Consider the following 112,642-nt stretch of genomic DNA (forward strand, 5'->3'; position numbering starts at 1 on the left):
TTAGCCTTAGCCGATTCGATATTGGCTTTTGCTACCTGGAAAGTTACTTTAGCCGTTTTTAACTGGTAGTATGATACTACTTTGTTGGCAACAAGCGGGGTTAATTTGTCAACTTCTATCTGCGCGTTGCCTTGTGCTGCTTCTGCGGCGTGTAAACTTGCTAACGCGTTGTTTAATGCTGCGCGGTATGGCTGCTCGTTTATTTTAAATATCGGCTGGCCCGCGTTTACAAAAGCGCCTTCGTCAATAAATACTTTATCTAATGAACCGCTTACCTGCGGGCGAACTTCTACGTTCACGGTACCTTCTATAGATGCAGGGTATTCCTGGTAAGTGGTTTGGTTACCTGTTGTTACTGCTGCTACCGGTAATGCCGGTGGGGGTGGTGCCTGTGGTGCCTGCTGCTTTGGCCCGCAACTAAATATGGAGATGGCGATGATCGCTGCTAAGATGATTTTCATGATGATTAGTTTTGATGATGAGTTAATGGGAGTGAGTGCAGCCCTGAGGCTGTTAATATATATTGTGTCGGTTGTTTTTGTTGTATTGTGCATGCTTGTAAGTATTGTTGTAATCGATAGTATATATTGAGTTTTTGTGGCTGATTATCACCGTAGCTAACGACAACAAAAAGAAGTTATTAACATTGGTAAATTATTTAACACTGTTAAGTAATGGAATGCAGAAGTGATTATAGTTTTCATGAGCTGTGAGTTTTAACGTTTAATGAACTTTTGAGTAATGCCGGTAATTACGACCAGTACTTAGATGTGTTGCAAATTAGGGGTGATGGAAATTATTATGCCTGTGATGGCATCCCTTAATACTTGCCTGTTTATTTTATCAGAGTCGCCGCGGTTTAACAGGTTGATAGAAACCAACCCGTGTACCACCGACCAAAAAGTATAGTACTTGGTACAAATAACTTCCGATTCCATATCCTGTATATTCATCAATTTGCCAATAGAGGCAGAAATGATGTTCCACGGTAATTTGGCCTCAGGTAATTTGTTTACCATTTCGCAGGCGCAGGTAGTTGTGATACCAAACATACCCTGGTAAAGCTCTTTGTTAGCAAAAGCGAAATTCCAGTAGCTTAACCACATTGCTTCCAGCTGATTGGCCGGCGAGGTGTGTTTGTCTTTTGCTTCCTGTAATTGCTTTGCCAGCTTTAAATAACCCTGGCGGTTAAGTTCTAAAAGTATCGCTTCTTTGTTTGCGAAGTACTCATATATCATAGGGGCGGTATATTCAATAACGTCCGCTATTTTACGCATACTCAGTGCCTGCCATCCTTCTGCTTTAACAATTTGCAAAGCGGCCTCCAGTATGTTTACCCTGGTTTCCTCTTTCAATCGTAATATCCTATCCTTGCTGGCCATTGTATTTAGTCCTATTAGGTTATTTAACAGTGTTAAGCAAATGTACAACGGTAAATAATAAACCGTTTCATCCTAATGTCATTTGCTTAATATAATTTAAACTATTTTATGATTTTTGCCCGGTGCAGTTATTTTCTTCATGAAACTTTACAAGTTTCAGCATCACTTCAATGGCAATTTCGTAATTTTTGGTGCCTGCAACCTTTTTATATTCATTCTCCAGGTCGGCAACCTGGCTTTTAAGGTTGTAATAAAAAGCTTCGCCTTCGGTTGTAAAATATAACATTACCACACGGGCATCGTCGGCACTTTTCTCGCTGCGTACCATGTTAATTGCTTCCAGCTCTTTCACCATTTTACTGGTGGCCTGCTTGCTCACATTCATTTTGGCAGCCAGCTCGTTGTTAGAGATCCCGGTTTTGCCTATACTCATAAACAACGGCAAATGCGCGCTGTTAAAGCCAGGCTGGTCTATCCGGCAAAGTTTTTTGCTCATCCACTCATCCAAAAGGCGCTTAAGCAGGTACACCAGCTTTGGGGCAACCTTTTTGGTTTCTTCGGTCATTACACAAGTTTCTGCCATAATAGTATCAATAACAATTAAATATCAACCAGGTTTACGAATATATATTAAAAATCGAATTTCACAAAAAACCTTACACCGTACTCAGGCGCGCCCGGGTTGTTCAGGTAAGTAAACCTCTTTACAAAATCTACACGAAGCAATTTAAATATGTTACCTACACCAATGCTACCTTCAACATAAGGGGTGCTGCCTAAGGCATAAGTGCCCGCGCCACCGTTTAATGCTCCGGGGAAACGTAGTAAAGACGGGTCGTTATTCGGGTTATTCTCGGTACGTACACCGCCCCAAAGGCTTTTTACGTCTATTATCTCGCGCAGTTTCAGTTTCTTTAACAATGGGATGCGGTTAAACAAAAAGCCATTAAAGTTATGGTCAATAGCGATGCTGGCGTAGTGGTCGCTCACAAACTCCTGGAAGTTCATTAAGTTATACGATTGCAACTGGAACGCATACGTCTGGTTGGCGTGGTGGATATCCAATAAAGGGAAAGGCACTTTGCCAAACACCACCCCACCCTCGGTACTAACATCGGTAAAACCTAATTGCGACAGGTAAAAGCGTTTGCTGATGTTACCCATCACGTTCTGGTAATTGTATTCGCCGCCAAATACACCTTTAATACCCTGTGTATAGTTCAGGGTGAAGACAGGGTACTTGTCTGGTATTGGGGTGCGGTATAGTTTACCCTGGTAAAATTTCTCGTGCGGTGCCCAGCGGATCTGTGCCGAAAGTTCGGTGGTTTGGATCAGGTTAACGTTGTTTAAAGCGCCGCTTGGCAATATGTTTTGATATTGTAAAGCACCTGCAGGGGTTTGGTTCCATTTTTTGAAACCTAACGTGTACGACAAGTGGTTGGTAAACTCGTGCACATAATCAAACCTCAGGATGTCGTTATACAACCATATGTCATTCGCGCCACGTTTGAATGATAGCAGGAAGTTGCTTTCCTGTACAAACTGCAGTTCCTGGCCCGGTATTTTGGTATCGTGCTGGAAACTTGCCCTGACGTAGTTTTGCGGGAACGAATAGATGGATTTATTATTAAGCGAGTAAGTACTGCTTAAAAAGTATTTGAATTTTTCATCGCGCACACCGTAAGCACCGTACGTTTCAAAGTAAACACGTTTGCTAAGGGTTGGTGTGGTACGGCCGCCTAAACGAACGCGGAAACCTTCTACCGGGTTAAAACTGTAAAATGTGTTGGCAGGGCCAACTTCAAACACGCCATAGTTTTTGTACCCGGCTAATACCAGTGTAGCAATATCCATTGTTTTTTTGAACGATGGGATGGTTTGCAAACTATCGATATTTTTATAGATGCTTGCAGACGCCGCGTCCAAAGTATCGGGGCGGGTCATTTGCCAGTAGGTATCGTCTTTATCTTCGGCATTAAGGGCTATAACCTGTGCAGGGCCTTTGTAGGTTTCGTCGGTACGGGCATTGTTAATTACAAAGTTGTTAACGCTAACCAAACGCTCGCCGTAAATACCACCACCTTTATTTTTGTTGATCCCAAACTCGATCTTCAGATCGCTTTGGCTAAGGTGATAACGGCCGTCGTTGTTTCTCTCGAACGAGAGGTCGGCCTGCATTTGCCTTACAAAGTTAAGGTTGATGTTTTTGTTGACGGTTAAATGCGCGTTCTGAACGGCATAGTTGCCATCCATGGTAATGTAGATCTTGCCTTCAAATAAAAGGTTGTTGGTGTTGCGCGGAGTAAAACTTAACTCGATAAGGTTTGGCTGTACATCCTTAAGCGTATCGGTAATAAAGAATTTATAAAACTCAGGCGAACTGTTAGATATAGGGCTTAACAACTGGTTGCTCAACAGCGATACGTTGTTATCATAAATGTTAATATCCTGGTACATACGGTTAAAGTATGCGGTAAGGCCCTGGTTATCTACAAAGTTTTCGTCGTATTTTACCTGCTTGTTGGCAGTTACGATCTGTTTTTTAGCATATGGAGCCTTGCGGAAATAATTATCAGATGTTTTTTCTTCCTGGTACATCGGCAGCAAAGTTTTGCCACCAATCGCAGTTGAATCCTGTTTGCGGAACAGGAACTGGTAATTTTTAAAGATTTTTTTACTGCGGAATTTATCGCTCAGGTTACTTAACGAGAAATTCATACGCTCGTACTGTTTATACTCGGCATAATTATAATTCTCCACCTGGTTTTGTGCTTTGTGGGCAATTACCTGGCGGATCAGCTCAACAGCAGGGTTGTTTTTGTTGGTGTATTTTTTCTTTTTGCCCGATTTGATTACCACTTCGCTTAACGAGTGATTGTCTTCGGTTAAAGCGATGTTGATGGTTTGGTCTTGGCCCGGGGTAATAGTACGTGTTGCCGAACGGTAGCCCACAAATGATACCCGAATCTGGTTGATGCCGGCATCGTTAGTGGAGATACTGTAGTGGCCCTGGCCGTTTGTGCCCGCTGCGCCTTGTGTTGTACCGGCAAATGTTACCGTTACGTAACTCATAGGCTGCTTTGTTTTGGCATCTGTTACCACACCGCGCACAATGGTTTGTGCATGAAGCGCCGTAACCGTCGAAAGCAGTACTAACAGCAGCACCGCGATTTTATTTATGATTTGAGTAAAAAGTATTTTCATTTAATGTGAATTACGTTTGGTTGATGTTTTGTTGTTTGGCAGGTTTATCCACCATTTTGCGAAGTGCTTTAACGGTTGATGTTGCATAGTTGCGAAGAGTAAGGGTTAAAAACTCCATATTGATATCGGCACCTAAAAAGTTTTGTTTAAACCCTTCGCCCAACGCACTGATGATGTACTCGCTTGCAGACATGCCTTTTTTGCTGCCTGAAGTTGAGGTAGATACGGTATTTTGTGAAACAGCGGTATGGTTTGTGTTTCTTTTGAAAAGAGCGCTTAAATTTTGCTGAGGTAGAGTTAACGTTTTCATTGTAATCCTTAATAACACAACAAAGGTAAACCAAGTTGACGATATTCGTCAACCGAATTTACTATTTAACTTTTTGATGACAAAAGTCAGTGATGTGGATAGTTGTATGACAGTCAGGATTATTTTACCATCAATTTATAGCGAAAAAGGTATAGCAAAGCAATTGTGTATAAAATACACGTTCAAAGCTATAAATTGAAAGAAAGCGAGTTGCTTTGCCTTGTTAGATCCTTAAGTTTAGGAACACGTAAGGGTACCAGCCTTCTTCGGAGTGGCCTGCCAACACTTATCGGCAGAGATGTGTTGGCTCAACCTGTTTTCCAAAGCTTCAAACTTGGCCGTAGGGGTATTAGTAAGTACGAAACTACGGTATCGCTGATAAACGAGAAAATGGCCATTTGCTGGATAGAGCACAGTTGCAGGCACTGGAAGCGTTCCCGCATTATTTCGAGCGCTTTAAAACCGACGGCATAGAGCATAATATGTAAATTGGTGCAACCATAGCGCCGGCTAAGGCATTCGATATGAATTATCTGTATAGCCTGCGTTTGTGGCAAATGCAGGTGCTATGCGAGATGGAACTGGAGCATCATTTTATGCGAGATACGCTGCCATATCCGCTGGATGTCACCTCGCTGATATTGGTGTTCAGCCTGCATATGTCTATCCGTTTCCGGATGGATGAAAAACGTTTTGATGTGGATGGTACGTACAACGCCCGGTTCGAGATCGTTAAAAAACGTATTGACATAGCCTTTGTAAAAGGCACTACAGATCGTTTAACCACCGTTGGCAAATTAACCATCGATTACTCTAACCACGAGGAAGAGGTGGAGTATCTCAATTACATCCGTTTCCTGCAAACCAAAAACATGCTGGATAGCGAGGTGGAGTTATTAGAGGTTGAAGACCTGCAGGGCGTTTCCGGCTTAAAGGCTATCCGCATTAAATTATGCTATAATACCAGCCTGCCGCTCTGCAAGTTTTATACCTATACCGAGCTGGTGCAGAAAGGCACTACACTTGCTATGTAATTTTATTATCCCCATAAATTTAAATTGATAGTTTTGCAGCAATGAAACTGCTTTGCATCCTATTTTTATTCATCGTTGTATTCCTGTCTGTTAAGCCTTGCTGTACAGATAGTAATTGTGATGCGGCTGTAAAAACGGAGAAGAATAGTACAAGTAAAGCCAAAGATTGCGCGGGCTGTTCGCCATTCTTCTCTTGCGGCACATGCGCGGGTTTTACCATTACCAAAACAACAGCCATTACTTTGCCGGTAAATCCTGTTAACGCCATCCAAACTTACCCGGTTTACCAGCAGCCCAATATTAAGGATGTAGTGCTCGCTATCTGGCAGCCTCCTCAATTAGGTTAATCCGCTTATGTGCCAATTGGCCTCAAATTCGGTATTAATTCTAATCACAAAACATGAAAAAACTTATCGTGCTTTTTACAGCACTGCTTTGTACTGCTACAGTATATTCCCAAAATACATTTAAGGCTGTTTTAAAAGACGTGGCAACCCAACAACCACTAATTGGCGCCACCGCTATATTACAAGGCACAAGCATTGCCGCTACTACAGATACATCAGGCCTTGTTACATTACTCAATATCCCCAATGGTAAACAGGTTATAACATTCCGTTATATCGGTTACGTTAACCGGCAGGATACTTTAACTTTCCCAATTAATCAGCAAGAGTCGATGCTGGTTTTGCTGCAAGCCGAAGAAAACGAATTAAACGAGGTAACAGTTTCTGCCACCCGCAGCAGCCGCACCATTGCCAATATTCCCACAAGGGTTGAGGTGATCTCCGGCGAGGAGCTGGATGAGAAAAGTAACATGAAACCCGGCGATATTCGCATGGTACTTGCCGAAAGCACGGGCATCCAAACCCAGCAAACATCGGCTACCAGTGGTAACTCCAGTATCCGCATCCAGGGGTTGGATGGTAAATACACGCAGATCATCCGCGATGGCTTTCCGTTATATTCCGGCTTTTCGGGTGGCCTGGGCTTGTTGCAGGTTGCCCCATTGGATTTGAAACAGGTAGAGGTGATCAAAGGGTCTTCATCAACTCTGTATGGTGGCGGGGCTATTGCAGGTCTGGTTAACCTGGTATCTAAAATACCAACAGAAGAACGACAATTAAACTTATTGCTAAACGGTACATCGGCCTTAGGGTTAGATGCCAGCATTTTTTACGCGCAAAAGTTTAAAAAGATTGGTGCTACGGTGTATGCGGCCTATAATCATGGTACGGCTTACGATCCGTCAGATCTTGATTTGACGGCTATCCCCAAGTACAATCGCTATACGCTCAATCCCAAGCTTTTCTTTTATTTTAATGATAAAACCACGCTTACTGCCGGCATCAACGCCACGGTAGAGAACCGCATAGGGGGCGATCTGCATTATATTGAGGGTGATAATGACCCCGCGCATTCCTACTTCGAAGAAAATAAAACCGGCCGCTACAGTACCCAGGCCGAATTAGTGCATAAGCTTAGCACATCAGAAAAACTGGTGCTCAAAAACAGCATTAGCTTTTACGACCGTACCATTAACCTGCCCGGTTACCGTTTCTCGGGCGAGCAGTTGTCTACTTATTCTGAAGTAAATTACATCAGCAATATGGAGAGAGCCGACTGGGTGTTTGGGCTTAATTTCCTGACGGATAAGTTTAACGAGAACCGCAACAGCAGCTTCCCTTTACGCAGCTATCAAAACAATACCATCGGTGGCTTTGTCCAAAACACATGGAATGTTGGTAAAGCCATTACACTTGAAACCGGCATCCGTGGCGATTATCATAACCAATACGGCTTCATGTTTTTGCCGAAGCTATCGGGATTGTGGAAGATAAATTCGCACTTCTCAACCCGTTTAGGCGGAGGCTTAGGTTACAAGGGCCCCAATGTGTTTACAGAGGATGCCGAGCGCATCCAGTTCCGTAATGTGCTGCCTTTAGATGTTGCCAATACAATGGCCGAACGATCTTACGGGGCTAATTACGATGTCAACTATCGCACAACTATATTAGACGGTAAGGGGAGCTTTAGCATCAACCAATTGTTCTTCTACACCCGCATCGAGCATCCTATTCTACTTAACGCGCTATCAAACGGTAACCTGCAATACCAACAACCGCCGGGCGATCTTAACACCAAAGGCATAGAAACCAATGTGAAAATAACCTATGGTAACATTAAGCTTTTTGTGGGATACACTTATGCCGATGTTACGCAGCATATAGGCAACAAAATCAGCGAGTATACCCTGGTGTCAAAACATCGCCTAAACAATGTACTAATGTACGAGATTGAAGATGCCTGGAAGATAGGGGCAGAGGCTTATTATTTTAGTCCCCAAAAGTTAAACGACGGCGCTATGGGTAAAGCCTATTGGACTACCGGGTTTATGGCCCAGCGGTTGTGGAAACGATTTTCCATATTTATTAACTTCGAGAATTTGACAGATACCCGCCAGACTAAGTTTGATACTATTTATACAGGCAGCATCAGCAATCCGGTGTTCAGGGATATTTACGCGCCGCTGGATGGCTTTGTGGTTAATGGCGGTATAAAGCTGAAACTTTAATTTTTAAGGCGAAACAATGTTTAAACTTCTATAGTTTATTATTTATTCAAATTTTCAGATAGCCGTAAGTTTACCCTTAGAATGAGGTAAAATATGCGCCAAACTCGCTCGAGATCTATTTGATAGTAGTCAAAGAAGGCAACATGGCTAAATATCTGTAAAGGATAATGGCCTAGGGATAGATCCTGCTAAATTACCATATTTGTTCGACCGTTATTATAGGGCCGATCATTCAGGTATCCAGTACTCCGGCCTTGGGCTATACATCTGTTCAGAAATTGTGCGTAAACATAAGGGACAAATAGGCGCCGAAAGCGAATTAGGCAAGGGTAGTACCTTTTGGTTTACCATACCACTTTAATTGTATAAAACTTATAGCTCTATATAAATATATGCCATACATTTGTCGAAATTTTTGTTCCATATTTTTCAATGTTATCAGTTCCTTAAAAATATTAATACGTTAAACATTTTTACGCCACTATAATTAATGACTACTTATCCGAGCCAATTTAGCAGCCAGCAACTGCTGGAGATATTGACCCAGGCAAAAACCGCAACCGCTATACACAGTACCGATGAAATGATCATCGAGACCGCTAACGATGCTATGATTGCTATTTGGGGTAAAGACAGAACTGTAATAGGCAAACCCCTTGAAGATGCCCTGCCCGAATTAAAAGGCCAGCCATTTTTAGGTTTATTGCAAAGCGTGTTACACACAGGTAAAACGATTTCAGGGAGCGAAACCCGCGCCGATCTTGTAGTGAACGGCGTATTACAACCCTTTTACTTCGATTTTGAATATAAAGCCATTACCAATGCGGCAGGCGCGGTAATATGTGTGTTAAATACCGCAATTAATGTTACCGACCGTTACCTGAGCAGCCAGCGCGAAATGCAACTGGAGGTTGACTTGCAGGCCGCAAATGAAGAATTGGCGTCAACCAACGAAGAACTTGCGGCATCAAACGAAGAGTTAGGCGCATCAAACGAAGAGCTGGCTTCAACCATAGAAGAATTGACGGTTACCAATGAGGAACTGGCAGAGTCGCAGGAGATACTGCAAACCATGAATTATACCCTGGCCGAGAGCGAATCGAGGTTTAGAAGTATGATGAAGCAGGCACCTGTAGGTATTTGCATTATCCGCGCCGGCGATCTGATGATACAGGAGGTCAATGATGCCTACCTGGAACTGGTAGGCAGGCATCGTAGTGCTATGGAAAACCGCACCATTTGGGAGGCAGTACCGGAGTCTGCATCAACTTATGCCCCTATTATGAACGAGGTGATAAGTACAAACATAGCATTCCATGCAAGCGAACACGAATTTACCTTTAATCGTAATGGTATAACTGAGCAAGTTTTTGTAAATTTTGTTTACGAACCCTTTACCTATGCCGAAGGCTTTATGAAAGCAATTATGGTAATTGCCTTTGAAGTTACTGACCAGGTTTTAGCACGCCAAAAAATTGAGCAAAGCCAAAACAGGCTTAACAGCATGGTAATGACCGTGCCAATAGGTATGACTGTTTTACGCGGGCGCGATTTAGTAATAGAGGTTGCAAACGACCCGATGTACGAGATATGGAGCCGTACGCCCCACCAAACTATTGGTAAAAAGTTGATGGATGTTTTTCCCGAACTTATTGATCAGCCCTTCCCCCAATTATTGCAAAATGTATTTAATACAGGCGAACGTTTAGCCATCCCTGAAATAGATGTAAGGATAGCAACACCAATGGGTGAAGTAAATTATATAATTGATTTTGCCTACGACCCGTTGTTTGATCTTGAAGGAAATGTTGAAGCCGTATTAACAACGGTATCAAATATAACCGAGCAGGTAAAGGCTCGTGAGGAATTGCAAAAGGCCAGGGATACCCTAAAACAAGCTATTGAATCGGCAGAGATGGGGACATGGTCGGTAATGTTAAGTACCGATGCCCTTACAGTATCTGAACAGGGTAAGAAAATGCACGGTTTGGCAGATAATGCTAAATTAACACTTAAGGATACCTTAAAGCTTATTGCTCCTGCTTATGTTGATAAGGTTAAAAATGCGATACAGCAGTCGATGGAAACAAACCAAAGTTTTGATGTAGAGTATATCATCAACCCGGCAGATGGAAGCAAGCCAAGGTGGCTAAAATCAACCGGTAAGGCTTATTATGATGACGACAATAAGCCCAAAAGCGTTGCCGGTATCATGATAGATATTACCGAAAGCAAGGCTTACGACCAGCAAAAGGATGATTTTATAAGCATTGCCAGCCACGAACTTAAAACCCCGGTTACCAGCCTCAAAGCTGCCCTGCAGTTGATGGACAGGATGAAAGAAAAGGATAGTCTTTCACCCCAAATGATGGCAAAGCTGATAGAGCAAAGCAACCGCAGTATGGACAAGATAAGCACCCTTATAGAGGATCTGCTTAACCTTAGCCGGATGAACGAGGGGCAGTTGAGGCTGGAGAAGTCGACTTTCACGATAGCTGACCTGCTGAACCAATGCTGCAACCATGTGCGTGTTGCCGGCAAGCATGAGCTGATAACCCGGGGCGATGAAAAACTGAAAGTAAACGCTGATGAACACCGTATAGACCAGGTGATCGTAAACATGGTAAACAACGCGGTTAAGTACGCGCCAAACTCAAAACTAATTATACTTTCTATAGAGAAACAAGGTAAAATGGCTAAAATATCTGTAAAAGATACTGGCCCTGGCATAGCGCCAGAAAAACTTTCTCGCCTGTTTGAGCGTTACTACCGTACCGATGCATCCGGCTACCAAAACTCCGGTTTGGGGTTAGGCCTTTACATTAGTGCCGAAATTGTACGCAAACACGGCGGCGAAATAGGGGTAGATAGTGAGCTGGGCAAAGGCAGCACATTTTGGTTTACATTACCTTTAAAATAGCGAAAAGTTGTAGGATATGACCGTAAAAATATCGTTAGGGTATTTTTAATTTTTACTTTTATCATCTAATTAAGAGCTATTGAATACCCTATCCTATCCGGTCCCTGAGAATGAAAGTGAGCGTTTAGCTTCCTTAGCGTCTTATAACATACTTGATACCGCTCTCGAAGTAGACTTTGAAGAGCTTACCATACTTGCATCAGAAATTTGCCAGACACCAATTGCGCTTATTAGCTTAGTTGACGACAGGCGCCAGTGGTTCAAATCAAAATATGGTGTTAAAGTAAGCGAAAGCCCTAAAGAGTTCGCTTTTTGCGCGCATACTATCGTCAATAAAAATGAGGTGATGGTAGTGCCTGATGCGCGAGAGGATAGTCGTTTTGCCACTAACCCGTTGGTTACCGGCGATGAAAAAATTGTTTTTTATGCAGGTGTTCCATTGCTTAACGAGGATGGGCACGCGCTTGGATCGTTGTGCGTTATTGATCATGAACCAAAAGAACTTACCGAGAAGCAATTAAAGGCCTTACGGGTACTTGCCAAGCAGGTTTTAAACCAAATGGAACTGCGCCGTAAAATAACCAGGCTGCAAAAAAGTAACGACGATCTGCTGGAGGCAAATATGTTTATCCAAAAGTTTGCTTCTACTGCTGCGCACGATATAAAAAACCCGTTAAGCAGCATTTTGCTTACATCGCAGGCACTGCAAATGCGCCTGCAAAACACCGGCGACCATAAAAGCCGCAGCCTTGCAGGGCTTACCATCAACGCATCAAAACGTTTGTTGGCACTGGTTGATAACATGCTGGATTACTCTACACAGCCATCCAGTTTATTATCAAACCAGGAAACTTTAAAGCTGAATGTGCTTTTAAAGAATGTAATTGAATTAGTAGATGTCCCGGCCAGCATCACTATAAATATGCCCCGTAACGATCATGAATTGGTATGTTCATCAGTTGCGTTAGAACAGATCTTTTTAAACCTGCTTACCAATGCCGTTAGATATAACGATAAAGAAAAAGGTATTGTAAACATACTTTTTAAAGAGGATGGAGATAGCTATCACTTTAAAGTTACTGACAACGGTATGGGCATCGCCGAGAAAAACCTGGGCAAGATCTTCGAAAAAGATGTAACGCTTAACACCTTAGACCGCTTTAATAAAAAGGGTAAAGGCCTTGGCTTATACACGGTTAAACTATTGGTAGAAAAACTCGATGGTATAATCCACGCGGAATCCCGCATAGGTGATGGCGCGGTGTTTGTGTTCTTCATCAAAAAGAATATTTTGGTTGATATGGGCGATACCGTTAGTATCTCAGATCGGCAATAACTTCGTCCAATAGCTTATTAAACTCTTCTGGTTTCTCCACCATCGGGAAGTGCCCGGTATCGTGTACGATCAATAATTTATAAGGGATCTTCTTCGCCACCAGGCCTGTAGTATCAGTAGGCTGGTAATCGCTGTTGATGAGGTATAACTTCTTTTTAGCTTTTAAAAGCGCCGCTGCATCATTAAAGTCATCCCATTCCTGTGTGGCGATAGCAACGGTGGAATCGGTGTGTGCAACATCATTCAAGATTCTTTCTCTAATGGCTTTGCTGGTGGTTTTATAAAACAAACCCTGGTTAAACCATTCGAAGGCTACAACTTTAAAATTTTTCTTCATGGCAGCGATGGCCTTAGCGTATTCCTGCTTATCCTTTACGCTATCTGTTGATGCGATGCCTACCGATTTAAAGTTATCCACCCCAACCAACGCTATCACATTCCCGGGCGCGTCAATCGCGCCTTGCAACACGATGCTGCCGGCCATAGAATGGCCAATTAGTATCACATTTTTAAGGCTGAGTTGGCTAATTACGTTTTTAATATCCTGGCCGTAGGCAGCAGTATTCCATTTGGCCCTGTTTTTATCAGATTTACCAAAGCCCGGCAGGTCTATGGTAACAACCCGGTATCTCTTGCCAAAGTAAGCTACCTGATTGGCCCAATAAGTTTTATTGATGGCCCAGCCGTGTACAAACAGGAGTGTAGTATCACCTTTACCGGTATCGGTATAATCTATCCTGACATTATTACTTATCAGGCTAACTTTTGAAGTTAGGTTTAATTTCTTTTGCGGCGAATTGCAGGCAAAAATAAAAGGCCACAGTAATGCTACCAGTAAAAGGCATAATGTTTTCATAGTGTAGGTGTTAAGTAATACAACGTTAAAGCAAAAAAAAGGTAATGACTAATTTACTGCTACCGTTTAACTTATTTTAACAATTAATCCCACACAATGTACCATTTGCTCTCGTCGTTTTTGGCGTAGCTAAGGCCGTCGCTCATTTGGTAAACGTCGCGGCCCTCTGTGGCATTGTAATAATTCTTACGTTCATAGATCCTCATGCCGCCATTCTCGTGTTGTAGAAACACCAGCAGGGCTTTCATAGGCGGGTCTATCTCGTGCAGCCACCGGGCTTCGCCCTCTTTTACAAATGCTGAACTCATAACTTAATTTATTTTGAATTATTTATAACACTTTCCATGCCGAAAACTTGTTATTTGGTGGAGATGGAACAGCTAAATATTTTTGATGGGGGAGGGCAGGCCCCCAAACTTCCTGCGGAATTAATGGACTATCGCCCAAACTGCTTCACTCGCGAGGAAAGCATCCACCTTATGCAGGCGTTAAAAACCACCATCCAGTGGAAACAGGAAACCATTCAAATGTATGGCAAGCTGCTAAATACACCCCGCCTTACCGCATGGTATGGCGATAACAGCAAAACCTACGCCTTTAGTGGTAAAAAGTATGATCCATATCCATGGACACCAGAACTGCTGTTCATCAAACAAGGGGTTGACGAAGCCACCGGAATAACGTTTAACAGCGTTCTGCTGAACGATTACCGCAACGGTAATGATTCTGTGGCCTGGCATGCCGATGATGAGCCTGAGCTGGGATTAAGCCCTGTAATAGCCTCGGTAAGCTTTGGGCAGATCCGCCGGTTTGATGTAAGGCATAAACAGGACCATAAGTTGAAGTATTCGGTAGAGTTGGAAAACGGCTCGCTACTCATCATGAAGGGCGACCTGCAACACAATTGGGAGCACCAGGTACCAAAATCTTCTAAAGCTTTTAGGGAGCGGATCAATTTAACTTTTAGGGTGATCAGTTAATGTTTTTTCAATTTGTATGGGTAGCGATAGCGAAGGATCTGTTCTGCATCATGGTCTCCAATAAATCAGAAAATTATCCACCTGACAAAATTACATTGGTCAAATTAGCATCAAAACCTTGTTTAACTATTAAGAAATATATAGTTATATATATATATTATAATCAAATAGTAATGTTATTTATATGAACTTAATATTCAATCAACTTAACTTCTTTAAGCCCATTTAGAATGGTTACAGGCAAATTGAAATAAAGTGTTATTTTTATAAACAGAGACATCATAAAAACCTTTATATGAAGAAATTGATCCTGTTAGCAATGTGCCTTGGCTTTAGCGCTATCACATTTGCACAAAGCACTATTAAGTTAGCCGATGCCGGCGTAACTTACGGGAAAACAGTTACAGCAGATAACGCCGTAAGCACCGAAGCACTGAACACCACCCTGAGCAGCGGTAGCGTGTACAACGGAAAGATCACCGGTACCGTAATTGAAGTTTGCAAAAAGAAAGGTTGCTTTATGAAATTACAGCAAGCTAACGGCCCACCAATTATGGTGCAGTTTACAGATTACGCTTACTTTATGCCACAAAACATTGTAGGCAAAACTGTAGTGGTAGAGGGTAAAGCCAAAGTGAAAGAAACTTCTGTTGAGCGCTTAAAACACTATGCTGCCGATGCCGGAAAAACCAAAGAAGAAATAGCCATGATCAACAGCCCTAAGAAAGACATTTCTATTATGGCTGATGGTGTTTTGGTAGTGAAATAGTATCACACACATTTCTATATTCCAAAGCCTGTAAGAAATTACAGGCTTTTTTGGTTTGCTAAACTGATCAAGATCTTCCCGGCTAATATCCTTGGTCCGGAGTTTATTGCTTCCATCAGGGATCTTTTCCCGGGGCAGTTGTTTATACCGACAGGCGGTGTAGAGATTGAAGCAGGTAATATTGCCGGGTGGTTTCGTTCCGGCGTATGCGCGGTAGGGATGGGCAGTAGCTTATTAGCCGTAATATATTGGATAAGAGGCTTTATAACCAGTTATATAATGATACGCTTAAAGCATTGGAATTGGTTCAGCTTAGTAAATAATAAATTATCTTTGCGGCCATATGGAGCAACAATCAAAAGACCCGCTGCACGGCAAAACATTAGAGGCTATCCTGAAAGCTTTAGTAGCACACCTGGGCTGGGCCGAAATGGGTTACCGCATCCGCATCAACTGTTTTTTGGATAACCCCAGCGTAAACTCCAGCCTCAAATTCCTCCGCAAAACGCCATGGGCACGCACCAGGGTTGAGGATTTGTATGTTGAATTTCATAAGGACATAGACAAGTAGATCAGTCGGCAATTCTCACACTGTCCCACTAAATATGACCAGTGAATAATGAATAAGTTAAGTTTTTGATATTCAATTAATTGCATTTTAACAATTTCGATTTTTATTTAAAGTGTTATTTTATATAAAATATCTTAATAAATTGTTATACAGTTATTTAAATAAAAATGAAAAGGTGTCCCACTTGTTTCTGAATGGGACAGAATGGGACACCTCTTTTTATGGGATTTTGACCGCCTTTTTTCGTCTTTTAAACGGCTTCAGTTAGTAAATAAATCATCATCCTAATACTTGTTTTAGGTTTCTTCGGGACAGTCGCCATAATGCTTATACATTGCATTTGAGACGCCGAAATAAATTCGGCATTACATACTCACTTCACTACCCGTGCTTTTTCTTCATGTTCATTTTGGCCTTGGTGCCCGAGCTGTAGTTGTATGTTTTGGAGTTCTCCGGTTTCTTCTCGTGGAAGGCTTCGCCGGGTACGTATTGGTTGGGGTCTGTTTTAGTATGCTTTTTAATTTTCTCTTTTTCTTCTTCCTTCTGCTTGCGGTCTTTCTCCATTACCAGATCATCGGGCAGGTCGGCTTTTTGCATTTTTTGGCCGGTGGTCTGCTCAATTTTGCGCACCTGGTCAAGTTCCAGGTCGGTAGCAAAGGTTAAAGCTAAGGTTTCATCCGCGGCATCAATATCATGGTTTTCAATATGCTGTATATAAACCTCTTTTTCGGCTGGCAGGTCCAGGTGAATAATGAACGGGATACCCGTAACATCAATGTGCTCCGTACCTTCATTCGCCACAATCAGCACCCGCAGGCTGCTATCCGCTTTAAATTCGGCAATATCGTTCACCTTGTTATACTCAAACGACATAGGGTTTATGGTAGTAACCGCGGTACGGAGGCGGTTATGCAGGCTTTTGTAAATAGTTTCGGCAGTAAGGCGGGTATTGGTGAACACAACCGTTTTGGTGAACAGTTCCTCGTCATACAAAAATAGGTTCAGCAGGTTTACCTTGGTGCCAAAGTTGGGTACATGGTAAAGGATCTGCGGATGCACGGGCAACAACTCCTCGGGCATTTCTTCCACCTCAATAGTCGCGGGCTGCAGCATGAACGGTGCTATCATTTTCTCCAGTTTGGCGTGCATTACCTCGGTAAATACCAGGCGCTGCGCGCGGCCAATACTGTTAGCCAGTTCTACAACAGGGAGTTGCAAACCTTTCTTAACTATCAACTGCGCATCATCCACCGCAAAGAAATCAACCTTGTTCAGGTTCAAGCCAAGCTTTAGGTAAATAGCGCGTGCCCTGTCGGGAGTGGCAACCACAATGTCAGATCCATCTGCAAGGTCGTCCATATTCTGCTCCGTAGTTTGTCCGGGGTGCAGGCTCACAATACGGATGGTTTTGTTTCTGTTCAGCCTGTCAAACTGGGCCAGTATTTCAAACACCTTTTCCTGGTCGGGGGCAAGCACAAGCGCTTTAGGCACGCCATCGGCACTGTGTTTAAATCGGTTCAGCGTAGCCAACACAAGCACGGTAGTTTTACCGCATCCCTCGGGGCCAATAGCAACCACATCCTGCCCGCCAATAATGCGGTTAAGCGTTTTTAACTGTATTTCTTTAGGGTTATCAAACCCAGCTTCTGTTACCGATTTTATTAATTGCTTATTCAGCTTAAATTTCTCTGCCCACGCCATTTCAAAAAATATAAAGAGCGCAAAGATACCAAAACCATCCCGCTTTTAAGAAACCGGGTGATTATCCGTAAATCGGCTTGGCTAATCTTTCATAATATTGTGTTCAGTATGCCGGCTATTTGGACTCACCCGGTCTTCGCTTCGCCCACCCACCCTCTTTGCGAAGCAGAGAGGGTCGCGCACGAAGTGTAGCGGGGTGAGTAAACTAAAAAGCGGTAAATATTGCTAATCACCACATCACAAACCTCAAAGATCTTAATTAGAAAACCATCAGAGTTAAATGGTATCATAAATGGATATTTACTACATTAGTTTATTAAACCTGCTCTAATTTATGAAAAAGCTTTTACTGTTGGCAGTGGTGCTATGCGCCATTACCCACGCACACGCGCAACAAAAATTTAACGGACTGGACGCCGGCATGGGCAACATCTACCGCACATCAGACGCGGTTAGCCGCTCCATCAGTCCCGAAAATTTTAACGGCGAAAAAGGTAAAGGCGGCATGGCCACCACGGGCACGGGCGCAGGTGCATCGCGCGGCCTGGGCCAAACCTGGAAAGTGAGCCCAAGCGTGATCATCAAAAAACACACTACCTATACCGTTGCCGAAATTAACGGCGAAGGTGCTATACAACATATATGGATGACACCTACCGGCAACTGGCGCAACTCCATTATCCGCTTTTATTGGGATGATGAGGCTACACCTTCGGTAGAATCGCCGCTAAGGATGAGCTGGAAGTAAATTAAAAGATATATATTCAGCTCACCAATTTAACACCTTACAATGTCAAAAGATAAAAGTTTAGCTGCTGTTGCCCTTATAACCTCCCTGTTTTTTATCTGGGGATTTGCCCTTAATCTTAATCCCATCCTTATCCCGCACTTAAAAAAAGCCTGCCAGCTAACAGATTTTCAATCCTCGCTGATAGACTCCGCATCCTACGTCGCATATTTTTTGCTGCCTATCCCGGCGGCGCAGTTCATGAAAAAGTATGGCTATAAAGGCGGTATTATTTTCGGGTTATTGCTATTTTCGGTAGGGGCTATGTTGTTTTACCCGGCAGCCGCGGTGCGCAACTACGCGTTCTTTTTAGGGGCTTTGTTCGTGGTATTCTCCGGGATGGCGTTTTTAGAGACCGCCGCCAACCCGCTCATTACCTTAATTGGCGACCCAAAAAGCTCTACCATCCGCATCAACCTGGCGCAAACCTTTAATGGAATGGCCGCAGCCTTTGCGCCGTACATTGGCGGCACGTTCATTCTGTCGGGCACGATTTTAACGGCCGCGCAGGAGAAAGCCATGCCACCGGCAGAACTGGAATCTTACTTAAACAACGAAGCTTCATCAGTACAATTACCGTTCGTTATCATCAGCATCGTAGTGTTATTGGTTGCCATATTAGTTTGGCGTACCACGTTCCCGGTTATCAAAGAAGAATCACCGGAAGTAAGTGCGATTGAAAATCAACCCCTGTTTGGCAGGATAAAAGCCCTTACCAAAAACAAACATTTGATGTCGGGCGTACTGGCCGAGTTCTTTTACGTAGGCGGGCAAGCCTGTGTAACCAGCTTCTTTATCCGCTACAGCGAGCATGTGGCCGGCTTTGGCGAGCATCGCGCAGCAACATTGTTAAGCATCGCCTTGTTGCTGTTTATGCTGGGCAGGTTATCGGGAACCGCTCTAATGCTGGTATTTAACCCGGTAAAGCTTTTGGTAACTTATTCCATTATAAATATCGGCCTTATTGCGGCAGCGGTAACTTTACATGGTGCGGGCGTTGTTTATGTGCTGATGGCGGTGCTGTTCTTCATGTCTATCATGTTCCCAACCATATTCTCGTTAACCATAAAAGACTTAGGCCCACAAACTAAGCTGGGTTCATCTTTAGTAATTATGGGGATAGTAGGCGGCGCGGTATTGCCCCCAATAATGGGCCGTATCTCCGATGCTTCAAACATCCAGTTCGCGTACATCGTTCCCGGTATATGTTTCGTCATGATCCTTTGGTTCGCGTTACGGAATTTGAAGGTGAAGAAGGTAGAAATGGGGACCGGGCATTAGAGAAGAGTAAAAAAACATGTACTGGCGCAAGCTTTCAGCTTGTGCCTAAACATAGTGTCAGCTTTCAGCTGACGCAAGCTGTAAGCTTGCCACGTTTTTTCACACAAGATACGCTGCGCTAATCTTGCGCGAATGGGGGTTTAGAGAAACGAGCCTGACGAACGGAACAATTACTTAAAACTGCGGCATAGCGTAACACACGGGTAGCACAGAAACTGATAAAGCACTGACTTATACAGGGTGTTACCAAGCCGCGACTTTTCTTTGGTTACTTTCTTTTGAGAGAAAAGAAAGTAACTACCACTAACGATTCATATTGCTCACTGCCGTTCCTCACAGGGCACTAAAAACTACAACACCCCCTTCATCACTTCCCAAACATTATTGGCTAATATCTTAGCACCTGCAGCAGTAGGGTGGATGCCATCTTTTTGATTTAGGCTGCGTACACCGCCAACGCCTTGCAGCAGGAAAGGTACCAGCGCCATGTTGTTTTTGGTAGCCAGCTTGGGGAACATCTCTTTAAAATCTTTCACGTAGGTGGCGCCCATATTTGGCGGTACCTGCATGCCCAGCATTACCAGTTTGGCTTTTGGGTATTTTGCTTTAACACGGTCAATAATGGTTTGCAGGTTTTTTTTGGTTTCCGTTACCGGGATTCCGCGCAGGCCGTCGTTGGCGCCAAGCTCAAGCACAAATACGTCAATGTGTTGTTTTAGGATCCAGTCGATGCGGCCCTTGCCACCGGCAGATGTTTCGCCGCTGAGGCCGCCGTTGATGATGGTATAAGGTAGCTTTGCCGAATCTATTTTGGTTTGTAAAACACTTGGGTAGGCTTCGGATGGATCATCAAGGCCGTAGCCCGCGGTTAAGCTATCGCCAAATACCAAAATGCTTTTGGTTGATGCACTGGTGGCTATTTTGGTAGTATCGGTGGATGTGGTATTGGTTGATGCAGGTTTGCTGCCACAGCCCGCAATGGTGATGGTTAGCGCAAGGGCAGAAGCTATTTTGAGTTTATTAAGCATAATTATTTTTATGAGTTCGACCGCAAAATTTCCAGCGGCGGTTTGTTTAAAATACCGCGACTGTTTAGCAGGCCTATAATAACCGTTAACAAAGTAATGATTAAAAAGATGGCTATCACCGGTAAAAAGTTAACGGCGTAAGGCATATCAAAGGTGTATTTAGCCAAGAGCCAGCTGCCGCCAATGGCGATCACGATACCCGTTAGGGCAGATAATGCGCCAAGGAACAGGTATTCTAAAGCTGTTATCGCGAGGATCTGTTTACGGCTGCCACCAAGGGTGCGCAGTAAAACACTCTCCTGGATGCGCTGGTATTTGCTGATACGGACGGACGAGATTAATACGATAATACCCGTAATGATGCTAAACCCACTCATGAATTTGATAACATAGCCAATTTTGCCAAGCAATTCATCCAGCACGTTTAGGATCAAGCCAAGGTCGATAATAGAAACGTTGGGAAACTGTTTCACTACTGCCTGCTGGTATTTGGCAGATACGGTATTGTTTGGCACATGGGTAAGCAACACGTGAATCTGCGGTGCATCCTCCAAAACCCCGGTTGGGAATACTACCTGGAAGTTTGTGGAAACTTTGTTCCAGTTTACCTTGCGGATGCTGCTGATGTAGGTATTCATCATTACGCCCTGAACATTAAAAACCAGTTTATCGCCAACCTTGGCATTAATGCGCTGCGCGAAACGTTCTTCGGCAGAAACCGGGATGTCTTTGCCGGGTTGGGCTTTGCCCGCCCATTTGCCGCTGGTTATTTTTTCTGAATTGGTGATGGAATCGCGATAAGTAACGCGGTATTCGTAGGTATAGGCCCGTTCGGCAATGCGAAGGGTGCTGTCCTTTTTGGCGTCAGCGGCGGTTTTGCCGTTCACTTTTTCCAGCCGCATGGTAATGATAGGCACCTGTGATAAAACCGGCAGGCCTTGTTTCCGGGTAAGATCGGCAACGGCTTTTTGCTGCGCGGTTTGGATATCAAACAAGATCATGTTCGACTGGTTATCGCCCGCTGAAAGCGTTACCTGCCCAATAAGCAATTGCTGGATGAGGAACAGCGTAGCGATAAATGCCGTGCTTAAACCGATGGAAACCGTTAAAATGATGGTTTGATTATTTGGACGATACAAATTGGCAAAGCCCTGTCGCCAAATGTAACTCCAACTGCTCATCACCAAAACCCTTGTAAACCGGATGAGCAGCCAGGCGATGACCGTCAAGATCAAAAATGCTACTGCGATACCAATAGTGAAAAATACCGCGCCCATCCAGTTGCCAATTTGCAGGTAAGCGAACGAGGTGATGAACAGCACCACCAAAATATAAACCAACCAGCGCAACGGGTCGCGGATGGTGGTGGTATCATCAAATGAAAGCCTTAATGTGTTTAGCGGTGAGATATTGCGGATAGAGATCAGCGGCAGCAAGGCGAACAGGATGGAGATAATGAGCCCCAACAAAATACCCTGCCCGATAGCCAGCCACGAAATACTTACCGATATGGTGATCGGCAGGAAATCTTTTAAAACCAGTGGCAGCAAATGCTGGATTGCTGTACCTAAAATAGCCCCGGCCACAGAGCCTATCAGCCCAATGCCTGTTATCTGGATGAGGTAGATCAAAAATGCCTCCGAAGCTTTTACACCCATACAGCGCATAATGGCAATGGAACGGATCTTCTCGCGGATATAGATATTAATAGCACTTGCCACGCCCACGCAGCCCAGTAGCAAGGCAATAAAGCCTACCAACGACAAGAACCTCGATAGATCGGCGAACGAGCGGCTGGTGCCTTCTTTTTTGCCTTCAATGGTATCGTAATTAAAGCCGGCCTTGTCCAGTTGGGTTTCCATGCCTTTGGCCAGTTTTTCTACATCGGTTTTATTGCCGAACTTGTAATAGTAACTGTAGTTGATGCGGCTGCCAACGGTGATCAGGCCTGTTTTATCTAAATACTGCATCGGGATGTAAACCAGCGGAGCAATACTTGCCGCGATGCCCGTTTGGCCCGGCGCTTTGTTCAGTACACCTGCAATGGCAAAGGTTTGGTTACCCACTTTTACCGAATCGCCTACTTTGGCGTTAAACTGCAGCATCAGCGTTTTATCAACCAAAGCGTACTTGCCGGTTTTGAATGAACGCCCTGCCTGCACCGGCGTGGTTTCCAGATCGCCATAATAGGGGAATTTACCCGCCAAAGCCTTTACCTGTACCAGCCTGGTCGAAAATGTTTTGGGGAACAGCACCATCGAGGGGAAACTGCGTTCCTGCGAGCGGTCGTCACCAAGTTTGTCTAATACCTTTTGCAGCTTATCGTCGGGTTCCTTATTGCCGCTGATGGTAAGGTCGGCCCCAATTAAAGTAGCCGCCTGCTCATTAATATCATTCTGGATATTATACCTGAACGAGTAGATAGCCACCAAAGCTGCTATCCCAAACACTATCGATGAGATAAACAGTAGCAGGCGCGAGCGGTTGCGGCGGCTATCGCGGAGGGCCATTTTAAACAGCCAGGCAAAGTTTATCTTCCTTTTAAAATTGAAATTGTCCATGGGTGCGTTATTCATTACCGGTTTTGTCATCGGCAACCAATTTGCCACCCTTAATTTTGATGATGCGCTGCGTTTTAGCCGCCAGTTCCAGATCGTGCGTTACCAAAACAAGCGTTGTGCCCGCCTCGCGGTTCAAATCGAAGATGAGCTTTACCACCTTCTCGCTGGTTTCGGCATCCAAATTCCCGGTAGGTTCATCAGCAAACAGGATCTTTGGCGAATTAGAGAATGCCCTTGCCAGCGATACCCTTTGCTGCTCGCCGCCCGATAACTGGGCAGGGTAGTGGTGCCCGCGGTCGGCAAGGCCTACTTTATCAAGCAGGTCAAGTGAGCGTGCTTTAATGTTCTTCTCGCCGCGCAGTTCCAAGGGAACCATCACGTTTTCCAAAGCTGTTAACGTAGGCAGCAATTGAAAGTTCTGGAAAATGAAACCTACGTACTGGTTACGTACCTGCGCGCGTTTGTCTTCGCTCAGGTTTGTAAAGCTGATGCCGCTGAGTTCAACAATGCCGCTGGTGGCGCTGTCTAACCCGGCGCAAAGGCCAAGCAGGGTGGTTTTGCCGCTGCCCGAGGGGCCTACAATGGCGTTGGTAGAGCCTGCGCCTATGCTGAAATTTATATTATCTAAAACTGTTAATTCGCGCCCCGCGCTCTTATAAGTTTTGTTTAGGTTTGATATGTTTAATATGGTTTCCAAAATGGGTGCTGTATTTATATAAAGGATTAAATAACAAAGAATAATTTATAACGGCAGTTTGTAAAGTGTTTACTTACACAAGCATTACATTAGTTTAGTTTTTTTAAAATGCCGAATATTTTTTACAATTGTAGAATAACGTATGCACATGCAAGAATATCCCGGGCAACAACGCATTTTAGTTGCTGTCGACTGTATTATATTTGGTTTTGATGGCTGGAACATTAAATTGTTACTGGTAGAACGTGATATCGCCCCCGAAAAAGGAAAATGGAGCCTCATGGGCGGTTTCATGAACCCATCCGAGAGCCCCGAAGACGCTGCCAACCGTGTATTAGAAGAACGTACCGGGTTAAAAAATGTGTACATGGAGCAATTCCGCGTATTTGGCAAACCCGACCGCGACCCGGTGGAGCGTACGCTGTCTGTAGCTTACTTCGCGCTAATAGATATCCAGAAATACGAAAAACAACTTACCAACGCCAACCACCCCGAGTGGTTCCTGCTCAACGAAATGCCCGACCTTGTGTTTGACCATGCAGAAATGGTAGCCATCGCCAAAAAGCAATTACGCTACAAAGCCGCGCTGCACCCCATACTTTTTCAATTACTGCCAGAGCGTTTTACCATCCCGCAATTACAGGCCTTGTACGAAGGCGTTTACCAAACCGAGTTTGACGACCGCAACTTTAGCCGCAAGCTGCTATCTACCGGCCTGCTGGTTAAACTTGCCGAAAAGGATAAGCAATCATCAAAAAAAGGGGCGTTTTATTACCAGCTGGATCAATCTAACTACGAGAAAAAGTTTGAAAAGTTCCTGAACCTGGTGCCAAACCCCGATAAATTCTTTTAAGGTTAATTAACTACCCAGCCTTTTTACAAAACATAACAGGCAGATTTATTTAGGTTTACAATAAAACTGCTTACATTTAATGCACTTGTTTGCGTACCAAACAGGCAGGGCTAATTATAACCGGTTATTAAAGTGAATAGGGTAAAGGCATTTGGTGTTTTAATAACATTCTTTTTTGTTTGCTGCAGTTTTTTAGGCCTTGCCCAAAGCACATCAAGCCAGGGGAGAGAATTTTGGACGGCTTATATGTCGCACTCGGAAGATAACGGGCCAAGCAAAATGGCGCTTTACGTTACGGCCGACGAAGCAACGACAGTTACGGTTGAGATCGCGAATGGTAGTTTCCCGGCCATTATTAGGCCTGTTTTACCTAACCAGGTAACCGAAATAAATGTCCCCCGGGATGAAGCATTTATTCAAAATCAGGGCAAAAGCCTTCAGGGGATCCACATCACTTCAGGAAAAAAGATCGCTATTTTTGCTCATATATTTGCCAATGCCGTATCCGGCGCGACACTTTTGTTACCCGTTGCCGTATTGGGTAAAAGTTATTACTCATTAAATTACACCCAGCGTTCAAACGCCCAAGTGAATACGTTTTCTACCTTTATGGTGATAGGTACCGGAGATAACACCACGGTAGAAATTACACCGTCGGCCAAGCTGGTGGATGGCCAGGTTGCCGGTATGCCATTTACGATAACATTAAATAAAGGCGAGGTATACCAGGGATTGTCTTTTACCGATCTTACGAACACGAAAATTGCCAGCATAAGCTCGGGCACGCAGAAGTGTAAAAAGATAGCTGTATTCTCGGGCAGTACAAAAATATTTATAGGTTGCGATGACAACAACAAAACATCCGATAACCTTTTCCAGCAGGTTTATCCAACAGCTTCGTGGGGTAAAAATTATATAACCGTTCCGCTTAAAAGCCGCAACTACGATATATTCCGGGTGGTGCTGAGCGATCCAAATACTACGGTCACCGTTAATGGGAACCCAATCCCGCCGGGGAGTTTACAAAGCAATAATGTTTACGAATTTTCATCCAATATTACCAATATTATTAAGGCCGATAAACCTGTTCAGGTAATACAATATGCCGTTACACAAGGTAAAACGCTGGCACCCGGCTGCCAGTTTGATCCCCGGGATGTAGGCGACCCCGAGATGATCTACCTAAACCCTGTTGAGCAAACCATCAACCATGTTACCCTTTACTCAACCGGGCATTACAATATCCTCAAGCATTTTATTAACGTAGTGATGCGGTCTGATAAAACCCCCACCTTTAAGCTCGATGGCCAGCCTTATACTGCCTTTATAGAAATCTTGAACGGGGCTGGATATGCCTACGCGCAAATTCCGGTTGGCGAAGGCACACACACCCTTGCTGCCGAAGATGGTTTTAATGCCATTGCTTATGGGTTTGGAGACAAAGAATCTTATGGATATTCGGCAGGTACAAACCTCAAAAATCTTAATGAGTATATTGAGTTGGATAACCCACAAACTAATGCCGGGCAGGTAAATGGATGTACGGGAGTGGTATATAAATTACAGATGGTATTACCCTATATAAGCACAAGCATAACCTGGAATTTTAATGACGGATCTCCGGCGAAAATTACAACTAACCCCGCGTTTACCACTTTTGTAAAGGATGGAACAACACTTTACCGGTACCAATACCGGGGCGTGCTGCCACCTTTTATCAAAGGGAATTATAACTATACCGCCACGGTTGTTAACCCCGCTGCGCTTGACGATTGTGGCACATCAAAGGACATTGATTTTGATTTTAATATTGCCGATTTTGCAAAAACCGACTTTAAACCCAGTGATAACCGATGTAGCGCCACAGATATAACCGTACACGATGAATCGGTTGTTGACCCCGCGAGCGTAACACAAATAAAACTATGGTGGGATTATATCAACCATCCCGAAATATTTGAATTGTATACCCCTGCCAATATCCCTGCGGATAAAAACTATCATCATACTTATGATTACTCGGTAACATCAACTAACTACATAATAAAGATGATCGTATATACAGGCGAAGGATCAGTTTGTGAGAACGGTAAAGAAAGGGCGATTACCATTTTAGGCAGCCCATCTGTTGAAATTACCCAGGTAGCCCCCATGTGCCGGGATGCCGGTAAGGTACAGATAACTAAAAATGATAAGGGTTTTCCAGGCAAGGGCACGTTTAGCGGGCCGGGCGTAACCGACGCCGATAAAGGTGTGTTCGACCCGGCAGTGTCCGGTGCCGGTACCTTTACCATAGCCTACCATTTTGTAGCCACGAATGGTTGCGATGTAACCGTTACGCAGGATATTGTGGTTAACCCTTTACCAACTGTAGATGCGGGCGATTTTATCCCCTTGCTTGAGGGCGAAAGTGTTGTGATCAAGCCCGTAGTAACGGGCGAAGGGTTATCCTACCAATGGGCACCGTCGGCAGGGTTAGATAATGCCAACGTTTTAAACCCTGTATGTTCTGCTATAGATAATACTACTTATACACTTACCGTTACAACGGCCAAAGGCTGTGTTGCATATGATGATGTATTTATAAAAGTGCTTAAAAAGCCTGTGATCGTATCCGCATTTTCACCCAACGGCGATGGTATAAACGATACTTGGGGAATTAAATATTTAGATACTTACCCCGGAAATACAGTTGATGTGTACAACAGACAAGGAGAAAAGGTATATTCGTCTGTTGGTTATGCATCGCCCTGGGACGGAAGGTTCCGCGGTTCGGCATTGCCAACCGGTACTTACTATTATATCATAAACCCTAAAAACGGCCGTAACGTTGTTTCCGGCAGTGTCACAATTATTAAATAATGTTAAAGAGAACTTTACTTTTTACAGGTGTAATGTTATGCATGGGCATATTTGCCTATGCGCAGCAAAAACCTCAGTACACCCAATATATTTTTAATAACTATTTGCTTAACCCCGCGGTTGCCGGTATTGAAAATTACACCGATGTAAAGTTAGGATACCGCAGCCAGTGGACAGGCTTGCAGGGTGCGCCTACCACCGCATATTTTACCATAAACGCACCATTGGGCAGCGATTTTACCCGGGGCGACGCGGCGTCGTTCCCGTCGGGTGGCGATAGCCCTTACAGCCGGTTGTATACTTCGGAGTATCGCGCGGCCGAACCGCACCACGGTATCGGCTTTTCGTTAATTACTGATAAGTCCGGGCCAATTGACCAAACCAACATCATGGCAACTTATGCCTACCACTTAGGTATCACCGAAAAATTGAACTTAGCGGTAGGGGTGTCTGCCGGGGCTAATCACCTGCACCTAAACACATCCGAACTTACTTTCGAAAACCCTGACGACCCAGTTTTAAGGGACCTGGAAAACAATAAGTGGAAACCCGATGCTGCCATAGGTATCTGGGCGTATTCGTCAAACTATTTCTTTGGTATATCTGCACAACAAATTTTGCCACAAAACCAATATATATCTACCAATAACGGGCAAAACCTAAGCAAAACCGTGCCGCATTATTTTGCAACTGCCGGCTATAAGTTTTATTTGTCTGATGATGTAAGCTTTTTACCATCAGCACTCATCAAATTTATACAGCCTGCACCAACCACGTTTGATATAAATGCAAAACTCTCCTTTCGCGATAGGTTTTGGTTTGGTGGCTCGTACCGTAAGGATGATTCGTTTGGGATCCTGGCGGGCTTTAACCTCAACTCGTTCATCAACGTAAGTTACTCTTACGATGCCACAACATCTGCCCTGCGCACCGTAAGTAATGGCTCGCATGAAATTGTTATAGGCCTTATGCTGAATAATATATACAAGTTAACCAGCCCGCAGCACGGGTGGTGAGTTTAGTTAATGGTTGATGTATCATAGTTAAAAAAGAAATTAAATGGCATTTAGGTTTGAGGATTTGCAAGTTTGGCAGAGGGGCTTAGATCTCTGTGAGGAGATAAATCAGCTTACTAAATTATCCCCAAAGAGGAAATTTACATTATTACATCTCAAATAAAAAGAGCAGCTGACTCCGTAGTGCTGAATATCGCGGAAGGATCTACCGGGCAAAGCAAAGCAAAGCGGTATTTAAAGTGGTTCTTGGATACTCGTTACGATCACCCATCGAAGTGGTGAGTTGTCTGTTTATTATTAGAAAAAGAGGATATATATCTGATGATAGCTTCGGAAGCTGTATACAGATTACGAAAGTTTGGTGAAAATGATAACCGCTTTACGAAATTCGCTTAAGTAAGGCAGCTATTGCGAACTATGAGCTCTTTTAATAAAGCAACTATCCTGAACCATTAACTAAAAGCTCTTCGTAAAATAAGGCAGCTACCATGATCTATGAACCATCAACCATGAACTAACCTATAGCTCTTTCCTCAACCTTGCTACCGGGATGTTCATTTGTTCGCGATATTTGGCAACGGTGCGGCGGGCAATGTTGTAGCCGGCTTCTTTTAGTATGTCGGTCAGTTTTTCATCGGCCAGCGGGTGGCGTTTGTCTTCCCTGCCTATGTGCTCTTCCAATATCTTCTTAACCTCTTTGTTTGATACTTCTTCACCGCTTTCGGTTTGGATGGCCTCGCTGAAGAACGATTTTAGCAGGAACGTGCCAAACTCGGTTTGTACATATTTAGAGTTAGCCACGCGCGATACGGTAGATATATCCATGCCAATACGGTCGGCAATATCTTTCAGGATCATCGGTTTCAGGTTCTTGTCATCACCGGTCAAAAAGAAATCGTACTGGTACTGCATAATGGCGTTCATGGTTTTCAGCAGGGTTTGCTGGCGCTGTTTAATAGCATCTATGAACCACTTTGCCGAATCGAGCTTTTGCTTTACAAACTGTACAGCCTCTTTCAGTTTTTTATCTTTTTGCGATGCCTTGTCGTAATGCTGAAACATCTCCTGGTAAGAGCGGCTCACCTTCAGTTCGGGCGCGTTCTTAGAGTTTAGGGTCAGGATCAGGACACCATCATTGTTCTTGATATGAAAATCGGGGATCACCTGCATTTGCTTGGTGCTTACCTCATTACTATCGCCCGGTTTTGGGTTAAGCTTCAGTATCTCGTTCACCACACCACGCAGCTCGATAGAGTTCATGTTTAATGATTTCTCCAGTTTGTCGTAATGCTTGCGGGTAAACTCGTCCAGGTAGTTCTCAACCACCAGCATCGCTTTGCGGATGATAGGGTCGTTAGGGTCTTTTTTACGGAGTTGGATCAGTAGGCATTCCTGCAAACTGCGCGCGCCAACACCGGCGGGGTCAAAACTTTGGATCACTTTAAGCATGTCCTCCACTTCTTCATCCTCGGCAATAACGTTCTGCGAAAAAGCCAGGTCGTCGGTTAACGACATAATCGGCCTGCGCAGGTAACCATCATCATCCAAGCTGCCTATAATTTGCTTGCCTATGCTAAAGTCTTTATTAGATACGGGCAGTAGATCAAGCTGTGCCTGCAGGCTCTCAAAAAAGGAACTTTGCACGGCAATAGGGATCTCTTTACGCTCATCCTCATCATCACCATTTTGGTCGTATCGGCTGCCGTAATCGTTTACGTTATCGTCTTGCAGGTAATCGTCTATATTAAACTCATCCATGGGGCCCTGGTCTTCTTCGCCTTTGTAGGTGTCTTCGTCAGGGTCGCGGTCGGGGTATTGTTCTTCTGGTTCGCTAATGGTTAAACTAAGGTCTTCCAAGGCAGGGTTCTCTTCCAGTTCTTCTTTAATACGGGTATCTAAAGATACGGTAGGCACCTGCAACAATTTTATAAATTGTATTTGCTGCGGCGAGAGTTTTTGTAAAAGTTTCTGTTGAAGGTTTTGTTTAAGCATAGTGGGTAGACGAGGCCAAAAATACACCAATTACCTTAAAGTTTAAAAATTACTTGTAACAGGCGTATTTACGTTCTAAAAATGCATTTGCGGGAATTTTGTTTGGACGTACATTAGTTTTTTTGCTAACTTTAATTACACAACAATTAAACATTATGGGATTTGTAAAAGAGTTTAAGGAATTTGCCGTAAAAGGTAACGTATTGGATCTGGCTGTAGCGGTAGTAATAGGTGCGGCATTTAGCGCGATTGTAAAATCGCTGGTAGAGGATATTATTACCCCCGCGGTGCTAAAGCCTGCTTTAAATGCAGCTAACCTCTCCGACCTAAGCGCCCTGAAAATACCCGGCACGGCTATTAAGTACGGTAACTTTTTATCACAGGTTATCTCTTTTATTATCATAGCCCTTTCGCTGTTCATTATTATAACTGCCATAAACAGGTTCAAGAAAAAAGAAGAAGTTGCACCAACGGTAGAGCCGGTGCCATCTAAAGAAGAAGTTTTACTTGGAGAGATTAGGGATATTTTGGCTAAGAAAGCATAAAAAATAGACTTAAGGTAGCGAAAGAGCTTATGAACGTTGTAGAAAAACTGCGCCAGATAGCCCTTTCGTTACCTGAGGTTGCCGAATACCCTCACTTCGAAAAAACTTCCTTCCGTGTATACAAAAAGATCTTTGCAACGGCGGTACCCGAGCATAGCAGGGCGACTATAAAGCTATCACCGGCCGAGCAGGATATTTTTTGCACGTTTGATAGCACGGTTATCTACCCCGTACCCAACAAATGGGGCAAACAAGGGTGGGCACACATCAACCTGCAAGCCATAAAAGAAGAAATACTCACCGGGATCCTCAAAGCCGCCTACTGCGAAATAGCCCCCAGGCATTTAGCCGCGCTTGTAAGTTTTGAGTAAAATAAATCAAAACCTTTCCTGGTAGTTGAACTATGGACTAAAACGTCTTCGCCAGTTTCGGGTTCGTCAGTATCACATAATCGCCCAGTTTGGTGAACTTGTTCCAGTCGGGGTTATCGAAGCTGTCATCGGCATAGGCTTGTATATTTAGTATCTTAACTTTAGGCAGATACTTTTTTAGTTGTGCCGCCGTACCCAGCTTTTCCTCGCTGTGGAAACCACCATTCACCTGGAATACTTTATACCCATTGTGCGCTTTCAGGAACTGGGCGATGTTCCAGCCCATGGTGGCATCCCAAACGTTTTGCGATTGGTAGATCTTTAAATTACCCATAGCGCTATGTCCGCCCATAATGGTTACAAATTTTTCGTAATAAGGGCCTGTAGCGGTATCGATTGGTAAAGGGGCTAACCAACCCTTAGCTGCCGGACTAAGCTTATCCAGGCTGCTTAAACCGCCGCGGGTAACCATATTGGTGTAGCGGGTAGGGGCGTTGGCCGCAACCACAGGGATATGGCCCGCTTTGGCCGTTTCTATCATGGGGCGATAATCTTTATAGTTCTGCCAGGCGCGGCCCTCGGTAATTAAATTCTTCTCGCGGATCTGGTCTGCCAGGTATTCGTTAAGCACCGTTTGGCAATCCGTTTGGAACATTTCCATAGATAAACCTGCCTTGCCGGGATATTTATCAGCTATTTTTTTAAAAAGCAGGCTTTCGAGATAATGCCCGGTGCTGTCATTGTGCTCTTCACCGAAGAATAGCACGTCGGCCTTGTCAAGGTCGGCAATAATTTCATCGGCGGTTGCTAAGCGCTGTTTGGCAGTATTATATATTTTGTAATTTTGCGCCATTGGGTCCTGGCAAAAGGCAATTGCAGGGAGTAAAAGCAGGAGTAAAGCGGCTGTAAATTTCATAGCGTGGTTAGGTATGTTAATAAGTTGATAAATATCGAGAATCAAAATACAACATTACTATTTGAAAAAACTAAAAAAAAGGCTACATTTGCGCTCTTGTTTTTAAAAAGGACGATAAGAATAATAGAATAATATATCATGAAAAGAACGTTTCAGCCCTCACAAAGGAAAAGAAGAAATAAACACGGTTTCCGTGAGCGTATGTCAACTGCTAACGGCAGAAGGATATTGGCAGCAAGAAGAGCAAAAGGCAGAAAAAAATTATCTGTTTCTGACGAGCGCAGCCACAAAGCATAATTCTGGTTGTTTACTCCTTGTAAAAGGGGCTGACCCGCTTGTGTAAACATATTTTCGGTTCAGCATCAGCAACTATGTATACTTTTAAAAAAGAAGAACGGTTATGTAATAAAAAGCTTATCGACGGTCTTTTTCATAACGGTTCTTCTTTTTTATGTTATCCTTTCAGAGCTTCATGGGCGCTTACCGATGGTGAGCAGCAGTTCCCCGTGCAGATTGTATTTTCTGTAGCCAAGAAGCGTTATAAACGCGCGGTAGACCGTAACCTGGTTAAACGCCGCATGCGCGAGGCTTATCGCCTCAGCAAACAATCCCTGCTTTACGATGTGTTAGACGGTGCCGGTAAAAAGCTTGTGCTTTCCATTAGTTATATTGGTAAAGAAATTTCCCCATACGATCTTTTTGAGAAGAAAATGATCAAGCTATTGAATCAGCTTGCAGGGGAGGCTATTAAATGAAATTTTTGTGGGATATCAATAAGCGCATCATAGGCGGCTTATTTTTATTGCTGATCAAGATCTACCAATATCTAATATCGCCCATTTTGCCTAATGCCTGCCGGTATACACCTACATGTTCGCAATACGGTATCGAAGCAATTAAAAAGCATGGGCCGTTTAAAGGCGGATGGTTAACCCTAAAACGTATAGCCAGCTGCAACCCATGGGGTGGCCACGGGCACGACCCGGTACCCGATTAAGTCAAAATTCAAAAGTTAAAAGTCGAAAATTATGATTTGCAGCTTTTTTTAATTTTGACTTTTTAATTTTGAATTTACAAAATGATATTACAGATAGAAACAGCGACAACATCATGCTCGGTAGCTTTGGCCAACCGGGGGCAGGTATTGGCTTTTAAGGAGATAGACCAGCGTAACATCCACGCAGAGGTTATTACGGTTTATATTGATGAGATACTGGCGCAAAGCAACGTTGCTTATGCCGACTTGGATGCTATTGCCGTAAGCTGTGGGCCAGGTTCTTATACAGGCTTGCGTATTGGTGTATCTACCGCTAAAGGCCTGTGCTTCGCTTTAGATAAGCCGTTGATATCGGTAGAAACTTTGGCTGCTATGGCTACGGGAGTAGTAGCAGGTAATGCTATTGAAAGCGATTTGCTGTTATGCCCTATGATTGATGCCCGCCGTATGGAAGTTTACACCGCCATATTCAACCAGGCGGGAAGAATTGTAAAACCTACCGCTGCCGAGATCATTGATGCGAACAGCTTTGCAGATATTTTATCAGAAAATAAAGTATTGTTTTTTGGCGATGGTGCCGATAAGTGTAAAGAGGCTTTGAGCGATAACCCTAACGCGCAGTTCCTGCCAGGCTTTGCAAACTCTGCGAAGCATCTTACTCAAATTGCTTTAGCCAAATTTAACCGCGCCGATTTTGTGGATGTGGCTTACTTTGAGCCTTATTACCTGAAAGATTTTATTGCCGGAAAAAAAGCCGGGGCTTAGGTTCCGTCATCATCGTTACGGTGGAATACACTGTTCCATATGCGTTTAAATAGCCCGGGTTTTTCGCCCATCGGGATAAAGTTGGCATTTGTTGGGTGTTCTATCACATTGCCAAATTTAAGCGAGAAGCCCAAAAAGAAATCGGCACCGGTAAACGCCGAATTTTTATTTATCTGCGAATCGCTTTTGCCAACTCCCGCCCTGAATAAATTGGCGGTTTCTATCACCCTATCGCTGCCTATATAAAACTCTACATTAGGCGTTTTTACCATAAACTGCAAGCCCGCGTTAAACAAGCCATAGTTATTAACCGATGTAGTTAAGGTACCTACCAGGTTATTATATTGGAAAGGGTTAACTAAAGCGGCGGTGTAGCTATCGTAAAATATCTCCTTTTGCAGGATCAGCGTGGGCGAATATTTTAATTTGCGGTCATAATTAAACCAGTACGATTTGTTGGCGCTTAACTCAATTTTACCGTTGGTGGGTGTAACATATGAGCCCTGTGTATCACCGGAACGAATGATGGAAAAGGTGTTAGCATATAAATTATCTTCCCTGCGGCTGCCGCTTATGTTTTGGATTGTACGGGTTGTGTTGAAGTTGCTGGTGGTCGATTTACTATACCAGTGGATAAAACCAAGGTCTTTAACGTTAAACTGAATGTTGAAGTTATCGCGCGTGCGGATGGTTGAACCAAGGCTGATGGAAGCACCGGGGCTTCTAAAGGATGGTAAAATGTCGCGTGCAACAAATTGGCCGGGGGTAAAATTAATGCGGTATTTACCTTGTAAGGTCAAATCGGCCTGGTCGGCAGCCCTGTTAAAATCAATATTTGAGTGGTCAATTTGTAATTGCTGGTATTGTATCCCAAGTAAGGCACTTAACTTAACACCAAAAGAGAAGGTTTTGCTCACCTTTTCGCGATAGGTGGCGCTAAACTGGTGGTATGTTTGGTAGGTGTAGCTGTTGTTAAAAAGTTCGTCATAAGAGGGGTTCGTAAAGCGCGAACTGCTATTCAGTAAAAGCAGGCTTTCGTCTGTGAAAATGCCACGTCCTTCAGCCCTTGTTTGTATCGAAAAACCAACCTCCTGGTCGCCATCTAAACTCCTGAAAGATCTAAACATTAACGAATAAACGTTTGCGCTGATATTGGCGCGGCTAAATTTCCCTTCGCCAAGTGTTAAGCCTGCGCCTACGTATTTGCCTAAAAAGGCGCGGCTTTTTAACGGTACCTGGCCATTGCCGGTTACATAAAGATTGCTGTTGAAGTTGGGGATAAAAAAATTGAAGGCAAACTGCCTGCTGCTATCAGGGATAAAAGATGCCTGCGAAGGGTTTTCGAATGCGTCATACAAAGTACCTGTATTGTACTGCGAAAATTGCTGGCCAAAAGATGCAAGTGATATAAAAAGGAAACAAAAAGCCAGTAAAATATTCTTCATACACAGTCGCAATGCCAGGGGTTGTATTTGCTTTGTTTTTATAGCCTGTTTAACCCTTGGCTAATATTAGGGTAATTAACGTAAATATGGCGTTTTTGGTTGTGTTTTAGTTGTTTTTTTTACTAACAGTGCTATCCGGTTGGTTTTGTAACAAACAAAAATTGGTATAGAAATTTTTGTCGGTTGCGGCAAATTGGTAAGATGCGCCGTAAAAATTCTTTATGGATAATGAATTGTTTTTATAAGCAAGATAAAACTCATCTTTTAAACCATCCTTTAATATTTGCTGCGCGTTTTTAAAGTGAATAAAAAAAGCAACGTTACTTTTTTCGGCTAATAAATTATCAAATTTTACGTATTGCTCCGTTTTGTTCAAAAACTTGCGGTTAAGGTAGATGTCGTTATAACTCTCCAGCTCTTTGGTGCTGTTAGCCAGGATCAGGTAATTATCAATAATACGGAAGTATGGTTTTTTGAAAGCGTTAAAAGCATCGCCCAATAAAAAAAATGGAAGTTTGTTATAGTTGAACTGCCCCACATCGTCGCGCGCCATAGTGCTTATGTTAGTCATAAATGGCCTCAGTTTAGAGCCGTTTTTTACCGTGACTATAGCTAACTTTTCCTGGTAGCGGGTGGTTGCTACGGCAAACTCGTTACCCAACAGTTTTGCAAACTCGGCATTGAGGTTAATGCCTGTCTCGGCTTTGATCTTGCTGAATAGCGCGTCTTTCTCTTTTTGTAAACCTGCTTTATTTTGGAAATCGGATAGGTCGGTAGCAAATCTTGCCGGGTCAGACACGGCAAAATTTGTGGCGTATGCCGTTGTGTATGGGTAAAGGTCTTTCAGTTCGTTTACCACCGGTTGCTGGTTGGTAAATACGTTTAAGTAAGTGCCGGGCCTTTGGGTCTCAATATTAGTATAGCCGCTAAACATCACGGCATCATTCTTAAAATTAAGGTTTAGCGCGGCCAGTGCAGGTAACAGCCTGAAGGGTTTAAAAATATCGGTATTGCTATTTTGAAAGAGCTGGTTAAAAAGCGGGCCAAGGTGCTCGTAATTGATATATAGGTTAGCCAGCGAGTTTGAGTTCTGCTGATCTGGCAGCAGCATAAAGGCGTGTTTATCCCTGTCGGGTTTATAGTTTGCCGTTTGTGTGATCAGGTCTTTAGAAAAACTCCCCGAGTAAATATTAGCGTCTATATTAATAATATAGAACCGTTTTTTAAGCGAGTTGAAGTAGATATTATATCCGCGCTTCTCGCCAATTTTAAGGGGCGTTATCAGCATCCCTGTTTTTTGCTGTTTAGCCAGTTTGTCAAATTCGTTAAGGTCAATATCTTTTGCTGTAGATGCCGTTAGCAGCAGGTCTACCTGTGTGCTTTGCGATGGATGTACCGATACAAATACGTTGCGCCCGGTAAAAAATGAACTAAGTGCCGCGTTGTTGAACAGTACATTGCGCACGGTATCCAGCTCGTTCATTTTATCCTCGCCCATCAGGTTATGCAACAGTGTATTGCCGTTGTAGATATCGTAAAAGCTTTTCTCGTTGGTAAATTCAAACACCAGGGCGGCGCCATCAGGAATGGTGCGCATAATGTTGCCGGCATGCATACCCGATGTGTTTAAGTTTTTAAAATACTTAACGGTTATATATGCTGTTGCGGCAATTAAAATTAAAGTAATAACTATCAGTCGTTTCATTCCGTATTTGCGTGTGCAAGGTAGGAGTTATTAATTATTTATTGTCCCGATAGTTATCGGGATATTGATTTAGCGATCAAGCAATAAGAAATCGCTTTAGCCAAAAATCTACGAATATTTTTGGCTAAAGCCTTGATCGCCTCCTCCCAATTTAACCGTTGGCTGAAGCCCAATGGCAATGATTGATGGTTGAGCCAGCTTAAAAAGCTGAATATTAATTGCCGCCGCATTTATGGGGCGGTAGGTAAGGTACAAAAGGCGGCTTTAGCCCCAATTTACTATGCAGTTATTTTAAAAGCGATTTCCCTGCACCTTTCGCCTTTCATCTCATTTAGTTAACTTAGCCTTTTATATCTTCCATGAACAAACAAATAATAATTACAGCATCGCTACTGGGTGCATTGGCCGTAATTGCCGGTGCTTTTGGTGCCCACGCCCTAAAAGCCTCGTTATCAGCCCAACGGCTGGAAGTTTGGCAAACCGCTGTACAATACCAGTTTTACCACGTGTTCGCTTTGCTATTCCTGTCTACCTTTACCCGTTTCAAAAACAAGGTAATTGTAAGCACTTATTACCTGTTTACCTTTGGTATCGTATTTTTCTCGGGCTCGTTATATTTATTAGCCTGTCGCGATCTGTTGAATATGCCGGGCCTGGCAGTATTAGGCCCCATTACGCCAATTGGTGGTTTGCTGTTCATCATAGGATGGATCTTTTTAGCTTTCGCTGCTTTCAGAAACAAATAATTGCCCATGTTAGAATTTGCCGATGGTTTACAAGCTAATCGTAAAACCCTTTTTGTTGAGGTGGTTTTACCTTTGGCCATAAGCCGCAACTATACTTATCGAGTACCCTACGAGCTTAACAACGCCATTGTTGTTGGCAAGAGGGTGGTGGTGCAGTTTGGTAAAAGCAAATTGTACACCGCTGTTGTAGCCAATATAACGGAACACGCGCCCGAAAAGTACGAAGCCAAATACATTATTGATATACTGGACGACCAGCCCGTGGTTACCCCGCGTCAGCTACAATTCTGGAACTGGATAGCCGAATACTACATGTGCAACGAGGGCGAGGTGATGAACGCCGCCCTGCCATCGGCATTGAAATTGGCCAGCGAAACTAAAATTATGCTCAATAAGGATTTTGAGTATGATAAAGCAACGCTTAACGATAAAGAGTACCTGATCACCGAGGCGCTGGACATCCAACCCGAGCTAACCATCAGCGATATTGCCAAGCTGCTGGGGCAAAAAACAGTGATGCCTATCCTAAAAACCCTGTTCGAGAAAAACATCATCACTATATCCGAGGAAGTGAGCGAACGGTACAAACCCCGCAAACGTACTTACTTAACCCTTAACCCGGCCTACCATAACCAGGACGCGCTGAAAGAACTCTTTGGTATTCTGGAGAAACGCGCCCCAAAACAGGCGGATGCGGTACTTGCTTTTATCAAATTATCGCGCCAGCAAAAGACTATATCTAAAAGCGAACTGATAGAGGCAAGCGGCAGCGGCGATACCAGTATTAAATCGCTGATAGAAAAAGACGTTTTTATTGCCGAGGATAAAACGGTAAGCAGGTTGGGGTATGATGAGGATGAAGACCAGCTAAGCAATTTTATATTAAGCCCTGCGCAGGAAATTGCCCTTGCCCAAACGCAGGAGCAATTTTTAGAAAAAGATGTGGTGCTGCTACATGGCGTAACCTCGTCAGGCAAAACGCAGATCTACATCAAACTGATAGAAGAGATGGTAGCCGGCGGCAGGCAGGTGCTTTACCTGTTGCCCGAGATAGCCTTGACCACCCACATTATAGAACGCCTGCGGGTTTACTTTGGCGGCACAATTGGTGTTTACCACTCCCGTTTTAATGATAACGAACGGGTAGAGGTTTGGCAGAAAGTATTAAACGGCGATTACAAGGTTGTGCTTGGCGCTCGTTCATCGGTATTCCTTCCGTTTAACGATCTGGGGTTAATTATCGTTGATGAAGAACACGAAACCTCCTACAAACAATACGACCCGGCACCACGCTATAACGCCCGCGACGCCGCCATTTACCTGGCTAATATATATAAGGGCAAGGTGCTGTTAGGTTCGGCTACGCCATCGTTCGAGACCTATTATAATGCCCGTGTGCATAAATATGGTTTGGTGGAGTTGATGGAGCGATACGGCGGTGTGGAGTTGCCGCTAATAGAGGTGGTAAGCATCTCTGAAGAAACCAAACGCAAAACCATGCAGTCGCACTTTAGTAGCGTGCTGATGCAGGATATGCAGCTGGCCTTAGATAATAAGGAGCAGGTGATATTGTTCCAAAACCGCCGTGGATATGCGCCGGTGCTGATGTGTAAGGTTTGCGCATACACGCCAAAATGTATTAACTGTGATGTTAGTCTAACCTACCACAAACATACCCATAAGCTACATTGCCACTACTGCGGCTATAAAGAAGATACCCCAACCATTTGCCCGGCGTGTGGCTCTACCCATTTAGAATATAAGGGTTTTGGTACCGAAAAGGTGGAGGACGAGCTATCTGTATTGATGCCAAACGTTCGCCTGGCACGGATGGACCTGGATACCACCCGGTCGCGCAACTCCCTGCAAATCATCCTGAATAACCTGGAGGAGAAAAAGATAGATATACTGATAGGTACCCAAATGGTTGCCAAGGGTTTGGATTTTGCCGATGTTACGGTTATCGGTATCATTAATGCCGATAGCTTACTTAAATATCCCGATTACCGCGCTAACGAGCGCAGCTACCAGATGCTTTCGCAGGTAAGCGGCAGGGCAGGGCGTAGGGGTAAACAGGGCAAGGTGGTGATTCAAACTTATGACCCTAATCACCGGGTAATAAAGCAGGTGATAGAGAGCGATTATAACGACCTGTACTTTACCGAAATGGAAGAGCGGAAAAGCTTTAAATACCCGCCGTACTTCCGTATCATCAGCATGGATCTGAAGCATAAAAACCCCGAGATACTTTACAACCAGGCCGAGTACATGGCCAATGAACTGCACAAGCATTTTGGCGATAGGGTGATTGGTCCCGAGGCTCCACTCATCAACCGCATCCGCAATTATTATATCAAATCTATCATGCTCAAATTCGAGCGCGACACCATTTCTATCGTTAAGGCAAAAGCCATCATCAGGGATGTAATTACACAGTTCCAAACCACCAAACTGAGCAAAGGCAGCGTTGTCCAGCCGGATGTTGACCCTTATTAGGGATATTTAAAGTTTATTTGATTTTTTTAATAAAAAACGATTTAAGTATGGTTTATTTATTAGTGATAGATATGAAATATATTATCTAAAAAAAATATATGAAGTAATTAAAGGTTTACGAAATTTATTTTGTGATAACCGCACCCGATAGAAGGCTGATTTATCTACCTGCTATTGGGTGTTTTTATGCGTTAGTGTGTGCACCTATTGTTCATACTACTAAATGATTTTATATTTATCGCAACTTAAAGCCTTAATGAAGCTATTAATACGAAGCTTATTCTTCGCCGTATTCCCCCCAGGGCAAAATGCCAGTATGTTAAAATAAACCGCTTGAGTGGTAATCCGTATTTTCTAAAAAGATAGGTTAAACAATTATTGAAATTTCAGCAGGATATTATTATATAATATATGAATAAATATTGGCTGAATTTTTAATATCCTATCGGGTTAAAACACCCTAAATAAACGGGGTTATAACTCGGTTGCCAAAAACCAATTGCACCTACTTTTAAGCTTAATAAGTAACCGGTTATTAATAACCGAACTATTGAAAATTAGCTCACAAGATATTTAACGTACACTCACAACCAATCATGAAACCTACAATTAAACTTGCACTTGTATTAAACCTGTTTTTAGGTTTAAACCTTGCGGCAAATGCTCAAACACCGGCTGCTGCAACCCAATCTACCGAATTAAAGTACCGCAGGAGTTCGCTGCACCTTATCCTGCTGGAGTCGGAAGATTTCCCGCGTAAAGATGTGGTGATAAAAGCCTATCACGAGGCGCCATTTCCCGATAAATATAACAACCACGAAATTGCTGTTAAGGGCGTAAACCCAACATCGTACCTGCTAACCGATGCCGAAAAAGTAACCGCCGGTACCAAAAAGACAGGTATGTCGGCATTTGGTGCAAACTTGTTATCGGGCGCTACCGCCGGTATTGTTGATAAGGATGCCGGCGATATGCCGATCGTGACCGATAAAATTGTAAAAGATAATAAAATAGCTAATCAGCTTGTTGCCAAATGGTTTAACAGGCAGGCAGATGGTTCGTTTGATATGAAACTGGTAGGCGAGCGTGGCTCTTACGACGCTACCGAAATGCAGGCCAATATAGCCAAAAGCAGCGCGAGGGGCACATCGTCGCTATCTGATGCCGGTGAAGAATTAATAGGCAACACCTTTGTGGTGTTAACCAAACTTAAATTTATTAGTAATGAGCCTATTGCGGCAGCAATACGTGAGGTGGCTAAATTAAAAGCAGGTAGTTTGCCTGCCATGTTCCAGCCAGCCGCCTACAAACTGCTTGACATGGCTTATAACAAAGCAAAAGAGGGTTACTCGGTTTGGACAACCTCTTACCTGTACAAGCTTAAATGGAACGACTCTACAGCCGCTATTTTCTATAATGATATGTGGATAGATAAGGGCGCCAAAATAGATAAAAAACGTATTGCCGCTTTTGATAACAGTAACCTGTTCCAGATGCAGTACATCGGCAGCGAAAAATCAAGCAGTTTGGTAACCTTCTCTCTAAAAGAAACCCGTACCGAAGACCAGGTAGTAGAATTGGCTACCGTGCGTAACGTAGAGCATGTTTTTGCCAAGCTGCAAAAAACTTACGAGGTATTTAAACCAAAAACGCCGATCTACTCGGGCGAGCCGGTTACCGCCAAAATTGGTATGAAGGAAGGGCTTGAAGGCGGGGAGAAATTTGAGGTGCTTGAGCAAACCGTAGATCCTAAGACCGGGCTTACCGCTTACGTCAAAAAAGGTACCGTTACGGTAGATAAAAAACAGATCTGGGATAACCGTTTCAACGCGGGCGAAGAAGTATCAACAGGCGATAATAAGGACAAGGACAAAAAAGATAAAGACAAACCGGTTATTGACCGTACCTACTTTAAGGGTGGCGGTAAATTTTACGCGGGCATGCTTTTAAGGCAAATAAAATAAATACTAAACCATATAAACAATGAAAAAACATAGTACAATTTGGGTGATGTTAGTGCTGCTGATAACGGGCTTTTCGACCACCGTTAACGCGCAAACAGACAAAAAGGCTAACGCTGCTACAGAAGCCTGGCGTTACGAACTGGAAGTAGCGGGCACAGGCATGCAGGGTACTTACTTATTAAAAGTGTGGTCGTACTCAAAAAAGCCTAATGTGGCTATTGAGCAGGCCAAAAAGAATGCCGTACATGGCATAATATTTAAAGGCTTCGCCGGCGAGCAGGGGATTTTGGGCAAACCACCGTTAACCACTAATTCAAATTTAGAGCAGGAGAAAGACGAATGGTTCAAAGCGTTCTTTGCTGATGGTGGCAAATACCAAAAGTTTGTTTCGTTATCAAGCGATGGCGCTATTGCTGCCGAAGACCGCATGAAGGTAGGCAAACAATATAAAACAGGTGTGCTGGTATCTGTAAACGTGGCCCTGCTACGTAAAGATCTGGAAGATGCCGGCATCATTAGATCATTAAGTGCAGGCTTTTAAATTAACCATCATGAAGAAAAATTTACTATACATAAGCCTTGCCGCCTTGCTTGCATTTAGCAGTTGCGCAGAGCAAAAAAAGCTGAACAGCAGCTACACCTACAAAACTGAATGCCTTGGCGTTGGCTTTGATGGCTCGCAACAGGTGCTGGCCTTTTCGGGCCTGCGTAATAAACAGGATGCTATTGAAGAAGCCAAAAAAGCAGCCATTCGCGAAGTGCTGTTCAACGGTTTGCGAGAGGGGAAACCCGATTGCGATGTGAAACCTATCCTGAATGAACCGAATGTGCAGGCAAACAATGAGGCGTACTTCAACAACTTCTTTACGTCGTCTTACAAAACCTTCGCGCTTTATATAGAGGAGCGCGCAGGTCAAAAAGCAAAAAACCAGCAAAAAGTTAAAGAAGTAGCACAAAGCACCGGCTATGTGATCAAGATCAGCAGGCCTGCACTTAAAGAGAAAATGATCGCCGACGGCATTTTGAGAAATTAATATTCATATCCCTAATAAATGAAAAGACAGATAATTAAAATAGCCCTTTTATTAGTAATGATATTGGGCGCGGCAACCGCAGGGTTTGCGCAGGCCAAAAAGCCAACTATTATGGTTGTGCCAAGTGATGTTTGGTGTAATACAAACGGGTACATGACCACCTATGACGACCAGGGCACCAAAGTAAAGATCCCTGATTATAAACGTGCATTCCAGGAAAACAACGACTTGCTGGCCGTGATCAGCAAAATAAACGGTATGATGGCCGACCGTGGGTTCCCGTTGAAGAACATGGAATCGGTTGTTAAAACACTTGAATCTGAACGTGCTGAAAATGCCGTGCTTACCTCAAAAAGCGGTGCAGGTGTATCTGAAAGCCCGATGGATAAACTGAAAAAGGTAGCCAAAGCAGATATTATTATTCAATTGACCTGGGACGTGTTGAAGACCGGCCCTAAAAAATCAGTACGCTTCACCCTGCAGGGAATTGATGCTTACAGCGATAAAGAAGTTGCAACTGCCGGTGGCACGGGTAACCCGTCGTTTTCGGCAGAAACCGCTGTATTGCTTGAGGAAGCTGTTGCCGATAAGATAGACAACTTTAATGTTGGCCTGCAACGCCATTTTGATGATCTGTTTGCCAATGGCCGTGAGATCATCATCCGTATCAAAAAATTCGATTCGTGGAAAAACGATCTTGAAACCGAATATGGTGGCAAAGAGCTTAACGTAGTTATTGAGGATTGGGTACGTGCCAACTCGCTTAAAGGCCGCTTTAGCAATACCGACGCGACTGAGAACGCGATGTTGTTTGAGCAGGTGCGTATCCCTTTATATGATGCAAATGGCAACGCCATTGATGCCCGTGGGTTTACCCGCGGCCTGCAAAAAATGCTGGCTGCTGCGCCATATTCCATTGTGAATAAGCTTACGGCTAAAGGCCTGGGGCAGGCGGTAATTGTACTTGGTGAAAAATAAAATTCAAAAGAAACAACCATGAAAAAATTGATCATAACCTGCATGTCGCTTCTTATTGTTGTGGGGAGCTATGCGCAAAAAAGACCAGCACCGTCTAACGATCGCGGCAAAGTAACTCTTGCGGCTTACATACCGGACCAGGTTGAGGGCCTGCCGGATGCTGCGCGCAATATGCTTGGCAACAAACTAAACCAGATCATTAGCCAAAACGGTTTTGGCGGCGACGAAGGCCAGCGCTTTATCATCACTTCCAATATTGTAGTGGCCAGTAAAGACATGCTATCTACCGCGCCACCGATGACCGCTTTAGTGCTTGATGTTAACCTGTATATTGGTGATGGTTACGAGGGCACCAAGTTTGCCAGTACGATATTATCGGTAAAAGGTGTTGGCGAGAACGAGGCCAAGGCTTATATCAACGCTTTTAAAAACATCAGCCTGGATAGCCCAAAACTGCAGGCTTTTGTAGAAAAAGGTAAAGAGAAGATCATTGCCTACTACAATACCCATTGCGATGTGATCATCAAACAAGCGCAAACACTTGCCAATACTGGCCGTATGGAAGAGGCTATTTATAACCTTACGTCTGTACCACAGGCATGCACTAACTGCTATGCCCGTTCCATGGCGCAGGTTGCACCTATCTATAAAAAGCAAATAGAGAAGGCTTGTTCGGTGAAATTAGCACAGGCTAAAACCGTGTTCACCGCCAACCAGGATGTGAATGGCGCGAATGCTGCAGGCGAGATTTTGCAACAAATAGACCCGTCAGCAACTTGCTATAAAGAAGTAAAAGTATTTATTGCGCAGATGGGCAAACGCGTAAAGGAAATTGATAACCGCGAGTGGAGCTTTAAACTGCAGGAGCAAAAGAACGACATGAGTATTATTAACGCCGCGCGCGATGTAGCTGTAGCCTATGCGGCACAGCCACGCACTACAGTATATAACGTGCATGGCTGGTGGTAAATACTGTAATGCATATTATCGTTTGGCTGAAGCCAATTAATGCTGTTACTTATCCGTCCCATAAATGGGGCTACAATGAATGAAAGCTATATTTCATTCATTGCCGGTGGCTTTAGCCAACGGTTAATGCAAATGAACTAATTGGCTTTAGCCTAAATTGAAAACACAGGTGAGCAAAGTGAATGCCTGAACATGTTAAAAACCTTAATGGTTAACTGCCAAAGCTTTATTGCAAGGCGGTAGCATATTACACAGGGAGCCGGCAAATTTGCCGGCTTTTTATATAACTTTGCCTTTGCAATGGCGTACAAATTTATTGATAATTACCGCGAACAAGGGGCACGGAAACGACTGGTTGAGATACTCAGCAAAAAGGGTATCGAGGACGAAAGGGTGTTGCATGCCATTGGTAAGGTGCCCCGCCATTACTTTTTCGATGAAACTTTCTGGAACCAGGCTTACAAGGATATTGCCTTCCCGATAGGGGCCGGGCAAACCATTTCGCAGCCCTATACGGTAGCTTATCAAACCGAACTGTTACACATTCAAAAAGGCGATAAAGTGCTGGAGATAGGTACAGGTTGCGGCTACCAAACTTGCGTGCTGATGGAAGTTGGCGCCAAAGTGTTCACCATAGAGCGCCAGGAAAAATTATACGAACGCACCATACAGGTGTTGCCTTACATGGGCTATAAACCAAAGTTCTTTTTGGGCGATGGTTCAATAGGTATTGCCGAAGATGCTCCCTACGACAAGATCATCGTAACCGCCGGTGCACCAACCGTTCCCGAAATATTGTTAAAACAACTCAAAATAGGCGGCATCCTTGTTATCCCGGTGGGCGATGAAAAATCCCAAAAGATGGTAACCGTCCTAAAAACCGCCGAGCATGATTATGAAAGGCATGTGCTGGATACGTTCAGGTTTGTGCCATTGGTGGGGGACCGGGCCTGGTAAGGTCAGTTGGCAGTTTGCACTTAATATACCTACTACCAGCTCACTATAGCCTTTCTAAATCTTTTTACCTAACTGCTTTAAAATTCCTAATTCGTTTGAGCTTCCCCAGCGCTCGGTCATTTTGCCGTTCTCGAATTTGCTTATTTGCATACCACGTGCCTTAATGGCTTTTCCGGTAGGCGCAATACCCATAAAATCACCATTATGTGTGCCGGTAACTTCATAAGCAAAACTTACATTTTCATCATCAGCTACTAAATGTTTTACTTCAATTTTTACATCGGGGAAGGCGGTGCGTAACTCAGTGAAAAAATCAATGTAACCCTGCGGGCCTGCAACTTGTCCGTCTGCCGGGTCATGGTCTACAGAACCTTCGGCAACAACATCTTTTAATGCTTCCAGGTTCCCGTTGTTTACGGCTTCGCCAAATTTTTTCTGTGCTTCTATATTTGCTTCTTTACTCATGATATGATATTTCAACATATCATACAATAGTGAAGCCAAGAACCGGGTTTTTGAAATAATACCCACGCCATTTAGGAATAAACGGCCTTCTGTTTAAATCTTATTGTTTTGGTTTCTTAACCTACCGTTTCATCGCCCTGTCCATCTCGATCTTCGTGTCGCGCTCTTTCATGGTTTCGCGTTTGTCGAAAGTCTTTTTACCCTGGGCGAGGCCTATTTCCAGCTTAGCAAAACCGCGTTCGCTGATGAATAGTGCAAGCGGGACTATGGTTAAGCCTTTTTCTTCGCCGCGGGTTAGTAGCTTTTTTAATTCTTTTTTGTTGAGCAGCAGGATGCGGTCGCGTTTGGCTTCGTGGTTATAGAACGAACCCATCGAATATTCGGAAATATGCAGATTACGTACATAAAGCTGGTTGCCAATAAAAGTGCAAAAGGCATCGTTCACGTTGGCCTTACCTTCGCGGATCGACTTTATTTCGGTACCTAAAAGCTGTATGCCGGCCGTGTACTTATCCAGTATATGGTATTCAAAATATGCCTTTTTATTTTTGATGTATAAGTTCTGCTCCATTACGCTGCAAATATGCAATATTTATAGGACTCAAGAGTAGTTCAGAAAATGCCGAGTTATTGGCAATCTCCGTTTTGTCTTGATTCTTGACTCTAAATGTCTTTTCTCTTCTGTTGAGGTTTCACAACCAGTACCGGTACATTCACCTTATGCCTTACCGAATCAACAGTAGTGCCAAATATCAGGTCTTTTAGGGCCTTATGCCCGTGCGAACCCATCACCACAAAGTCTATCTCAGTTTCTTTTACAATTTGTGCTATGGATGATGCCGCGCTGCCAAAGCCGATCTTAGCCTCGGCTTTGTAACCCAATTTAATTAAGGTATCAACATATTTCTCCAAATTGTCTACATCACTTTGGGTTTCGCTATCCATTACTTGCTTGCCGTAATATCGTGCCCCGGCGGTTTCTACCACGTGGATGAGGTTGTAGTGCGCCTTTTTACCACCCTGCATCAAAGCGTGGCGTATAGTGTCCTGGTCGTTCTTCGAAAAATCGATGGTGACACCTATCTGGTTATAATTCACCGCTTCCAGATTATCCAGTGCTGCCGCGATGCCGTGTGGTACATAAACAGAATGGTCGGTATGCTTGTAAAGCAACGGGCGCAGGAACACATATACTAACAGCAAACCGACCCCCACTGCGATGGGCGATATCACAAAGTGCACCAAATTAGCCGAGCCGGGGCTACCCGCAGCCCATGTTTCTATCTCCTGTATCACCAGCCTTACGTTTAGCCCTACTATTAGCGTAGCGAAAACCCAGGCCAGTATTTTTAAAGGAACACTGGTGGCAAATTTGCCCATGCGCTTCTTATCCGATGTAAAGTGGATGAGCGGGATAATGGCGAAACCTAATTGTAGGCTAAGCACCACCTGGCTTAGTATCAACAGCTTGCCTAAGCCTTCTTCCCCAAAATGGAGTATGGTAAAAAATGCCGGGATTATAGCAAGTAATCGCGTTAGCAAGCGGCGCAGCCAAGGGGCTATCCGCAGGTTCAAGTGGCCTTCCATGATGATCTGGCCTGCAAGCGTACCTGTAACGGTAGAACTTTGCCCGGCGGCTATCAGCGCTATAGCAAACAACGCAGGGGCCAGCTTGCCGAAGATGTTGGTCAGCAACTTATGTGCATCCTGTATCTCGGCAACTTCATGGAAACCATGCCCGAAAAACGCGCTTGCAGCTAATATCAATATAGCGGCATTTACAAAAAAAGCAAGGTTAAGCGCGATGGTGGTATCCCAAAAGTTATAGCGGATGGCGGTTTTAATGCCCTCCTCGCTGCGGTTTATCTTGCGGGTTTGCACCAGTGAGGAATGCAGGTACAGGTTATGCGGCATCACCGTAGCACCGATAATCCCAATAGCCAAATATAGCGATGTACTGTTCAGCTTGGTTGGCATAAAGCCTTTGGCAATATCTATAACGTTGGGCTGCACAATAAACATCTGCAATAAAAACGCGAAGCCCACTATAAATATAAGGGAGATAATAAAGCCCTCCAACTTGCGCATGCCTTTGTTAAGCAGGAATAGTAAAAGTAAGGTATCTAATAAAGTTATGGATACACCCCAGATCAGCGGTAAGCCAAAAAGTAGATTTAAACCTATTGCCATACCAATGATCTCGGCCAAATCGCAGGCTATGATGGCTATTTGCGCCAGTATATACAGGCAAAAGTTTACAAAACGGGGGTAAGTTTGTTTAGACGCCTGGGCAAGGTCCAATCCTCTTACAATTCCTAACCTTACTGCAAGGTTTTGCAGCAGCAGGGCTATCAGGTTGGAGAGTAGTAACACCCAGATCAGTTTATAGCCAAACTGGCTGCCGGCGGCAAGGTCGGTAGCCCAGTTGCCCGGGTCCATGTAGCCAACGCTTACTAAATAAGCGGGGCCTAAAAAGGAGAGTAGCTTGCGCCAGCCGGTTTTACCTTCGGTAATTACGGTGTTGTGTACGTTGCCTAACGAGTGGCTATCATGCTGTTGACTGGTCATAAGGCTATTAGCAGGTTGTTGGCCACATCGCGGCTTATTTGTAAATCTTTATTGTCCATTTGTAGTATTACCGTGTTGTCATAAGTGATGATCTCTTTCACCGTTATTTTTTTGCCGATGGTGAGTTGTTGCTTTTCCAGGTACTGCAAAAACACCGAGGAGTGGTCCCTAACGCCGGATATGATCCCGCAAACATTAACATCAACTGCCGAAATTGGTTTAAGATCATTCTGTTTAAAATTGCCCTGGCTATCAGGTATCGGGTCGCCATGCGGGTCGCGGGTGGGGAAGCCCATAAATTCATCTAGCCGGTCAATTAGTTCGGTAGAGGAAATATGTTCCATTTCTTCGGCCATCTCGTGCACCTCGTCCCATTTAAAGTTCAGCTTCTCCACCAAAAAATATTCCCAAAGGCGGTGCCTGCGAATGATGTTCACCGCCACCTTTTCTCCGGTTTGGGTTAAGCTAACGCCCTGGTAACGGGTATAATTGATCAAAAGCTTCTCGGCAAGCTTCCGCAGCATGTCCGTTACCGACGAGGCCTTGGTTGCCAGCTCGGCCGCGATTTGGTTAGTGCTCACATTCTCGGCTACCATGGATAGCTTGTAAATGGCTTTTAAATAGTTTTCTTCGGCTAAAGTATACATTTAAGCAAATCTAATTAAATTTTTAGGCTTGTCTAAAAATACAAATAAATATATAATATGTTTTGTTGGAATAGTTTTTTAAAAAATTATATTTTGTGGGATATAGAATGCTTTATATTTGCACGTACCATGGCTCAAGAATTAGATAAAATAGACCTACAGATACTTAAGATTTTACAGGAAAATGGCCGCATCACTAACTTGCAGCTATCGAATGAAATAGGCTTATCGCCCGCGCCAACTTTAGAGCGTGTGCGCAAACTGGAAAACGCGCATTTCATAAAAAGCTACCATGCCCTTGTCGACGAAGAAAAGCTCGGCTTAGGCATCAAAACTTTTATACAGATTTCGCTGGATTTCCACCAAAAGAACACCATCCAAACATTTTTGGACGAGATCCAAAGCATTAAAGAAGTTACCGAGTGCCACCACGTTACCGGCCAGTGCGACTTTTTGCTGAAAGTTTACGTGCGCGACATTAAGTCGTACGAACAACTCATTATGGAGAAGATCAGCCGCATCACCGTGGTAAAAACCTTCCAAACTATGATGATCATGAGCACGAGTAAAAAAGAGCCGATAGTGCCTTTGGAATACTAAGGAGATGTGCGAATGTGCATATATGTAAATGTGCAGATGACTTTAATGTATCATCTGCACATTTTTTGTTTAGTATCTTCATGTTTGTGCCATTAATCTCCGCTGTAACAATTATGGTTTTGGTTGTCTAAACAGCAATGAAACTTAAAAACCTACCCTGGATCCCATTCGCTTTTTTTGCTATTGCTATAGGCCTTTATCCATTACTTTATTTTTTGATTGATATGCGATCTAACGGTTTGTTGCAGTCAAAACCAAAAGCCATATTGGATAGCGGGATCTGGAACATCGCTTTTTATATTCACATTATTTGTGGCGGGATAGCGCTTTTAGTTGGTTGGACGCAGTTTAGCGCCCGTTTGCGCCGGCGTTACTTAAATGCACATCGGCTTGTAGGCAAAATATATGTTATAGCGGTAGCGCTAAGTAGCATAGCGGGATTGTACATCGCATTCTTTGCCACGGGTGGACTGATCTGTGTATTGGGTTTTGGCTCGTTAGCCATTATCTGGCTGATTAGTGATGTAAAGGCATACAGCACAATCAGGCAGGGCCATGTCAGTCAACATCAAAAATGGATGATCTGTAATTATGCGCTCACGTTTGCAGCTGTTACCTTGCGCATTTGGTTACCGTTACTATCCGCTTTTGTTTTCCATGATTTTATCCCGGCTTATCGCATTGTTTCCTGGTTATGCTGGGTGCCTAATCTTATCGTCGCGCTTATTATTATCAATAAAAGAAATGATACACCTGCCTTGATAAGTCAGCAGGTGTAAGGCAGTAAGCATTATATCCTGAGTCTTGGTTCTTGATATCTTGCCTCGCTCCTTATATCTGCCAATCAATTTCCGCTTTACCTTCTTTCTCTAAAAACTCGTTTGTTTTAGAAAAAGGTTTCGACCCAAAGAACCCGCCATGGCTTACCGCCAGTGGTGATGGGTGGGTTGACTTGATAACCAAATGATTATTATTTGGGTTGATGAGCGCCGCCTTTGATTGCGCGTAGGCTCCCCACAGGATGAATACGATGCCTTTCTTTTCGTCCGACAAAGTTTTAATCGCCGCATCGGTAAATTTCTCCCAACCCTTTTTTTGGTGCGAGCCTGCTGTGGCTGCCCTTACGGTTAGCGTGGCGTTTAATAATAGTACGCCTTGTTCAGCCCATTTGGTAAGGTCGCCGGTTTGGGGGATGGTAAAGCCTGTGATATCGGTAGCCAGTTCCTTATAAATGTTTTTTAACGATGGTGGTACAGCCACACCCTGTTGCACTGAGAACGATAGCCCATGCGCCTGGTTTGGGCCATGGTAGGGGTCCTGCCCCAGTATCACCACCTTCACATCATCAAACGGGGTGATGTTAAAAGCATTGAATATATCGGCCTTGCGGGGGTAGGTAACATGGCCTGCATCCTTCTCCGCTTTGAGGAAGGTTCTAAGATCATGCATGTATGGTTTTTCCAATTCCGCGCTTAAATGGTTTTTCCACGATGGTTCTAATTCTCCGGCCATAAATATTAAATACTGATGTTTTATTTAGCTTACAAATAACGATATTTGCACACTGTTTTATACTAATACAAATTATGTCGAATATAGTTAGGTTAATTATTGCTTGTGTTATAATGGGTGCGGGTGTTACGCTATGCGCCTTTGGCTTTTGGGGCTGGGGAATCACTCTGTTTTTATTAGGTGGCATCGCTTTGCTTACCTTCTTTTTTAACGAGAATATGCTGCTTGCGCAATTTTACCTGCGTAAAGAGAACTCTGCCAAAGCAGAACTTGCCCTTGCAAAGATCACCGATTACGAAAAACAACTTTACAAAAGCCAGCATGGTTATTACAACCTGCTTATTGGCTTAATAGAATCGCGCACTGCGCCGTTAAAGTCAGAAAAATACTTCAAGAAAGCCCTGCAATTGGGTATGGGCATGTCGCATAATATCGCATTAGCTAAATTGAGCCTGGCGGGTATAGCAATGGCTAAACGAAACAAGCGCGAAGCCGAAATTTACCTGAAAGAAGCAGCCAAGGAAGACAAGAACAAATTGCTTGCCGACCAGATAAAGATGATGAAGGGCCAGATGGCACAGATGGATAAGCAGCAGGTAGTACGCGGCGGTTTCCGTCAAAAATTCTAAAGAAGAATTATAAGGAAGCTTATTTCTCGTCGAGGTTGCTGTAATAATCAGGCTCAGACGAGTGGCCTTCTGATGGCTCGATGTGCCTGTCGACAATGTGGTTATAAAAACCGCTGTCCGCATCGTTCAATTTAGCTTTCGCGGGTTTAGATACCTCAACCATTTTTAGCAGGCTACGGATAAATGACAGGTCGAAATTACTCCTGTTAAGTTTTATCAGGTATTCGCTGTCGGTTATTTCAAGGATAGAATTTGTCATGGTATTCAATTATAGTGTGTCCGCTATAAAATTCAACAACTACTATTAATTGAAAGTTTCATTCCCTTTATCTTTTTGTTAAGAGATGGGGGGTAGCGGGTTGATTTACATCCCGTTATTGCGAGGTACGAAGCAATCTCTTTAGGACAATTGTACACCTTGCAATACTGGCTTTGCTTAAAGAGATTGCTTCGTACCTCGCAATGACGCGCGGACAGATAAAACAAAAAAAGTGCGCTGTTTCAGCGCACTTTTTTTGTTTTACCAAGTTCCTACCATGAACCATAAACTAATTCCTATTCAAACCAAGCCATCACCGCTTCTTTTGCAGGCATAGCTATTTCCAGTTTCATTTTTTTGCGCATGCCGCCAAGGTCGTTAAATACCTTGTTGGGGTTGCCTGCTTTTAATTCTTCAACGGTGTTGAAGCCCATTTTATTTAGTACCGGTACCCATTCTGCAGGTATCCCAATGTTTACAAAATCATCGGCTGATGCTACTTTAGCTTTGTATTCGGCACGCATTTGCGGGAAGAACAATACTTCCTGAATAGTGCTTTGGTTGGTCATCAGCATCACCAAACGGTCGATACCAATACCAAGGCCTGATGTTGGCGGCATACCGTATTCCAGTGAACGTAAAAAGTCGTCGTCCATCGCCATGGCCTCATCATCGCCTCGGCCGGCTAATATCAACTGCTCTTCAAAACGTTCGCGTTGGTCTATCGGGTCATTTAACTCCGAATAAGCGTTAGCTATCTCTTTACCATTCACGAACAGTTCGAAACGCTCTACCAAACCGTCTTTTGTACGGTGCTTTTTAGCAAGCGGCGTCATTTCGATAGGGTAATCGGTGATGTATGTCGGCTGGATCAGGTTGTGCTCAACTTTGGCGCTAAAAATCTCGTCTACCAGTTTGCCTTTACCCATGCTGGCATCCACTTCAATAGCCAACTCAGTACAAACCTTACGTAAGCCTTCTTCGTCCATGGCAGATACATCTATACCGGTATATTTCAGGATAGAATCATACATCGATAGTTTCTCGTACGGGCCTGCAAAGTTTATCTCGTTTTGGCCAACCTGTACCACAGGGATCCCGTGAACAGCTTTAGCAACGGTTTCCAAACATTCCTCCACCATAGCCATCATCCATATATAGTCTTTATAAGCTACATAGATCTCCATGGCGGTAAACTCCGGGTTGTGGGTACGGTCCATACCCTCGTTACGGAACATCTTGCCAAACTCGTACACACCATCAAAACCGGCTACAATAAGGCGTTTGAGGTAAAGCTCATTAGCAATACGCAAAAATAGCGGCATATCCAGCGTGTTGTGGTGCGTGGTGAACGGGCGGGCAGCAGCGCCACCGTGGATAGGCTGCAGGATAGGCGTTTCTACCTCCATCCAACCCTGGCCGTTAAAGTAATTACGCATAGCGGTGATCACCTTAGAACGGTTGATGAATATATTTTTATACTCCGGGTTAACGGTTAAATCCACATAACGCTGGCGGTAACGCATTTCGGGGTCGGTAAAACCATCGTGGATGGTACCATCTTCCTCGCGTTTTACAACAGGCAGTGGTTTAAGTGCTTTGGAAAGCACGGTAAGCTCCTGGGTATGTACCGAGATCTCGCCGGTTTGGGTCAAAAAAACGTAGCCTTTAATGCCCACGTAATCGCCAATATCTAAAAGCTTTTTAAATACAATATTGTAAAGGGTTTTATCTTCATCGGGGCAAATATCATCGCGTTTGATGTAGATCTGCACGCGGCCGGTACTATCCTGTACTTCAAAAAAGGAAGCGTTGCCCATAATACGGCGCGTCATGATGCGGCCGGCTATGGTAACCTGTTTATACCTATCCGGGGTAGCTTCAAAATTGTCATTAATGTCCTGTGCCCACGCGGTCACATCATAAGCTTCGGCAGGATAGGGGTTTATGCCCAGTTCGCGTAATTTTTGTAAAGATTCGCGACGTATAATTTCCTGTTCGGATAGTGCAATACTCATATTGTAAAAGGGTATTTATTAAGGCTGCAAAAATAGGATTTTTAGGTGAGATATGTATGGGATTTGAGATGTTAGATATGAGAATTGAGACAGAGTGAAAAGCAACATACAAATAGGTGTGCCAGTCTGAGCCTGTAGAAGACTTAACCGCTTTGTAAATGGTTCGACAAGCTCACCATGACAGGAAATTTTCCACTAATTCCTTAACTTCGCCCCCATGAATATTAAAGTTATCGCCTTTGATGCCGATGATACCCTTTGGGTGAACGAGCCCTATTTTAGGCAAACCGAAGAGCAGTTTTGCATCCTGTTGCAGCAATACGCATCGGAGCATGAGCTACAGCGCGAACTTTTAAAGATCGAAATTGAAAATCTTGGCCTTTACGGCTACGGCATAAAAGGCTTCATCCTATCGATGTTAGAAGCCGCCATGAACATCACCCAGAACACCCTGAGCATTGAGGTGGTGAACCAGATCATAGACCTGGGCAAGCAAATGCTTAACCAACCTATCGAATTATTGGATGGTGTAGAGGGTGTACTTGACAAGCTAAAAGGCAAATACCGTTTAGTAGTAGCTACCAAAGGCGACCTGCTGGACCAGGAGCGCAAGCTAAAAAAATCGGGACTTAGCCCTTACTTTCACCATATAGAGATCATGAGTGAGAAGGATGATGCCAATTATCTGAAGCTGATCAAACACCTGGATATCCGGCCCGATGAATTGCTGATGGTGGGCAACTCGCTCAAAAGCGATATTATGCCGGTGCTGAATATTGGCGGCCACGCCGTGCATGTGCCTTACCATATCACCTGGGCGCACGAGCAAATTGAAGACAGTATAGATAACGAGCGTTTTAAAAGCGCCGTTACCATTAAAGACATTTTAGCGTACCTATAATTTAGTATGAAAACAAAGATTGACCTGGATACCTGGTACCGTAAAGCTCATTTTGAATTTTTTAACAGTTTCGAAGAACCGCTTTTTGGCGCTACCGTAAATGTAGATGTCACCATCGCCTACCAAAGGGCGAAGGAGCAGGGCGTATCCTTCTTTTTATATTACCTGCACTGCATTTTAGAGGCTGCCAATAAAATCGAAGCGTTTAAATATCGTGTGGAGGATGGCGAGATCTTTCTGTACGATACCATCAACTGCTCTACTACCGTTGCTAAGCCCGACACGACTTTCGGCTTCTCATATGTAGATTACAAGCCCGACTTTACTGAATTTGTTGCCGATGCGCAAAAGGAACTAGAGCGCGTTAAAGGCAACCCGGGACTTGAGTTGAGAATGGTTTACAACGTGCTGCATGTATCCGCCATCCCATGGGTAAATTTTACGGGCTTAACCCATGCCCGCAGTTTTTCTTTTAAGGATAGCATGCCCAAGGTATCGTTAGGTAAAGTGACTGAGGTAGGTGGCAAAAAGCTGATGCCCGTATCCGTAACGGTGCATCATGGGTTGGCTGATGGCCGCCACGTGGGCGAGTTTATAGACCTGTTCCAGGATCTGCTTAATAAATAGCACAAGCAACTGAATATCATTCTTTAGCGTATATTGATGTGTAAAATGTAAATGATATATTTACATAGTCACCAATTATATGTTTAAAAAAGCCTGCATATTACTTTTAGTAGTATCAACATTAATTTCCTGCAAAAAAGATAAACCCTTTGTGCCGAACTCTGCAAATGGGTTGCCCGGTTACTGGACAAAGCTGGGCGATTTTGCCGGAGTGGGCCGGGTGCGCTCGTTTGGGTTTACCATAGGAGGTAAAGGATATATATTGGGTGGAAACGCGGCGAGTGGTTTTAATTCGCAATTGATCAACGATTTTTGGGAATACGACCCTAAAACAGATAAATGGACACAAAAAGCCGATTACCCGGGCCAGGCTGCTGAGTATATCAGAGGATTTGCAATTAACGGCAAAGGCTATGTAGGTACCGGCTACGGCCAGCGACTTGCAACCCCGGGCGATGAAATCCCCCAAAACAATGATTTTTGGGAATATGACCCTGCTGCCGATAAATGGACCCGCAAAGCCGATTTTGCAGGCGGCGAGCGCGAGAATGTTATCGCTTTTGAAATAAACGGCACCGGCTATATGGGCCTGGGTACCGATAACGCTTATAATGCAAATTTTAAAGATTTTTGGAAATACAATGCGGCTACAGACAAATGGACACGCGTTACAGATTACCCCGGCACAGGTAGTTTTGGCGTGGCGGCATTTGCCATTGGTGGCAAGGGATATGCCGGCACCGGCGGTGCTTCCCCGGAAATTGCAGCAAAAGACTTTTGGCAATACGACCCGGCTATAGATAAGTGGACAAAGAAAGCCGATTTTACAGGCAAAGGGCGGGCATTTTCAGGTCAGTTTGCTATAGATACTTATGGCTACATAGGTTTTGGATCGACCGTTGACGCCACTGCCGACGATTGGTTCAGGTATGATACCGACAATGATAGATGGGCCAAAATAACCGTTTTCCCCGGCAATAGCCGTTACGATATGGTGAGTTTTGCCATTGATGGCATTGGTTACGTGGGCACAGGCAACCCCGGTGTTTTAAAAGATTTTTGGAAGTTTACACCGAGAAAAGTTAATTAGCTATTCATTTGAAATCTTTTTAGTTTTTGATTCTATCAAATTCAAGTTTTTATATGCAGGGAAAAGATTAGAAACATTTTCTGGAGCAAGCAAACTTGGATGTATTTCAGTGCCCTTGCCAATTAATTTCGACATATTATCTATAGAAAGCTTATAGCGTTCAATTCTTTCTTTGTCATTGTCAAATTCCTTAGCTATTGCTTCAGCTTCAGTTTGAATCAACAAGTCAATCTGACTTTTCGCAAGCTTGCTTATTTCCTCAAGATGTTCGTTATTGATTTTTAAATCAACCTCATTTTATTCTTTTTCTATGTCTTCTAAATATAATTCATCTATCGCTTCCGCGTATTTCTTCTCAATCACCTTGCGTTTTGCTTTAAGGGTAGGGGTTATCTCGCCCGCTTCCATGCTGAAAGGTGTGCGTTTTACCTTGAAATTTTTGATGCGCTCGAATTTTGCCAGCTCGTTAGAGAATTTTTTAACATCCTGCTTTATCCAGTCCACAATTTCTTTGTCTTCGACAAATACGTCAGATTTTTCAAAGAAATCATCGCCCATTTTAAAGGTTTCCTGCAGGGTTTCGCGGCTCGGCACCAATATGGCGGTAATGTATTCGCGCTTATCGCCAATTAAAAATACCTGTTCAATTTTTGGGCTTTTCAGGTAAGTGTTCTCTACCGGGGTAGGGTAAACGTTTTTACCATAGGCATTTACCAGCATGTTCTTCAGCCTGTCGGTAATTTGCAGGTTCCCTCTAAAGAAGCGGCCAATGTCACCGGTATGGAACCAGCCATCAGCATCAATAACCGCGGCGGTTTCTTCGGGCTTTTTCCAGTAGCCCTTCATTACACAATGCCCGCGCACGATGATCTCGCCCTCTTCTGTTTCTAAATTCGGGTTAAAGTTATCATAGGTTTGTTTGGTGTAGATCTTTTTGGTATCCACATTCTGGATGCCTACCTCAATGCCCGGGATGATGCGGCCTACGGTACCGTAAATGATGCGCTTATCCTCCGTGATAGACATGATTGGTGAGGTTTCGGTCAATCCAAAACCCTCCAGTAATTTAATATCGATGTTGCCAAAAAACTCACCCACGTTTTTAGGTAATGCGCCACCACCAGATAGCAATACCTTTAAGCGCCCACCCGTTTTCTCCTTAATTTTACTGAACACTAACTTGTTAGCCAGCTTCTGCTCGGCACTTAGAATGATGCCCGGTTTTTTGCCTGCCTCATTCGCTAACCTATACGCCTGGCCAATTTTTAGCGCCCAGGTAAAGATTTTGGTCTTCATGCCACCTGCAGCCAGGCCATTCTTCATGGCGCGGTCATGGATGCGCTCCAGCAATCGCGGTACGCAGCACATTACGGTTGGCTTAACCTCGGCCATATTCTTGGCTAAAAGCTCCAGGCTTTGCGCGAAAGCGATTGTACAACCCTTGTTCATACAAATATAGTATGTTGCAGTGCGCTCAAACACGTGCGATAGCGGCAGGAACGACAGGAACATATCGTCCTTCTCAATAATAGGAATCTGGTACAGGCTAACCCTGCAATTTTCGGTAAGGTTGTGGTGGGTAAGCATCACACCTTTTGGCGTGCCTGTGGTGCCCGATGTGTAGATCAAACAAGATAGATCGGTAGGCAGGATAGCTTCGCGGGCGGCGTTTATGGCCGAACGTTTGCCGTTAACCATGGTCAAGCCTTCTTCAATAACCTGTTTAAAGCCAACCACACCCGCGTTTAGTTGCAGGGCATCGCTAAATTTTTCGAAGCCTTCAAAATTCGGGATAATGCGAATAAGTGATTTACAGTTATTGGCGATCTTTAGCACCTTACGGAACAGGAAGGGGTTACCGACAAGGATGGTGCGGGCTTCCGAGTCGTTCAGGATGTATTCGATCTCCGCTTCGGATAGGGTAGGGTAAATAGAGGTATTTACCGCGCCAAGTTGCTGCAGGGCCTGGTCGTAATAAATGTAATCGGGGCCGTTCTCGATGATGAGGGCCAGCCTGTCGCCCTTTTGGATGCCGATGTTGATGAACCAGGCAGATATGGCGTCGATCTTCTCGATCGCTTGTTTATAAGAAATTTCTACCCAGGTATCTTTTACCTTGTGGATCAGAAACGTATGGTCTTCGGGATGTATGTTCGCAACAATATTACGGATCAGTTCCGGTATGGTAGATTGCTCAGCAACAATATTCATTAAGTTTATATATCAGGTTTATACCTAACAAAGCTAATTATTTTACATTTAATTAAAAACAGCATAATGCTTGTCAATTGCCGGGTGTCCCACTAAATATTATATAACAACGGAAAGCTTGTTAAATAATTGATATTCAAATATTTGCGAATTTCAAAATGGCTAATTTTGGCGGACATTTACTTTAGCTATTCATATCTAAGTAATTTATAATTAGATTGTTAAATAAATTAGGCAGAGTGTCCCACTCGTTTCTGAATGGGACGGAATGGGACACCTTGTTTTTTAGGTTCAATATGACATCTTTTCGACTTAAAATAAGCCTGCAAAAGAATTGGATTATATGTAAAGCATCGCAGGGTCCACGATGTGAGACCCTGCGGCGACAAAAAATTACAGCCTTTATACTGTATCCCCAAATACGCGGCGGTATGCTTAAAGGTACTCCAAAATCAATTCAACATTATTCGCTCGTGTTGAAGTAAATGGTATCTTTCGAATTTTGTCTGATAAGTTTTACTCTTCGGTCTCCCTTTTCTTTTATTAAGGTGTCACCCTTATATATCTTAGCATCATTGTGCCATGTAGTCCAATGTAAATTATACTCTTTATTCCGAATGGTAACTAATGGAGTACCTTGGATATTATATTTTACTTTTTCAACGGGCCCTTTAAAATGCCATGTTTCAACGAGTTTGGGTTGAAGATTTTTATTAATATAGCCGCCGATTATTAATAAACAAACTACAATTGGAAATATGTAATTCCATGGATTTCTGATTTTAAAACTCATATTATTATATTTCCATCATGGATCTGAAAGAGATTTAATGATTATAAAGATTTATTAACTATAATTAGGTATACTTTTCGTCGCATAATAATTACACCCTTTATACTTTATGCCCAAATACGCGGCGGTATGTTTAAATGGGATCTCGAATCCATCGGGGATGGCAGGGTCTACGCCCACGGCTATCATAGAGGCCGATTTGCCTTTCAAATCGTGTCCAAGGTCTTTTTTTATGGTGATGAGATCGGTAAGCCTGTCGAAGAATACCTTCATTACGCCGCTCATGCTGTACCAGTAAACCGGGGTGGCAAAAATGATGTTGCTGTAAGGCAGTGCTTTGCTGATGATGGCCTCAAATTCATCATCGGCGGGGTAGTGGCCGTCGTAGTTGTAGTAGGCAATTTTATGGTCGAGCAGATCGATCATATCAAAGTCGGTTTGGCCTAAGGCCTTGCGGGTTATTTGCTCGGTGAGGCTGTTTTTGCGGTTACTGCCCAGTATGACAAGTGATCTGTTTTCCATAGCCTAAAAACAAAAAAGGTTGATTACCTAAATGTAATCAACCTTTTTAATATATCTGTTAATAAACTATTAACTTTCGCCTAATCCCAATTTTTCTTTTCACCCTCTCTTCTGGATAGAGCCGGGGAGAAGCCTAAACCGAGAAACTTTCGCCGCAACCGCATGTGCGTGTGGCATTTGGGTTGTGGAAGTTAAAGCCTTTACCGTTCAGTCCGTCGCTAAAATCAAGCTCGGTACCGGCCAGGTATAAAAACGATTTCATATCCAGCGCGAAGCGTACGCCTCGGTCTTCAAAAAACTGGTCGCCTTTTTTCTCCTCGTTATCAAAATCGAGGTTGTAAGATAAACCAGAGCAGCCGCCGCCCTGTACAGAAACCCGCAGAAAGTACGAGGCATCAAGCCCGCTACCCTGCATCAGGTTATCTATTTTAGCTTTTGCTTTATCAGTTACAGTTACCATTTTATTTAGTAGTTAGTATCAAGTAGCAAGTATCAAGACATATGTCTAAATACTAAGCCACTACTTCATAGTTAATACCATCATACACAGTATCTATATACTTGATACTATGTATTTGATACTAAAAATTAGTGGTGTGATTTTTCAAGAACGATTGGTTCCATGCCGTTTTTAACGCGGAAATCGTTGATGGCTGCTTTGATAGCATCTTCTGCTAAAACCGAACAGTGAATTTTAACCGGCGGAAGGGCAAGCTCTTCTACAATATCCATGTTGTCGATCTTCATGGCATCGTCAACGCTTTTACCTTTAAGCCACTCTGTAGCTAAAGATGAAGAAGCGATTGCCGAACCGCAACCAAAGGTTTTAAATTTAGCATCGGTGATGATGTTGTTTTCATCAACCTGGATCTGCAAACGCATAACGTCGCCACACTCAGGTGCACCAACAAGGCCGGTACCAACCTTGTGGCTGCTTTTATCTAACGTGCCCACATTGCGGGGGTTAGTATAATGGTCAATTACTTTATCTGAATAAGCCATAGCTTTATTTATTTAGTGAATTTAAAAATTTGATGATTTGAAAATACTTTCAAATCAAATTTATAACATTGTTTGATGATGCAGGTAATTTTCAAATCTTCAAATTACCACATCTTCAAATTAAATTAGTGTTCTGCCCACTCAATCGAGTCAAGGTCGATGCCTTCTTTAAACATTTCCCAAAGTGGCGACATATTGCGTAGGTTGGTAACCGCATTCTTGGTCACTTCTACAGCGTAATCAACTTCCTCCTCGGTAGTGAAACGGCCAAGGCCGAAACGAATAGATGAGTGTGCAAGGTCATCAGATAATCCTAAGCTTTTTAAAACGTAAGATGGCTCTAATGAAGCCGATGTACAAGCCGAACCTGATGATACCGCCAGATCTTTCATGGCCATCATCAAACCTTCGCCCTCAACATATTTGAAAGAGATATTGGCAACATGCGGTAAGCGGTGTTCCACGTTACCATTCACATAGCTTTCTTCCAGTACAGTTAATGCTTTTTCTAATTTATCGCGTAAGCCGGATAAACGGATAGCTTCGCTTTCCATTTCTAAGCCTGCAATTTCGCAAGCTTTACCCAAGCCTACAATACCGGGTACGTTAAGGGTACCGGAACGCATGCCGCGCTCGTGGCCGCCACCATCCATTTGGGCGGTTACTTTAACGCGCGGGCCTTTACGGCGTACGTATAATGCACCAACACCCTTAGGGCCATACATTTTATGTGCCGATAAAGCTAATAGGTCGATGCCGTCTTCGATAACATTAACCGGGATCTTACCAACTGCCTGTACAGCATCGGTCATAAACAAAGCGCCGTATTTGTGTGCGATTGCCGCAATTTTTTTAACAGGTTGTATAACACCTATCTCGTTGTTACCGTACATGATAGATACCAGAATGGTGTCTGCCGTCATGGCTGCTTCTAATACAGCAAGGTCAACAAGTCCGTCTTCTTTAACCGGCAGGTAAGTAACCTTACCACCCAATTTTTCAACGTGTTTACAGGCATCTAACACTGCTTTATGTTCGGTAACCGTGGTAATGATGTGGTTGCCTTTTTCTTTATACATTTCAAACACACCTTTGATAGCCAGGTTGTCAGACTCGGTAGCGCCCGATGTAAAGATTATCTCTTTTTCGGTAGCACCAATAAGTTTTGCAACCTGCTCGCGTGCATAATCAACGCCTTCTTCAGCTACCCAGCCAAACGGATGGTTACGGCTTGCCGCGTTACCAAACTTTTCGTTAAAGTAAGGCAGCATAGCCTCAAGCACCCTTGGATCCATAGGTGTTGTAGCGTTATTATCTAAATAAATTGGAATATTCATGATTAAAAATTAACAATACAAATATACGCAAAGTTTTACTTTTACATCTGTATGCCGCTATATATTGCATTTACCTGCCATTTATTTACAATATTTGGACATGGTGGGGGGGAGAGGCGAAAGCTGAAAGGTAAAAGCTAAAAGGTGTCGCCTGTATGGATAATAAACCAATGCCTTTCAAATCACTAATTCAATAAATCACTAATTCACCAATTGATTAAACTAAATGAATAAAATAGAACATATCGGCATTGCGGTTAATAGTCTTAAGTTGGCCGGGGATATCTACCAAAAATTGCTGAACACAACCGTTTATAAAACAGAGGATGTGGCAAGCGAAGGCGTTAAAACTGCATTTTTACAGGCAGGCCCTAATAAAATAGAACTGCTGGAAGCCACCAACCCTGATAGCCCCATAGCCAAATTTATAGCAAAACGCGGCGAAGGCATCCACCATATTGCCTTTGACGTTACCGATATTGTAGCCGAAATGGCCCGCCTGAAAGCCGAAGGTTTTGTTTTGCTAAATGATGTACCCAAGCAAGGCGCGGATAATAAACTGGTTTGCTTTGTACACCCCAAAGGGACGAACGGAGTTTTGATTGAGTTGTGCCAGGAGGCCCCCCCAACTCATTGAAGGGGGAGCAGTTGTTGAATTGAGAACAAGATGAAATGTATAAGACTGATCTTAATTTACAATCATTTTTAGCAGTTGTAAAACACATTATTTAATTATCCCACAGGCCGAGCTAAAAGATAGCCCTTGTAAAACATCACAAACAGGGGTTAATGTAAGAATAAAAAATATAGGCAAAATAGCATTTACTAAAATAGCAGTTATCTATGATAATAAAGAAATTACATTTTCTGGTTTAAATTCAGGGGATTCTACATGCTATAAAAACCTACCATCATTATGGACTAATAATTCGGTTATAGTGTTTTTCTCAAAGCGGCCCGAATTTTACATTAAACTAATGGGTATGCCAATTGATCACGTAAGTGAAAAGCAAATTATAAACGGTTACGCAACTATTAACATTAAAATCACGGAAGCTAAGGGGCAGTTAAGTTTTAATGAGAACGTAACCTTGGATAAAAAGCTGCTGATACAGCGGTAGCCAAAGAAACACTTTTATTCAAGGGCGACTCGAATTATCGCATTCTGCGCTTTCAGCCTTCTACATTATAGGCAAAAACTCAATTTTTAATCTTCACTCCACCATAACATTATTAAAAAACCAACGTATAATGTCCCAATTGATTAGAGCATGAAAAGATACTTAGTGAGATGGATGGCAGGTGTAATGGTAGTACTATCTTTTGTGATGTGTTCAAAAGATGTAGCAAAAATTATAAAAACGGCTGATACCACCCCGTTAGCAACGGCAACAGGCCCTACCCCAAATGCCGGTAACCCAACGCAAACTATATCCGCAAATACCTGCTCCTACACTGTAAAAGCTTCCGACTGGTCGCTTGACGGGGCAACGTTCGGTCCCGGTTCGGTGATCTGTATCCCGGCAGGTACACGTGGCGCGCTATTGCTTAAAAATTTTAAGGGGACAGCCGCAAGCCCTATAACTATCATAAACAAAGGGGGGAGGGTTACTTTCACTGCTGCAACTACGGCTTCGTACGCTTTTAAAACGCAAAACTGCCAGTATATTAAAATACTGGGCAATGGCGCTGCCGGCGTTAAATATGGGTTTGATGTAAACGGTGGCAACATCGGCATAACGATGGACGACCTGAGCAGCGACTTTGAAATTGCCAATGTGGAGGTGCGTAATAGCGGTTTCGCTGGCATTATGGCCAAAACAGACCCATCGTGCGATGTGGCCACGCAGCGCGGGCATTTTACCATGCGCAATGTGTCGCTACATGATAATTATGTCCACAAAACAGGCGGCGAGGGGCTTTACATAGGTAATTCGTTTTATGCCGATGGTGTATCAATTGCTTGCGGTAAGGTTTTGCCGCACGATGTGGTAAATGTTAAGGTATACAATAACCAGCTTGATTCTACAGGTTGCGAGGGCATCCAGGTGGGCAGCGCCATTTCGGATTGCGAGATCTACAGTAATACCATTAAATCGCCGGGATTAAAACCTTTTGCAAGCGGCCAGGATAACGGCATCCAAATAGGGGAAGGTACCGGTGGTAAATGTTATGGTAACCTTATTAAAGATGCACCCGGTAACGGTATTATTGTTTTGGGGCTTGGCGATAACGTAGTATTTAACAACTACATCCTAAATGCAAGGACGCACGGCATCTTTGCCGACTCCAGGTACACACCGGGCCCGGGTTTTGTGTTTATTAACAATACAATTGTTGCGCCTGCCCAAAACGGGATAAAACTAAACTCGGAAACCATTCCAATGAACACGGTTATCAATAACGTAATTATCAACCCGGGAGCAGGTGTCGCGATAGCTAAAAAAAGCACCGATGTTAAACTAACGGCTTTCAATAATTATAGCAGTACTGATATTAACACCTGTAAATTTATAAACTATGGCGGCGGGGATTTTCATTTGCTATTAACATCGCCGCTAATAAATGCCGGGGCAAACACAGCTGTGTACGGCGTTACTACCGATTATTTTGGCAAAGCGCGCCCGTCTGGTGCCTATGCCATTGGTGCAACAGAGTATTGATAATTATGGCGCTGAAAAGGGGTTAGTTTACGTTTTAAAGTAACTATTAAACTATCAAACAGGACCTATCAACACAGTGTTAAAAACTTTTTATCAACCTATTTTTACTTTTAAAAACTATTTGTATATTTGCACCTCTTTTATAAGAAAGAAAAGTATACAATAGCAATGAAAAAAGATCTGCATCCATCAAACTATAGGTTAGTTGTTTTCAAAGACATGTCAAACGACTACTCTTTCATAACCAAATCATGTATCGAAAGCCGCGAAACCGTTAAATGGGAAGATGGCAACGAATACCCATTGATCAAATTAGAAATTTCACACACTTCACACCCGTTCTACACAGGTAAAATGAAGTTAGTTGATACTGCCGGCCGTATAGATAAGTTCCGTACACGTTACAACAGGTAATCAATATTTTAATAAATATTTATAAGTTCCCCGCAAAACGGGGGACTTTTTTTATTTTTGGCCCATGGCAATCATCCTTTTCGACGACGACGCTCGTAATACCCTTCTGCCGTTAACCTACACCCGCCCGGTTGCCGATCTGCGAATAGGGATCCTTACAATCGCCGAAAAATGGGCCAAATATTTAAACTCCGACTTTTCTTTCCGTACCGAAGCATACCTGCAAGGCAAGTTTCCGCTGAACATCCATGATGATAATATTTTTATCAATGGCGCTGTTTGCCCGGATGAAGCTGTGGTTGCAGCTATAAATAATTTAAATAGTGGCGAGGCTTTAAGGTATCTGGATAAATTGGTTGCCGTTAAGCTGAAAGATGTTTACGCCAACAACTTCGACCCGTATGGTAAATATTCTAACGAAACGGTTTATACCGGGGAGTTAGTAATAATAACCCATCCCGAAGACATTTTCCGTAATAACGATACCGAGATCCGTAAGGATTTTAAACTGCTTACCAAAGGCCGCAAAAGCGCCAAACTGAGCAATACCAATACCATTATTGGCGATGATTTCTTCGCCGAAGAAGGCGCGAAAGCCGAATGCTGTACCTTCAGCACCATAAACGGCCCTATATACTTAGCCGCCAATACCGAGGTTTGGGAAGGTACTAACATTAGAGGCCCGTTTGCTTTGTGCGAATACTCGCAGATAAAAATGGGAACCAAAATTTATGGCGCTACTACCATTGGCCCTTACTGCCGCATAGGCGGCGAGGTTAACAACGCTGTGGTTTGGGGTTACTCCTCAAAAGGGCACGAGGGGTACCTTGGTAACGCCGTGATAGGGGAGTGGTGCAACCTTGGTGCCGATACCAACAACTCTAACCTCAAAAATAATTACAGCGAAGTAAAACTTTGGGATTACCCAACGCAAAGTATGCGCCCAACGGGACTGCAGTTTTGCGGCCTTATTATGGCAGACCACGCCAAAAGCGGCATCAACACTATGTTTAACACGGGTACGGTTGTAGGCGTAAACGCAAACGTTTTTGGTGGAGGATACCCGCCAAATTACATCCCCGATTTTTCGTGGGGTGGGGCCGATGGCTTTGTGGAGTACGGTTTCGATAAGATGATGGAAACTACCGACCGTGTTATTGCCCGCCGCCCGCACCGCAAGTTTGATGATGCCGAAAAGGCGATTTTAACTGAGGTGTACGAGTTAACTAGGGCTTACAGAAATAAGTAAATTGACTAAGCTTTAGTAAATCAGTGTAATCGTAATAATCTTAAAATCAATAAATAATATAGAAATGAGAAAAAAAATTGTAGCCGGAAACTGGAAAATGAACCTTGATTACAGCGAAGGCTTAGCGCTATTTTCTGAAGTAACCAATATGGTTAAAGACGAAGCAACCGGCAACCAGCAGGTTGTAGTTTGCAGCCCCTTTATTCACCTGCACAGTTTGGCTCAGTTAACCAAAGGCTACACTAATGTAGCTGTTGGCGCGCAAAACGCACACCAGGCCGAAAGCGGCGCTTATACAGGCGAAGTTTCTGCACGCCAGGTAAAGTCTACCGGTGCCGAGTACGTTATTCTTGGCCACTCGGAACGCCGCCAGTATTTTGGCGAAAGCAACGAGCTTTTAGCTAAAAAAACCGATACCGCTTTAGCAAACGGTTTAAAACCTATCTTTTGTATTGGCGAAACTTTACAGCAGCGCGAAGCTAAAGAGCATTTTAATATCATTAAAAGCCAGTTGGTAGAAGGTGTTTTCCATTTAGATGCCGATAAATTTGGCCAGATAGTATTGGCTTATGAGCCGGTTTGGGCAATTGGTACAGGCGTTACTGCAACGTCTGACCAGGCGCAGGAGATCCACGCGTTTATCCGTGCGGAACTTGCTACAAAATACGGTCAGCAGGTTGCTGATGACACTACTATCCTTTACGGTGGAAGCTGTAACCCTAAAAACGCTGCAGAGCTTTTCGCTTGCGCGGACATCGATGGCGGCCTTATTGGCGGCGCATCCCTAAAATCACGCGACTTTACAGATATTGTAAAAGCATTCAACTAATTTAGATTTGAGATGTTAGATATGAGATTTGAGACAAGCTGCTTAGGTTGTTAAGTCTCATATCTCACATCTCAATACTCATATCTACAACAATGAATTACTACGAATTACTCTTCACCACCATCACTACCGAAGATTACCAGCAGGACTTGCTGATAAGTGCTTTGGGGGATATCGGTTTCGATACTTTTGAGGAACTCGACCTTGGCTTTAAGGCCTATATCCCGGTAGATAATTTTAATCAGGAGCTGTTGGATAATACGCTGGAGATCTACCGCGAATCTTTCACATTTAGTTACGATATCACACTCATCCCGCAAAAAAACTGGAACGAAGTGTGGGAAAGTAATTTTGAGCCTATCCAGATAGGCGACCAGGTTTTTGTGCGTGCCACTTTCCATGAAGGAAATACGGATATCCCTCACGAGATCATCATCGACCCTAAAATGGCATTTGGCACCGGCCACCACCAAACCACGGCCATGATAATGAGCCTGATGCTGGAGAATGATTTTGTAGATAAAAAGGTGTTGGATATGGGCTGTGGAACAGGCATCCTGGCTATCCTTGCTGCCAAACTTGGCGCTAAAGATATCACCGCGATAGATTATGACGATATTTGCTATGACAGCACTATCGAAAACTCGGCACTGAACAACATCAGTAACATAAAAGCCCTTTGCGGATCAAAAGAAACTATCCCAGATGAGCAATACGATATTATTCTGGCCAATATCAACCGTAATATCCTTTTAGACCAAATGGAGCGTTATGCCGAGGTTCTGAAACCCGATGGCGAGATCTATTTCAGTGGTTTTTACGAAGACCCCGACCTCGAGATCATCACCGATGAAGCCCGAAAATACAACCTCAAATACATCACCCACAAAAAAGATAAAGAGTGGGTAGCAGCTAAATTTATATTGTAGGGTGCACCGATTATTTTTTGATTTTAATGATTACACCGATTGCAAATCAAAATCGGTGTAATCATTAAAATCTGTTTAATCCTGGTAATTAGTAGCCTAAAGTGAAGCGTTGTTTAACAAACTGATTATTCTCCAACTCGTTACTTAGCCCGAAGTGCAAAGTAACGTCATAATGTGCATAGCTATAGGTAACCGTCCGTTCATTGTTAATTGTAATGTTATTTATTACAGTACAACTGTATGCAGATATTTTTTATAACCAAGTTGGATAATTATTATGAAGCCTTGGTGACAATGCAATAATATTAACCGCCTAAATTTGTTTAGTACTAACCTTTAAACCATCCCGGTCAAGGTATTTAAACTCGTCAATATGAAAACCTACCTCGTACCTGTCGATTTTTCTGACGCTGCTTTCAACGCCGCTAATTTCGCCGCCCAGCTAAGTCACCAAAGTGATGTAAGTACCATAATTTTGATGAACGCCTATTACATATCGCCTTACGAAACTATGCTGCCTAACCCGGATATGGTGATGCTACGCGAGGAAGAGATAGAAGAAGAGGCAAAAAACCGCATCGCGCAGTTAAACAAACTGAAGCATAAACTAAGCAAAATAGTGCGAGAAGGAGTTGAGATTATAACCCGCCTAAATCGCTCGCACTTGTTGCGTGCTGTGGTGGATGTGATTGAGGAGCAAGATGCCGACCTGGTGATATTAGGCAGCATTGGTAATAGCACCGTTAGAGAGGGGCGCCCGGGTATTGGCAACCACGTGATCAAGATATCTAAGCTAAGCCCGGCGCCGGTAATTGTTGTCCCGCCTGCCTATACCTACCATTTAATTAACGAAGCCGTTATAGCCTGCGATTTTAAAAAGGTTAAAGAAAATATCCCGATGGCGTTTTTGCACAAGTTTTTAGGTAAACAAGCTATTAAACTGCTGGTATTAAATGTTGATACCGAAGGTAAACATGCGGGTAAGGACCCGGAGCAGCTTGCCGAAGAAAGTGCCCTGCACGATATGCTTAAAGCGTTTAAGCCAAAATATTTTTACGAGAACCATGCCGATGTACTTACGGGGATACTCGATTTTGCCAAAGAACATAAAGCGCAAATGGTAATTGCGCTACCGCATAATTATAGCTTTTTACGGTCGCTGTTGCACAGCAGTATATCGCAGCAATTGGCTAAAAATTCAACCATACCTGTAATGCTGTTAAAATAATGCTTTATATTTAAATAATTGTTGCCGCTACAGCTGTTTTTACGTTTATTTGTCGCATAATTGCTACACTAATATTTATTGATGAGGGTACATTTTATAGCGATAGGGGGAAGCGCCATGCACAACCTTGCCATCGCTTTGCATAAAAAAGGATTTAACGTTACCGGTTCTGATGATGTACTGTTCGAGCCCTCGGCTTCGCGCCTGGGTAAGTACGGGATCCTGCCGGCGCAGGAAGGGTGGGATGCTGAAAAGATAACCGCTGACCTTGACGCAGTTATCCTTGGGATGCATGCCCGTATCGATAACCCCGAACTGCTAAAAGCGCAGGAGCTGGGCATCAGGATCTACTCATACCCAGATTATATTTACGAGCAATCAAAAGATAAAATTCGCGTGGTGATTGGCGGCAGCCATGGCAAAACCACCATTACCAGCATGATATTGCACGTATTGCAGCAAGCCGGTAAAAAGTTTGATTACCTGGTAGGCGCACAGCTGGAAGGGTTTGAAACCATGGTTGGCTTAACGCATGATGCCCCGGTGATGATCATCGAGGGTGACGAGTATTTGGCTTCGCCGATAGACAGGAGGCCGAAATTCCACATCTATAAAGCGGATATCGGCGTAATAAGCGGTATCGCCTGGGATCATATTAATGTGTTCCCCACGTTCGATAACTATATCAACCAGTTTAAGATCTTCGCTGAAACGATCCAGCCAAACGGTAAGCTTATCTACAGCGAAACCGATGAAGTGCTGTACAAGATGGTGTCGAAGCTAAATGTAGACGTCGAAAAACTACCTTATAACTTACCCGAATACACGATAGATAACGGCATAACCAGTATCATCGCCGATGGCAAAACCTATGAGCTGGAAGTATTTGGGCAGCATAACCTGCTGAATATGCAGGCAGCCCGTTTGGTATGTGAGGCATTAGATATTAACAGTGCCGATTTTTATCAGCACATCACCACTTTTAAAGGCGCTGCCCGCAGGCTGGAAGTGGTTGGTAAGAATGATAACGCGACCATCTTTAAAGATTTTGCGCACTCGCCATCAAAATTAACGGCTACAATTGACGCAGTTAAGGCGCAATTTCCTGATAGGCAGTTGATTGCATGTATAGAATTACATACCTTTAGCAGCTTGAATAAGGATTTTTTGAACGAATATGCCGGTACGATGAACAAGGCCGATAAGGCAATTGTGTTTATAGACCGCAAAACATTCGAACAGAAAAAGATAGAACCATACCCGGCCGAGGCGGTAAAAAATGCCTTTGCGAATGCTGATCTGCTGTTTTTTAACCAGCCGGCAGAATTACTGAAATACCTGGAAGGGCTAAACATTGCCAACAGCAATTTTCTGATGATGAGTTCTGGCAATTTTGGAGGTATTAATTTAGTAGAACTTAAAAATAATTTACTATAAATTTGCTGATTGTTAGTTTGTTATTAGAAAAAAATGTAACTTTATTAACTATTGAGAAACCTTACCTAATTAAACTCATATGAAGACACTTGGAAAAAAGATCCGGTTACTACGCCACCAAAAAGGGTGGAGCCAGGAAGACGTTGCTAAACGCTTAAGCATTTCTATTCCCGCATTCTCAAAAATTGAAACCGGTATCACCGACATTAACCTTTCTCGCCTTGAGCAGATCGCCGTTTTGTTCGAAATGTCTGTAATTCAGTTGCTTACTTATAACGAAGTAGAGCAGGATAAACAAATTGCCAGCGAGCTGGAAAACGTGAACAAAAAGTTGATGGACCGCGAAACTGAGGTGATAGACTTGCAGAAAAAGGTTATTGAGCTTTTTGAGGAACTACGCCACAAAAAAGTAGCTACCGCCTAAAAATATCATATTAATAAGCCCGGGTAATTTATTCGGGCTTATTAAATATATGGCGCATTGTTAAATGTTTTTTGCCAAATGTTGCACCCACAGCGGTGTGTATGGCAATCATTTTGTCGTTAAAATCGCCCACCCACGATAATTCCAGCTCATAGTATTGCTTTAGGGGCAACACATATTCCTTTAGTTTGATGAACAGGCACGATTCCAGTCCATGTTTTTGATACTTTTGTTTAGTGCCCATTACAATAGCCCGCATGCGCGATACACCTTTCAATTTGCGGTATAAAAAGGTGAGTTTTCCCCATAAATTTAGTTTGCCGTTTAATGGTTTTATCATTTGATTGGCATCGGGCAGTATCACTATGAATGATGCCGGTTCGCCGTTAACATAGGCAAACCATATTAGTTTCTCATCCATAATGGCTTTCATTTTCTCAAAGCTTTCCAGGATGGTGCCATGGGTTATCGGCACGAAATTCTCAAAATCCTGCCAGGCATCGTTATAGATCTCGATAAAATCTGCCGCGAATTTTTCTATTTGCGATGACTTGAAATGCTCAAATGTATAGCCCGGCTTGTTCATTACCCAGGTAGCAATTTTAGTGAACCGCTCCGAAAAGGGCTTATGTACATCCAAATGGTTAGTGATCTGCTCGTATTGGGTTTTAAACCCGTAATCCTCAAAAAAAGCTTTGTAGTAGGGCGGGTTATAATTCATCCCGTAGGATGGTGGTGTAAAGCCCTCAACCAGTAACCCCCAAAAGTTATCATTCTCGCCAAAGTTGATGGGGCCATCCATTGCCTGCATACCGTTTTGCAGCAGCCAGGTCTTAGCGGTATCAAACAGTAAATAAGCGGCCTGCTTATCATCCACACATTCAAAAAAACCGCAGCCACCGGTAGGCTGCTCGTACTGATAAGCTTTTTCGTTATTAATAAATGCCGCTATCCGGCCAATTAGCTGCCCGTCATCGTCCCGCAAAACCCAGCGGGTTGCAACACCATGGGTATGGAAATTGTTCTTAGCCGGGTCGAAAACCGCTTGGATATCATTATCCAGCGGGCAAACCCAGTTCACATCATCTTTGTAGATAATGCGCGCTACATCCAGAAATGTGGTTTTATCAGCCTTGCTTTTAACTTCGGTGAGCTTCATCCGGGGTGGGGTAGAGTGGGTTTAGCAACTATAAAAAAAGCATCCAGCGTTTGCTGAATGCTTTGGAGAATCATTATCTACTATAGATTAGTCGTCGTCTTCATCATCGTAAGGGTCGTAACCGGTGTCAAAACCAACCAGGTCATCATCCAGGGGAGTGTCTTCGTCAAAGTCGTCATCGTCGTCTTCTACCTTTTTACCCGGTTTTGGATCTTCGTCATCAAAGTCATCATCCTCGTCGTCGTTGGTCTTTTTTGTAGAGGTGCTCAAAGGTTTTTTTGGAGTTGCCATTTTAATAAATGTTTATTCGTTAAAACTGATATCGGTTAACCTATTTGTTTTGTCCGTTTTTCGATGTGCTATATTCAGCATTATTTATGAGTAAAAATAGCTAAAATCATTTTTAATTAAAATCATTTTTCAATTTATTCGGTTTGCTCGCCAATAACCGAGCTGTTATCGGTAATTTCCTTAAGCTGTGGCAGTTCGGTAATATCGTTTATGCCAAAGTAATCCATAAATAAACCGCTGGTACCATAAAGGATAGGTTTACCCACACTTTCGGCCTTCCCGGTGATTGCGATAAGTTCTTTTTCCAGCAGTTTTTGGATCGAGTAATCGCAGTTTACCCCGCGAATCTGCTCCACATCTGTTTTGGTTACCGGCTGTTTGTAAGCGATAATGGCGAGGGTTTCTAAAGCGGCCTGGCTCAGTTTCTTTTTAGACCGCTGCATTTGTAACAGGCTGATAGCCACGTGGTATTTCTTTTTGGTAAGGAACTGGTACCCGTTGTTGATCTTCACCACCTCAATGGCAAGTGCATCATCCAGATATTTTTGGGTAATGATGTCTATTTGTTGGGTGACTTCATAGGCAGTGTAATCGTGCTCAAAAGAAGCCTGCAGGCAATAAATGATCTCCTCGGTACGGATGCCCTGTTCAGATGCAAAAATTAGCGCCTCAATATATTGCTCAATATTTTCCATGAGGTGCAAATATATTATAAAGGAGGAAAGTTGAAAGGATTAGGATAAGAACCATAATTACCTGGTGGCTTGTTGGTGACAACACCAACAAGGGCGAAACAACTTTAAGATAATTTATGAGTGGTGGCCGGGCGTACTTTACATCACTATAAAACGCGAATCAGGGTCGAAAAAAGGTGAAAAAAAGTCGAAAAAAAGTCGTCTAAAACTGCCCCAATTCCTGCTTTTTTAACAAATATTTCCTCCCTTAATAATCTATCACCTGCTCTTCAATCTCGGCAGGCACGTCGCGCCAATCGTATTTTTGGGTGCGGAGTTGTGGTTCAAAACCGGCTTCTTTAATAGAATCCTGTATGCCTTTGGCAGTGAAACGATGAGGTGCGCCTGCTGCAGATACCACGTTCTCTTCAATCATTATCGACCCAAAATCGTTAGCGCCGGCATGCAGGCAAAGCTGTGCTACCTGTTTACCAACCGTTAACCATGATGCCTGTATGTTTTTTACATTCGGCAGCATAATACGGCTCAGGGCAATCATACGGATGTATTCGTCGCCGGTAACATTGTTTGTGATACCGCGCACTTTACGTAATAATGTGCCATCATCCTGGAAAGGCCATGGAATAAAGGCCACAAAACCGTGATGACCTTCGGGCTTCTCCGACTGTACCTCGCGGATCCAAACCAAATGCTCAAAACGCTCTTCGATAGTTTCGATATGGCCAAACATCATGGTGGCAGATGTAGGCAGATTAAGTTGATGGGCCGCGCGCATTACATCAAGCCATTCCTGGCCGCCACATTTACCTTTCGAGATCAGGCGGCGTACACGGTCGTTCAGGATCTCGGCACCTGCGCCGGGCAGCGAATCTAACCCCGACTCTTTCATGGCCTTCAACACGTCGTAATGGCTCATGTTCTCCAGTTTGGCAACGTGGGCAATCTCGGGTGGGCCTAAAGAGTGTAATTTTAATTTTGGATAAAGCTGTTTAAGTTCGCGGAACAGGTCGGTATAAAATTGAAGGCCCAAATCAGGGTGATGGCCGCCTTGCAATAAAAGCTGGTCGCCGCCAAACCGAAAGGTTTCCTCAATCTTCTTTTTGTATGTCTCTATATCAGTAATATAAGCATCCTCGTGCCCCGGGCGACGGAAGAAATTACAGAACTTACAGTTAGCAATACAAACGTTAGTGGTGTTCACGTTTCGGTCTATCTGCCAGGTAACTTTGCCATGCGGCACCTGTATCTTACGCAGCTCGTTAGCTACGTACATCAGGTCGGCCGTAGAGGCATTGTTGTAAAGGTAAACCCCTTCATCAATGCTCAAAAAATCAAAAGCTAAAGCACGCTGTAACAGTTCGGCTGTATTCATGTACAAATATACGTAGTGGGAGGGTAAAGGCGAAAGGTAAAAGATGAAAGGTGTTGTTGGGGTGACAGTTTGTTACGCTTCGATGTTATCTATATACCTGTTTATATATTTGCCATCTATAATGGTCCAGATTACAGTGTAATAGCCTGCGCCATCGCTGTTGTCCATTTTTATGTAAATTGTATTTCCGTCGCCCAGGTAAACGTTAAGATTATTGTAATTGGGCTGGTAAACGTCTTTAAAAGTACTTTTGGGAAGCGATATGTTGACATCACCCATAGAAACGCGTATAGACAAAAATTCCGTTTTCGGCATGCCGCCATCCTCCCCCCAAACGCTATGGCCATCTATTTTATTGATCACATCTTTATTAACACGTCCTTTTTCATCCTTATAATATGTGAAACTGTGGAGTTTGGGATTGAAGGCCATCGACCTGACCGTAACCAAAATGGTATCATTAAAAACATTACAGCGGTTTGTCGAAACGAGTTTGTTTTTCAGGCTTGGTAACTTTGTAATAAGTTTAATCCTGCTTTTGTGAATGTAGCCACTTGAATTGTTTTCGGCGTAAACCTTTATCCAGTTAGCATTGCTTTCCTCGTCGCTAATAAATACAAACTCACCATTGGTGATTTTTGTCGCAATTTTAGCCTTATTATTAGGCTTATCTCTCACGTTAACGTAGCCATCTGTATCTTTAATTATGCCATAAGATTGCCCTGTGCATATCTGGCAAAAAACAAATAAAGGCAGCTATATTAGTAAGTATTTCATATTCCTAATATAGCGCTAACCAACCACTTCCCCCTTATCCAATCTCAAAACCTTATCCACGCTATCGGGGATCTCATGCTGATAGTGGGTAACATATATCAGGGTAACGTTACTGATGCTGCAAATGGAATCAACCACGGCTTTAAAATGCTGCTGCTGATGGTCGTCCAGTCCCTGGCAGGGTTCATCAAATATAAGCAGGGCGGGGTTTTTGATCAGCCCCCGGGCAAGCAGGCAAAGGCGCTGCGCGCTGGCGGGGATGTTTTTGAGTAGTTGGCGGGCATATTTATCTATCTCTAAAGCCTTCATCCATCTGAGCGCAAGGTCGGCGCGTGATTTTACACTTGGGCGGAAAAGGCCCAGCGTATCATAAAAGCCACTTTCTATCACCTGCAGACAGGAATTATCAGTAGGGAAGTATTGGTAAAGCTCGGGCGATACAAAGCCTATTTTACTTTTAACGTCCCAGATACTTTCGCCCGTGCCGCGCTTTTTATCAAACAGGATAATATTATTGGCGTAGGCTTGCGGGTTATCGCCGTTTATTAAACTTAACAGGGTAGATTTCCCCGCGCCATTAGGCCCAAGCAGTGCCCAGCGCTCGCCGGGATTTATTTGCCAGTTAACTTTATTAAGGATGGTTTTATCGCCATATTGGATGTGCACATCGTTCATGCTAACGATTTGGCTGTAGTTATGGCTGTCGGCAGATGTATTCAGTAGTGTTTTAAGTGCATCTGCATCAACAACCGTTTTATTTACTGTTTGATGTTCACTTGCTTCAAATTCTTGTTTGCTGAGGCTTTGGCTTATAGCACCACTATCTAAAATAGCCACATTAGTTATATAATCCGTAATCTCAAACGCCGATGTTGCCATTATAATGCTGATGCCAGAGGCAGACACCTCGTTCAGTAAATCATTGAATGATCTGCGGGTATCTACATCCAACCCCGTCATGGGATTATCCAACAATAATATTAGCGGATTTTTGAGCAACGCGGCAGCTATCATCAATCGTTTGGTTTCACCGTTAGATAGTTTGATGGTTTGCTTATCGCATAGGGAGGTTAAGTTTAACGCTGCTATGGTTTTGTCGAATGTCCAGTAAGTAGGCTTATGTTGATTAACCTTTACGGTTTGCAGGTATTGGTTTACAGTTAAGGTATCTTCCGAATCGGATGAGTTGTAGCGTTGCTGGTAATAAAAGTCGGATGTATTAGACAGCGTTTTAAAATGATGCTTTGCACCAACGAATGCTATAAAGCGATGGAATGTTACCAATTCTTCGCTTTGCATTGTTTTGTGTACATCATCCATAAAATGATGCGTAATAACACCGCTATTGATCCCCATGTTGCCCGCTATGGTTTGCAGTAAAACACTCTTACCTGATCCGCTTTTACCAACCAATGCCCAGTTTTCGCCCTGGTTAAGTGTGAAAGTTAAATTTTGGAACAACGGAAGGTTGTTAAACCTAACATATATGTCTTTGAGGATAATTAGTGGTTTTATCATTACGCGGTGAATTTACACATCCCGTTAAAATATTTCGTTGAATATTAAATTAGCATCCTATAAGGGCGGATTTTAACGATGAAATAATTTTATTAACTTATTAACATTTATTGGTTTAATTAAAAAACAATATTTAGATTAGTGAACCTTATGAAAGATTGCGAATTTGAGCAGGTGAAGAATTAAATTTTTTAGTTTTAATTATTACCCCCAAATAATTTGCTATGGACTTATTATTAGCTGCTGTTGAAGCCCTTGTACCGATGAGCCTTTTGGCTATTTTTATTGTATTGATTGCAGTACAATTTTTGCCAACCGACAACACAGAGGCGGAGGAATCTGACTCAAACATCTTGTTGTAACAAACGGTTTGATTATTGTATAATGATTTTTTATTATAAAATCTTTAGGATAATCTACCATGAAAAAACTCAACTTATTATTACTCGCATTAGCAATGGTTGCTTTTAGCGGATGCTCAGTTATCGGCGGTATTTTTAAAGCCGGTGCAGCTGTGGGTATCATCGCTGTCATCGTTGTTATATTACTTATTATTTGGCTTATATCGGCTTTTAGAGGAAAATCTTAAGCCGGATTGCTACTGCCTGGTTATTAAAAAATAAATCAGGCCCTAATAAAATAGAAAAGGCGCCAAAAATGGGCGCCTTTTCTATTTGGCTATTTTAACGTCTTCGAGTTTCCAGCTTTTACGATCGGCCCAGTCTCCGCCGGTATAAGATAATTTTACCTGCCAGGTCGATTTTACAATATGCCCGGTGCTATCCTGCGCATCAACGGTTGATGATATGTTGTAATTGTTATTAGCCGTATCAATATCTGCTACAAAATCATTTTTGGGAAAGTTTGCCGTGCCGGGTTGTTTAAGCCCGTCGTTAACAAAAACCTTTGCAATGGCAAAAGCTTCTTTTCCGTTTGGCTTACGGTTTACATGTACCCTGCGGTTTTGCAGTACCCGTAGCATAAATACAATAACTACCAGGGCAAATAAAATACTGAAGATGGTAGCAATGCGGATGCGGGGGTGATGCTTCCAGTGGGTGTTCTTTTTATCGTCATCGCTCAGGTTATTCCATTCGGAGTATTTCATCTACAGGGTGTTTTACCATTAAACAATTATATGGGCGAATGTTTTGTGAGGAGAAAAATCAGGCACAAAAAAACGCCCTGCTGTAAAGCGGGGCGTTTCTTTTAACAAGAAAGAGATTACATTTTTTTTGTAGTATCTTTTTTAGTTGTGTCCATTTTAGCTGTAGTATCCTTTTTAGCAGCTGAAGCAGGAGTTGCAGCTGAATCCATTTTAGCTGAATCCATTTTAGCTGAATCTGCAGCAGCAGAAGAACCTTTACCTTTACAAGCAGCAGCAGAAACTGCGATAGCCAAAGCTAAGAAAGCGATTTTGAAAGAATTTTTCATCGTTTTTTTTTTAAGTGATTTAATAGTTTTTCGATAGTTAATACCCAAAACTAAAAAAGGTAACCCGCTTTTTTCGAAAAAAATGAGGGTTACCCTTAAAAAAACTTAAAAAACTTAAAAAGTTACGATGTAACTCTTTAATATTTAACCGGTTAGGTTAAATTATTTTTTAGTAGTATCTTTTTTAGTTGTGTCAACTACAACAGTAGTATCTTTTTTCACAGTTGAATCAACTACAACAGTAGTATCTTTTTTGGTTGAATCAGCAGCAGATGCAGAACCTTTACCTTTACAAGCAGCAGCAGAAACAGCGATAGCTAAAGCTAAAAATGCGATTTTGAATGAATTTTTCATGTTTTGTGTTTTATTAATGTAAGTATTTTATTCTTGTTGGTTGTTAATACCGCTTCCTAAAAAAGGTAACCCAACAATTTTAATTTATTTTTTTGTGGTATCAATTTTAACAGTGTCAGCACCTTTAACAATAGTATCTTTTGTTACGGTCGAATCAAGTTTAACAACAGTATCGTTTTTTGAAGTGTCGCCGGCGTCAGTAGGTTTTTTGCTTTCGCAAGATGTAGCAGTAAACGCAATAGCTAAAGCTAATAAGGTGATTTTGATCGGATTTTTCATTTTATTGAGTTTAATGTTTTGTGATAGTTAATATCCAAAATAAGAGAAGGAACCCAACAGAAAATAGATTTCGTCCATTTTAAGGGGCAGGCCTACTGTTAAATGCTTAATTCGATCTTTATTTTTTATGAGAACCATACAAGTATTAGAATTAAATAATTCTAATACTTGTATGGTTTTTGTTCGTTTATTATCAAACTCGAAATTAATGCCGCGTTATCCTATTATTTATTTACCGATATTGCGGTTTGTCTAAATCAGGCTGTGCTGCACCGGCATGGCATCAAAAAATAAATCAAATTATTGGGTTACAATTCAATATAAAAAGTATTAAGTAGTGAATAATCAGTTAAATGTGGAAATGCCGACGGATAGTGAAGTGATCATTGGGATCTTAAACAACTCCGACAGTGTTTTGAAAAAGTTATACCTAGCTTATTTCCCTATGGTTTTACAGCTCGTCATCAATAACAATGGTAACGAGGATGAGGCCAAGGATATTTACCAGGAAGCTATAATAGTTCTTTACAATAAGGTTAAGCGTGGCGATTTTGAGCTGAGCAGCAAGCTTAAAACCTACATATATTCGATATGCCGGCGATTATGGCTAAAGCGGCTTAAACAACTGAACAAGTACGGTGGGGATATTAAAGATTTCCAGGAGTATTTGGCGGTTGAGGATGAAGTAGAGAAGCACGAGGAACGCGATATGCAGCTTAATAAAATGGGCGATGCGTTAAAGTTACTTGGCGAACCCTGCAAAACCATTATGGAAGATTTTTATATGCACAACCGCAGCATGCAGGATATATGCGAACGGTTTGGCTACACAAATGCCGATAACGCGAAAACGCAGAAATACAAATGCCTGCAAAGGCTGAAGAAATTATTTTTTCAGCAATAATTAGAGAAAGGGTAAAGAGAATGAAAGATAACCAACTTTTAGAAATGATTGAGCGCTACCTAAGCAGCGAAATGCCTGCTGATGAACGTGCCCAATTTGATGCATTGCGTAAAAAGGATGCAACTATAGATGCTAAAATTGCCGAGCATAAAGAATTTATATCTTTATTAAAGCAATATAACGACCGTTTAAGCCTACAAAGCAGGTTAGACGAGATCCACGATGAGATTGATGTACACACGCTAAAGGATGACCTGATGGCGCATCCATCATGGGTGGTGCAAATGTGGCGTAACCACCACTCTAAAATCTCGGTAGCGGCTTCAGTAGCTATTTTCGCTGTACTTACTATGCTGTATTTTACAGGAGACCTAAGTAACCGCGACCCTCGTTTTCAGCAATTGAAACAGGAGGTTGACCGCGTTAAAAGAGAGCAGTCTAAATTGGGTGTTAAAACCGACAATATTATTAAAGCTGATAAAACAGGTCCTGCTATTTCCGCAAAATTTAGAGGTACAGGTTTCGCGCTTACCGGTAATGGTTATATTGTTACTAACTATCATGTAATTAACGGTGCCGATTCTGTTTATGTGCAAAATGCACAGGGCGAATCCTTCCATACCAAGGTTGTTTACACCGAGCCACAGTATGATGTAGCTATCCTGCAAATAAACGACCCTGCCTTTAAAAACTTGGGTACAGTGCCATATAGCTTCAAAAAGAGTAAAAGTGATTTAGGGGAGGCCGTATATACCTTAGGTTACCCCGGCGACGATCTTAAGTTTGGCCCGGGCGCTTTAACCGCAAGCACAGGTTTCCATGGTGATACCACCGAATATGAATTGTTTATCCCGGTTAATCCCGGTAATAGTGGTGGCCCTTTAATGGATGATAAAGGAAACGTTATTGCTATTATTAACGGTAAACAAACCCAAACACAAGGTGTAGCATACGCGGTAAAATCAAACTACCTGCTTAAAGCCATCCAAAGCATCCCTGCCGATTCTTTAAATAAATCTCTTAGGCTAAGCACCAAAAATACTTTAGCCAACTTAAGCCGTACCCAGCAAATTAAAAAATTGCGCAACTACGTGTTCTCGGTAAAGGTTTACAACCAGTAAAAAATCAATAATTAATATATCCGAAAAGGGAGGCAAGAAATTGCCTCCCTTTTTTTGTTTTCAACAAATATCAGTCCCAGCTTGTCGAAGACTTATGCCCGCTACGAATGGTTCGACAGGCTCACCATGACAAAAGTATATTGATTTATTATAAAAAGGTTTTTTCAGTCCCAGCTTGTCAAAGACTTATGCCCGCTACGAACGGTTCGACAGGCTCACCATGACAAAATGAGGAGAAGCTTTCTTGTCTCTGGCTTCTAATTGTCTTGCATCTACTATCTATCCACTTCCCCCAACACAAAGTCGAGCGAGCCGATAATGGCTATCAGGTCGGCTATCATCACGTTTTTGCCTAATTCGGGCAGTACGGATAGGTTGTTAAAACTCGGCCCGCGCACCTTGCCACGGAAGGGGATCTCGGAGCGTTCGTTGTTATGTACAAAGTAAAAACCCAATTCGCCTTTGGCGCCTTCGCAGCGGGCGTAGTAATCCTGCACTTTTGGGGTGAGTTTACGTGGAAGTTTCGCACGAGGGTCAAACTCGGGTGTGCGTTTTAATTCGTTTTGCAGGCGGTTAAGGCACTGTTCAATTATCTTAAGTGATTCCTGGATCTCATCTACACGTACTTTGTAGCGGTCCCAGCAATCGCCAACGGTGCCCATCAGGCCTTTACCTACCGGGATATCAAAATCCAACTCGGGGTAAACGGAATAATTATCAATCCGGCGCAAATCATATTTTAGCCCCGAGCCACGCAATACAGGGCCGCTGCAGCCAAAGTTAATGGCTACATCCATCGGCAACACACCCACGTTGGCAGTGCGACTAATGAAGATTTGGTTATCGGTAAGTAGCTGGTTAAGTTCAACCATTTTGGGTTTAAAGTAATCTACAAACTCGCGGCAGCGTTCTTCAAAGCCAACCGGCAGGTCGTAAAATAAACCACCCACCCATATATAGTTATACAGCATGCGCGAGCCGGATGCCCACTCCAGCATGCCCATGATATGTTCGCGGTCGCGGAAACACCACAAGAAAGGGGTGAAAGCGCCGATATCAATGCCATAGGTACCAATAGCTATCAGGTGGGATGCAATGCGGTTCATTTCACAAACCAGCACGCGGATATATTCAATCCTTTTGGGGATGTCTTTATCGATACCCAGCATTTTTTCCACGCCCATTACCCAGGCATGGCTGTTGTTCATAGATGCCAGGTAGTCAAGTCTATCTGTAAATGGGATGGTCTGCTGGTAAGTAAGCGACTCAGCATGTTTTTCAAAACAACGGTGCAGGTAACCAATGTGGGGGATAACCTCCTTAACGATCTCGCCGTCGGTAATTAACTCCAGCCGCAAAACCCCGTGCGTAGACGGATGCTGCGGCCCCATATTGAGCACCATGTCCTCCACCGCCGCATCAGAGATCTTTTGCTTGTAGCGATGAAGTGCTTCGTTATATTTTGAAACTTCTACGTTCAATTTCTTATTTCTGAGCGTCATTGCGAGCGTGGCGAGGCAATCTTCGATAGGCATGTCGCCGACTATTCTATCGAAGATTGCGACGTCGCTATCGCTCTTCGCAATGACGTTATTTATGTATGTTTTTTAATCCGAAATCAATCAACCTTTATCCCCTTATAATACTCCGCTGCTTTATAATCTTTCCGCAACGGGAAACCTTCCCAATCATCAGGCAATAAAATTCTGCGCAGATCAGGGTGGCCTTCAAAATAGATCCCTACCAGGTCGTAAGCTTCGCGCTCGTGCCAATCTGCAGTGCGGTAAACGGATACGATGCTTGGGAACGATGGTAAATTATCTGCGCTGCGGTCGTTCTCCATGCTGATCTTTAGCGTAAGCTGCAAATGATAGGGGATAGACGACAAATGATAAACAACACCAAAACGGCCAGCTTCGACACCATAATCCATGCCCGTAAGGCAGGACAGGAAATCGAAGTAAGTTTTGGGGTTATTGCGTAACTCCAAACAAACCTCAACAATACGGTTGGGGTTGATGAGCAGGGCGGGTTGCAGGCCGGTGCGTTCTTCGCCGGTAATTACATCGTCGCCAAACTTTTGGGTAAGCAATAATTTAATATCGTCAAAATTCATGGCGCAAGGCGAACAATTTTCCAGTTTTTATTATCAGTTTTCTTATAAACTATCCTATCGTGCAGGCGGCTGCGGCGGCCCTGCCAAAATTCAATAAGGCGCGGCTTAAGCACGTAGCCACCCCAGTAAGATGGTTTTGGCACTTCGCTATCTGCGTACTCTAATTCTAAAGCGGCCATTTTTTGTTCCAGTTCCTCGCGGCTGTTAATTTCCTGGCTTTGCGGCGATGCTGCTGCACCAATCTGGCTCAGTTTAGGGCGCGAGTGGAAGTATTTTTCAGAATAATTCTTGTCCAGCTTTTCAATCGTGCCTTCAATACGGATCTGGCGTTCCATATCTCCCCAATAAAAAATAAGGGCACCCAGCGGGTTTTTGGCTATCTCTTTACCTTTACGGCTCAGGTAGTTGGTGTAAAACTTAAAGCCATCATCGCTAAAGCCTTTTAATAAAACTATACGGGCGCTTGGGCGGCCATCCAGCGTAGCGGTAGCCAGCGTCATGGCGTTTGGCTCGTGCACTTTGTAATTAATGGCTTCGTTAAACCATTTATCAAACTGGCGGATGGGGTCGGCATTAACGTCGGTTTCGGTTAACGAAGCCGCGGCGTAGTCTTGCCTTAAATTTTCTATATCTTTCTGATCCATTATCGCAAACTTACAAATTAATTATACCGTACATACAGGTACACTGTTCATTTTATCCACCTAACGAACATATTTTTACATTAAGTGTTATTTATTTAAATTTATAACCTATGCTAAGTCCCATCGCGGCGGCTGCGGGCCGTTTATTAATATCCGAACCATTTATGCCCGACCCTAATTTTAAGCGGTCGGTTATCCTGCTTACCGAATACTCGGAGGCCGGTGCCATGGGTTTTATCCTTAACCATCAAACCGAAATGATGCTGGGCGATATTTTGCCCGACGTTTCCTATTCGGAGATCCCGGTGTACATGGGTGGGCCTGTTGCCGAAAATACTCTGCATTATATTCACCGCTGCCCCGAGAAGATCGATGGCGGTATCGAAATTTGGGATGGTATTTTTTGGGGAGGAGACTTTGAGCAGATCAAAGAATTGATCACTAATTATCAGTTAACAGAAGACGAGATCAAATTCTTTACAGGATACTCCGGCTGGACAAAAGGCCAGTTAGACGATGAACTGCGCGAGGGTGCCTGGATTGTAGCAAACAAGTTTGAAGCCGACGCCATCTTCAGCAATAGTGAGCACAACCTTTGGAAAGAAGTAGTGATAAGCCTTGGGCAACGTTACGCGCACATCGCCAACTTCCCCGAGAACCCTACGTTGAATTAACACCGCGACATACATAACAAAAAAGCCTGTAACTAATTTAGCTACAGGCTTTTTGTTGAATATTATTGCGACTATTCTTTAGTCGCTCTGGTAGTTTCAGCATCGCCTTTGGCATCTTTAAAAGATTTCATGCCTTCGCCTAAGCCGCGCATTAACTGAGGTATTTTTTTACCGCCAAACAATAACAGTATGGCTATGATGATGAGGATGATTTCTGGTGCTCCCATGATTTTTTATTTAATATTTTGGTTGTTATTTAAAGGTACGCTGTATCAATGTAAATAGTTTCAATTGAAGAAAGTTTATTTTCCTTCCATCTCCGCAGCAGAGGCTTCTACAACTTCTTTTAGTTTTTCTTTAAAGGCGATAAGGTTAGCAACAAGGTACTCATCTGCCGTAGATAAGATCTGCGCGGCCAGGATGCCGGCGTTTTTAGCAGCGTTTAAAGCTACGGTTGCCACCGGGATACCGTTTGGCATTTGCAGGATACTTAAGATAGAATCCCAGCCATCGATAGAGTTACTTGATTTTACCGGCACCCCAATAACCGGCAGGTGTGTTAACGACGCTACCATGCCCGGCAAATGTGCTGCGCCACCCGCACCGGCAATAATTACCTTAATGCCACGGTCTGCAGCGGCACGGGCGTAACTAAACATCCTATCCGGCGTGCGGTGTGCAGATACAACGGTTATTTCGTACGCAACACCCAGTTCTTTTAAAACATCGGCAGCATCCTGCATAACGTGTAGATCGGACTTGCTGCCCATAATGATGGCGATTTTTATCTGGCTCATATTTGTATTATTTCAAATCGTCATTGCGAGGTACGAAGCAATCTCTTTAGCCTCACCCTGCCCTCTCCAAAGGAGAGGGTTCTGATGCGCTTTTTAAAAGTCCTCTCCTTTGGAGAGGATTTAGGTGAGGCCTCTTCCTCGCAATGACGCGCGGGTTTCTAACTAATTACTACGCTATAACTTTCAGCGTTTGCTGTACATATCTTGCTTTCTCTATTGCTTTCTCTCTATCACTATCAATTATAGTAACATGCCCCATTTTGCGGAAAGGTTTTGTTAAGGCTTTACCATATAGATGCACATATACCCCTGCACATTTTAAGATCTTTTCTATTCCCTGATAAACGGCAGGGCCTTCGTATCCGGCTTCGCCTAAAATGTTTACCATTATGGCGTTGCTGAGGCAGGCTGTATCTCCCAGTGGCTGGTCGAAGATGGCACGCAGATGCTGCTCAAATTGCGATACTACGTTACCCTCAATACTTTGATGGCCGCTGTTATGCGGGCGCGGGGCAAGCTCGTTCACCAATATCTTACCGTCTTTGGTCAGGAACATTTCTACTGCCAGGATACCTACAATATTTAATGTTTCGGCTATACGTTTGGCGATGTTCTCGGCTTCCATCTGCACCTCGAAGGGCAGGGTAGAAGGCGAGATCAAAAACTCGACAAGGTTGGCTTCGGGGTTAAACTCCATTTCTACCAGCGGGAAGGTTTTTACTTCGCCGCTTTCGTTGCGGGCTACTATTACGCCTATCTCTTTTTCAAAATCGACAAGTCGCTCGATAAGGCTTGGCTCGGTAAAGGCATTGGCTAACGAGCTTTCGTCGTTAACGCGGTAAACACCTTTGCCATCGTAACCATCGCGGCGTAATTTCTGAATATATGGGAAGGGGATATGGCTTGCCCTTAATTGCTCTGGCGATGAGATCACCTGGAACTCGGCCGTTGGGATGTCGTTCTCTTTAAAGAACTGCTTTTGCAAGCCTTTATCCTGTATCAATCTAATAATGCGCGACTGCGGGTAAACTACAACGCCTTCTTTTTCCAGTTGCTCCAGCGCGTCAACATTTACTTTTTCTATCTCGATGGTAAGCAAGTCAACCTTTTTGCCAAAGTTGTAAACAGTTTCGTAATCGCTAAGCGAACCCACAACAAACTCGTTGCAAAGCCGGCGGCAGGGCGCCTCGCGGTCGGGGTCAAGTACCTTTACGGTAACGTTATAATTTATTGCCTGCTGTATTAGCATGCGCCCAAGCTGGCCGCCGCCTAATATCCCTAATCGTAAGTCGCCGTAAAATGCTTTCATGTATAGGCTGCAAATTTACCTAAATCTTTTAAATAGCGGTCTAAGAATTATTTCTTAGATATATGCTGTAAAAAAAATCCTGTCAAAAGCACATTTTATCGTCACAATTCCACCACAATAACTGTTAAAACCTTTACAGATAGGCTTAAAAAGCCTACCTTTGCAGCGTTTTTACACACCACATAATATCATCAATGAAAACCAAAATAGCAGTAGCAAAAGGTGACGGTATAGGCCCCGAAATTATGGCCGCCGTTCTCCGCATATTTGAAGCCGCAAACGTACAGCTCGACTACGAGTACGTAGAAATGGGCAAGTCTTACTTTGATGCAGGCCACTCCACCGGGATGACCGCACAGGCAAAAGAAACCATTGAGCGTTTAGGCCTGCTTTTTAAAGGCCCAATGGAAACCCCTAAAGGTAAAGGCGTAAAAAGCATTAACGTTACCGCCCGCAAAGTGTGGAACACTTATGCTAACCAACGCGATTTCCGTTCATTAAATGGTGTTGATACCGTGTTTTCTAAAGCAGGGATCCCGATCAACTTAACTATCGTTCGCGAAAATATTGAAGATACTTACGGAGGCATTGAGCACTTGCTGACTAATGACGTTGCCGTTGGCCGCCGTATCATTACCCGCCCGGGTTCTGCCCAGGTTATCCGTTACGCTTTTGAAATGGCCCGCCGTAAAGGTTACACCAAACTGGCTTGCGGCCACAAGGCTAACATTATGAAACTTACGGACGGTTTGTTCCTGGAGACTTTCTACGAAATAGCCCGCGAGTACCCTGACATCGAATCATCTGATATTATTGTGGATGACCTTTGTATGAAACTGGTTTCGCGCCCCGAGATCTTCCAGGCTATTGTGTTAACCAATTTACAAGGCGATATCGTATCCGACCTGTGTGCCGGTTTAGTTGGTGGGCTTGGTTTTGCGCCATCTGCAAACATTGGCGATAACATTTCCATTTTTGAAGCTGTACATGGTACCGCACCGGATATTGCCGGCCGTGGTATTGCTAACCCAACCGCGTTATTGCTATCGGGTATTTTGATGCTGCGTTACTTAGGTTTTACCACCGCTGCCGCTGATATAGAAAACTCGTTATTATACACGCTTGAACAAGGCGTACACACCGGTGACTTTGGTGATAAAGTAACCGAAGCTGCCAACACCAAAACTTTTGCTGACGCGGTAATTGCTAACCTTGGCCACATCCCGGCGAAAGGCGCGGTTATTGGCCAGCCGGATATGGAAGTGAAAGCAAACCACGATCATCCCCTAAAAAATAAACTGACCGTTACCAAAGCTGCCACTACCGAAGAAATGGTTGGTGTGGATGTTTTTGTGGAATCGAGCAAACAGCCAAACGAATTGGCTGAGTTGGCAAAACGCAAAGAAACCGATAATTTCCAATTGGTGATGATCTCTAACCGTGGTACACAGGTATGGCCTACAGGTTCTATCTTTACCGAGTTGGTGAACGAATACCGCATCCGTTTCGAAAAGAAAGACGGTACTGAGATCACCCAAAAAGAAATCCTGCTTATCGCTGCCGACCTGTCTGATGATTTTAAAGTGTGCTCGGTAGAGTTCCTGATGAAGTTTGACGGTAAGATAGGTTACACACTTGCGCAGGGGCAGTAAACTTTAAGTCAAAATTCAAAATTCAAAAGCCGTTCACGTTTGTGGGCGGCTTTTTGAATTTTAAAATGTCATTTCGAACGAGCGATAGCGAGGAGAAATGACATGGTGGTTAAATGTTAGTCGCTGTCAACCGTTCGTCGGCCAACCTCGTCATCAGCTTCGTTGTTTATTTTTTTGACGTATATCTCATCCACCAAAATAATAATGATGGATAGCAACGGCACTGCCAGTATAATACCTAACACGCCCGACAATACCCCCATAAGCACCTGGCTAATGATGGTTAGGGCAGGCGGGATATTAATCATCTTTTTTTGGATAAGCGGTGTTACAATATTGCTTACAATGGTTTGCGATACAATGTAAAGCAACGCTACAATAATGGCGGTATTAAGGTCCTTAGTTAATGCGAGCAATACGCCGGGTATCATTGCCGCCAGCGAGCCAAAGTTTGGTATTAGCTTTAATAACCCTGTTAGTAATGCAAGCACAAGGGCTACCGGTATGCCAATGATAGAGAGGCCGGTACCTATCATGATAAAAATCAGCACCATAGAAAGCATCATGCCCTTAAGCCATCCTTTTAAAGCTTGGCTGGTACGGTCAATAACCTTCTTGGCCATCGGTTTATTTTGCTCGGGGAATAGCTTGATGATACCATCTTTGTATATCGACGGATGGGTGGAAAAGAAGATCCCCAGGAAGATGATGATATAAATATTGCCTAATACACCAAAGCTGGTATTAAAAAAGCTTTGCGCGGTGGCAAAAACTTTGTCGGTATTATCGCTGCCAAAGTATTGCAATATTTTGGCGCCTATTGGGCCTTGGCCAAGCTTCGCCTTAAGGTTGTTGATGGTTTCTGGCAGGCTTTCGCTCAAAGTAGCTATCTGGCCTTGTATGGTGGTGCCCATTATCCAAAGTAACCCGCCCAATATCAGGAACGTACCTGCTACCGATATGGTCATAGATACTTTGCGGCTCCATTTGGTTTTGCGTTCTATCAGGTCGCCCAGGCCATGAAAGTATACCGATATTAGCGACCCCGCCAATATCATTAATAACACGTTAAAGGCTACGCGGGCTATTAGTATGGATACTACCAGCAGGGCTACAATGGCAACGGTATGCCATACTTTTTCAATATAGGTAAGTTCTTTACCGGAAGCTTTTTCAGGGTTTGGCTTTCTATCGGGCATTATGTGTATTTGGTTTGTCCTCCTAAGGACACATAACACTCCTAAAAGTTTTAACGAATGTAAAAGGAGGATTTTTTTACTGGTGCGATGCCTTAATCTTATCAAAGTAAACGATCAGTTTTTCGATGTTATTGATGCCAAAATGGTTGCCTTTTATCTGCGCTACAACCTCAGGTTCGTCACCCATAACCTCGCTCATAATATCGACAAAGTTGTCGTTAGTGAGGTGTTGCATAGTGGCCGTGTTTTCGCCGTAGTAATAATATAATTTACCATTATTGCCACCACCACCGTTACCACCTATACTGATGCCTAAGCCACCACCGTATGATGTACCGTAAGTGCCGGTACCAAAGCCAACAGCAGGCGCAACCTGCACTTTTTTGCCGCCGCCGCCACTGCCCGCGCCACGGGTTGCATAAATTTTAATGGGCTCGTCAACAGCTACGCGTACAAAATCAAACTCTCTTTTAGCCCAGGTTTCGTTACCGGGGGCGTGGGCTACCACAAAGCTATCCCTGCCTGCCACAAAAGATTGCAGGTCCCTGGCGCTTAAATAGTATGGTGTAGAATGTTCCTCATCTTTAAATTCAATAAAACCTTCATCGGCGAAAGGCCCGCGGCCGCCCGGGTTGGGGTGGATATAGCCGTTAATTTTTACACCCTTAACATCAACAAAATTGCCGGGGAGCCACTTTTGCGCGCTGGCTTTTTGGCCGGATAGTAATATAAACAGCGCCATAAACGCTGCCGAAAATAAATGCTTTTTATGCTTAGTTGTCATATGATTTTTTTGGCATCTGGCCGGTTAGGTAATAGGTCACCAGGTTGTCCATATCACCATAACGAAAAGTTTTGTCTTTAATTTTAGCAACCACTTCAGGTTTATCGGCCATCAGGTCGCTCATCACTTCAATAAATTGTTTCTTCTCTAACTTTATTACATTATCGGGCGTTTTACCATAGTAATAAGTGGTTTTTACGCCGCCGCCTATAGAGGTACCCACACCTACGCCCATCCCGAAGCCACCGCTAAAACCACCGGAGTTGATCATTAGCGGGATGCCATTCTTCATTACTTTATTGGTGTATAATTTGGTTGGATTATCCAGCATCACGGTCATAAACGGACTGTTCTTGAACAGCACGTTATGCGATACCACAATGCTGTCATCACCCATAATAAACGCGTTTACTTTGTAATATGGAACGGGCAAAGCCTCGGCCATTTCATCGCGGCGGTAAAGCACCATGTCGCCATCTTCATACTCTCCTTTTCGGGGTGGCATCCAGGAGATAAGGCCGTTGAATACCTCGCCGTTGGTATGGTAAAGCCTCCCCTCAAACCATTTGCGGTTAGTACTTTGCGCATCGGCAGTGAACGAACCTGCAAGGAGGATAAGTATGAAAAGTGTTTTGCGCATTTTCTAATTATTATTACGATGCATCGATGCCGGGTAATTATCCGTCCGATAAAAGTACATCAGCTCGTTTATCTTGCCTAACTTAAATGTTTTATCCTGCACCCTTTTTACCACATACGGCTTGCTGGCAAGTACCTTACTCATTATCTCAATAAAATTCTTTTTATCAAGGCGAGTGGTATTGTCAGGGTCACTGCCATAGTAGTATTTAGTATCATTGTTAGAAAAACCCGGCGTGAAAAACATGTTACCGCCTGCGCCCGGCATCATACCGCCACCACTGTTTGATATCATGGTAAAGGCGTATATTTTAACGTCGTTATTTAATAAAACTTGTAAGAAGGGGGCTTTTAAAAAATCTTTATTTGTGGCTACGGTAAAGCTATCCATCTGGGTGGTATCCCTCTTCATCCCGAATGATCTTATTTCGGTGTTTTTAAGTTTTACCTGTTCGGCTTTTTTATCAGTTTTATAATAGATATGGTCGCCCTTGTTGCCAAATATTGATTTTGCCGGCGGCGACCACGAGATAAGCCCGGTGTGTTTTACACCAACAGAATCATAATAAAAACCTTCGTCATAGTGCTTACCAAACAATTGCGCTTTAGTAGAGAATGTAATACTTAAAATACAAAGGAGTAAGAAGATTTTCTTCATAAAATGGTTTAGATTTGAAACCAAATATAAAAATTTTTTGACATGATAACAGTTGATCTGCGCAGCGATACCGTAACAAAACCAACACCGGGGATGCTTGAGGCCATGTGGGGCGCCAAAGTAGGCGATGATGTTTTTGGCGAGGACGAAACCGTGAACGCGCTGGAGCAAAAAGCAGCAGCAATGTTTGGGATGGAAGCCGCCATCTTCTGCCCGTCTGGCACCATGACCAACCAAATAGCCATTAAATGTTTTACCCAGCCGCTGGATGAATTGATTGCCGACCAAACCGCGCATGTTTACCGTTACGAGGGTGGGGGGATTGCATTTAATTCGGGTGTATCAACAAGATTGCTAAATGGTTATCGCGGCATACTAACCGCCGAAATGATTGCCCGGGAGATAAATGACGAGAATATCCATTACCCGCATACCAGCCTGGTGGTGTTGGAAAACACCGTAAACAAAGGTGGTGGTAGTTGCTATACGCTGGATCATATAAAACCTATTGCCGAACTGTGCAAGCAGCGCGGCCTTAAACTGCATTTGGATGGTGCCCGCATCTTTAATGCCCTTGCCCATACCGGCGATAAGGCGGTTGATTATGGCACTTATTTCGATGGGATTTCCGTATGTCTTTCAAAAGGATTAGGCGCACCTGTAGGCTCGGTTTTACTGGCCGATAAAGCGACCATTAAATACGCCCGCCGTATCCGTAAAGTTTTAGGCGGAGGCATGCGCCAGGCGGGTTTCCTTGCCGCAGCAGGCATTTATGCTTTAGACCACCATGTAGAGCGTTTAAAGATAGATCACGCCCACGCCCTCATCTTAGGCGAAGATCTGGTTAAGTGCCCCTGGGTAACTAATGTAGTCCCTGTAGAAACCAACATCGTTTTGTTTGATACCACCGAACCTGCCGCAGCTATATTGGCCAAACTTGCTGAAAAAGGCATCAAAGCAAGTAGCACCGATACCTACCGCATCCGTTTTGTAACCCATTTGGATGTGCATGCCGAGCAGGTGGAGTATGTAGTGGATGTGGTGAAAGGGCTGTAGCCCCACCCAACCCTCCCCGAAAGATAGGGCAGCCCCACCCAAACCCTCCCCGGTAGGGAGGGCTTAAAGAACAAAAAGTCTCCCCTTCCGGAGGAGATTTAGGGGGGCTTTTAAAACTTATCCCTCAATATCATGTTGTATTCTACACATGAACCGCCTCGTAAAAAAACTCGAAAAAATTGGCCGCGACCCCAAAATAACTGCTAAAGCGGTAGGCCTGCGCTATGTTGCAGATTCTACCCCCGGCTATACCCGCAAAAAAAGCGGCAAGGGGTGGACGTACCTGGATGCCGATGGCAAAACCGTTAAAGATAAAGAGCTTGAAGAGCGGTTCAACAAACTGGTGATCCCGCCGGCGTATACCAACGTATGGATCTCACCTTATGATAACGGGCATCTGCAGTTTACAGGCGCAGATGCCGCCGGGCGCAAGCAATATCGTTATCACACCTATTGGAACAAGATCCGTAACCAATCGAAATATCATCGCCTGCAAACTTTTGCGGCGCATTTGCCTGCCATCCGTAACCAGGTGGATAAAGACCTTGCCCGCCAAAAACTCGACCACGAAAAAGTGGTTGCCCTGGTGGTGCGCTTAATGGAACTCACCAGCATCCGCGTAGGGAACGAATCATACAAAAAGCTTTACGGCTCTTTCGGTTTAACCACGCTGATGGATAAGCACGTGAAGATTGAAGGCAGCATGCTAAATTTTGAGTTTAAAGGCAAAAAGGGGGTAATGCACAAAATTTCCCTGCAAAGTAAAAAGCTTGCCAGGTTAGTTAAGCAATGCCGCGACATCCCCGGGAAAGAACTGTTCCAATATTATAACGACGACAACACCCGATGTACCATAGGCTCGGGCGATATCAATACCTACCTTAAAGAGATTACCGGCGAGGATTTTACCGCCAAAGATTTCCGTACCTGGGCAGGTAGTGTAAGTGCCTTGTATGCCTTTAAGGAAGCCGGCGAGTTTGATACTATATCCGAATGTAAAAAGAAGATCGTAAGCGTATTGGATGAGGTTGCCATTAACCTGGGCAACACCCGCACTGTTTGTAAAAAATACTACGTGCACCCAACGGTTATCAAAAGTTACGAGGAAGGTACCATCTTTAAATACATCAAAAAACTGGATGAAGATAAAGATGTGAAATCTGCAGAATTGAATATTGCCGAAAAAGCGTTGCTGGATATTTTAGAGCATGAAAAGCTGGCGGAAGCGAGTTAGGATATTCAATAATCCTTTGTCATGCTGAACGTAGTGAAGCATCTAACTCTACACCTGTAAACGATTGCACAGTTCAATAATAGATCCACTCCGTTGGCTAACGGAACAGGATGACAAAAAGTATAACAAAAAAGGTTGACCAGGCTTGCCCCGATCACCCTCGAAATTAGGTTAACAACTTAATTGATCTTATTATTGTTTCCCTTTTTTGGTGTAGATATAAACCACACCATATTTGGCTTTGTCGCCGTATTTCTTAACTGTATCGGCACTGTTGCTGGTGCTCATGCGGTCGATCTCAAATGCTGATAATTTTTTTAGTCCTTTTTCGCTGGCTACTTTACCGTCAATTACGATCAGTTTGTCTGACACTTTATCAAAAGTATTGTTGTGTGCAGCGTATCCCCCTGTAGTAATAAAATTTAGCTGCCATTAGCCGATACGCCCGGGGCAACACTAAATGTTTGATAAACATTTGTTTGAGCGGGAGCGCCCTCGAAATAAATTGCTGTGTCCGAAGTTTTAATATTATTTTTTGTACCATAACCGGTTATTACAACTTCTTTAACATCGTTATCCCGGGTATGCATACGCTTTATTTAAACCTATCATTTTAATAACCAATAGTTTAAGGTTGTATGCCTTTGCCATTGCATAAAATGTGCTAAATTTGGTTGCTAATTAAACGGGTTTAAATTATTAATATGCCCATTACCACCACTGTAATAACCGGGGCTACATCCGGCATCGGTAGAGAAACCGCCATGGCGCTGGCCCGTAAAGACCATGCGCTGTACCTTTTGGTGCGTGATACCGAACGGGGCGAAGCTTTGAAGCATGACATTACATCGGCCACAAAAAATAAAAATATTTATGTGGTGCAATGCGACCTTGCCGACCTGGAGAGCGTGCGCAACGCCGCAGGTATTTTAAAAAGAAGCCTGCTATCTATCAATATATTAATAAATAACGCAGGCGGCATATTTGCCGGGCGCGAGGAAAGTAAAGACGGTTTTGAAATGACCTTCGCGGTAAACCACCTTGGCCATTTTTTATTAGTGCAATGCCTTTTGCCTTTGTTGGAAAAAGGACATGCGCGCATCATCAACGTAAGTTCCGAAGCGCACCGTATGGCCAAACCAAACTTTAACGATCTGCAATGGATAAAACGCCCATACTTCGCCTGGAAGGCTTACGGTACAGCCAAGCTTTTTAATATATACTTTACACGGTCGCTGGCTATAAAATATGGTAAAAAAGGTATTAATGCTTTTGCATTGCACCCGGGTTTGGTTAACACCGGCTTTGGCACCAAACTTAGCGGTTTTAGTAAATTGCTTATGGCGCTGGCGAGGCCGTTCATGATATCGGCCGAGAATGGCGCGCAGACCACCATTTACTTAGCATTAGCAACCCGTATAGATGCTAAAAGTGGCAAGTATTTTAAGAGCCTCCAACCTGCAAATTCATCAGTCGCGGCAACCAATGAGTTAGGGCGCGACAGGCTTTGGGACTTGAGTATGGAACTGATTGAACCCTTCTTAAATTAATTGTGTAATATTTTTGTGGCATATTGTAGGGGTGGATTAATTGCTTTAAATTAGAAATTGAAACATACGCTTACACAATTATGACAATCAACAAAAAATTACTTGCGACTATAGGCCTTTTAGCTGCCGTTGTATTTATGGCAATGGTACCCGCGGTTAAAAAACCGGCCGAAGAAAAATTTAAAAACTTAAAGGTTTTACCCAAAGACATCACCGGCGCGGAAATAGACAAAGTGATGGAAGAGTGGGAGCACGCCTTAGGCGCACGCTGTAGCTTTTGCCACGTACGTAACGAGGATACCAAAAAAATGGACTTTGCCGCTGATGGCAAACCGGAGAAAGACATGGCCCGCGAAATGTATAAAATGACGCAGGGCATCAACAAAAAATATTTCCATGCGGAGAAAGACAGCACAGGTGTAATTATGGAAAGCAGTGTTAATTGCTACAGCTGCCACCGTGGTGTATCGCACCCCGAAGTTGTTAGGGCATCAGACTTACCACGCCAGCCAAGCCCTGCACCGGCACCTGGCCAACCGGGATGGGCGCCAGGCGCATCGCCAGCACCAGGTACAGCTCCGGGCACACCGCCTCCGCCGCCACCAGCACCACCTGTTGAAAAGAAACAATAGTTTTTTAACCACAGAGAGCACAAAGATTTTCACAAAGGCCACAGAGATTATTCTTTGTGGCCTTTGTGCTTTTAAACTCTTTAACACGTCATTGCGATAGTGTGGCAATCTTCGATAGATTAGCAGTTCCCCTCAAGAGAGGGGTTGGGGGTGTTAAGCAGGGTCTGTGGTTTTACGTTCTTGCTGTGCTTTAATTAACGCGAGCCCGCTCATTGCCGCGGAGGCTACTTGTTTTTCGCTGCTGTTTATTTTTGTTTTGGCGCTCAAGAGGGTTTCGCCGTCTCCTCTTGATACAAAAGGAAGCAAATACCGAGCGATAGTGAGCTCATGAACACCTATAAAAACAAACAACAGGTGAATAAATCAAGACAAAAAAAATCATTCCCCGCACGAGCCTTTACCCATCGGCCCCGGTTTTTTGTCGGCCCACCGCTCCTCTATACCTATCTTAACCAATTCTAAAAATTCTTTAATTCTATAAATTAGGGTTCAGCCAAATTGCAGATGCATGGTACATATTAGATGCTTCAAACGTTCAGCATGGCAAGGGAAAAGAAAATCATTTCAATTCTAAAATCCTGTCAATCCCGGTTCAGAAAATTGCGTTAAGGATAGAAGCGGATACCAGCCTTGCGGCTAAGGCCCGTGCAGTATGAGCGTATAGCCTGCCCGTAGGGAACGCCCAAAACGCCTTTCGTATAACCTACCTCTTACCCCATTCAAGAGGGAAAAGATGCGCTTTGCAGTTCTTTTGTGTCCGCTGTGATTTCTCTCCGTGCCCTCTGTGGTTAAATCTACACCTAAAAATTCTGCGCTATCACAAACCCGCTTGCCCATGCCCATTGAAAGTTATAACCACCCAGCCAGCCGGTAACATCCACACATTCGCCGCCGAAGAAAAGGCCCGGTACTTTTTTGCTTTCGAGGGTTTTGGATGATAGTTCGTTCGTATCTACGCCGCCGGTCATTACCTCGGCTTTGTCGTAACCTTTGGTGCCGGCTGGTTTTACTTTAAACTCGTGCAGCAGTATGCTGATGTCTTCAAGCTCAGTTTTGGTGAGGGATGCCAGGTTTTTATCCGCGGGTATATAATCTACCAATGCCTCGGCAAATTTGCGGGTGAACAGGTTGGATAGGTAGGCCAGCAGCATTTTTTTGCCGTTTTGCTCGCGTTCCTGTAGTATCAGCTCGATAATATTTTTGCCGGGCAGCAGGTCGATGTAAATATGCTCTCCGGGTTTCCAGTAGGAAGAGATCTGCAAAATTGCAGGGCCACTTAAGCCCCAATGCGTAAACAGGATGTTTTCTTCAAAACTTGCCCTGTCATTCCACACACGGCAAAATATACTGTTGCCCGATAGCTGCTCGTACCATGGTTGATCTTTACCGGTGATGGTAAGCGGCACCAGGGCAGGGGAGGTTTCGGTAATGGCCATCTCAAATTTGCGGGCCACACGCAGGCCAAAATCGGTAGCGCCCATTTTTTGAATAGGCAGGCCGCCACTGGCGATAACCACTTTCGGGGCAAACAGAATCTGCTGTTTATCGTTCCGCAGGATGGTGACATTAAATCCATCTTCGGTTTGTTCAACAGCAGTAACCTCGGTATCGCACCAAATCTCCTGGCCAAGGTCGTTACACAGGTTTGTAAAAACATTCACTACATCTTTTGCTTTGTCGCTCACCGGGAAAAGCTGCCCAAGTGTTTTTTCTTTCCCTTCAATGCCATAGGTTTCAAAAAAGGTTACGGTATCATCAACCGTCCATTGCGCCAAGGCCGAGCGGCTGAAATGCTCGTTCTGAGATATAAATTGTTTATGCGTGGCGTAAAGGTTAGTGTAATTGCACCTGCCGCCGCCGCTGATCAGGATCTTGGCACCTACTTTATCGTTCTTTTCTAATACCAAAGTTTGCTTGCCTAAAAAGCCGGCCTGTACCGCGCACATAAGCCCGCAGGCGCCGCCGCCAATAATTATAGCGTCAAAAGTTGATTGTTTTGTTAAATTTGCTGTCATGGATGATGTTGCGCAAATATCAGAATTTGGAAAGATACTTATCTTTTTAATTACGGGTATCGTGTTTATTGGAGGATTGTTTTTTGTGAACCGCCTTTTAGCACCCCGTAACCCTAATTATGAAAAGCTAACCACGTACGAATGTGGCGAAGAACCAACCGGCAATGCCTGGTTGCCTTTCAACTCGCGCTTTTATGTTATCGCGCTGGTTTTCTTGCTGTTTGATGTGGAGATGGTGTTCGTTTTCCCTTGGGCTACGGTATTTGGCAACCGCGAAATTATAGCAACTGATTCCCGCTGGGGATGGTTCTCACTGATAGAAATGTTCATCTTTTTAGGGATACTGATATTAGGCTTAGCTTACGTTTGGGTAAAAGGCGACCTCGATTGGATAAAACCAAAAGTTACCCTGCCGCAAACAGATGCCCGCATCCCCCAAAACTTATACGATGACCTGAACGCCCAGCAAGGCAATTTTAAAGTAAAAGAGTTTAGCCTGGAGATAGCGCAACCGGCTATTGCAACTGCTATAGCCACTACAACTTCTGCCGCTGAACCAAGGAAGCCAATGTTTAAACCATCATTTAAAAAACCAGCTAATGACGCCTGATTTGACCAACGAAGCCGGTGGCATTGTGATCACCAAAATGGATGACCTGCTTAATTGGGCAAGGCTGTCATCATTATGGCCGTTAAGTTTTGGGATTGCCTGCTGCGCGATAGAAATGATGGGGGCGTTGGCTTCTACGTACGATCTGGACCGTTTTGGGGTCTTCCCAAGGCCGTCTGCACGTCAATCAGATGTGATTATCATAGCCGGTACGGTTACCTTTAAAATGGCCGAGCGCATCAAGCGCCTTTACGAGCAAATGCCCGATCCTAAATATGTGATCTCCATGGGCTCATGCTCCAACTGTGGCGGCCCGTACTGGCAGCATGGCTACCACGTGGTAAAAGGCGTTGACAGGGTTATACCGGTTGATGTATACGTACAAGGCTGCCCGCCAAGGCCGGAGGCGCTTATCGGCGCTATTTTGGAACTGCAAAAAAAGATTGAAAAAGAGCATATAGTGGCAGGGGAGCAGCCGGCTTAAACCACCATTGTTATTTTGAGGGAAGCGCAGCGACGAGAAATCTTGTTATTATGACAAGTCTTCGATTTTTCATCTAATAAGATTTATCTGCGATGAGCTCCCTAAGGTCGGTTCTCCTTGTACCTCGTTCGAAACAATTCTCTTTTATTACTCGTTTCCAGTTTTTCCGCCCTTGTTGGTGTTGTCAGCAACAACCCGCTATGCTTGTAACAACTGCTTTAAACTTTTAAATGAATAATATGGTGGCACTACATTGTCAGTAATCTAAAATGTAAATCGCTGATTATTAATTAATTGCAAATAATCGTGTATGTTCACAAACGTGAACGTGAACATTTGGGCTGTTTTGAGCTCTTCGAAATGGCATTTCTTTTTTACAGTTAATCCGTTACATTTGTTTTCTATGCAAAAAATATTGGTAGCTAACCGGGGCGAGATCGCTTTACGTGTAATGCGTTCGGCCCGCGAAATGGGTATAAAAACAGTAGCCGTTTATTCTGAAGCCGACCGTAACGCCCTGCATGTGCGTTACGCCGACGAAGCCGTTTTTATCGGTGCAGCACCATCCAATCAATCGTACCTTGTTGGCGATAAAATCATTGCCGCCTGTAAACAAACAGGTGCCCAAGGCATCCATCCCGGTTATGGGTTCTTAAGTGAAAACGCCAATTTTGCAAGGCAGGTACGCGAGGCTGGGCTTATACTAATAGGCCCATCGCCTGAAGCCATGGAAGTGATGGGTAACAAGCTATCTGCCAAAGCCGCAGCCTTAAAATACAATATCCCCATGGTGCCCGGCACTGAGGAAGCCATAACCGATGTGCCCGAAGCCAAGCTCCGCGCCGTGGAGGTTGGTTTCCCCATCCTGATCAAAGCTGCTGCCGGTGGTGGTGGCAAAGGCATGCGCATAGTAGACACCCCCGAAGATTTTGAAGAACAAATGGGCCTTGCCGTTTCCGAAGCTATTTCGGCCTTTGGCGATGGCGCTGTATTTATAGAACGTTATGTTTCATCGCCAAGGCACATCGAGATCCAGGTTTTGGGCGATACGCATGGCAATATTGTGCACCTTTTCGAGCGGGATTGCTCGGTACAGCGCCGCCATCAGAAGGTGGTAGAAGAAGCGCCATCGTTTATATTGACGCCCGAGATTCGCGCAGCGATGGGGAAATGCGCGGTTGATGTGGCAAGAAGCGTGAATTACACCGGCGCAGGTACCGTGGAGTTTATTATGGACGAGAAACTGGACTTCTTTTTTCTGGAGATGAACACCCGCCTGCAGGTGGAGCACCCCGTTACCGAACTGATCACCGGCATCGACCTGGTGAAAGAACAGATCCGTATTGCCCGCGGCGAAGCCATCAGCTTTAAGCAAGACGACCTGAAGATCCAGGGTCACGCCATGGAACTGCGCGTATATGCCGAAGACCCCGCCAATAATTTCCTGCCGGATATAGGCACACTGCAAACCTATGTTACCCCTAAAGGCCCCGGCGTGAGGGTTGATGACGGCTTTGAGCAAGGCATGGAGATCCCGATCTATTACGACCCGATGATTGCCAAGCTGATCACCTACGGTAAGGACCGTACAGAGGCTATAGAACGTATGATAAGGGCTATTGACGAGTATATTATCACCGGCATCACCACAACCTTACCGTTTGGCAAGTTTGTAATGCAGCACGATGCTTTCACCTCGGGCAACTTTGATACCCACTTCGTCAAAAAATATTTCACCCCCGAGTCGCTGGAAACAGGCAACGAAACGGAAGCGCTTATCGCTGCCTTGGTAATGGAGAAGTTACTGGCCGGAAAGAAAATGGCGGTTGCAGAAACCATTGGTGCTGAAGAGAGTAATTGGGTTAGGAATAGACGCCCCCTCTAAATCTCTCCCGGTAGGGAAGACTTTTTTGTTAATCTGCTAAATCCCGGTAATTCCTTCCAACTCCTCAATCAACCACACTTGCCCGGGGATGATCTTTACTTTCGCTTCATCAATAGTAAACCAACCTGCCCTGTCAATTTCTGGGAAACTGGCGCGTTTGCCGGATTTTGGCGGCCATTCTATTTCGAAGGTATTACTGGCAATATTGGCATGGTCGATGTCGCCTTCTACGGCCCAGGCATGTACTACTTTACCGCTTTTTTGTTTAGCGGGTTGTAGCTTTATAAAATTACCGGTGATCGGTTTGCCAACTTCTTCCTTAAATTCGCGTTGAGCGGCGGTAAGCAGGTCTTCATCATCAAGAAATTCGCCTTTGGGGATAGACCAGGCGCCATCATCTTTTTTGCGAAAGTATGGCCCGCCCGGATGCGCCAGGAAAATCTGTAATAATCCGTTTGTTAACTTATATAATAAGATCCCCGCGCTTTGCTTTGGCATAAAATAGTTTTAATGGCAAATTAGCAAAACACAAAGTATTATGGTTAGTTTTATGCTAATACATTCCCTGTAAGTAAACCTTTTTTGATATGGAAGATACCCGCTGGACGAAATTTAAGCTTTGTGGCGACTATAATATGGATCTGCACAGCCTTTATCTGGCCTGGAGCACGCCCGCCGGGCTGGAAAAATGGTTTTTGCGCAAGGCGGATTTTTTTACGGTTCCGCAGCGACTGCGTGGTAATAATGAGCAAATTTTAAAGGAGGATACCTATACCTGGTACTGGCATGGCTACCATAACGATGTAATGCAACAGGGTAGTGTGCTGGAAGCCAACGGGCAAGATCAGATCAAATTTACCTTTGCCGGTGACAGTATAGTTACCGTAAACTTTAGCACCCGGAATGGCCTGACAATTATCGAACTGGAACAAACCAACATCCCGCAGGAAAGCGACCCCGAAAAAAACCTGATGATACAATGCCAGGTAGGGTGGACCTTTTACCTCGCCAATCTAAAATCGGTTATGGAGAGTGGAAAGGACCTGCGCAACAAACGGGTTGATTTGTATAGTTGTTTTAAGTAATGCGCAACTTTTTATTTTTAGAAATATTTTTTAACCTAAAACGGGTATGCTGATTTTTAAATCGCCTTATGAGCGAAAGTGAAAATAAAGTTGCATTAATATTGAAGTGCTTTAGTTATAACTAAGTACCATTATCACAACGTATTATGACCACCTCAAAGGGTACTAATGCAGGCAAAGATTTCAGCTTTACAGGTAATATCGAGTTTTTGGGTAGCCACAAAGCAAAACTATCTTTCAACGGGCAAGTATTTGATATAACTATACAATAATATAACCATAAGCATTTAAAAGCGGCTAAACCAAAAGGTTATCCGCTTTTTTTATGATGTTGGGATAACATACGGCACACCTAAAATTCTGTATTTTTACAGCACTATGTTTACAGGAATTATAGAAACTTTAGGTAAAGTAACCGATCTGCGCCACGATCAGGGCAACCTGCATATCACCGTACAATCGGGTATTGTTAATGAGTTAAAGATCGATCAATCGGTTGCACATAACGGCGTTTGTTTAACTGTGGTAGGATTGACTGATGATACCCACACCGTTACCGCTATTGAAGAGACCCTGAACAAAACCAGCATAGGCCACCTAAAAGTTGGCGAACCTGTAAACCTGGAGCGCTGCATGCAAATGAATGCCCGTTTGGATGGGCATATTGTACAGGGCCATGTAGACCAAACCGCCACTTGCACCAAATTTACCGAGCTCGACGGCAGTTGGGAATACACTTTTGAGTATGATTCATCGGCAGGTAATGTAACGGTAGAGAAAGGCTCTATATGCGTAAACGGCATTAGCCTAACCGTGGTAAATTCGGGCCCTAACTACTTTTCGGTAGCCATTATACCATACACTTACGAGCATACCAACCTGCACAACGTAAGCGAAGGCTCGGTTGTGAATCTGGAGTTTGATATTATTGGAAAATACGTGGCAAGGTTGATGAATAGGTAAAGCGAAATGTCAGCCTGAGCTTGTCGAAGACTTATATAAGCGACGAATGGTTCGACAGGCTCATCATGACAAGCCTATTTACTCAAAACCGCCACCCTGCTTTTCGAATAATCAATAAAACCTTTTTGTTTATCTACCGGAGGTTTACTGGCAAGATATTTCTTATAGTATTTAAAGGCGCTTTTTTTATCCTTTAAATTCGTATCATAAACGTTTGCCAGCGAGTAGTAGATCATAGGTGTTTCATCAAATTCCAAACTCTTTTGATAAGCTGTTATGGCTTTTTTAAACTTGTGCAGTTTCTCGTTACTATCCGCCACCTCGCCGTAATATGCACCGATGTTTGGGGAGAGGCCTTCGGTAATGGCTTTTTGCAGGTAAAATATCGCCATGTTTTGATCTTTAACGGCCTTGTAGCCTAAGCCAGTATAATAATAACTGGTTTCGTTGCGGGCTATCTCATCCATACTTACAAAGGTAGAGATGCTGCAATCATAATTTGGGGTGTTGTAATAAGCTACACCAAGCTTGGTAAGCACCTGTCCCGACCCACTACCATAATTTACCAGTTTAAGACAGGTGCCCACAGTTTTCGGCCATTTCTTTTGAGCGTATTGCAGCTTCATGAGGCTGTTGAGTAGGACGATATTCTCCGGGTCGGCGGTTATGGCGGCGTTTAGTACTTTTTCGGCCTGCGCGGTAAATTTCATACTGATGTACACCTCGCTCAGGTCAGATGCCACATCCGGTTCGGCAGGATTTAATTTATTGGCCTTTTGCAGATAAACGATGTAGGAGGTAAGGTCGTTTTTATCGTGGCTGATGGTAGCCAATTGCTTATACACCATAAAGTTTGTAGTATCGCGCGTTAAGATGCGCTTGTAATAAACTTCGGCCTTGGCATTGTTACCGCGGCGCAAGTTTAAACTCCCCAGGCTATACAATACCGGCGTATTGGTAGAATCTATATTATAGATGCGTTGGTAGTACCCCTCTGCATCGGCCAAACGCCCTGCCATGTTTAATGTATAGGCCAGTTGCCCCAGCGCTTTTGTACTATTTATTGGTTCGCTGTAGGTTTCTTCAGGTAATCGGCAGCTTCTGCAAAACGCTGATTTTGGTAATAGTCCAACAATAAAGCGTCATCAACTTTAGTTGTTTCCTGCGCGAAACATCCTATAGATAAGATGGAAAGGAGTAATAGGCAATATATGGATTTCATATAACTAAGTTATTAGTTATATGTGGTAAATTCAAATTAAATCTACTTTGGCACTGTTATGGCTATATGTAGTGTATAAAAAATTAAGATACCTATGGATAAGATCAGAAAATTTGAATTGATGGAAAAAATCGTCCATGAATTAGAGGATTTAAAAAACAGTAACCAGGCGTTGATACAGAAGATCGCGAAAATCGAAGTAGACAACATTGACCTTGGCAATAAAAGAATAGAAAAAGACTTGCCAGACATGCACCAGCGTATAGCAGATAATCTTGACACTATCGCCAGCATATTAGAAGATTTTGCAAGCCAGACAGATGAGTACAGCAACAAAAACAATATCACTGCACTAAAAGAGCAGGAAGAAATAAGCAAACTGTAATAGGTTTGGCTAAAATAAAAGAAGCCCGCATTGATGCGGGCTTCTTTGTGTCACAATATTTCTACTGGTACTGTATATAAATAGGAGCGGGCTTCAAACTCAAAACCTCTTTAGGTGTCAACATCCGCTTAGGGGCGTTCTTAATATCATTCTTATAAAATAATTTGAAACCCGTAAACTGTACAGGTTCGCCGGCTGCGTAATATTTGTAGGTTCCTTTCTTAAGTTCGGGCGGCCCCCATCCATCCATATCCATCACAAATTGTACGTTGCTGTTAAGTTTAATATCCCGATAATTGGTAACCATGCGTTTGGTGAAACGATGCACCACAAATATCTTTGGCGGCAGGTTATATTTTTTACAAAGGCTGCTGAGGTAATTGCTCACATAGTTAATGTCCTTAGCATCAAATGTGCCGATACGCTTGCCGGGTACGCTGCCTTCTTTCATAGAAAATTCCGGGTCGATACCGAAGTGTACGTTTGGCATCTTTAGGTATTTTTCTAACATTGGCAGCTCGGTTTCAACCGTACTAAAGCCCACCTGAATGTCTAAGAATACCAAGGCATTGATAGGTTTAGCCATCTCAATAGCTTTATCTATCTGGCTGAACGGCATCCTCTGGTTATGTAAACCATTTCGGCCTGCATCCGCCTGGGCAGTAACGCATATATAATGTAAAGCTGGTTTTACAGGCGTTGTAGGATCAGCAGCTTCCCAACTTTTCACCTCGGCTAATAGCTTAGTACGCATCACCGATGGCTCATATTCGCCAAGTACGCCCATGTTTTTGGAGTACATATTGCCGTAATAAGCCACCACACGATAGAAAGGCAGTATGGCCCCGGCTTTTGGGTAAGGCGCTTTTTTAACAGGCCATTTGCCTGTTTTATCGCCATTAGCTAAACGGATCATTAACGAATCGTAGCGGGCGCTATCAAGGGTGGCCGGTTTTAAGGTGCTGTCCTGTTTAACGGTTTGCGCGGATGCGGAGAAAGTTGATGCGGCAAAGGTGACCAATGCAGCGATGCGTAGAATGTTTTTCAAGTGCTGTTTAGTTAGATTGCACAAATAACGCATTTTATGGTTATGAGTTTGGAATAAATAAAAACTATGTCATTGCGAAACGTAGTGACGTGGCAATCTCAGAGGACAACCGGATATGCTGAGATTGCCACGCTATCGCTCGCAATTATATTGTTTTTTGAAAGCATTACTCTATACTCTTCCCCTTCATTGCGGTAGCAATGGCTACATCCATTACACGTTCGGCAAAGGGGCGGGTAAAGTCGTTTAAGGTGTCAATTTTGGTGTGGATCAGGTCTTTATCGCCGGTGCTTAGGGCTGCTTTAAGGGCTTCTAACTGGGTATGAGTTTCAGTAACTTCATCAGCGTTTAAAAGCTGACCATTCTTTTTAAGGAAATTCTCGACCACGTAAACCATTTGCTCAGCCTCGGTCTTGACTTCTATCAGCATGCGGGCGTTTACATCATCTTTGGCGTGGGTGATGCTGTCCATCAGCATTTGTTCCACCAGGTCGTCGGTAATGCCATAGGCTGGTTTCACTTCTACCTCCTGCTTAACGCCGCTGCGCAATTCAATAGCCTGGATCTTTAGGATCCCATCGGCATTCAGTATAAAGTTGATATCTACCTTAGGGAAACCTCCAGGCATAGCGGGGATGCCTTTTAGCTCAAACTCGGCCAGTTTGCGGTTCTCGCTGATCAGGTCGCGTTCGCCCTGGTACACGGCGATCTTCATGTTCACCTGGCCATCTTTCGATGTGGTATATTGTCGGCCTGCCTTGGTCGGGATTTTGGAGTTACGGGGGATAATGGTATCCATCAAACCACCCATAGTTTCGATACCTAAAGAAAGCGGGGTAACATCAAGCAGTAAAATATCGCTGCGGTTACCGGCTAAAACATCGGCCTGTATGGCGGCACCAAGCGCAACCACCTCATCGGGGTTAATGCCATCATGCACCGGGCGACCGAAAAATTCGGCAACCATCTTTTTAACTAAAGCCGTGCGGGTACTACCGCCAACCATCACCACTTCATCAATATCAGCGGTAGTTAGTTTAGCGTCTTTCAAAGCATTTTGGCAGGCGGTTATGGTTTGCTGCACTTTGGGTAGTATCAGTTCCTCGAACGTATTACGGTCGATAGTGCACCAGATATCACCTATCTTTTCGTTGAAAATACTTTGGTGGGCAAACGCTTTCTTAGCTTCCTCGGCTTTCAGGCGAAGCTCTTGTGTCAACTCGCGGTTATTGGCCAGTTCGGCTTTGTCTATTTTATTTTTCTCTATCCAGTAATCGGCAATGGCGCGGTCAAAATCATCACCCCCCAAAAAAGTATCGCCATTGGTAGAGAGCACTTCGAAGATGCCATTCTGAATTTGCAAGATGGATACATCAAACGTACCACCACCCAAATCATATACCGCAATGGTTTTGGTTTCTTCTGGATCGAGGCCAATGCCATAAGCAAGGCTTGCGGCTGTAGGCTCGTTTACAATACGCAAAACATCCAGCCCGGCAAGTTTACCTGCATCGCGTGTTGCCTGGCGCTGCGAATCGTTAAAATAGGCAGGCACGGTTATTACCGCGCGGCTTACCGGGGTTTTAAGGGCATGCTCGGCACGTTCCTTAAGTTCTTTCAGGATTAGTCCCGACAGTTCGATAGGGTTGTAAAATTTATCGCCAACCTTAATTTTTACCAGGTTCTCGCTATCGTCATCAATGATCTTGTAAGAGAAAAAATCCTGGTAGTTTTTTACATCAGCATAAGATCGGCCCAGCAAACGCTTAACCGAAAATACGGTATTTTGCGGATCGGTGATCAAATATTCTTTAGCTTCGTTACCTACGGTGATATCGCCTGCGGTACCAAAGTGCACAATAGAAGGCACTAAAACGCCTTTACCGGTATCATTGATCACCTTCGGGTTTTTGTCGGGGTCGATAAAGGCAACCAATGAATTGGTTGTACCCAGGTCGATGCCTACAATAATATCCTCTTTTTGTATTGAACCCGTTGCCAGGTTGATAGAAACTTTAGCCATAGTAGTATATCACAAAGCGCAAATGTAGTTAGTTTTAAGGGACGGAGTGTCATTTGGATTTCGGATTTACTATTGTCTGAACTCGAATTATAAGAATTAACGCATTTTCGGAACTAAAAGGCTTCAAATTCTGTTAATTCACCAAATTCGTTTAATTCGAGTTCAGACATTTTAACTACTTTCACCTTCGATGAAACGACTGTTATTGCCTCTATTACTTTTAACCGCAACGCTTGTAAAGGCGCAGCAATTTGGGGGAAACCCGCCATCTATTAAGTGGAAACAGGTGAAGTCGCCGGTAGCAAGGGTTATCTATTCGCAGGGGATGGATTCGGTGGCGCAGCGTGTGGCCCAAACCATCGCGCAGATGAACCGCAGCATCCAGCCTACCATTGGCTTCAAGCAAAGGCGGGTAAGCATTGTACTGCAAAACCAAACCACCATATCAAATGCTTACGTTGGCCTGGCGCCGTTTCGCAGCGAATTTTACCTTACTCCAAGTCAGAATAGCTTTGATGTAGGCAGCCTGCCGTGGCCCGAACAACTGGCCATTCACGAGTTTAGGCATGTGCAGCAATACAATAATTTCAACGTAGGCCTGTCGCGCGGATTAAGCTTTGTTTTTGGTGAAGGCGGACAAGCTTTAGCCAATGCCCTCAGTGTGCCCGACTGGTTTTTTGAAGGCGACGCCGTATATAACGAAACATTGGTAAGCCGGCAAGGCAGGGGAAGGTTGCCATACTTTTTTAATGGTTTCCGTGGGTTGTGGGCTGCCGGTAAGGATTACAGCTTTATGAAACTGCGCAATGGCTCATACCTGGACTATACGCCAAACCATTACCCATTAGGTTACATGATGGTGGCTTATGGCCGCGAGAAATACGGAAACGATTTTTGGAAGGGCGTAACACATGATGCCGCCGCATTCAAAACAGGCTTTTATCCGTTACAAGGTGCTATCAAAAGGCATGCAGGTGTAAATTATATCACTTTTAGGGATGCTGCTTTCAATCACTTTAAGCAGGTTTATAAGGATGATGCCAACGATAGCAGCCCCAAAGCCAAACGACAGCATTTTATAGCGAATGAAGAGTTTCCGGCATATGTGAATGATACTACCATCATCTACCTCAGAACCACCTACAATCACATCCCTAAGTTTGTTATCCGCACGGGTATTGAAGAAAAAGTCATCGCTACCCAAAGCGTCAATACAGATAATTTTTTCAGTTACCACGATGGTAAAGTGATTTATGCCGCCTACCGCCCCGATCTGCGTTGGGGATATCGCAACTACAATGAACTAATGGTGCTTGAAGTGCGAACAGGTAAAGAGCACCGCATCACCCGAAAAACAAAATATTTTTCGCCCGCTTTTAGTGTCGATGGCAAAACCATTGTGGCTGTGCAGGTGGCATCAACAGGTAGAAGCGAACTGCATTTGCTGGATGTAGATGGTAAACTGATATTCGCGCTCCCAAATACTGCCGGGTTATTCTACACCTATCCCAAGTTTTATGGCGATGGCAAACTGATCTCGGCAGTACGCAACTTTAAGGGGGAGATGTCGCTGGCGCTAATCGATATAAAGTCGGGCGTTACAAAGTATCTTCTTCCATTCAGCTTTGAGCCGATAGCCTTCCCTCAAGTACAAGGCGGCATGGTTTACTTTACCAAAACATCGGAATTAAACGATAAACTGTTCGCGCTCAACATCGGCACAAATCAATTATCTGAAGTGAAGGCTCCGGCCATCGGGGGGGCTATAGGTTATTATCAATCCGCTATCAGTCAAAATAAAATAGCCTGGACGGGTTTTACTGCTGCCGGTTACCGGTTACAGCAGGTTAATCTTGCGCACGTTCAGCTTTCACCGGTAATCAACGCCAAAGCGTTTTCGGCTTTGCCGGATATGAATATCAGCGCGCTTAAAAAGGATAGCGCCGCTAACTTTGTAGCATCGGTAAAACCAGATTCGCTGCCGGTGAGCAATTACAGCAAACTGCACGGGCTGTTCAACTTCCACAGCATTTTCCCAAGCCTTGCGGACCCAAACTACGCTATACAACTGGTAGGCAACAATGTGTTGAATACCTTCGATTCGCAGCTAACTTTCACCTATAACCGCGATGAGGGTTACAAACGCATTGGCTACGATGCCGCCTACGGCGCATTCTTCCCATACCTGCTTGCCGGTGCCGATTACACCTTTGACCGACGCGGGTTATACAAAGGCAACAATATTTACTATAACGAAACCGATATCCATGGCGGTTTACAGGTGCCGCTGAATTTTTCGGCGGGTAAAAACATCACTTCTTTATCGGTAAGCAGCAGTTATTATTATAGCCGCAATACCTTCCATGAGGCGTTCCGCAGCATGTTTAGAGATAGTTATTATACCTACCTGAGCAATACGCTGCGCTTTAGCAACCAAACACAAAAAGCAAGGCAAAACATCAACCCGCACTTTGCGCAAAACTTGTATATCGGCTACAAAAAGTCTTTGTCGGGCCGCGAAGCTAACCAGATCCTGACTACAAGCTCGTTGTATTTCCCTGGTTTATTAACCAATCACAGCCTTATTTTGAGCGGGGCCTACCAGCACCGCGCACTAAACAATGGCATCGGTTTCTCTAACGATTTTCCGTTTTCGTATGGCTACAGCGCCGAAAACCTTGATGATATGAGCAAGTTTGCCGCAAGCTATCATTTCCCTATCGCTTATCCCGACGGGGGCTTTGCCAACCTGCTCTACCTAATGCGTGTGCGCGGGAACGTCTTTTACGAACAAACCCACGCTAAAGCTTTAAACTTCTACACCAACGGCGCACCCTTCAGGCAGGATTTCCGGTCGGTAGGTGGCGCGGTGTTCTTCGATACCAAATGGTTTAACCAGGGTGCGATATCATTTGGAATTCGCTACAGTCGATTGTTGGATAATGACTTTTTCGGCGGCAGCGGCAGAAACAGGGTAGAGCTGGTATTGCCGGTAAGTATCTTTTAATTTAGATACACTGAGTTTTGATTAACATCACTCTCGCTAAAATTGATATTTTTAAAAAAGCTTTTTAGGGTTTTATAAATCAGATCGGCCTCAACTTCATAGAAGATTAG

At 43.7% G+C, this 112,642-nt stretch carries 122 protein-coding genes (2 of these 122 running past the window's edge); 64 read left to right on the top strand and 58 right to left on the bottom strand.

The genetic code is table 11. The features are described from left to right. From RHM67_RS09250 to RHM67_RS09270, 5 genes are all read right to left on the bottom strand, one after another. Positions 1–461 carry the 5' end (the start) of an efflux RND transporter periplasmic adaptor subunit gene (locus RHM67_RS09250; RefSeq protein WP_322231883.1) on the bottom strand. 676 nt of this gene lie to the left of the window's left edge, so 461 of the gene's 1,137 nt are visible here — the first part of the coding sequence; the start codon lies at positions 459–461; its stop codon lies off the left edge, out of view. Between the two features lie 303 nt (positions 462–764). Then, the gene (locus RHM67_RS09255) at positions 765–1,382 is read right to left on the bottom strand and encodes a TetR/AcrR family transcriptional regulator (RefSeq protein ID WP_322231884.1); all 618 of its coding nucleotides are present in this window, start codon (positions 1,380–1,382) and stop codon (positions 765–767) included. 106 nt (positions 1,383–1,488) lie between these two features. Next, on the bottom strand, positions 1,489–1,965 hold the full coding sequence (locus RHM67_RS09260) for a MarR family winged helix-turn-helix transcriptional regulator (RefSeq protein ID WP_322231885.1): 477 nt from the start codon (positions 1,963–1,965) through the stop codon (positions 1,489–1,491). A 47-nt stretch (positions 1,966–2,012) separates the two neighbouring features. Continuing rightward, positions 2,013–4,586, bottom strand: coding sequence for a DUF5686 and carboxypeptidase-like regulatory domain-containing protein (locus tag RHM67_RS09265; protein ID WP_322231886.1), 2,574 nt, complete (start codon positions 4,584–4,586; stop codon positions 2,013–2,015). A gap of 10 nt (positions 4,587–4,596) precedes the next feature. Next, positions 4,597–4,896, bottom strand: a complete 300-nt coding sequence (locus RHM67_RS09270; protein ID WP_322231887.1) for a hypothetical protein — start codon at positions 4,894–4,896, stop codon at positions 4,597–4,599. Between the two features lie 165 nt (positions 4,897–5,061). On the opposite strand from RHM67_RS09270, the gene RHM67_RS09275 reads away from it, so the two are divergent. From RHM67_RS09275 to RHM67_RS09300, 7 genes are all read left to right on the top strand, one after another. Continuing rightward, the gene (locus RHM67_RS09275; RefSeq protein ID WP_322231888.1) at positions 5,062–5,370 is read left to right on the top strand and encodes a hypothetical protein; all 309 of its coding nucleotides are present in this window, start codon (positions 5,062–5,064) and stop codon (positions 5,368–5,370) included. A 50-nt stretch (positions 5,371–5,420) separates the two neighbouring features. Then, positions 5,421–5,930, top strand: coding sequence for a hypothetical protein (locus RHM67_RS09280; RefSeq protein WP_322231889.1), 510 nt, complete (start codon positions 5,421–5,423; stop codon positions 5,928–5,930). Positions 5,931–5,971: 41 nt separating this feature from the next. After that, positions 5,972–6,277, top strand: a complete 306-nt coding sequence (locus RHM67_RS09285) for a DUF6660 family protein (protein ID WP_322231890.1) — start codon at positions 5,972–5,974, stop codon at positions 6,275–6,277. Between the two features lie 53 nt (positions 6,278–6,330). Beyond that, the gene (locus tag RHM67_RS09290; RefSeq protein WP_322231891.1) at positions 6,331–8,505 is read left to right on the top strand and encodes a TonB-dependent receptor; all 2,175 of its coding nucleotides are present in this window, start codon (positions 6,331–6,333) and stop codon (positions 8,503–8,505) included. A 202-nt stretch (positions 8,506–8,707) separates the two neighbouring features. Further along, positions 8,708–8,866: an ATP-binding protein gene (locus RHM67_RS20620; RefSeq protein WP_323514133.1), complete on the top strand. Its 159-nt coding sequence runs from the start codon at positions 8,708–8,710 to the stop codon at positions 8,864–8,866. A 129-nt stretch (positions 8,867–8,995) separates the two neighbouring features. Further along, positions 8,996–11,425 carry a PAS domain-containing protein gene (locus tag RHM67_RS09295; protein WP_322231892.1) on the top strand — a complete coding sequence of 810 codons (2,430 nt, stop codon included), beginning with the start codon at positions 8,996–8,998 and terminating at the stop codon, positions 11,423–11,425. 79 nt (positions 11,426–11,504) lie between these two features. Continuing rightward, a complete protein-coding gene (locus RHM67_RS09300; protein ID WP_322231893.1) occupies positions 11,505–12,761 on the top strand; it encodes a GAF domain-containing sensor histidine kinase in 1,257 nt (418 codons plus the stop codon). Here the strand turns inward: RHM67_RS09300 and RHM67_RS09305 are convergent. Both RHM67_RS09305 and RHM67_RS09310 read right to left on the bottom strand, forming a co-directional pair. Continuing rightward, the gene (locus RHM67_RS09305; RefSeq protein ID WP_322231894.1) at positions 12,739–13,617 is read right to left on the bottom strand and encodes an alpha/beta hydrolase; all 879 of its coding nucleotides are present in this window, start codon (positions 13,615–13,617) and stop codon (positions 12,739–12,741) included. The genes RHM67_RS09300 and RHM67_RS09305 overlap by 23 nt on opposite strands. A gap of 83 nt (positions 13,618–13,700) precedes the next feature. Beyond that, a complete protein-coding gene (locus RHM67_RS09310; RefSeq protein ID WP_322231895.1) occupies positions 13,701–13,925 on the bottom strand; it encodes a hypothetical protein in 225 nt (74 codons plus the stop codon). 36 nt (positions 13,926–13,961) lie between these two features. Here RHM67_RS09310 and RHM67_RS09315 point away from each other — a divergent pair, with 36 nt between their 5' ends. The 3 genes from RHM67_RS09315 to RHM67_RS09325 all read left to right on the top strand — a co-directional run bounded on the left by RHM67_RS09315 (position 13,962) and on the right by RHM67_RS09325 (position 15,937). Next, entirely contained in the window at positions 13,962–14,597 is a 636-nt protein-coding gene (locus tag RHM67_RS09315) for an alpha-ketoglutarate-dependent dioxygenase AlkB family protein (protein ID WP_322231896.1), read from the top strand. Between the two features lie 295 nt (positions 14,598–14,892). After that, entirely contained in the window at positions 14,893–15,366 is a 474-nt protein-coding gene (locus RHM67_RS09320; protein WP_322231897.1) for a DUF4920 domain-containing protein, read from the top strand. 343 nt (positions 15,367–15,709) lie between these two features. Beyond that, on the top strand, positions 15,710–15,937 hold the full coding sequence (locus RHM67_RS09325; RefSeq protein WP_322231898.1) for a VF530 family protein: 228 nt from the start codon (positions 15,710–15,712) through the stop codon (positions 15,935–15,937). A 381-nt stretch (positions 15,938–16,318) separates the two neighbouring features. Here RHM67_RS09325 and RHM67_RS09330 read toward each other — a convergent pair whose 3' ends face one another. Next, positions 16,319–17,638 carry a DEAD/DEAH box helicase gene (locus RHM67_RS09330; protein ID WP_322231899.1) on the bottom strand — a complete coding sequence of 440 codons (1,320 nt, stop codon included), beginning with the start codon at positions 17,636–17,638 and terminating at the stop codon, positions 16,319–16,321. A 334-nt stretch (positions 17,639–17,972) separates the two neighbouring features. Between RHM67_RS09330 and RHM67_RS09335 the strand changes: the two genes are divergently transcribed. Beyond that, positions 17,973–18,386, top strand: a complete 414-nt coding sequence (locus RHM67_RS09335) for a hypothetical protein (RefSeq protein WP_322231901.1) — start codon at positions 17,973–17,975, stop codon at positions 18,384–18,386. 42 nt (positions 18,387–18,428) lie between these two features. Continuing rightward, positions 18,429–19,706, top strand: a complete 1,278-nt coding sequence (fucP, locus tag RHM67_RS09340) for an L-fucose:H+ symporter permease (RefSeq protein WP_322231903.1) — start codon at positions 18,429–18,431, stop codon at positions 19,704–19,706. A gap of 350 nt (positions 19,707–20,056) precedes the next feature. Here the strand turns inward: fucP and RHM67_RS09345 are convergent, their stop codons facing one another. Genes RHM67_RS09345 through RHM67_RS09355 form a run of 3 tightly spaced genes read right to left on the bottom strand, consistent with a single transcriptional unit; the run spans position 20,057 to position 23,992 of the window. After that, a complete protein-coding gene (locus RHM67_RS09345) occupies positions 20,057–20,734 on the bottom strand; it encodes an arylesterase (protein WP_322231904.1) in 678 nt (225 codons plus the stop codon). A gap of 8 nt (positions 20,735–20,742) precedes the next feature. After that, entirely contained in the window at positions 20,743–23,310 is a 2,568-nt protein-coding gene (locus tag RHM67_RS09350; protein ID WP_322231905.1) for an ABC transporter permease, read from the bottom strand. Next, positions 23,303–23,992, bottom strand: a complete 690-nt coding sequence (locus RHM67_RS09355; RefSeq protein ID WP_322231906.1) for an ABC transporter ATP-binding protein — start codon at positions 23,990–23,992, stop codon at positions 23,303–23,305. Before RHM67_RS09355 ends, RHM67_RS09350 begins: the two co-directional genes overlap by 8 nt. A 148-nt stretch (positions 23,993–24,140) precedes the next feature. On the opposite strand from RHM67_RS09355, the gene RHM67_RS09360 reads away from it, so the two are divergent. The 4 genes from RHM67_RS09360 (at position 24,141) to RHM67_RS09375 (ending at position 29,005) form a co-directional block, all read left to right on the top strand. Then, positions 24,141–24,845 (top strand): NUDIX hydrolase, encoded by a 705-nt coding sequence (locus RHM67_RS09360; RefSeq protein WP_322231907.1) that lies wholly within the window; start codon positions 24,141–24,143, stop codon positions 24,843–24,845. A 132-nt stretch (positions 24,846–24,977) separates the two neighbouring features. Continuing rightward, positions 24,978–27,707 carry a gliding motility-associated C-terminal domain-containing protein gene (locus tag RHM67_RS09365; protein WP_322231908.1) on the top strand — a complete coding sequence of 910 codons (2,730 nt, stop codon included), beginning with the start codon at positions 24,978–24,980 and terminating at the stop codon, positions 27,705–27,707. Beyond that, the gene (locus RHM67_RS09370) at positions 27,707–28,723 is read left to right on the top strand and encodes a type IX secretion system membrane protein PorP/SprF (protein ID WP_322231909.1); all 1,017 of its coding nucleotides are present in this window, start codon (positions 27,707–27,709) and stop codon (positions 28,721–28,723) included. Before RHM67_RS09365 ends, RHM67_RS09370 begins: the two co-directional genes overlap by 1 nt. 159 nt (positions 28,724–28,882) lie before the next feature. Further along, entirely contained in the window at positions 28,883–29,005 is a 123-nt protein-coding gene (locus tag RHM67_RS09375; protein ID WP_322232183.1) for a four helix bundle protein, read from the top strand. A gap of 237 nt (positions 29,006–29,242) precedes the next feature. On the opposite strand, the gene rpoN is transcribed toward RHM67_RS09375, so the two are convergent. Then, positions 29,243–30,715 (bottom strand): RNA polymerase factor sigma-54, encoded by a 1,473-nt coding sequence (rpoN, locus tag RHM67_RS09380; RefSeq protein WP_322231911.1) that lies wholly within the window; start codon positions 30,713–30,715, stop codon positions 29,243–29,245. 155 nt (positions 30,716–30,870) lie between these two features. Here rpoN and mscL point away from each other — a divergent pair, with 155 nt between their 5' ends. Together mscL and RHM67_RS09390 are read left to right on the top strand one after the other, a co-directional pair. Next, a complete protein-coding gene (gene mscL / locus RHM67_RS09385; protein ID WP_322231912.1) occupies positions 30,871–31,260 on the top strand; it encodes a large conductance mechanosensitive channel protein MscL in 390 nt (129 codons plus the stop codon). Positions 31,261–31,289: 29 nt separating this feature from the next. Beyond that, complete coding sequence (locus RHM67_RS09390) at positions 31,290–31,631, top strand: MmcQ/YjbR family DNA-binding protein (RefSeq protein WP_322231914.1); 342 nt, start codon at positions 31,290–31,292, stop codon at positions 31,629–31,631. A 37-nt stretch (positions 31,632–31,668) separates the two neighbouring features. Here the strand turns inward: RHM67_RS09390 and RHM67_RS09395 are convergent, their stop codons facing one another. Further along, entirely contained in the window at positions 31,669–32,547 is an 879-nt protein-coding gene (locus RHM67_RS09395; RefSeq protein ID WP_322231916.1) for a ChaN family lipoprotein, read from the bottom strand. 138 nt (positions 32,548–32,685) lie between these two features. On the opposite strand from RHM67_RS09395, the gene rpmH reads away from it, so the two are divergent. The 4 genes from rpmH (at position 32,686) to tsaB (ending at position 34,309) form a co-directional block, all read left to right on the top strand. After that, positions 32,686–32,844 carry a 50S ribosomal protein L34 gene (rpmH, locus tag RHM67_RS09400; RefSeq protein ID WP_252757415.1) on the top strand — a complete coding sequence of 53 codons (159 nt, stop codon included), beginning with the start codon at positions 32,686–32,688 and terminating at the stop codon, positions 32,842–32,844. Between the two features lie 74 nt (positions 32,845–32,918). Continuing rightward, positions 32,919–33,302, top strand: a complete 384-nt coding sequence (locus RHM67_RS09405) for a ribonuclease P protein component (protein WP_322231917.1) — start codon at positions 32,919–32,921, stop codon at positions 33,300–33,302. After that, positions 33,299–33,544 (top strand): membrane protein insertion efficiency factor YidD, encoded by a 246-nt coding sequence (yidD, locus tag RHM67_RS09410; protein WP_322231919.1) that lies wholly within the window; start codon positions 33,299–33,301, stop codon positions 33,542–33,544. Before RHM67_RS09405 ends, yidD begins: the two co-directional genes overlap by 4 nt. An 81-nt stretch (positions 33,545–33,625) precedes the next feature. Beyond that, positions 33,626–34,309: a tRNA (adenosine(37)-N6)-threonylcarbamoyltransferase complex dimerization subunit type 1 TsaB gene (tsaB, locus tag RHM67_RS09415; RefSeq protein ID WP_322231920.1), complete on the top strand. Its 684-nt coding sequence runs from the start codon at positions 33,626–33,628 to the stop codon at positions 34,307–34,309. Here the strand turns inward: tsaB and RHM67_RS09420 are convergent. Both RHM67_RS09420 and RHM67_RS09425 read right to left on the bottom strand, forming a co-directional pair. Further along, positions 34,306–35,754: a DUF5723 family protein gene (locus RHM67_RS09420; protein WP_322231921.1), complete on the bottom strand. Its 1,449-nt coding sequence runs from the start codon at positions 35,752–35,754 to the stop codon at positions 34,306–34,308. The genes tsaB and RHM67_RS09420 overlap by 4 nt on opposite strands. 106 nt (positions 35,755–35,860) lie before the next feature. Continuing rightward, positions 35,861–37,459, bottom strand: a complete 1,599-nt coding sequence (locus RHM67_RS09425; protein WP_322231922.1) for a hypothetical protein — start codon at positions 37,457–37,459, stop codon at positions 35,861–35,863. Between the two features lie 359 nt (positions 37,460–37,818). Here RHM67_RS09425 and RHM67_RS09430 point away from each other — a divergent pair, with 359 nt between their 5' ends. The 8 genes from RHM67_RS09430 to RHM67_RS09465 all read left to right on the top strand — a co-directional run bounded on the left by RHM67_RS09430 (position 37,819) and on the right by RHM67_RS09465 (position 46,603). Continuing rightward, positions 37,819–38,205, top strand: coding sequence for a DUF423 domain-containing protein (locus RHM67_RS09430; RefSeq protein WP_322231924.1), 387 nt, complete (start codon positions 37,819–37,821; stop codon positions 38,203–38,205). A 6-nt stretch (positions 38,206–38,211) separates the two neighbouring features. Continuing rightward, complete coding sequence (gene priA / locus RHM67_RS09435; RefSeq protein WP_322231925.1) at positions 38,212–40,701, top strand: replication restart helicase PriA; 2,490 nt, start codon at positions 38,212–38,214, stop codon at positions 40,699–40,701. A 596-nt stretch (positions 40,702–41,297) separates the two neighbouring features. Further along, positions 41,298–42,665, top strand: coding sequence for a hypothetical protein (locus tag RHM67_RS09440; RefSeq protein WP_322231927.1), 1,368 nt, complete (start codon positions 41,298–41,300; stop codon positions 42,663–42,665). A 19-nt stretch (positions 42,666–42,684) separates the two neighbouring features. Next, entirely contained in the window at positions 42,685–43,206 is a 522-nt protein-coding gene (locus RHM67_RS09445; protein WP_322231929.1) for a hypothetical protein, read from the top strand. A gap of 10 nt (positions 43,207–43,216) precedes the next feature. After that, on the top strand, positions 43,217–43,699 hold the full coding sequence (locus RHM67_RS09450; protein WP_322231931.1) for a hypothetical protein: 483 nt from the start codon (positions 43,217–43,219) through the stop codon (positions 43,697–43,699). 18 nt (positions 43,700–43,717) lie between these two features. Continuing rightward, the gene (locus tag RHM67_RS09455; protein ID WP_322231933.1) at positions 43,718–44,677 is read left to right on the top strand and encodes a DUF6175 family protein; all 960 of its coding nucleotides are present in this window, start codon (positions 43,718–43,720) and stop codon (positions 44,675–44,677) included. 18 nt (positions 44,678–44,695) lie between these two features. Next, a complete protein-coding gene (locus RHM67_RS09460) occupies positions 44,696–45,646 on the top strand; it encodes a hypothetical protein (protein WP_322231935.1) in 951 nt (316 codons plus the stop codon). A 300-nt stretch (positions 45,647–45,946) separates the two neighbouring features. Beyond that, positions 45,947–46,603, top strand: a complete 657-nt coding sequence (locus RHM67_RS09465) for a protein-L-isoaspartate(D-aspartate) O-methyltransferase (protein ID WP_322231937.1) — start codon at positions 45,947–45,949, stop codon at positions 46,601–46,603. A gap of 54 nt (positions 46,604–46,657) precedes the next feature. On the opposite strand, the gene RHM67_RS09470 is transcribed toward RHM67_RS09465, so the two are convergent. The 4 genes from RHM67_RS09470 to RHM67_RS09485 all read right to left on the bottom strand — a co-directional run bounded on the left by RHM67_RS09470 (position 46,658) and on the right by RHM67_RS09485 (position 50,283). After that, positions 46,658–47,068 carry an ester cyclase gene (locus RHM67_RS09470; protein ID WP_322231938.1) on the bottom strand — a complete coding sequence of 137 codons (411 nt, stop codon included), beginning with the start codon at positions 47,066–47,068 and terminating at the stop codon, positions 46,658–46,660. A 121-nt stretch (positions 47,069–47,189) separates the two neighbouring features. Further along, positions 47,190–47,639: an SsrA-binding protein SmpB gene (gene smpB, locus RHM67_RS09475; protein ID WP_252757400.1), complete on the bottom strand. Its 450-nt coding sequence runs from the start codon at positions 47,637–47,639 to the stop codon at positions 47,190–47,192. Positions 47,640–47,731: 92 nt separating this feature from the next. Then, positions 47,732–49,636 carry an Nramp family divalent metal transporter gene (locus RHM67_RS09480; protein ID WP_322231939.1) on the bottom strand — a complete coding sequence of 635 codons (1,905 nt, stop codon included), beginning with the start codon at positions 49,634–49,636 and terminating at the stop codon, positions 47,732–47,734. Continuing rightward, the gene (locus RHM67_RS09485) at positions 49,633–50,283 is read right to left on the bottom strand and encodes a metal-dependent transcriptional regulator (RefSeq protein ID WP_322231941.1); all 651 of its coding nucleotides are present in this window, start codon (positions 50,281–50,283) and stop codon (positions 49,633–49,635) included. The genes RHM67_RS09480 and RHM67_RS09485 overlap by 4 nt, the downstream gene beginning before the upstream one ends. A 129-nt stretch (positions 50,284–50,412) precedes the next feature. Between RHM67_RS09485 and RHM67_RS09490 the strand changes: the two genes are divergently transcribed. Together RHM67_RS09490 and RHM67_RS09495 are read left to right on the top strand one after the other, a co-directional pair. After that, complete coding sequence (locus RHM67_RS09490; protein ID WP_322231943.1) at positions 50,413–50,883, top strand: Lrp/AsnC family transcriptional regulator; 471 nt, start codon at positions 50,413–50,415, stop codon at positions 50,881–50,883. Positions 50,884–51,020: 137 nt separating this feature from the next. Next, a complete protein-coding gene (locus RHM67_RS09495) occupies positions 51,021–51,662 on the top strand; it encodes a DUF2306 domain-containing protein (RefSeq protein WP_322231945.1) in 642 nt (213 codons plus the stop codon). Between the two features lie 52 nt (positions 51,663–51,714). On the opposite strand, the gene ung is transcribed toward RHM67_RS09495, so the two are convergent. Next, on the bottom strand, positions 51,715–52,395 hold the full coding sequence (gene ung, locus RHM67_RS09500; protein WP_322231946.1) for a uracil-DNA glycosylase: 681 nt from the start codon (positions 52,393–52,395) through the stop codon (positions 51,715–51,717). 74 nt (positions 52,396–52,469) lie between these two features. Between ung and RHM67_RS09505 the strand changes: the two genes are divergently transcribed. Next, entirely contained in the window at positions 52,470–53,024 is a 555-nt protein-coding gene (locus RHM67_RS09505) for a DUF2892 domain-containing protein (protein WP_252757396.1), read from the top strand. Positions 53,025–53,043: 19 nt separating this feature from the next. Here RHM67_RS09505 and RHM67_RS09510 read toward each other — a convergent pair whose 3' ends face one another. Together RHM67_RS09510 and lysS are read right to left on the bottom strand one after the other, a co-directional pair. Then, a complete protein-coding gene (locus RHM67_RS09510; RefSeq protein ID WP_252757395.1) occupies positions 53,044–53,283 on the bottom strand; it encodes a hypothetical protein in 240 nt (79 codons plus the stop codon). A 296-nt stretch (positions 53,284–53,579) separates the two neighbouring features. Next, on the bottom strand, positions 53,580–55,301 hold the full coding sequence (gene lysS, locus RHM67_RS09515) for a lysine--tRNA ligase (RefSeq protein ID WP_322231947.1): 1,722 nt from the start codon (positions 55,299–55,301) through the stop codon (positions 53,580–53,582). Between the two features lie 217 nt (positions 55,302–55,518). Between lysS and RHM67_RS09520 the strand changes: the two genes are divergently transcribed. The 3 genes from RHM67_RS09520 to RHM67_RS09530 all read left to right on the top strand — a co-directional run bounded on the left by RHM67_RS09520 (position 55,519) and on the right by RHM67_RS09530 (position 57,919). Next, positions 55,519–56,202, top strand: coding sequence for an HAD family hydrolase (locus RHM67_RS09520; protein WP_322231948.1), 684 nt, complete (start codon positions 55,519–55,521; stop codon positions 56,200–56,202). 6 nt (positions 56,203–56,208) lie between these two features. Further along, entirely contained in the window at positions 56,209–56,829 is a 621-nt protein-coding gene (locus RHM67_RS09525) for a chloramphenicol acetyltransferase (RefSeq protein WP_322231949.1), read from the top strand. Between the two features lie 151 nt (positions 56,830–56,980). After that, on the top strand, positions 56,981–57,919 hold the full coding sequence (locus RHM67_RS09530; RefSeq protein ID WP_322231950.1) for a Kelch repeat-containing protein: 939 nt from the start codon (positions 56,981–56,983) through the stop codon (positions 57,917–57,919). On the opposite strand, the gene RHM67_RS09535 is transcribed toward RHM67_RS09530, so the two are convergent. The 7 genes from RHM67_RS09535 to RHM67_RS09565 form a co-directional block, all read right to left on the bottom strand. Continuing rightward, entirely contained in the window at positions 57,920–58,141 is a 222-nt protein-coding gene (locus tag RHM67_RS09535; RefSeq protein ID WP_322231952.1) for a hypothetical protein, read from the bottom strand. Between the two features lie 75 nt (positions 58,142–58,216). Next, complete coding sequence (locus tag RHM67_RS09540) at positions 58,217–60,130, bottom strand: long-chain fatty acid--CoA ligase (protein ID WP_322231954.1); 1,914 nt, start codon at positions 60,128–60,130, stop codon at positions 58,217–58,219. A 463-nt stretch (positions 60,131–60,593) separates the two neighbouring features. Continuing rightward, complete coding sequence (locus RHM67_RS09545; RefSeq protein WP_322231956.1) at positions 60,594–60,923, bottom strand: hypothetical protein; 330 nt, start codon at positions 60,921–60,923, stop codon at positions 60,594–60,596. 54 nt (positions 60,924–60,977) lie between these two features. Continuing rightward, positions 60,978–61,445 carry an NAD(P)H-dependent oxidoreductase gene (locus tag RHM67_RS09550; protein WP_322231957.1) on the bottom strand — a complete coding sequence of 156 codons (468 nt, stop codon included), beginning with the start codon at positions 61,443–61,445 and terminating at the stop codon, positions 60,978–60,980. 133 nt (positions 61,446–61,578) lie between these two features. Further along, positions 61,579–61,905, bottom strand: a complete 327-nt coding sequence (locus tag RHM67_RS09555) for a HesB/IscA family protein (RefSeq protein WP_252757388.1) — start codon at positions 61,903–61,905, stop codon at positions 61,579–61,581. 128 nt (positions 61,906–62,033) lie between these two features. After that, the gene (gene iscU, locus RHM67_RS09560; protein ID WP_128533183.1) at positions 62,034–62,447 is read right to left on the bottom strand and encodes a Fe-S cluster assembly scaffold IscU; all 414 of its coding nucleotides are present in this window, start codon (positions 62,445–62,447) and stop codon (positions 62,034–62,036) included. A gap of 125 nt (positions 62,448–62,572) precedes the next feature. Then, positions 62,573–63,784: an IscS subfamily cysteine desulfurase gene (locus RHM67_RS09565; RefSeq protein WP_322231959.1), complete on the bottom strand. Its 1,212-nt coding sequence runs from the start codon at positions 63,782–63,784 to the stop codon at positions 62,573–62,575. Between the two features lie 226 nt (positions 63,785–64,010). On the opposite strand from RHM67_RS09565, the gene mce reads away from it, so the two are divergent. The 10 genes from mce to RHM67_RS09615 all read left to right on the top strand — a co-directional run bounded on the left by mce (position 64,011) and on the right by RHM67_RS09615 (position 72,957). Beyond that, the gene (gene mce, locus RHM67_RS09570; RefSeq protein WP_322231961.1) at positions 64,011–64,421 is read left to right on the top strand and encodes a methylmalonyl-CoA epimerase; all 411 of its coding nucleotides are present in this window, start codon (positions 64,011–64,013) and stop codon (positions 64,419–64,421) included. Between the two features lie 346 nt (positions 64,422–64,767). Next, positions 64,768–64,905, top strand: a complete 138-nt coding sequence (locus tag RHM67_RS09575; RefSeq protein ID WP_322231963.1) for a hypothetical protein — start codon at positions 64,768–64,770, stop codon at positions 64,903–64,905. A 150-nt stretch (positions 64,906–65,055) separates the two neighbouring features. Then, positions 65,056–66,447, top strand: coding sequence for a right-handed parallel beta-helix repeat-containing protein (locus RHM67_RS09580; protein ID WP_322231964.1), 1,392 nt, complete (start codon positions 65,056–65,058; stop codon positions 66,445–66,447). A 168-nt stretch (positions 66,448–66,615) separates the two neighbouring features. Further along, positions 66,616–66,861, top strand: coding sequence for a type B 50S ribosomal protein L31 (locus RHM67_RS09585; RefSeq protein ID WP_252757383.1), 246 nt, complete (start codon positions 66,616–66,618; stop codon positions 66,859–66,861). Positions 66,862–66,925: 64 nt separating this feature from the next. Then, positions 66,926–68,110: a putative sugar nucleotidyl transferase gene (locus RHM67_RS09590; protein ID WP_322231966.1), complete on the top strand. Its 1,185-nt coding sequence runs from the start codon at positions 66,926–66,928 to the stop codon at positions 68,108–68,110. A gap of 64 nt (positions 68,111–68,174) precedes the next feature. Then, a complete protein-coding gene (tpiA, locus tag RHM67_RS09595) occupies positions 68,175–68,939 on the top strand; it encodes a triose-phosphate isomerase (protein ID WP_322231968.1) in 765 nt (254 codons plus the stop codon). A gap of 92 nt (positions 68,940–69,031) precedes the next feature. After that, the gene (gene prmA, locus RHM67_RS09600) at positions 69,032–69,868 is read left to right on the top strand and encodes a 50S ribosomal protein L11 methyltransferase (protein ID WP_322231970.1); all 837 of its coding nucleotides are present in this window, start codon (positions 69,032–69,034) and stop codon (positions 69,866–69,868) included. 373 nt (positions 69,869–70,241) lie between these two features. Further along, entirely contained in the window at positions 70,242–71,096 is an 855-nt protein-coding gene (locus tag RHM67_RS09605; protein WP_322231971.1) for a universal stress protein, read from the top strand. A gap of 81 nt (positions 71,097–71,177) precedes the next feature. Further along, positions 71,178–72,533, top strand: coding sequence for a UDP-N-acetylmuramate--L-alanine ligase (locus tag RHM67_RS09610; RefSeq protein ID WP_322231973.1), 1,356 nt, complete (start codon positions 71,178–71,180; stop codon positions 72,531–72,533). 79 nt (positions 72,534–72,612) lie between these two features. Continuing rightward, positions 72,613–72,957, top strand: coding sequence for a helix-turn-helix transcriptional regulator (locus tag RHM67_RS09615; RefSeq protein WP_322231975.1), 345 nt, complete (start codon positions 72,613–72,615; stop codon positions 72,955–72,957). A gap of 28 nt (positions 72,958–72,985) precedes the next feature. Here the strand turns inward: RHM67_RS09615 and RHM67_RS09620 are convergent, their stop codons facing one another. The 6 genes from RHM67_RS09620 to RHM67_RS09645 all read right to left on the bottom strand — a co-directional run bounded on the left by RHM67_RS09620 (position 72,986) and on the right by RHM67_RS09645 (position 78,769). After that, positions 72,986–74,116: a GNAT family N-acetyltransferase gene (locus tag RHM67_RS09620; RefSeq protein WP_322231977.1), complete on the bottom strand. Its 1,131-nt coding sequence runs from the start codon at positions 74,114–74,116 to the stop codon at positions 72,986–72,988. A gap of 87 nt (positions 74,117–74,203) precedes the next feature. Then, complete coding sequence (locus tag RHM67_RS09625; RefSeq protein ID WP_252757375.1) at positions 74,204–74,407, bottom strand: hypothetical protein; 204 nt, start codon at positions 74,405–74,407, stop codon at positions 74,204–74,206. Positions 74,408–74,541: 134 nt separating this feature from the next. Then, positions 74,542–75,102, bottom strand: coding sequence for an SMC-Scp complex subunit ScpB (gene scpB / locus RHM67_RS09630; RefSeq protein ID WP_322231979.1), 561 nt, complete (start codon positions 75,100–75,102; stop codon positions 74,542–74,544). Between the two features lie 247 nt (positions 75,103–75,349). Continuing rightward, positions 75,350–76,474, bottom strand: coding sequence for a cyclic dehypoxanthinyl futalosine synthase (mqnC, locus tag RHM67_RS09635; RefSeq protein ID WP_322231981.1), 1,125 nt, complete (start codon positions 76,472–76,474; stop codon positions 75,350–75,352). A 72-nt stretch (positions 76,475–76,546) separates the two neighbouring features. Then, on the bottom strand, positions 76,547–77,152 hold the full coding sequence (locus tag RHM67_RS09640; RefSeq protein WP_322231983.1) for an SH3 domain-containing protein: 606 nt from the start codon (positions 77,150–77,152) through the stop codon (positions 76,547–76,549). A gap of 114 nt (positions 77,153–77,266) precedes the next feature. Continuing rightward, complete coding sequence (locus tag RHM67_RS09645; RefSeq protein WP_322231984.1) at positions 77,267–78,769, bottom strand: ATP-binding cassette domain-containing protein; 1,503 nt, start codon at positions 78,767–78,769, stop codon at positions 77,267–77,269. Positions 78,770–78,993: 224 nt separating this feature from the next. On the opposite strand from RHM67_RS09645, the gene RHM67_RS09650 reads away from it, so the two are divergent. Both RHM67_RS09650 and RHM67_RS09655 read left to right on the top strand, forming a co-directional pair. Further along, complete coding sequence (locus tag RHM67_RS09650; RefSeq protein ID WP_322231986.1) at positions 78,994–79,131, top strand: hypothetical protein; 138 nt, start codon at positions 78,994–78,996, stop codon at positions 79,129–79,131. A 59-nt stretch (positions 79,132–79,190) separates the two neighbouring features. Next, positions 79,191–79,358 (top strand): hypothetical protein, encoded by a 168-nt coding sequence (locus RHM67_RS09655; protein WP_322231987.1) that lies wholly within the window; start codon positions 79,191–79,193, stop codon positions 79,356–79,358. 81 nt (positions 79,359–79,439) lie between these two features. On the opposite strand, the gene RHM67_RS09660 is transcribed toward RHM67_RS09655, so the two are convergent. The 4 genes from RHM67_RS09660 to RHM67_RS09675 all read right to left on the bottom strand — a co-directional run bounded on the left by RHM67_RS09660 (position 79,440) and on the right by RHM67_RS09675 (position 80,836). Then, positions 79,440–79,877: a hypothetical protein gene (locus RHM67_RS09660; RefSeq protein WP_322231988.1), complete on the bottom strand. Its 438-nt coding sequence runs from the start codon at positions 79,875–79,877 to the stop codon at positions 79,440–79,442. 116 nt (positions 79,878–79,993) lie between these two features. Further along, positions 79,994–80,203, bottom strand: a complete 210-nt coding sequence (locus RHM67_RS09665; RefSeq protein ID WP_322231989.1) for a hypothetical protein — start codon at positions 80,201–80,203, stop codon at positions 79,994–79,996. A 162-nt stretch (positions 80,204–80,365) separates the two neighbouring features. After that, complete coding sequence (locus tag RHM67_RS09670) at positions 80,366–80,557, bottom strand: hypothetical protein (RefSeq protein ID WP_322231990.1); 192 nt, start codon at positions 80,555–80,557, stop codon at positions 80,366–80,368. A gap of 84 nt (positions 80,558–80,641) precedes the next feature. After that, positions 80,642–80,836 (bottom strand): hypothetical protein, encoded by a 195-nt coding sequence (locus tag RHM67_RS09675; protein WP_322231991.1) that lies wholly within the window; start codon positions 80,834–80,836, stop codon positions 80,642–80,644. A 361-nt stretch (positions 80,837–81,197) separates the two neighbouring features. On the opposite strand from RHM67_RS09675, the gene RHM67_RS09680 reads away from it, so the two are divergent. Both RHM67_RS09680 and RHM67_RS09685 read left to right on the top strand, forming a co-directional pair. Then, positions 81,198–81,740 carry an RNA polymerase sigma factor gene (locus RHM67_RS09680; RefSeq protein ID WP_256474472.1) on the top strand — a complete coding sequence of 181 codons (543 nt, stop codon included), beginning with the start codon at positions 81,198–81,200 and terminating at the stop codon, positions 81,738–81,740. Positions 81,741–81,760: 20 nt separating this feature from the next. After that, positions 81,761–82,861 carry a serine protease gene (locus RHM67_RS09685; RefSeq protein WP_322231992.1) on the top strand — a complete coding sequence of 367 codons (1,101 nt, stop codon included), beginning with the start codon at positions 81,761–81,763 and terminating at the stop codon, positions 82,859–82,861. Between the two features lie 275 nt (positions 82,862–83,136). On the opposite strand, the gene RHM67_RS09690 is transcribed toward RHM67_RS09685, so the two are convergent. The 3 genes from RHM67_RS09690 to pdxH all read right to left on the bottom strand — a co-directional run bounded on the left by RHM67_RS09690 (position 83,137) and on the right by pdxH (position 85,621). After that, positions 83,137–84,363 (bottom strand): NADH-quinone oxidoreductase subunit D, encoded by a 1,227-nt coding sequence (locus RHM67_RS09690; RefSeq protein ID WP_322231993.1) that lies wholly within the window; start codon positions 84,361–84,363, stop codon positions 83,137–83,139. A 116-nt stretch (positions 84,364–84,479) separates the two neighbouring features. Beyond that, positions 84,480–84,977 (bottom strand): NADH-quinone oxidoreductase subunit C, encoded by a 498-nt coding sequence (locus RHM67_RS09695; protein ID WP_322231994.1) that lies wholly within the window; start codon positions 84,975–84,977, stop codon positions 84,480–84,482. After that, positions 84,974–85,621, bottom strand: coding sequence for a pyridoxamine 5'-phosphate oxidase (pdxH, locus tag RHM67_RS09700; RefSeq protein WP_322231995.1), 648 nt, complete (start codon positions 85,619–85,621; stop codon positions 84,974–84,976). Before pdxH ends, RHM67_RS09695 begins: the two co-directional genes overlap by 4 nt. A 110-nt stretch (positions 85,622–85,731) precedes the next feature. On the opposite strand from pdxH, the gene RHM67_RS09705 reads away from it, so the two are divergent. Then, on the top strand, positions 85,732–86,295 hold the full coding sequence (locus tag RHM67_RS09705) for a YqgE/AlgH family protein (RefSeq protein WP_322231996.1): 564 nt from the start codon (positions 85,732–85,734) through the stop codon (positions 86,293–86,295). Positions 86,296–86,366: 71 nt separating this feature from the next. On the opposite strand, the gene tatA is transcribed toward RHM67_RS09705, so the two are convergent. The 3 genes from tatA to RHM67_RS09720 all read right to left on the bottom strand — a co-directional run bounded on the left by tatA (position 86,367) and on the right by RHM67_RS09720 (position 88,401). Next, positions 86,367–86,522 (bottom strand): twin-arginine translocase TatA/TatE family subunit, encoded by a 156-nt coding sequence (gene tatA / locus RHM67_RS09710; protein ID WP_322231998.1) that lies wholly within the window; start codon positions 86,520–86,522, stop codon positions 86,367–86,369. A gap of 75 nt (positions 86,523–86,597) precedes the next feature. Next, positions 86,598–87,092: a 5-(carboxyamino)imidazole ribonucleotide mutase gene (gene purE / locus RHM67_RS09715; protein ID WP_322232000.1), complete on the bottom strand. Its 495-nt coding sequence runs from the start codon at positions 87,090–87,092 to the stop codon at positions 86,598–86,600. A 169-nt stretch (positions 87,093–87,261) separates the two neighbouring features. Then, a complete protein-coding gene (locus tag RHM67_RS09720) occupies positions 87,262–88,401 on the bottom strand; it encodes a 5-(carboxyamino)imidazole ribonucleotide synthase (protein ID WP_322232002.1) in 1,140 nt (379 codons plus the stop codon). A gap of 194 nt (positions 88,402–88,595) precedes the next feature. Between RHM67_RS09720 and RHM67_RS09725 the strand changes: the two genes are divergently transcribed. After that, entirely contained in the window at positions 88,596–90,053 is a 1,458-nt protein-coding gene (locus RHM67_RS09725; protein ID WP_322232004.1) for an NADP-dependent isocitrate dehydrogenase, read from the top strand. Positions 90,054–90,169: 116 nt separating this feature from the next. On the opposite strand, the gene RHM67_RS09730 is transcribed toward RHM67_RS09725, so the two are convergent. The 4 genes from RHM67_RS09730 to RHM67_RS09745 all read right to left on the bottom strand — a co-directional run bounded on the left by RHM67_RS09730 (position 90,170) and on the right by RHM67_RS09745 (position 93,333). Further along, a complete protein-coding gene (locus RHM67_RS09730; protein ID WP_322232006.1) occupies positions 90,170–91,252 on the bottom strand; it encodes an AI-2E family transporter in 1,083 nt (360 codons plus the stop codon). Positions 91,253–91,328: 76 nt separating this feature from the next. Then, a complete protein-coding gene (locus RHM67_RS09735; protein WP_322232008.1) occupies positions 91,329–92,036 on the bottom strand; it encodes a hypothetical protein in 708 nt (235 codons plus the stop codon). Further along, complete coding sequence (locus RHM67_RS09740) at positions 92,026–92,676, bottom strand: hypothetical protein (RefSeq protein ID WP_322232009.1); 651 nt, start codon at positions 92,674–92,676, stop codon at positions 92,026–92,028. The genes RHM67_RS09735 and RHM67_RS09740 overlap by 11 nt, the downstream gene beginning before the upstream one ends. 3 nt (positions 92,677–92,679) lie before the next feature. After that, positions 92,680–93,333: a hypothetical protein gene (locus tag RHM67_RS09745; RefSeq protein ID WP_322232010.1), complete on the bottom strand. Its 654-nt coding sequence runs from the start codon at positions 93,331–93,333 to the stop codon at positions 92,680–92,682. Between the two features lie 42 nt (positions 93,334–93,375). Between RHM67_RS09745 and RHM67_RS09750 the strand changes: the two genes are divergently transcribed. Together RHM67_RS09750 and RHM67_RS09755 are read left to right on the top strand one after the other, a co-directional pair. Next, a complete protein-coding gene (locus RHM67_RS09750; protein ID WP_322232011.1) occupies positions 93,376–94,389 on the top strand; it encodes a GntG family PLP-dependent aldolase in 1,014 nt (337 codons plus the stop codon). 148 nt (positions 94,390–94,537) lie between these two features. Further along, positions 94,538–95,623, top strand: a complete 1,086-nt coding sequence (locus RHM67_RS09755) for a DNA topoisomerase IB (RefSeq protein WP_322232012.1) — start codon at positions 94,538–94,540, stop codon at positions 95,621–95,623. 192 nt (positions 95,624–95,815) lie between these two features. Here the strand turns inward: RHM67_RS09755 and RHM67_RS09760 are convergent, their stop codons facing one another. Together RHM67_RS09760 and RHM67_RS09765 are read right to left on the bottom strand one after the other, a co-directional pair. Next, the gene (locus tag RHM67_RS09760; protein WP_322232014.1) at positions 95,816–95,995 is read right to left on the bottom strand and encodes a hypothetical protein; all 180 of its coding nucleotides are present in this window, start codon (positions 95,993–95,995) and stop codon (positions 95,816–95,818) included. A gap of 50 nt (positions 95,996–96,045) precedes the next feature. Next, positions 96,046–96,213 (bottom strand): hypothetical protein, encoded by a 168-nt coding sequence (locus RHM67_RS09765; RefSeq protein WP_322232016.1) that lies wholly within the window; start codon positions 96,211–96,213, stop codon positions 96,046–96,048. Positions 96,214–96,327: 114 nt separating this feature from the next. Here RHM67_RS09765 and RHM67_RS09770 point away from each other — a divergent pair, with 114 nt between their 5' ends. Next, positions 96,328–97,173, top strand: coding sequence for an SDR family oxidoreductase (locus tag RHM67_RS09770; protein WP_322232017.1), 846 nt, complete (start codon positions 96,328–96,330; stop codon positions 97,171–97,173). Positions 97,174–97,253: 80 nt separating this feature from the next. Then, on the top strand, positions 97,254–97,805 hold the full coding sequence (locus RHM67_RS09775; protein ID WP_322232018.1) for a c-type cytochrome: 552 nt from the start codon (positions 97,254–97,256) through the stop codon (positions 97,803–97,805). 800 nt (positions 97,806–98,605) lie between these two features. On the opposite strand, the gene RHM67_RS09780 is transcribed toward RHM67_RS09775, so the two are convergent. Continuing rightward, on the bottom strand, positions 98,606–99,820 hold the full coding sequence (locus tag RHM67_RS09780) for an NAD(P)/FAD-dependent oxidoreductase (protein WP_322232020.1): 1,215 nt from the start codon (positions 99,818–99,820) through the stop codon (positions 98,606–98,608). On the opposite strand from RHM67_RS09780, the gene RHM67_RS09785 reads away from it, so the two are divergent. The 3 genes from RHM67_RS09785 to accC all read left to right on the top strand — a co-directional run bounded on the left by RHM67_RS09785 (position 99,819) and on the right by accC (position 102,799). Next, a complete protein-coding gene (locus tag RHM67_RS09785; RefSeq protein WP_322232022.1) occupies positions 99,819–100,430 on the top strand; it encodes an NADH-quinone oxidoreductase subunit A in 612 nt (203 codons plus the stop codon). The genes RHM67_RS09780 and RHM67_RS09785 overlap by 2 nt on opposite strands. Then, positions 100,420–100,914, top strand: coding sequence for an NADH-quinone oxidoreductase subunit B (locus RHM67_RS09790; protein ID WP_252757343.1), 495 nt, complete (start codon positions 100,420–100,422; stop codon positions 100,912–100,914). Before RHM67_RS09785 ends, RHM67_RS09790 begins: the two co-directional genes overlap by 11 nt. A gap of 403 nt (positions 100,915–101,317) precedes the next feature. Then, complete coding sequence (gene accC / locus RHM67_RS09795) at positions 101,318–102,799, top strand: acetyl-CoA carboxylase biotin carboxylase subunit (protein WP_322232023.1); 1,482 nt, start codon at positions 101,318–101,320, stop codon at positions 102,797–102,799. A gap of 36 nt (positions 102,800–102,835) precedes the next feature. Here the strand turns inward: accC and RHM67_RS09800 are convergent, their stop codons facing one another. Then, entirely contained in the window at positions 102,836–103,297 is a 462-nt protein-coding gene (locus tag RHM67_RS09800; protein WP_322232024.1) for an NUDIX domain-containing protein, read from the bottom strand. A gap of 89 nt (positions 103,298–103,386) precedes the next feature. On the opposite strand from RHM67_RS09800, the gene RHM67_RS09805 reads away from it, so the two are divergent. The 3 genes from RHM67_RS09805 to RHM67_RS09815 all read left to right on the top strand — a co-directional run bounded on the left by RHM67_RS09805 (position 103,387) and on the right by RHM67_RS09815 (position 104,847). Next, positions 103,387–103,884: an SRPBCC domain-containing protein gene (locus tag RHM67_RS09805; protein WP_322232025.1), complete on the top strand. Its 498-nt coding sequence runs from the start codon at positions 103,387–103,389 to the stop codon at positions 103,882–103,884. Between the two features lie 146 nt (positions 103,885–104,030). Continuing rightward, positions 104,031–104,156, top strand: coding sequence for a hypothetical protein (locus tag RHM67_RS09810; RefSeq protein ID WP_322232026.1), 126 nt, complete (start codon positions 104,031–104,033; stop codon positions 104,154–104,156). A 106-nt stretch (positions 104,157–104,262) separates the two neighbouring features. Then, complete coding sequence (locus RHM67_RS09815) at positions 104,263–104,847, top strand: riboflavin synthase (protein ID WP_322232028.1); 585 nt, start codon at positions 104,263–104,265, stop codon at positions 104,845–104,847. Positions 104,848–104,921: 74 nt separating this feature from the next. Here the strand turns inward: RHM67_RS09815 and RHM67_RS09820 are convergent, their stop codons facing one another. Together RHM67_RS09820 and RHM67_RS09825 are read right to left on the bottom strand one after the other, a co-directional pair. Beyond that, positions 104,922–105,866 (bottom strand): hypothetical protein, encoded by a 945-nt coding sequence (locus RHM67_RS09820; RefSeq protein ID WP_322232029.1) that lies wholly within the window; start codon positions 105,864–105,866, stop codon positions 104,922–104,924. 41 nt (positions 105,867–105,907) lie between these two features. Continuing rightward, entirely contained in the window at positions 105,908–106,069 is a 162-nt protein-coding gene (locus tag RHM67_RS09825) for a hypothetical protein (RefSeq protein WP_322232031.1), read from the bottom strand. Positions 106,070–106,163: 94 nt separating this feature from the next. Here RHM67_RS09825 and RHM67_RS09830 point away from each other — a divergent pair, with 94 nt between their 5' ends. Continuing rightward, positions 106,164–106,454 carry a hypothetical protein gene (locus RHM67_RS09830; protein ID WP_252757337.1) on the top strand — a complete coding sequence of 97 codons (291 nt, stop codon included), beginning with the start codon at positions 106,164–106,166 and terminating at the stop codon, positions 106,452–106,454. A gap of 61 nt (positions 106,455–106,515) precedes the next feature. Here the strand turns inward: RHM67_RS09830 and RHM67_RS09835 are convergent, their stop codons facing one another. After that, positions 106,516–107,502, bottom strand: coding sequence for a hypothetical protein (locus tag RHM67_RS09835; protein ID WP_322232033.1), 987 nt, complete (start codon positions 107,500–107,502; stop codon positions 106,516–106,518). Positions 107,503–107,668: 166 nt separating this feature from the next. Further along, on the bottom strand, positions 107,669–109,525 hold the full coding sequence (gene hscA, locus RHM67_RS09840; RefSeq protein ID WP_322232034.1) for a Fe-S protein assembly chaperone HscA: 1,857 nt from the start codon (positions 109,523–109,525) through the stop codon (positions 107,669–107,671). Positions 109,526–109,715: 190 nt separating this feature from the next. Here hscA and RHM67_RS09845 point away from each other — a divergent pair, with 190 nt between their 5' ends. Continuing rightward, complete coding sequence (locus RHM67_RS09845) at positions 109,716–112,532, top strand: hypothetical protein (protein ID WP_322232035.1); 2,817 nt, start codon at positions 109,716–109,718, stop codon at positions 112,530–112,532. Here the strand turns inward: RHM67_RS09845 and RHM67_RS09850 are convergent. Further along, on the bottom strand, positions 112,529–112,642 hold the 3' portion of the coding sequence (locus RHM67_RS09850) for a hypothetical protein (RefSeq protein ID WP_322232036.1). It continues 357 nt past the right edge of the window; the window shows 114 of its 471 coding nt (coding positions 358–471); the start codon falls outside the window, past its right edge; the stop codon is at positions 112,529–112,531. The genes RHM67_RS09845 and RHM67_RS09850 overlap by 4 nt on opposite strands.

Origin of the sequence: Mucilaginibacter sp. 5C4, assembly GCF_034345625.1 — a bacterium.
GTDB lineage: Bacteria > Bacteroidota > Bacteroidia > Sphingobacteriales > Sphingobacteriaceae > Mucilaginibacter > Mucilaginibacter aurantiaciroseus.

Excerpts from the sequence above, each read along its gene's own strand:
- rpmH (WP_252757415.1), top strand. The coding sequence starts at position 32,686 with ATGAAAAGAACGTTTCAGCCCTCACAAAGGAAAAGAAGAAATAAACAC.
- RHM67_RS09420 (WP_322231921.1), bottom strand. The coding sequence starts at position 35,754 with ATGAAGAATATTTTACTGGCTTTTTGTTTCCTTTTTATATCACTTGCA.
- tatA (WP_322231998.1), bottom strand. The coding sequence starts at position 86,522 with ATGGGAGCACCAGAAATCATCCTCATCATCATAGCCATACTGTTATTG.
- RHM67_RS09815 (WP_322232028.1), top strand. The coding sequence starts at position 104,263 with ATGTTTACAGGAATTATAGAAACTTTAGGTAAAGTAACCGATCTGCGC.
- accC (WP_322232023.1), top strand. The coding sequence starts at position 101,318 with ATGCAAAAAATATTGGTAGCTAACCGGGGCGAGATCGCTTTACGTGTA.
- RHM67_RS09260 (WP_322231885.1), bottom strand. The coding sequence starts at position 1,965 with ATGGCAGAAACTTGTGTAATGACCGAAGAAACCAAAAAGGTTGCCCCA.
- RHM67_RS09270 (WP_322231887.1), bottom strand. The coding sequence starts at position 4,896 with ATGAAAACGTTAACTCTACCTCAGCAAAATTTAAGCGCTCTTTTCAAA.
- RHM67_RS09360 (WP_322231907.1), top strand. The coding sequence starts at position 24,141 with ATGCAAGAATATCCCGGGCAACAACGCATTTTAGTTGCTGTCGACTGT.
- RHM67_RS09505 (WP_252757396.1), top strand. The coding sequence starts at position 52,470 with ATGTCGAATATAGTTAGGTTAATTATTGCTTGTGTTATAATGGGTGCG.
- RHM67_RS09755 (WP_322232012.1), top strand. The coding sequence starts at position 94,538 with ATGAACCGCCTCGTAAAAAAACTCGAAAAAATTGGCCGCGACCCCAAA.
- yidD (WP_322231919.1), top strand. The coding sequence starts at position 33,299 with ATGAAATTTTTGTGGGATATCAATAAGCGCATCATAGGCGGCTTATTT.
- RHM67_RS09580 (WP_322231964.1), top strand. The coding sequence starts at position 65,056 with ATGAAAAGATACTTAGTGAGATGGATGGCAGGTGTAATGGTAGTACTA.
- smpB (WP_252757400.1), bottom strand. The coding sequence starts at position 47,639 with ATGGAGCAGAACTTATACATCAAAAATAAAAAGGCATATTTTGAATAC.
- tsaB (WP_322231920.1), top strand. The coding sequence starts at position 33,626 with ATGATATTACAGATAGAAACAGCGACAACATCATGCTCGGTAGCTTTG.
- RHM67_RS09615 (WP_322231975.1), top strand. The coding sequence starts at position 72,613 with ATGAAGACACTTGGAAAAAAGATCCGGTTACTACGCCACCAAAAAGGG.
- RHM67_RS09805 (WP_322232025.1), top strand. The coding sequence starts at position 103,387 with ATGGAAGATACCCGCTGGACGAAATTTAAGCTTTGTGGCGACTATAAT.
- RHM67_RS09830 (WP_252757337.1), top strand. The coding sequence starts at position 106,164 with ATGGATAAGATCAGAAAATTTGAATTGATGGAAAAAATCGTCCATGAA.
- RHM67_RS09825 (WP_322232031.1), bottom strand. The coding sequence starts at position 106,069 with ATGAAATCCATATATTGCCTATTACTCCTTTCCATCTTATCTATAGGA.
- RHM67_RS09620 (WP_322231977.1), bottom strand. The coding sequence starts at position 74,116 with ATGAAGCTCACCGAAGTTAAAAGCAAGGCTGATAAAACCACATTTCTG.
- RHM67_RS09605 (WP_322231971.1), top strand. The coding sequence starts at position 70,242 with ATGAAAACCTACCTCGTACCTGTCGATTTTTCTGACGCTGCTTTCAAC.
- RHM67_RS09430 (WP_322231924.1), top strand. The coding sequence starts at position 37,819 with ATGAACAAACAAATAATAATTACAGCATCGCTACTGGGTGCATTGGCC.
- RHM67_RS09780 (WP_322232020.1), bottom strand. The coding sequence starts at position 99,820 with ATGACAGCAAATTTAACAAAACAATCAACTTTTGACGCTATAATTATT.
- RHM67_RS09285 (WP_322231890.1), top strand. The coding sequence starts at position 5,972 with ATGAAACTGCTTTGCATCCTATTTTTATTCATCGTTGTATTCCTGTCT.
- RHM67_RS09590 (WP_322231966.1), top strand. The coding sequence starts at position 66,926 with ATGGCAATCATCCTTTTCGACGACGACGCTCGTAATACCCTTCTGCCG.
- RHM67_RS09765 (WP_322232016.1), bottom strand. The coding sequence starts at position 96,213 with ATGCATACCCGGGATAACGATGTTAAAGAAGTTGTAATAACCGGTTAT.
- RHM67_RS09405 (WP_322231917.1), top strand. The coding sequence starts at position 32,919 with ATGTATACTTTTAAAAAAGAAGAACGGTTATGTAATAAAAAGCTTATC.
- hscA (WP_322232034.1), bottom strand. The coding sequence starts at position 109,525 with ATGGCTAAAGTTTCTATCAACCTGGCAACGGGTTCAATACAAAAAGAG.
- RHM67_RS09695 (WP_322231994.1), bottom strand. The coding sequence starts at position 84,977 with ATGAATTTTGACGATATTAAATTATTGCTTACCCAAAAGTTTGGCGAC.
- tpiA (WP_322231968.1), top strand. The coding sequence starts at position 68,175 with ATGAGAAAAAAAATTGTAGCCGGAAACTGGAAAATGAACCTTGATTAC.
- RHM67_RS09490 (WP_322231943.1), top strand. The coding sequence starts at position 50,413 with ATGGCTCAAGAATTAGATAAAATAGACCTACAGATACTTAAGATTTTA.
- RHM67_RS09745 (WP_322232010.1), bottom strand. The coding sequence starts at position 93,333 with ATGAAGAAAATCTTCTTACTCCTTTGTATTTTAAGTATTACATTCTCT.
- RHM67_RS09800 (WP_322232024.1), bottom strand. The coding sequence starts at position 103,297 with ATGCCAAAGCAAAGCGCGGGGATCTTATTATATAAGTTAACAAACGGA.
- RHM67_RS09265 (WP_322231886.1), bottom strand. The coding sequence starts at position 4,586 with ATGAAAATACTTTTTACTCAAATCATAAATAAAATCGCGGTGCTGCTG.
- RHM67_RS09790 (WP_252757343.1), top strand. The coding sequence starts at position 100,420 with ATGACGCCTGATTTGACCAACGAAGCCGGTGGCATTGTGATCACCAAA.
- RHM67_RS09370 (WP_322231909.1), top strand. The coding sequence starts at position 27,707 with ATGTTAAAGAGAACTTTACTTTTTACAGGTGTAATGTTATGCATGGGC.
- RHM67_RS09685 (WP_322231992.1), top strand. The coding sequence starts at position 81,761 with ATGAAAGATAACCAACTTTTAGAAATGATTGAGCGCTACCTAAGCAGC.
- RHM67_RS09730 (WP_322232006.1), bottom strand. The coding sequence starts at position 91,252 with ATGCCCGATAGAAAGCCAAACCCTGAAAAAGCTTCCGGTAAAGAACTT.
- RHM67_RS09325 (WP_322231898.1), top strand. The coding sequence starts at position 15,710 with ATGGAGCAACAATCAAAAGACCCGCTGCACGGCAAAACATTAGAGGCT.
- RHM67_RS09545 (WP_322231956.1), bottom strand. The coding sequence starts at position 60,923 with ATGAGTTTTAAAATCAGAAATCCATGGAATTACATATTTCCAATTGTA.
- RHM67_RS09520 (WP_322231948.1), top strand. The coding sequence starts at position 55,519 with ATGAATATTAAAGTTATCGCCTTTGATGCCGATGATACCCTTTGGGTG.
- RHM67_RS09440 (WP_322231927.1), top strand. The coding sequence starts at position 41,298 with ATGAAACCTACAATTAAACTTGCACTTGTATTAAACCTGTTTTTAGGT.
- mce (WP_322231961.1), top strand. The coding sequence starts at position 64,011 with ATGAATAAAATAGAACATATCGGCATTGCGGTTAATAGTCTTAAGTTG.
- RHM67_RS09460 (WP_322231935.1), top strand. The coding sequence starts at position 44,696 with ATGAAAAAATTGATCATAACCTGCATGTCGCTTCTTATTGTTGTGGGG.
- RHM67_RS09425 (WP_322231922.1), bottom strand. The coding sequence starts at position 37,459 with ATGAAACGACTGATAGTTATTACTTTAATTTTAATTGCCGCAACAGCA.
- RHM67_RS09775 (WP_322232018.1), top strand. The coding sequence starts at position 97,254 with ATGACAATCAACAAAAAATTACTTGCGACTATAGGCCTTTTAGCTGCC.
- RHM67_RS09820 (WP_322232029.1), bottom strand. The coding sequence starts at position 105,866 with ATGGCAGGGCGTTTGGCCGATGCAGAGGGGTACTACCAACGCATCTAT.
- mscL (WP_322231912.1), top strand. The coding sequence starts at position 30,871 with ATGGGATTTGTAAAAGAGTTTAAGGAATTTGCCGTAAAAGGTAACGTA.
- RHM67_RS09510 (WP_252757395.1), bottom strand. The coding sequence starts at position 53,283 with ATGACAAATTCTATCCTTGAAATAACCGACAGCGAATACCTGATAAAA.
- RHM67_RS09330 (WP_322231899.1), bottom strand. The coding sequence starts at position 17,638 with ATGGCGTGGGCAGAGAAATTTAAGCTGAATAAGCAATTAATAAAATCG.
- RHM67_RS09525 (WP_322231949.1), top strand. The coding sequence starts at position 56,209 with ATGAAAACAAAGATTGACCTGGATACCTGGTACCGTAAAGCTCATTTT.
- RHM67_RS09610 (WP_322231973.1), top strand. The coding sequence starts at position 71,178 with ATGAGGGTACATTTTATAGCGATAGGGGGAAGCGCCATGCACAACCTT.
- RHM67_RS09625 (WP_252757375.1), bottom strand. The coding sequence starts at position 74,407 with ATGGCAACTCCAAAAAAACCTTTGAGCACCTCTACAAAAAAGACCAAC.
- ung (WP_322231946.1), bottom strand. The coding sequence starts at position 52,395 with ATGGCCGGAGAATTAGAACCATCGTGGAAAAACCATTTAAGCGCGGAA.
- RHM67_RS09720 (WP_322232002.1), bottom strand. The coding sequence starts at position 88,401 with ATGAAAGCATTTTACGGCGACTTACGATTAGGGATATTAGGCGGCGGC.
- RHM67_RS09305 (WP_322231894.1), bottom strand. The coding sequence starts at position 13,617 with ATGAAAACATTATGCCTTTTACTGGTAGCATTACTGTGGCCTTTTATT.
- RHM67_RS09465 (WP_322231937.1), top strand. The coding sequence starts at position 45,947 with ATGGCGTACAAATTTATTGATAATTACCGCGAACAAGGGGCACGGAAA.
- RHM67_RS09290 (WP_322231891.1), top strand. The coding sequence starts at position 6,331 with ATGAAAAAACTTATCGTGCTTTTTACAGCACTGCTTTGTACTGCTACA.
- RHM67_RS09390 (WP_322231914.1), top strand. The coding sequence starts at position 31,290 with ATGAACGTTGTAGAAAAACTGCGCCAGATAGCCCTTTCGTTACCTGAG.
- mqnC (WP_322231981.1), bottom strand. The coding sequence starts at position 76,474 with ATGAATACAGCCGAACTGTTACAGCGTGCTTTAGCTTTTGATTTTTTG.
- RHM67_RS09785 (WP_322232022.1), top strand. The coding sequence starts at position 99,819 with ATGGATGATGTTGCGCAAATATCAGAATTTGGAAAGATACTTATCTTT.
- RHM67_RS09295 (WP_322231892.1), top strand. The coding sequence starts at position 8,996 with ATGACTACTTATCCGAGCCAATTTAGCAGCCAGCAACTGCTGGAGATA.
- iscU (WP_128533183.1), bottom strand. The coding sequence starts at position 62,447 with ATGGCTTATTCAGATAAAGTAATTGACCATTATACTAACCCCCGCAAT.
- RHM67_RS09770 (WP_322232017.1), top strand. The coding sequence starts at position 96,328 with ATGCCCATTACCACCACTGTAATAACCGGGGCTACATCCGGCATCGGT.
- RHM67_RS09540 (WP_322231954.1), bottom strand. The coding sequence starts at position 60,130 with ATGAATATTGTTGCTGAGCAATCTACCATACCGGAACTGATCCGTAAT.
- RHM67_RS09735 (WP_322232008.1), bottom strand. The coding sequence starts at position 92,036 with ATGACAACTAAGCATAAAAAGCATTTATTTTCGGCAGCGTTTATGGCG.
- RHM67_RS09680 (WP_256474472.1), top strand. The coding sequence starts at position 81,198 with ATGCCGACGGATAGTGAAGTGATCATTGGGATCTTAAACAACTCCGAC.
- RHM67_RS09255 (WP_322231884.1), bottom strand. The coding sequence starts at position 1,382 with ATGGCCAGCAAGGATAGGATATTACGATTGAAAGAGGAAACCAGGGTA.
- RHM67_RS09690 (WP_322231993.1), bottom strand. The coding sequence starts at position 84,363 with ATGACGCTCAGAAATAAGAAATTGAACGTAGAAGTTTCAAAATATAAC.
- RHM67_RS09650 (WP_322231986.1), top strand. The coding sequence starts at position 78,994 with ATGGACTTATTATTAGCTGCTGTTGAAGCCCTTGTACCGATGAGCCTT.
- RHM67_RS09345 (WP_322231904.1), bottom strand. The coding sequence starts at position 20,734 with ATGCTTAATAAACTCAAAATAGCTTCTGCCCTTGCGCTAACCATCACC.
- purE (WP_322232000.1), bottom strand. The coding sequence starts at position 87,092 with ATGAGCCAGATAAAAATCGCCATCATTATGGGCAGCAAGTCCGATCTA.
- RHM67_RS09470 (WP_322231938.1), bottom strand. The coding sequence starts at position 47,068 with ATGAGTAAAGAAGCAAATATAGAAGCACAGAAAAAATTTGGCGAAGCC.
- RHM67_RS09310 (WP_322231895.1), bottom strand. The coding sequence starts at position 13,925 with ATGAGTTCAGCATTTGTAAAAGAGGGCGAAGCCCGGTGGCTGCACGAG.
- priA (WP_322231925.1), top strand. The coding sequence starts at position 38,212 with ATGTTAGAATTTGCCGATGGTTTACAAGCTAATCGTAAAACCCTTTTT.
- prmA (WP_322231970.1), top strand. The coding sequence starts at position 69,032 with ATGAATTACTACGAATTACTCTTCACCACCATCACTACCGAAGATTAC.
- RHM67_RS09660 (WP_322231988.1), bottom strand. The coding sequence starts at position 79,877 with ATGAAATACTCCGAATGGAATAACCTGAGCGATGACGATAAAAAGAAC.
- RHM67_RS09810 (WP_322232026.1), top strand. The coding sequence starts at position 104,031 with ATGACCACCTCAAAGGGTACTAATGCAGGCAAAGATTTCAGCTTTACA.
- RHM67_RS09705 (WP_322231996.1), top strand. The coding sequence starts at position 85,732 with ATGCTAAGTCCCATCGCGGCGGCTGCGGGCCGTTTATTAATATCCGAA.
- RHM67_RS09665 (WP_322231989.1), bottom strand. The coding sequence starts at position 80,203 with ATGAAAAATTCTTTCAAAATCGCTTTCTTAGCTTTGGCTATCGCAGTT.
- RHM67_RS09315 (WP_322231896.1), top strand. The coding sequence starts at position 13,962 with ATGCCGAAAACTTGTTATTTGGTGGAGATGGAACAGCTAAATATTTTT.
- RHM67_RS09455 (WP_322231933.1), top strand. The coding sequence starts at position 43,718 with ATGAAAAGACAGATAATTAAAATAGCCCTTTTATTAGTAATGATATTG.
- RHM67_RS09395 (WP_322231916.1), bottom strand. The coding sequence starts at position 32,547 with ATGAAATTTACAGCCGCTTTACTCCTGCTTTTACTCCCTGCAATTGCC.
- RHM67_RS09480 (WP_322231939.1), bottom strand. The coding sequence starts at position 49,636 with ATGACCAGTCAACAGCATGATAGCCACTCGTTAGGCAACGTACACAAC.
- RHM67_RS09335 (WP_322231901.1), top strand. The coding sequence starts at position 17,973 with ATGAAAAAGCTTTTACTGTTGGCAGTGGTGCTATGCGCCATTACCCAC.
- RHM67_RS09450 (WP_322231931.1), top strand. The coding sequence starts at position 43,217 with ATGAAGAAAAATTTACTATACATAAGCCTTGCCGCCTTGCTTGCATTT.
- RHM67_RS09585 (WP_252757383.1), top strand. The coding sequence starts at position 66,616 with ATGAAAAAAGATCTGCATCCATCAAACTATAGGTTAGTTGTTTTCAAA.
- RHM67_RS09555 (WP_252757388.1), bottom strand. The coding sequence starts at position 61,905 with ATGGTAACTGTAACTGATAAAGCAAAAGCTAAAATAGATAACCTGATG.
- RHM67_RS09320 (WP_322231897.1), top strand. The coding sequence starts at position 14,893 with ATGAAGAAATTGATCCTGTTAGCAATGTGCCTTGGCTTTAGCGCTATC.
- RHM67_RS09445 (WP_322231929.1), top strand. The coding sequence starts at position 42,685 with ATGAAAAAACATAGTACAATTTGGGTGATGTTAGTGCTGCTGATAACG.
- scpB (WP_322231979.1), bottom strand. The coding sequence starts at position 75,102 with ATGGAAAATATTGAGCAATATATTGAGGCGCTAATTTTTGCATCTGAA.
- RHM67_RS09750 (WP_322232011.1), top strand. The coding sequence starts at position 93,376 with ATGATAACAGTTGATCTGCGCAGCGATACCGTAACAAAACCAACACCG.
- pdxH (WP_322231995.1), bottom strand. The coding sequence starts at position 85,621 with ATGGATCAGAAAGATATAGAAAATTTAAGGCAAGACTACGCCGCGGCT.
- RHM67_RS09565 (WP_322231959.1), bottom strand. The coding sequence starts at position 63,784 with ATGAATATTCCAATTTATTTAGATAATAACGCTACAACACCTATGGAT.
- RHM67_RS09485 (WP_322231941.1), bottom strand. The coding sequence starts at position 50,283 with ATGTATACTTTAGCCGAAGAAAACTATTTAAAAGCCATTTACAAGCTA.
- RHM67_RS09350 (WP_322231905.1), bottom strand. The coding sequence starts at position 23,310 with ATGAATAACGCACCCATGGACAATTTCAATTTTAAAAGGAAGATAAAC.
- RHM67_RS09550 (WP_322231957.1), bottom strand. The coding sequence starts at position 61,445 with ATGGAAAACAGATCACTTGTCATACTGGGCAGTAACCGCAAAAACAGC.
- RHM67_RS09575 (WP_322231963.1), top strand. The coding sequence starts at position 64,768 with ATGCCAATTGATCACGTAAGTGAAAAGCAAATTATAAACGGTTACGCA.
- rpoN (WP_322231911.1), bottom strand. The coding sequence starts at position 30,715 with ATGCTTAAACAAAACCTTCAACAGAAACTTTTACAAAAACTCTCGCCG.
- RHM67_RS09280 (WP_322231889.1), top strand. The coding sequence starts at position 5,421 with ATGAATTATCTGTATAGCCTGCGTTTGTGGCAAATGCAGGTGCTATGC.
- lysS (WP_322231947.1), bottom strand. The coding sequence starts at position 55,301 with ATGAGTATTGCACTATCCGAACAGGAAATTATACGTCGCGAATCTTTA.
- RHM67_RS09645 (WP_322231984.1), bottom strand. The coding sequence starts at position 78,769 with ATGATAAAACCACTAATTATCCTCAAAGACATATATGTTAGGTTTAAC.
- RHM67_RS09675 (WP_322231991.1), bottom strand. The coding sequence starts at position 80,836 with ATGAAAAATCCGATCAAAATCACCTTATTAGCTTTAGCTATTGCGTTT.
- RHM67_RS09845 (WP_322232035.1), top strand. The coding sequence starts at position 109,716 with ATGAAACGACTGTTATTGCCTCTATTACTTTTAACCGCAACGCTTGTA.
- RHM67_RS09670 (WP_322231990.1), bottom strand. The coding sequence starts at position 80,557 with ATGAAAAATTCATTCAAAATCGCATTTTTAGCTTTAGCTATCGCTGTT.
- RHM67_RS09655 (WP_322231987.1), top strand. The coding sequence starts at position 79,191 with ATGAAAAAACTCAACTTATTATTACTCGCATTAGCAATGGTTGCTTTT.
- fucP (WP_322231903.1), top strand. The coding sequence starts at position 18,429 with ATGTCAAAAGATAAAAGTTTAGCTGCTGTTGCCCTTATAACCTCCCTG.
- RHM67_RS09740 (WP_322232009.1), bottom strand. The coding sequence starts at position 92,676 with ATGCGCAAAACACTTTTCATACTTATCCTCCTTGCAGGTTCGTTCACT.
- RHM67_RS09495 (WP_322231945.1), top strand. The coding sequence starts at position 51,021 with ATGAAACTTAAAAACCTACCCTGGATCCCATTCGCTTTTTTTGCTATT.
- RHM67_RS09725 (WP_322232004.1), top strand. The coding sequence starts at position 88,596 with ATGAAAACCAAAATAGCAGTAGCAAAAGGTGACGGTATAGGCCCCGAA.